We start from the raw sequence: 115,343 nt of genomic DNA on the forward strand, positions 1-115,343 counted from the left end.
GAAGGACGCGGGCCAGCCCTGGAACCCGCCGACCAGCTTCACCCTGGCGCCGGGCGCCCACCGCGTGATCGGCGTGCGCCTGGTCACCGCGCCGTCGATCCGGGCGATCGAGGACACCCTGGTCGCCCACGGCCGCCCGGTGGCCGTGGGGATCCCCGGCTATGTCGCCCCGACCGACCAGACGCTGAGCCTGTTCCTGAAGTCGCCCAAGCCGGTGGCGCGGATCGAGAGCCTGCCCGCCGGCGCCCTGACCGCCACGCCCGTCAAGACCGGCGCCGGCTGGGCCCGCTACGCCATCAAGGCGTCGGGCTGGGGCCGGGCGACGCTGTCGATCACCTATGCCGACGGCCAGGTGCAGGCGATCCCGTACTTCATCACCAAGCCGCTGGACCAGGTGATGGCGGATCTGGGCCGGTTCTCGACGACGAAGCAATGGTTCGAGGACCCCGCCGACCCGTTCAAGCGCGGCCCCAGCGTCATGACCTACGACCGTCAAGCCGACAGGATCGTCACCCAGGACCAACGGGTCTGGATCGCCGGCCTCAGCGACGAGGGCGGGGCGGGCAGCTGGGTGGCGGCCTTCAGCAAGCAACTGGACAATCCCGACGCCGCCGAGATCGCCAAGCTGGAGCGCATGGTCGACCAAACGATCGTGGGCCGCCTGCAGGTCGCCGACGGCCCGCAAGCCGGGGCCGTGCGCAAGAGCCTGTTCTATTACGACCCCGCCGCCCTGCCGTCCTATTACGACCCCAAGCTGGACTGGACGACCTGGGCCTCGTGGTCGAAGAAAGACTCCGAGGACCTGGGCCGGTCCTACAACTATCCGCACGTGGCCATCGCCCACTGGGTGCTCTACCGCCTGGCGCGCAACCACGAGGGCCTGGTCCGGAACCACGACTGGCGCTGGTACCTGGGCCACGCCCACCGCACGGTCGTCGCCATGATGCGCGACGCCCCCTACTACGCCGAGTTCGGCCAGATGGAGGGCGACGTCTTCGTCGACATCCTCAAGGACCTGCGCCGCGAGGGCATGACCGCCCAGGCCGACGAGGTCGAGGCGCTGATGAAGAAGCGCGCCGACCACTGGAAGACCCTGCCCTATCCGTTCGGCAGCGAGATGGCCTGGGACTCCACCGGCCAAGCCGAGGTCTATGCCTGGATGCGGTTCTTCGGCCACCAGCCGCAGGCCGACGAGACCCGCGAGGTCATCCTCGCCTATGACCCGACGATCCCCAGCTGGGGCTATAACGGCAACGCCCGCCGCTACTGGGACTTCCTGTACGGCGGCAAGGTTCCGCGCATCGAGCGCCAGATTCACCACTACGGCTCGACCCTGAACGCCGTGCCGCTGTTCGACGCCTATCGCGCCGACCCGAAGGACTTCCACTTGCTGCGCGTCGCCTATGGCGGGCTGATGGGCGGGATCACCAATATCGACCAGCAGGGCTTCTCGTCGGCGGCGTTCCACTCGGCCCCGGACATGATGAGCTGGGACGCCTACAGCGGCGACTATGGCATGGGCTTCTTCGGCCATGCCTATGCGGCGGCGACCTATCTGGTCGATCACCCGACCTTCGGCTGGCTGGGCTTCGGCGGCGACGTCACCCAGACGCCCGGCGTCGTGCGGATCGCGCCCAAGGACGGGGCTCGCGCGCGCCTGTTCGTCGAGCCGGCCGGCGCCTGGCTGACCCTGGAGGCCGGCAAGATCGAGGCGGCCGAGTACCGGCCCGCCACCGGCGAGCTGACCCTGACCCTGGCGGCCCGGGACGCCACGACCGCGACCGCGCGACTGATCGTCGAGGCCGCCACGCCGGGCAAGCGCCCCTATCGCCCGGTCGGCGCGGCGCTGGAGCGCGGGGCCTACGCCCTGCCCCTGGCCGACAAGCCGGTCACTGTCGTCCTGAAGCCGAACTGATCAAGTCCCGAGGCCGTCCATGAACATCGTCATCGCCCTGGGCGTCCTGGTCACCCTGGCGACGGGGATACCGGTCCTGCTGCAGCTGTTGCGCGACCACCCGCGCGGCCTGCTGATCCTGTTCTTCGCCGAGATGTGGGAGCGCTTTTCCTACTACGGCATGCGGGCGATCCTGATCTTCTACCTGACCCAGCACTTCCTGTTCGATCCCAAGACGGCGGCGGCCCACTACGGCGCGTACATCTCGCTCGTTTATCTGCTGCCGCTGATCGGCGGCTTCGTCGCCGACCGCTATCTGGGCACCCGCAAGGCCGTGGTGTTCGGGGCCCTGCTGCTGATCGCCGGCCACATGACCATGGCCATCGAAGGCAAGCCGGCGACCCAGACCCTGACCTATGGCGGCCACACCTACGCCTTCGTCACCGAGGGGCGCGGCGAGGGGCGGGTCTCGAAACTGGTCGTGGGCGACAAGCTCTACGCGGTCTCGGCGGCCAAGTCGGGCGACTTCGTGGTCGAGGGCCTGCCGGCCGGCGCGGCGATCCCGGCGGTGCTGCCCAAGGGCCAGTACACACTGGACGTCGCCGGGCGCGACCCGGTCTACATGAACGTGCTGTGGCTGGCCCTGTCGCTGATCATCGTCGGCGTCGGCTATCTGAAGCCCAACATCTCGACCATCGTCGGACAGCTGTATCCGCAAGGCGATCCGCGCCGGGATCCGGGCTTCACCCTCTATTACTACGGCATCAATCTGGGCTCGTTCTGGGCTTCGCTGCTGTGCGGCCTGCTGGGCGTGACGGTCGGCTGGTGGGCGGGCTTCGGCCTGGCGGGTCTGGGCATGCTGGCCGGCTTCGTCGTCTTCATGCTGGGCAAGCCGCTGCTGCAGGGCAAGGCCGAGCCGCCGGATCCAGCCCGCCTGCGCCAGCCGGTGCTGGGCCCGATCAGCCGCGAGACCCTGATCTACGGCCTGTCGCTGCTGGGCGTGGTGGCGACCTTCTTCCTGGTGCGGCGCACGGCGGCGGTCAGCGGCATCCTGATCGCCGGCATGGTCGGGTCGCTCGGCTACGTCCTGTGGTTCATGTTCGCCCGCTGCGGCAAGGTCGAGCGCGAGCGCCTGGCCCTGGCCCTGTTCCTGATCTTCGGGGCGGTGATCTTCTGGACCCTGTTCGACCAGGCCGGCTCGTCGCTGAACCTGTACGCCGCCACCAATGTCCAGCTGGACCTGGTGTCCCATCCGGTGCGCTGGCTGGGCGGGGCGATCACCCTGGCCACGCCCGAGCAGATGGCCGCCGCCAGCCTGGACCGCCACGCGACCTTCTGGATCGACACCAGCTTCAACGCCGCCCAGACCCAAGGCCTGGCCTCGGGCTGGCTGCTGATCTTCGCCCCGGTCTTCGCCTGGCTGTGGACCTGGCTGGGCGCGCGCGGCAAGGACCTCAACCCGGTCGTCAAGTTCGGCCTGGCCTTGCTGCAGGTCGGGGCCGGCTTTCTCGTCCTGCAGCTGGGCGCGCCCCTGGCCGACGGCGCCTTCCGCACGCCGCTGATCTTCCTGCTGCTGATGTACCTGCTGCACACCACGGGCGAGCTGTGCCTGTCGCCGGTCGGCCTGTCGCAGATGACCAAGCTGTCGCCGGCCTCGCTGGTCTCGTTCGTCATGGCGGTGTGGTTCATGGCCGTGTCGATCGCCAACACCGTCGGCGGCTTCGTCGCCGGCCTGACCGCCACCGAGACCGTCGGCGGTCAGGTGCTGGACCCCGGCGCGGCCCTGGCCCGCGCGCTGACGGTGTTCAACTGGATCGGCGGGATCGCGATGGTGCTGGGGGTTGGGTTCCTGGCGCTGTCGCCCGTGCTCAAGCGCTGGTCTCACGGGTCGGACGAGACCATGAACGCCGAAGACGCGGCCAGCGCGGGGTAACGCCCCCAACCGCGCGGCATCAAATACCCCGCCTTCCTAGGCCTTGTGCCTAGGATCCAGCCTTCCGCTCGCTTTGAATGTCGATTTGGCGCGCCCACGCCGGCGGCGCCCGGCCGGCGACGCCGAGCCCGGCCGATCCTTGGGTCCTAGGCACAAGGCCTAGGAAGGCAGGCTTTCTTGAACCGCCCCAGTGGCCCGTCACCAGCCCCCCACACAAAGAGAAGCCGCCCGCTGTCGCGGACGGCTTTGAAGTTTCGGGGAAGAACGGGGACCGGGGGCTGCCGGTCCCCCGTGACCAGGACTAGAAGTCCATGGTCAGACCCACGAACATCGTCCGACCCATGGGGTCGTAGACGCCGGGATAGGTGTTGCCGTTGCCGAACGAGCTGAGCAGCCCGGCGGCGATCACCGGCGGATCCTTGTCGAACAGGTTGTTCATGCCCGCGCGCAGGGTCAGCTGCTCGCGCACCTTCCAGTTCGCGGCCAGGTCGATGTAGTTGTACGCCTTGATCTTCTTGTTGATCTCGACGTAGTCGCCCTGCAGGAACGGGTTGCTGTTGTTGCTGGAGAGATCGGTCGCGCCGAAATAGCGCCAGTTGGCCGACACCGAGGCGGCGATCCAGGGCAGGTTCCAGGTCGCGCGCAGCTGGTGACGCCAGCCGGGGTTGGGCTGGCCGCAGGTCGGACCGAACAGGCCCTTGCAGTTGTACGAGCCCAGGCCCGGCAGCTGCTCGATCTTGCGGCTGTTCAGGTAGGTGCCGACGAAGCTGAAGTCGATGTCACCGAAGTTGCCCAGCGACGACAGGTCCCAGCGATAGTTGCTGGTCACGTCGATGCCCGAAGTCTGCAGGTAGCCGGTGTTCTGGTTGGTCGCGACGATGTAGCCGCGATCGCCGAACAGCACGCCCGAGGTCGGGTCGCGATGGAACAGGCCGCAGAAGTACGGATTGCTGGTCTGGACGCACTGGTTGATCACGGTCGGGGCGTCGACCGCGCCGATGTACTTGTCGACATAGATGTCGAAGTAGTCGACCGACATCGAGAAGCCCGGCAGGAAGCGCGGGGTCAGGACGAAGCCCGCGGTGCGGGTGTCGGCCACTTCCGGCTTCAGGTTCGGATTGCCGCCGCCTTGCGTGACGCAGGTCTCGGCCGGGCAGTCCGGGATCTTGCCGTATTGGGCGGCGGTGACGCCGGTCAGGGCGCAGGCCGCGGCGCTGGCCTTGGGCGTCGGACCCGAGCACGGGTCGACGGCCGCGACGTTGCCCAGGCCCTGGGGCGCGAACAGCTCGCTGATATTGGCCGCCCGCACCGCGCGGTTGTAACTGGCGCGGAAACGGATGTCCGAGGTCGGGGCGTACTGCAGCTCGACCTTGTAGGTCGAGACCCGCTTGTCGAGGTAGTTGTAGTCCGAGGTCCGGTAGCCGGCGTTCACCGACAGGGTCTTGATGAACGGGGCGTCCTGCACCAGCGGCAGGTCCAGTTCGCCATAGGCCTCGTTGACGCTGAAGGCGCCGTTGTTCTCCTTGGTGCCGTTGGCCTGGGCCAGGGCGTCGGCCTCGAACTTCAGCTCCTCGCGGCGGTGCTCGACGCCGAAGGCCAGGGCAGCGCCGTCGCTGGCCCACGGGCTCTTGATCCCGTATTGGCCGAGGTCGCCATTGATGTTGGCGCTGAGCACCTTCTCGCGCTGGACGCCGTGGGTGTAGGTCGGGGCGTAGAGGTACTTGTAGGCGGCCCCGCTGAGGCCCTGGTACTTGAAGACGTCGATCGGCACGCAGCTGGGATCGGTGCCGTCGACCACCGACTTGCAGGTCGCCACGCCGTTGACGTTGACCACCTGCAGCGCCTTCATCGCCTTGGCGTTGTCGACGTTGTTCTTGTAGCTCTCGTCGAGGATGACGGTCGAGAACAGGAAGCTGGCGTCATAGGTCCAGCCCGGCGCGATCTCGCCGCGCGAGCCCAGGTTCACGCGATAGTCGGTGTGGCGCAGGTCGTCGCGGCGCGGGCTGCTGCCCGGACCGGTCAGGCGGTAGCCGATGAAGACGTCCTGGTTGACGTCCGTGCCGGCGGCCGAGCCGCACATCGTCGCCGCCTGCGAGGCCGACATCAGCGGATTGTTGCAGTTGATCTTGAACGTCGTGCCCTGGAACAGGGCGGACGGCGCGGCCTGCGAGAAGGTGTGGTCGTCCATGAACATAACGCTGCCGTAGACCTCGGCGGCCTTGTTCACCTCGTAGTGGGCGAAGGCGCCGGCCGTGTAGCGGGCGTCCGAGCGCTGGATGTAGTTGGTCGGCGCGTAGTTGTAGAGGAACGAGCTGTTGTACGGGACCCAGGTCTTGGCCCCGTCCTTGGTGTTGTTCAGCGTCTGGCCGGAATTGGGGCCGCTGAGCAGGGTGAACAGGCCGTACTCGTTGTTGCTGGAGCCGCCGCAGACCAGGGCGTTGTTGTTGCTGCCCGCCAGGTTCAGGCCGCAGGCCGAGTAGTCGCGGGTGTCCTGGGTGACCGGCTTCATCTCGCGATAGCCAACATAGAAGGTGACGTTGCCCTTGCCGTTCGGCGCGTTCATGCCGATGGCCAGGTTGACGTCGATCTTCTCGCCGTCGCGCACGTGCTTCTCGGGCAGCTTGTAGTTCGCCTGGGTGATCAGCGAGCGCGGATAGGCGTTGTCGTTGGTGTGCTGGGCGGCGCTGTACTGGGCGTCGAACCGCAGGCCGTTCAGGTTCTTCTTCAGGATGAAGTTGACCACGCCCGACACGGCGTCCGAGCCGTAGACCGCCGAGGCGCCGCCGGTCACGACGTCGACCCGGTCGACCAGGGCGCTGGGGATGAAGTTCACATCGGCCGTCTCGGTCGGCAGCATGCGCTGGCCGTCGACCAGCACCAGCACGCGGCTGGAGCCCATGTTGCGCAAGTTCACCCGCGCGGTGCCGTCCGAACCGTTCGAGCCGTTCTCGTTGGAGTCGGCGGTGAACTGCGGCAGGCGGTTCAGCACGCTGTCGATCGACGTCGCGCCCTGGAACTTGACCTCGTCGCTGCCCACGACGGTCATCGGGCTGGCCGAGACCAGGTTCGGCCGCTTGATGCGCGAGCCCGTCACCACCACCGCGTCCAGGGTCGCCGGCTCTTCGGCCTTCGCGACGTCCTGAGCGAATGCGGCCGGCGCTCCGGCCATGAAGGACAGGACGGCGACCGACGCCGCTCCCGCCAAAAGATCTAATCGCGCCTGTTTGCGGCCCATGGCTCTCCCCTCCGCCGCGCGGCCCACATCGACCGCGCCTCGAGGGGAGGAGGCACGATTATACAATTTATGTCAAATATCTTATACGATATACCTATAACGTCATTCCGCCACGCACGCCGGGCGAGCGTCCCTGGGGCGGCGAATGCACCGTAAGCGCGCTTCCGGCCGGAAAATTCAGGCCGTCCGCGGCAACGGGGCTGGCTGTCACAAACAGCTGATAGCAAGCTCGGCCCATGACCTTGGCCACCCATGAGCGGGCGATCTGGTTGGCGCGGAACGCCTTGCCGCACGAGCCGGCCCTGCGCGCGTGGCTGTCCCGTCGTCCGCTGGCGGGCCTCGAGGTCGACGACATCGTCCAGGAGACCTACGCGATCCTCGCGAGCCTGGAGCGCGTCGATCACATCGTCACCGGCCGCACCTACATGTTCGAGGTCGCCAAGTCGGTCGTCCTGCGCGCCCTGCGCCGCAGCCGCATCGTCGCCTTCGAGGCCCTGGCCGAGCTCGAGAGCCTGGAGCCGCCCAGCGAAGAGCCCTCGCCCGAGATCGTGGCCGCCGACCGCCAGGAACTGGGCCGCATCGCCGCCCTGATCGCCGGCTTGCCCGCCAAGTGCCGCGAGGCCTTCACCCTGCGCAAGGTCCACGGCCTGTCGCAGCGCGAGGTGGCCCGGCGCATGGGTGTTTCCGAGAACACGGTCGAGAAGCACGTCGGCAAGGGCATAGGCGTGCTGATGAACGCACTGGGACGTGGCGGAAACGAGCGCTTCCAGGCATCTAGGAAGCGTGAGGATCCGAGCGAAGTTGACACCCACCCGAGAAAGCAGCGCCGACATTGACGCGGCCGCGGCCGCCTGGGCCGCGCGCGTCGATCGCGGGGCGCTGTCGGACGCGGACCAGGCCGCCCTCGAGGCCTGGGCGGCGCAGGACGCTCGCCGGGCCGGCGCCTACGCCAAGGCTCTGGCGGTCAGCGCCCACCTGGACCGCGCCGCCGGCCTGGGCGCCGACTTCCTGCCGGCCGCCCATCCCGCCGCCCGCGCCGCGGATCGCCGGCGACTGCTGGTCACGGGCGGGATGCTGGCCGCCGCCTCGGTGGTCGGGGCCGTCGGCTACGGCGCGGTCAGCCTCAAGGGCCGGGTGACCACCGCCAAGGGCGACATCCGCCGCGCGCCGCTGGCCGACGGCTCGGCCGTGACGCTCAACACCGACACCGCGATCCGCGCGGCCTTCGACGGCCGGATGCGGCGGGTGGACCTGCTGCGCGGAGAGGCCCTGTTCGACGTCGCCAAGGACCCCGCCCGTCCCTTCGTGGTGGTGGCCGGCGACGTGCGCGTGCGGGCGGTCGGCACCAGCTTCACCGTCCGAACCCACGCCGACGGCCAGGTCGGCGTGATCGTGCGCGAGGGCGTGGTCGAGGTCTGGCGCGGGGATCGGGGCGAGCCGGTGCGCCTGTCGGCGGAGCACGCCGTGCGGGTGGCCGACGCCGGCGTCCTGGCCCCCGTTGTCGTCGGCGCGGCCGCCGTCGACCGGGCCATGGCCTGGCGGCAGGGCCAGATCGACCTGGACGGCCTGACCCTGGGCCAGGCCGCCGACGAGTTCGCTCGCTATTCCGACCGCCGCATCGTCATCGACGACCCGACCGTGGCCAGGCTGAAGATGACCGGCCTGTTCTCGGCCAGCGACCCCGACGGCTTCGCCAAGGCCGCCGCGCTGAGCCTGGGCCTCACCGCCACGCCCGCCCCCGATGGCGTGCGCCTCTCTCGCGGCTGAAACTTTTTTCGTGAGCGGCATGGCGGGAGTTTCGACATCGAGGCTCCAACCCGATGAGGCCGGCGCGGGACCGGCCGATTTCGGGGGCGATCACATGATGCTGAAGCAATTCCTGGCCGGCGGCGTCGCCGCCTTGGCCCTCCTGGCCTGCGCCGTTCCGGCGGCGGCCCAGCAGCGCGCCTTCGATGTGCCCGCCCAGGGCGCGGCCTCGGCCATCTCGGCCTTCGCCCGCCAGGCCGGCCTGCAGGTGGTGGCGCCGGCGGACGGCCTGGAAGGCGTTCGCACGCAGGCGCTCAAGGGGTCGATGGACGCCCGCGCCGCGCTGCGGCGGCTGATCGAGGGCACGGGCCTGGAGATCGTCTCCGATAGCAACGGCGTCATCGTCCTGCGCCGGACAGCGACGCCGGCCGCGACGGTCGAGGCCGAGCCCACCGCGCTGGACACCATCATCGTCACCGCCCAGAAGCGCGAGGAGGCCGCCCAGGGCGTGCCGATCTCGCTGACCGCCTTTTCCGGCCGCGCGGTCGAGACCTATCGCCTGGAAAGCTTGCGCGACATCTCGCGCCTGACGCCGGGCCTGCTGGTCTCGTCATTCAGCCAGTCCAGCCCGACCATCGCGGTGCGCGGCGCGACCAACACCTTCACCCAGATCGGCGCCAACAAGCCGGTGGCCGTGGTCATCGACGACCTGTTCATCCCCCGCAACAGCGCCGCGACCTTCGAGCTCTACGGCCTGAACTCGGTGCAGGTGCTCAAGGGGCCGCAAGGCACGCTGTTCGGCCGCAACGTCACCGGCGGGGCCATCGTGCTGGACACCGGCAAGCCGGCCTTCGGCGACGCGGCCGGATCGGCGCGCGTCGGCGCGGGCGACTACGGCCTGAAGCAGGTCGACGGCCGCGTGGACATCCCCGTTGGCGAGGACCTGGCCTTTCGCCTGGCGGGCTCGCTGAAGCAGCACGACGGCTACGGCAAGGATCGCCTGACCGGCCGCGAGCAGGACGATCTGGACAGCCGCAGCGTCCGCGCCCAGGCCCGCATCCGGGCCGGCGCCGACGTCGAGGTGCTGTTGGGCGCCGACTATGCGCAGGACCACAATGGCGGCCGCACCCTGTCGTCCAAGGCCGCCGGCTCGGACGGCGACCGCCGCACCTCCGAGTTGGGCTACGCCCAGGCCTTCGCCCGGAACCAGTGGGGCGCCTCGAGCCGGATCTACTGGACCGCGCCGGTCGGTCAGGTCACCGCCATCACCGGCTATCGCTGGTCGCAGTCGGGCGAGGACTATTCGGGCACCGGCGCCAGCTATCGCTTTCTGACGGGGACCAACACCCAGTCGGTCAACCGCGATGTCGACGATGTCGGCCTGTTCTCGCAGGAGATCCGCTGGGCCAGCCCGAAGTGGTCGCGCGGCGACCTGGTGGCCGGCGTCTATTTCGCCGACGAGGACGCCAAGCGCCAGCTGCGCACGCGGGGTCTGGCCGCCGTCACGGGCGTGGCCGCCTCCGACGTGTTGACCGACCAGGCGGTGAAGACCCGCAGCTACGCCGCCTTCGTCGATGGCACGGTCCACCTGCCGGCCGCCTTCGACCTGACCCTGGGCGCGCGCTACACCCACGATGAGAAGACCGCCTCGCTGGTCCGCACCGACTTCGTCCGCCCGGCGACCGGAAGCTTCACGGCCCGCGACCTCAAGGCCGACTGGAGCGAGGTCACGCCCCGCGCCGTGCTGAGCTGGACGCCGCGCGAGGATCTCAAGGTCTATGGCAGCGTGACGCGCGGCTATACCGCCGGCGGTTTCAACACCGACGCGGCCGTGATCACCGCCCTGGCCCGGCCGTTCGATCCCGAGACCGTCACCAACTACGAGCTGGGCCTGAAGTCCCAGTGGCTGGCCGACACCCTGCGGATCAACGCCTCGGTCTTCCACATGGACTACAAGGACAAGCAGGAGCTGTTCTTCAACAACGTCACCCGGGTGCTGACCATCACCAACGCCGGCCAGGCCACGGTCGAGGGCGCCGAGGTCGAGGTCGCCTGGCGTCCGCTGCCCTGGTTGAACCTCAGCGCCAACTACGGCCTGCTCGACACGGTCTACGACGACTTCGTCATCCCCGGCGGCGCGGTGAACACCGGCAATCCGCTGGGCTCGTCGCCGCGCGACAAGGGCTCGCTGGCCGCCGACGTCCGCATCCCGCTGAACGGCGCGGGCTATGTCACCGGCGCGATCAGCTGGGCCTATACCGACGGCTACTATACCGGCGCGACCAAGGACCCGAACCTGCACATCGACAGCTACGCCCTGACCAACCTGTCGCTGGGCTATGAGAGCCGGGACGGCCGCTGGATGCTCACCGCCTGGGCCAAGAACCTGGGCGACGTCGACTTCCTGCTGACCCCGTCCACCCAAGGGGTGCTGGCCGAGTATCTGGGCGAGCCGCGCACGGTCGGCGTCATGCTGTCGGCCAGGTTCTGATGGCCCCGGTCGTGACCCGGCGCGGCCTGCTGCTCGGCGCGGCGGCCCTGGGGGTCGTGGGGCTGGGCGCGGCCGCCTCCCCGCCCGAAGACGAGGACATCGTCGGCCAGCCGCTGCGCCCCTGGCGACGCGGCGGTCTCGACATCCACCACATCGCCACCGGCAAGGGCGACTCGACGCTGATCATCGGGCCAGACGGGTCCAGCCTGATGATCGACGCCGGGGCCTCGACCACGCCGACGCCGGCCAGCCTGGACGCCCGCCCCGGCGCGGCGCGTCGCCCCGGCGAATGGATCGGCCGCTACGCCCGCCGTCACCTGGCCGCCACCGGCGCGCCCAGGCTGGACGCGTTTCTGGCCACCCACCTGCATCCGGACCACGTCGACGGCCTCGCCGACGTCGCCGCCGCCTTGCCGATCGGCGTCCTGGTCGATCGCGACTATCCCGACTACGCCTATCCCCGGCCGTCGGACGCGCCGTTCGCCAAGGCCTACCAAGCCTTCGTCCGCGAGCGAGTCCGCGGCGGCGGCCGGGTGGAGCGCTTCCGGGTCGGGTCCGCCGATCAGTTCTCCCTGCCCGGCGCCGAAGTCCGCAACCTGGCCGCCAATGGCGAGGTCTGGACCGGGCGCGGAACCGAGACCCGCCGCCTCTTCCCCGCGATCGACACGCTGCCGACCGCCGACATCCCCGACGAGAACGCCTGCTCGACCGCGATCCGCCTGCGCTACGGCGCGTTCGGCTATTTCGCGGCGGGCGACCTGACCAGCCACGACTTCGACGGAACCCTGCCCTGGCGCGACGCGGAGACCCCGGCCGCGCGGGCCGCCGGTCCGGTCGATGTCGCGGTCGCCGCTCACCACGGCATGTTCGACGCTACCGGCGCGGACGTGGTGCGGGCGCTGAGGCCCCGCGCCTGGATCATCCCCGCCTGGCACGTGGCCCATCCCAGCACCGACGCCCTGGAACGGATGCTGAGTCCGCGGCTCTATCCCGGCCCGCGCGACGTCTTCGCCACGGGCCTGTCGCCCGCCAACGAAATGGCCCACAAGTGGCTGACCGACCGCCTGGCGTCGCGCGAAGGGCATGTCGTGGTGCGTGTCGCGCCCGGCGGCGGGCGATATCGCGTGGTCGTCACCGACAACCGTGATGAGAACGAGCGGGTGATGTCGACATCGGGTCCCTGGGCGTCCTGAGCCGCCGCGCGCTCGGCCTCACGCGCCGGGCGGAGAGGCGGTGTCGGCGACGAGGTGCTGCAGCACACGCTTTTCCAGGACGTGCAGGGCGCTGACGGCGTTGCCGCGCATGATCACGCCCTCGGCCAGCGGCTTGACGGCCTCGTGCACGGCGCGGGCCAGGCGCAGGAAGTCGGCGCGCTCGCGCCCGTCGACGCCGTGCAGCGCGCACAGCTGGCGCCAGTCGAACACGAAGCTCTCCAGCAGCTTGCCGAACCGCGCGGCTCGGTCCCGGGTCTCGGCGGTGTCGGTGGCCATCGTCAGCTCCCCGCGAAGATCGTCGACCAGCCACTGCACCTCGGCGGCGGGCATCACCGGCGAGCGGGGATTGGCCTCGGTCAGGAGTTCGGGGCCGTCGCCGGGCGTCCAGGCCAGGGTCCGCCACTGCTCGCGCGGCGGCGTCGGCCCGCAGGCCAACCGCCAGAACGCCGCCGTGCCGGTGGTGTCCGCCACGAGGTGGATGCGCGCCTGGCAGGCGTTGTTCTCGACGTGGTGGCGACGCCAGTTGTCGAAGATCCAGGCCTCGCCGGCGGCCATGTGCACCGACTGCCCGTCGCAGTGGAAGCGCACCGGCGGCTGGGTGAAGACCGGGATGTGCACCCGTACCCGCGTGTGCCAGTGATAGTTGATGTCGGCATGCTCGGGCACGCGCCCGCCGGGCGCCAGGCGCATCAGCCGCGAGCGGCTCCACACCACGCCGAAGCTCGCCAGAACCCGTTGCGCGTAGGGCATGGCCTCAAGCCAGGGCGTCGGCAGCATCTGGCCGTGGACCGCGTCGGTCTCGGCCCCGCCGGCGCTGATCAGCCGCGCGGCGCTGTTGCCGGGCGCCTGGTCGGGGTGGGCCACCCAGGCCGCGTCGGGCAGCGCCGCGACCTCGGCCTGCAGGCGCGCGGCGTCGAAGAGCACCGGAAGCTGGAAGAAGGGGCGCGACAGCCGCATGGTTCAGTCCCTATAGCCGGTCGCGGCGTCACCCAGCGCGTCCCGAAGCGGCGCCAGCCAGGGCGCATAGCGCCGCCATTGGGTGAGGCCCTCGCGGCCGATGGGCTGGCGCACCTGCTCGGAACTGGGCGTCCGGATGCTGCGCCGGGTCTGGTGGAAGGCCAGGCAGGCCGGCTCGAACGGCAATCCGCAATGCGCCAGCATGCGCCGCACGCCGCCGTCCAGGTCGTCGACCACCTCCTCGTAGGACACGCGCAGCGCCCGCCCCGGCAGCACCCGATCCCAGTGCCGCATCAGGTCGAGATAGACCCGGTAGTAGCGGGCCATGTCGCCCTCGCCATAGGTGAATTCCTGATGGGTCCCGCCGAACAGCTGCTTGAGATTGCTGAAGCCGCAGGCCATCGGCTCGCGCCGCGCGTCGATGATCGTCGCGCGCGGCAAGATCAGCTGGATCAGGCCGATGTGCCAGAAATTGTTCGGCATCTTGTCGATGAAGACCGGCCGCCCCAGCCGACGATAGATCTGGGTCTCCGCCAGGAAGCGCTGGCCCAGGTCCCTCGCCTCCGTGGCCGTCAGGCGTAGCAGCGCCTCGGGCTCCAGCGGCAGGCCGCAGTCCGGATCGAGACCGCAGAGTTCGCCGGCGTAGCGGCCGATCTGGGTCAGCTCCTGGGTGCCCTCGACGCGCGAATGCGAGGCCAGGATCTGCTCGAACAGGGTCGAGCCCGAACGCGGTAGGCCCAGGATGAAGATCGGCGCGGGATCGGTCGCGCCCCAGCCGGCGCGCTCGGCGAAGACCTCGGCGGTGAACACCGACATCAGGCGCTCGGCGCAGGCTTCCGCGACCTCCGGACGCCAGCGGCCCAGCGCCCGGCGGGCCGCGTTGCCACGCGCGTACTGCTCCCACGAGGCCTGGTAGTCGCCCAGGTCCTCCAGGGCCTTGCCCAGGGCGAAGGACAGATAGACGCGGTCCATGTCCTGGAGACCCGGCCGGGCCAGCGCGGCCCGCAGGCGCGCGACGTCGTCGTCGCTGAAGCGGTAGGTCTTGAGGTTGGCGAGACTGAACCAGGCCACGCCGTTGTCCGGCCGCGCGGCCAGCGAGGCGCGATAGTCGGCGATGGCCTCGGCCCGCCGGCCGGTGACCTTCAGGGCGTTGGCCCGCCACAGGCGCAGGTCCGCGACCTCCTCGCCGAACGGCGGCTGGTCGGCCAGCAGCCGAGCGTAGAGATCCACCACCGGCTCGTGGTCGCCCAGGGCGATGCAGGCCGCGCCGTACTGCTTGAGGTAGTCGCGGTTTTGCGGATCGCGCTCCAGAAGGCGCTCGACTTCCCGCCGCGCCGGCGCCGGCTTCTGCCCTCGCAGCAACACCATGGCGTAGTCGAAGCGCGCGGCGTCGTAGTCGGGCGCGCGCGTCAGCACCACCGACAGCAGCGCCTCGGCCTCGTCGAGGTCGTCGCGGTCCGCGCGGATCCGCGCCAGCAGGCGCAGGGCGCCGACATTGCCGGCGTCCTCGCGCAGATAGTCCCGCAGGATGTCCTCCGCCGGCGCCAGGTCGCCATCGGCGTGAAGGCTGTTGGCGACCACGATCTCGGCGGGTAGCTGCTTCAGCATCGCCAGCTGACGACCCGCCGCGTCGGCCTGGGCGGCGTCGCCCCGCAGGCGGTGGAGCCGTTCCAGCATGTCCCAGCTGGCCGGCAAGGTCGGGTTCAGGCGCACCGCCTCGCGCAGCGCGTCGATGGCCGCGGGCCCGTCGCGCAGCAGCACATGGCAGTGGCCGCGCTCCTGGAAGAGGCGGCTGAACCGGGGATGCAGCGCCTCCAGCCGCGCCAGCGTGGCCAGGGCGTCCGCGACCCTTTGCTGGCCGCGCAGGTCCCGGGCCTCCCGCAACAGGGCGTCGCGCTCGCCGTTCACCGCGCCGCGCCCGCCAGCAGCGGCGCCAGCCAGTCCGGATCCGGCTGGTCGGCGTCGTAATATTCGAAGATCAGATGGATGCGGTCCGTGGCGCCGTCGTTGCGCACCCCGTGCGGGCCCAGGTTGTCGACCTCCACCGCCTCGCCGATCGGGAAACGCCGCGCCGCGCCGCCGAAGAAGCAGACCACATCGGGATTGGTCGTCAGCGGCACGTGGATCTTGTGGGGCCACCGGGCCGCCGGATTGGCGTCGATGTGCGGATGGATCACCCCGCCCGGCGGCATGGCGGCCAGCATCACGCGCGGAAAGACGCCGCGCTCATAGCCGTAGCCACGCACCGCCTGGGCCAGCACCGGCTCCAGCAGATCGCGCCATCGGCCCCAGGCCGGGCGATCGTGCGAGCCCCGCCAGTCGAGCGGGCTGTCGATGAAGCGAAAGACGATGTGGCGGGTCGCGCCCAAGGCTTCGAACCTGTTGGGCTTGCCGGCGTTCTCGGCCGCCCAGACCGCCTCGGGGATCGCCAGCACCGCCGCGCGCAAGGCGGCGATGTCGACCGGGCCCAGCGAGCGGATCGTCGTCGTCTTGCGCGGATTGGCGGCGGGCCCGTTCATCGCGGCCCCTCGAAGTCGTAGCCGAAAAGCTCCAGGTCCTGGGCGTAGCGCGCGGCGACGCCGTCGATCAGAACCTGGTCGTAATAGGCGCGATAGTCGCCGTGCTTGGTGCCGTTGACGCGGTCCAGCGGACGCGACGTCAGGCCGATCCGCGCGCAGATGGCGTCATACGACCCCTGCATGTCCTCGACCCGGCCGACCGTGTCGGCCAGCAGGGACGTGCCGTCCTCATCGACCAGCAGAGTGGCTTGCGGCTGGAACAGGATGTGCTGCTCCGGCGGCGCCGCGAACAGGAAGTGACGCATCACCTCGCGCGGCCGCCGCTGGAAGTCGTCGCCCCCGCGCAGCATGAAGGCGCAGTACGAGACGAAGCGGTCGAACGGGTTGCGCACAAAGGCGAACTTGAAATAGCCCGCGAAGGCCTCGTCGCCGACGTAAGGCCGCACCTGGCGCAGCGACAGGTGGCCATGCCGGATCGCCGCCAGGTCCGCCCATGGAAAGCGCTTGTCGACGAACAGCCCCACCTGCTCGACATCGCCGTCGCCCAGCTGCTCGCGCAGCGCCTGCCGCACGGCGTGGGTGCCGGTCTTCGGGACGGCGGCGAAGATGAAGCGGTGGCGGTGAGAGACGATCATGCTTCAGATCACACGGAACAGGCGCCCGCCTCCGGAGGAGACGGGCGCCCTGTCTAGCGTGCGCTCATGTCAGAACTTGTAGCTGAGCCCGACCATGTAGGTCGTGCCGCTCTGGTTCTGGTTATAGAGGTAGCGGTTCTGGCCCCAGAACTGGGTGTCCTTCTCGTTGGTGAGATTGACCGCGTTCAGCGAGGCCTGAAGCGTGTCGGTGATGTTGAAGAAGGCCGAGGCGTCCACATAGGTCGAGCCCTCGAAACCCCGCGTGCTGGCGCTCATGGGGCTGTCGCTGCGCCCGGTGTACCAGCGCGTGCGATGGCTCAGCGAGCCGCGCAGGCCCCATCGATCGGTCTCGTAGTAGAGGGTGGCGTTGTAGCTGGTCTTGGAGATGCCGGTCAGCGCTTCATCGGCGTCCACATAGGTGTAGTTGGCCACCACGCCCAACTTGTCGAACGGCGCCGGCAGGAAGGAGAACTCGGTCTGAGCCGCCAGCTCGACCCCGGTCAGCTTCTTGCTGCCCTTGACGTTGATCGGCATCGAGAACTCCGAGACGATGGTGTTGGCCGTCGCCCCCGGAATGGTCGTGTACGGAACGCCTGTCTCGCTGAACGGAACGTTCTCGAGGGTCAGCGAGCCGATGAAGTTCTTGATGTCCTTCTGGAACACGCTGGCCGACAGCAGGCCCACCTTGCCGAAGTAGTACTCCACCGACACGTCCAGCGTGGTGTCCTTGTAGGGCTTGAGGTTCGGGTTGCCGCGCGAGGCGGTGATCTCGCCGCTGTCCTCGTTCTTGAACGCGCTGCCCTCGGCCGCCATCGAGCCCATGCCCGGACGGTTCAGGTTCTGGGTGGCCGAGAAGCGCACCAGCACCTCCGGCGTCAGCTCCAGCACCGAGTTCATGGCCGGCAGGACGCCCGAATAGCTGCCCTTCACGTCGGTCGTGCCCAGATAGGCATAGCTGTCGCCCTGGATCCAGCCGGTGCTGTGGGTGTCGGTCTGGTAGCCGCGCAGGCCGATATTGCCGCGGAAGCGCTTGCCGAAGAGATCGGTGTCCCAATCGGCCTGCACATATTCGGACACGGTCTTTTCCGAGGTCTCGTAGACGTTCTCGATGTCCTGGAGCGCCCCGCCCGTGCCGTCGATGTTCTTCTCGAGGCGATGGTATTCCTTGTACTTGGCGAAGGCCTTGGCGTAGTCGCCGATCAGCCACGAGCCGAACTTGTTGCTGAACACCGAGGTGACGTCGGCGACGGCGGTGCCGCGCATCTTCGACCGGGTGCCGTTGACGTTGTCGTCGTAGAACAGGTCGCGGCCGCCCTGCGAGAAGCGGTGATAGGCCGCCCCGGCGCGCAGCGTGAACACGTCGGTCAGCTCGTAGCGGGCGTTCAGCACGCCCTCGCGCAGCTCCGATTCATTGTTGAAGCTGCGATAGTAGAACGAGTCCATCGCGTAGTTGGCGGGGTTGGTCGCGTCCCAGCCCGGATACTGGAACGAAGCCGACTGGCCGTCCGCGCCGTAGTTGGCGATCAGGTTGCCCTTGGCGCGCATGTACAGCTTGTCGTCGTAGGGCGTCTTGTAGGTCGACTTCTCGTAGCCGACGTGCCCGTCGATCGAGAGGCGGTCGGACGCGTCCCACTTGCCGGTCAGGGCCAGCTGGTTGAAGCGGTTCTTGTTCAGCGACCGGCGATGCTCGCTGCCGAACGTCGTGCCGGTCACGTCGGTCATGGTGACGTAGTTGTTCTTGTCCCAGGCCAGGTTGTTGATCACCGAGCCCTTCTGGAACGCGGCCGGCCAGACGCCGCCGGCGGGGGTGTCGAACGCGACCGAGCCGTCGGAGGCCAGCGGTCGCGTGGCCAGGTGCAGTTCGTCGCGATGCGTCGTGAACCGGCCGTGCAGGGCGTCCAGCGTCAGCAGGAGGTTGTCGACCGGCTTCCACTGCAGCGCCGCCGTCACGCCCAGGCGCTCCAGCTTCGCGTCCCACGAGGAGATGCGGTTGCCGTCGGCGAACACCAGGTCGCCGGACAGGAACTTGGCCTGTTGCGCGGCGCTCAGCTTGGAGATGTCCAGGCCCTTGGCGACCAGCGCCTTCATGGTGTCGGCGTCGGGCTGGTCGTAGTTGTAGGTGTTGTGACCCTGCTCGGTGGTCTCGCGCTTGCCGTAGGCGACCGAGACCAGCGCGCCGAACCGGTTGTCCCAGTTGTGGCTGAACAGGGCGGCGATGCGCGGCTGCGCGTCCTTGGTGTACTGGTTGGTGCCGACCTTGACCGACAGGGCTCCCTTGGAGCCCGTCGCGTAGTCGAAGGGCTTGCCGGTGAACAGGCCGACCGTGCCGGCCATGCCGCCTTCGTTCTGGGCCGCCTGGAAGGTCTTCTCGACCTCGACCCGCGAGAACAGCTCCGAGGCGAAGATGTTGAAGTCGAAGGCGCGATCGCGCGAGCGCTGGCCGCGGCTGTCCTGGGCGGAGTCGACATTGCCCAGCACTTCCATGCCGTTCAGCTGGACGCGGGCGAAATCGGGGCCCAGGCCGCGCAGCGAGATGCGCCGGCCTTCGCCGGCTTCACGGTTGATCTGCACGCCCGGCAGGCGCTGCAGCGACTCGGCCAGGTTCAGCTCCGGGAACTTGGCCATGTCCTCGGCGACGATGGCGTCCTTCTGGATGACCGAGTCGCGCTTGATGGCGCGCGCGTCGCTCAGCGACTTGCGGTAGCCGGTGACGACCACCTCGTCGACCTGGCTGCTGGCGGCCGCCTCGCCGGAGGCCTGCTGCGCGAAGGCGACCGATGAACTGGCGCCGACGACCAGCGCCGAAACGGTGGCCAGCAAAAGACCCTTGCGGTCCGGACGCGCGGTCCGGACGGGATAGTATTTCGACATGAGAGTTCCCCTGCCCTCGAAACTGGTATGGACCAGTCAGGTTAGAGCAGCCTGTGGCGACACCTGCGTGACAGTTCCGGCTCGGAACAGGAATTTCTCCATTCCGCGATGCCGTTGACAAACCGAGGGTTGAATCGATGTCGCGCGGCCACGGGACCACGCGCGTCGGGCGCGGTTTGGACTATACCAAATCCGGAGCAGCCGTTAGGGCCGCTCGCCCTGCCGGATCCGCGCCTGGAGGCTCGCCAGAACGGGACCCAGGTCCGCGACGCTTTCGACGACATAGTGCGCGCCGGCGTCCTGGAGGGCCTTGGCCGACGACGCGATTCGCGCGGCGCGTTCGGCGGCGGGCAGGATCGCCAGGGCCGCCGCGTCCAGGCCGACGCCGTTGCCCGAGGCCGACAGGCCGACCGTCCAGGCGCCGGCCTCCAGCCCCTCGCCGATCCCGACGACGGCGTCGTCGACCTTGACGCAGGCGCGGGCGGGCCAGGCGCCCAGGGCGACCAGAGCCTTCCACATCATCAGCGGCGACGGCCGGCCATGGGCCGTCTCGCCGGCGCAGACCACCACGTCGGGCGCATAGCCCTGCTCGGCCGCCAGCGGCAGGATGTCGGCCATCATCGGACGGGTGTAGCCGGTGGTGGAGCCGATCTTCACGCCGCCGGCCCTCAGGTCGGCGACCAGCTCGGCCGCGCCGGGGATCAGCCGGGCGCAGTCGCGGGCGGCCGCGCGCATCCTGGGCTCTACGGCGTCGTGCAGGCGGTCGACGTCGGCCTCGGTCGGGGCCGCGCCGCGGCGCTCAGCCCACAGGCCGGCGATGCGCGGCATAGCCAACAGGGCCCGCACGTGATCGCGCTTGGCCTTGCCCATGTCGGCGCGCGCCTCGGCCTCGGAGATGGCGACCCCCGCCTCGGCGAAGACCTCCCGCAGGGCCAGCACGGGCGCGCGGCAGCCGAAGTCGATCATGGTCCCGGCCCAGTCGAAGACGACGGCCGCAATGGCGCTGGGGGCGGGAGCTTGGGTCACGCGGCGACTCCCGTGTGCGGACGATCATAGAGACCGGCGATCACGTCCTCGGCCAGACCGAAGGCCGTCGAGGCGCCGGTCCCGCCGGTCACGGTCACCAGCCGCACGCGCGGCGCCGGGGCCTCAACCAGGCTGTGGCGATCGGCCGAGGCGTAGGTGCCGGTCCAGCGCTCCAGCACCGGCGGGGCGGCCTGGCCGAACACCGCCTGGAACTCGTCGAGGATCAGGGCGTCGACGTCGTCGCGGACGAAGGGATCGGGCGTGGCGGCGTAGTGGTGGCTGTCGCCGACCACCAGCGAGCCGTCGGCGCTCTGCACCACGATCAGGTGGACGCCGTGCTGCAGGTGGGCGGCCTGCTCGGCCTCCAGCCGCGCGCGCAGGGCGGCCGTTTCCGGCAGGGCGGCGTAGCCGAGATAGCGGACCAGCCCCAGATCGGACATCACCGGCGCGGGCAGCCGCCAGCCCGGATCGGCCAGGCGCAGCATCTGCAGCTTGCAGCGCGTCACCTCGGCCTCGGCGAAGCGGTCGGGGAACAGGGTGACCAGGTCGTCGCCGGGACAGACCACGATCGTCTCGGCCCGGATGACGCCGGCCGAGGTTTCCAGCCGCCCGGTCTCCACGCCGCGGACCGCGACGCCGCGCAGGAAGGCGACGCCGTGGGCCTTGCCCAGCCAGGCGGCCAGGCGCGGAATGGCGGTGCGGGACTCGACGCGCAGGTCGACGGCGCTGGTCAGGGCGCCGAGCGCCTGGCCCTGGCCCTGGCCCGGAAGCCGTTCGCCCAGATCGGCGGCCTCGCGCCAGGCGCAGCCCTCGGCCATTTCGGTCTGAAGGAACGCCTCCAGCACGGCCTTGGCCTCGGGGCGACGGGCGACCATGGTCAGGCCGCGCTGCAGGACCTCGATCCCGGCCGGGCCGGCGACCTCGTTCCAGACCTGCGCCGAGCGGCGCGCGCGGCGCCACACCTCGCCGCGCGTCTGGCCCGTGACCGTCACGAAGCCGAAGTTGCGCACCGAGGCGCCGTTGGCCTGGGCGTCGCGGTCGATCACCACGACGCGCTTGCCCAGGCGCGCGGCGGCCAGGGCGTGGGCCAGGCCCACTACGCCCGCGCCGACCACGGCCAGATCGAAGGAGGTCTCCATGGCCGCGCTCTAGGGCTCGACGACCTGGCCGGCGGCGAAGCCCGCCGCGTCCCGCCCCGCCGGCGCCGCCTCGCGCCGACGCAGGAAGTACGCGCCCGCCAGGATCGTGCAGACCGCGCCGACAGCGCTGGTCGCGTAGATGCTGTCGACGAAGAAGCCCAGCCAGTCGAGGTCGACCATGGCGAAGTTGCGCCAGACCAGCAGGGCGACGCTGCCCAGATAGCCCGAGGCGTCGGCCACGTAGATCAGGAATCCCGCCGTGCCGACCCGGCCGCTGAAGGCGATCATCCGGTCGAACAGCATGGCGTTGAACGGGGTGTAGGCCATGTAGAGGCCCGCGCCGGTCAGGATCATCCAGCTCAACGGCGCCAGCAGATGGGCCTGGAAAGCCAGGGTCGCCGCGCCCAGCAGCAGGAAGCCGGCCAGGATCACGCCGTGCATGACCAGCAGGGCCCGCAGGTTGTCGCGCACCAGCATCACCGCGCCCATCACCACCAACGAGACCACGGCGACCGGCAGTTCGCTGGCCGTGAAGACGCCCGACGCCTCGCCGAAGCCCAGCGCCGTCCAGATCTCGGCCGCGAAGTTGTCGCGGAAGTCGCGCAGGGCCGTCAGCAGCACATAGGCCAAGACCAGCAGCACGATGCCCGGCGCGTAGCGGGCCAGGAAGGCGCGGCGCTGGCTCAGGTCCATCGGCTCGCGGCGCACGCGGGCGGCCTCGTCGGCCAGGCTGGGCGGCGGCAACTGCACCAGGGCCCAGACCGAGATCGCCAGCAGCGGCATGAAGATCGCGCCGGTCGCGGCCGGCATCCAGAACGGCGAGACGTGCAGGTCGACCATCAGCCACTTGCCGACCGACTTCACCACGCCCGACGAGAGGATGAAGCTGGCGCAGAGGATCGAGCCCAGCACCTCGGAGGTGCGCCGCCCCTCCATGAAGCCGAACACCAGGCCCCAGATCATGCCCAGCGGCAGGCCGTTCAGGAACAGGGCGACGACGTTCCAGGGCGCGGGGATGACCGCGAAGGCCAGCAGGGCCACCCACGAAACGCCGATCAGGCCCAGGATCGCCACGCCGCGATGGCGGGGCGCGATCTCGGAGATCACCTTGACCCCGATCATCTTAGACAGGGCGTAGCCGGCGACCTGGGCCAGCACGAGGGCGATCTTGTAGTCGACCGCGAAATGCCAGCCCTCGACCGCGCCGAACGTCGCCGCCGCGAACGGCTTGCGAAAGGCGTACATCGAGAAATAGGCGCAGAAGCCGGCCAGACCCGCGAACAGGGTGAAGGCCAGCGGATTGGCCCGCTCCAGCCAGCGTCGAGGACCTGATGACATGGAAACGCCCCTTTGATGGAGCGTCCTGGTCTATACCACGCGGATGTCGGTTCGATGACGGCCGGCGGCCCGCGCGCGCCTATCGCACCCGGATGTCGACGCTGACCGTCAGCGCGTCGTGACGCCAGTATTCGCGGTCGAACTCGACCACGTTGCCCTGGGCGTCGTAGCAGACCCGGACCAGGCTCAGCCCCGGCAGGCCCGACTTGACCCTCAGGGCCTCGGCCTCGTCGCGGGTCAGGGCGCAGGGCCGCATGTCGACCTTGTTGCGCGCGACGCCGACGCCGTACACCGACTTGAGCACGCTGGTCAGCGAGCCGTTCAGGTCGTGCTCGATCAGGCCCGGCGCGCGGGCGGCGTCGACGATGATGCTCTCGATCAGCACGGCCCGGCCGTCGATCAGGCGCCGGCGGCGGATCCAGTACATCGGCGCGCCGACCGGCCGCGAGAAGATCTGGGCCAGCATGCCGTCGGCGACGATCTCGACCTTGCTCAGCGTCTCGGTCTCGGGCCGACGCCCCTGGGCCTCGACATAGGACATGAAGCCTTCCCAGCGGGTCGGATCATAGACGACCGGCGGCGGCGAGACGTACCAGCCGCTGCGGTCCTTGCGGTAGATGACCCCCTCGGCCTCCAGCTGGAACAAGGCCTCGCGGACGGTGCCGCGCGCCACGCCGCCGCCGGCCTGCAACTGGCGCTCGGACGGCAGGCGCTCGCCCGGCTTGAACTCGCCGCCGCTGATGCGCGCGGCGATGTCGTCGCGCACGCCGAGATACTGAAGACTATCGGGCTGCTGCATCGAACGACCTGACCAGCGGTCGAATCCCGCCACGCGCGAGGATGGGAGGGCGCTCCCTTAGGGTCAAGGAACAGGATCGGACTCTGGGCGGGCCAGCCTGATCCCGATCAAGTCGTCACGAAAATTTCGTCAAACCATTGCTCAATTTGGTCTATACCAAAATCAAGTTCTGGGAGTTGACCATGGCGACCGACCGCCGCTCTTTCCTGCGCGCCGCCGCCATGGGGGCCGCCTCCGGCCTGCTGCCGGCGACGGTCGCCAGGGCCATGGCCATCCCCGCGCGCCACCGCACCGGCACGATCATGGACGTCGAGCACGTGGTGATCTTCATGCAGGAGAACCGCGCCTTCGATCACTATTTCGGGGCGCTGAACGGCGTGCGCGGCCTGGGCGACCCGCGCCCGCAGCGCCTGCCCGGCGGCGCGTCGGTCTGGCGTCAGCCCAGCCAGGAGCACCCGGACGGCTTCGTCGCCCCGTTCCACGGCGACGCCTCGGCCACCAACGCCTACACGGTGGACGGCTCGGACCAGGGCCACCAGGCGGCCATCACCATCGTCAACGGCGGGCGCTACGACCAGTGGGGCCACTCGGGCGAGCTGCACAAGCGGATGGTCTATTACAAGGCCTCGGACCTGCCGTTCTACCACGCCCTGGCCAGCGCCTTCACGGTCTGCGACGCCTATCACTGCTCGACCCTGACCCAGACCTACCCGAACCGACTGCACCTTTGGACGGGCTGCAACGGCGGCGGCAAGGTCGGCGGCGACCCGGAGATGAGCAACTACGGCGAGGACGAGACGCCCAGCGCCGACATGGCCGAGGACAAGGTCATGGCCAACGGGCCGCACGACTGGACGACCTACGCCGAGCGGCTGCAGGCGGCCGGGATCAGCTGGAAGGTCTACCAGGAGTACGACAATTTCGGCGACAACATCCTGTCGGTGTTCAAGCCCTTCCGCCCGTGCGCCAAGGACTCCGAGCTCTATGCTCGCGGCCGCGCGTGGGTGGGCGAAGGCAAGGCCGATCCCGACCGCAAGCGCTCCGACGGCGAACAGCTGGTCGCGGCTTTCCGCGCCGACGTCGCCGCCGACCGCCTGCCCCAGGTCTCGTGGATCGTCACCGCCGCCGACCTGTCCGAACATCCGTCGGCCGAGCCGTCGAAGGGCGAGCACGTCTGCGCCGAGCTGATCAAGGCCCTGGTCGACCACCCCGAGGTGTTCGCCAAGACCGTCTTCATCGTCAACTACGACGAGGCCGGCGGCTTCTACGATCACATGCAGCCGCCCATGCCGCCGCTGACGCCCGAGCAGGGCTGGAGCTCGGTGCCGGTCGCAGGCGAGATCAAGGACTACGGCCAAGCCAACGAACACGCCAACAAGGGCGCCCATCCGCTGGGCCTAGGCATCCGCGTGCCGGCGATCATCGTGTCGCCCTGGAGCCGGGGCGGCTTCGTCTGTTCGGAAGTGTTCGACCACACCTCGACCCTGCGGTTCCTGGAGAAGCGCTTCGGGGTGCGCGAGGACAACATCAGCGACTGGCGGCGCACGGTCTGCGGCGACCTGACCTCGGCCTTCGACTTCGCCGCGCCCAACCGCGACTGGACGGCCCTGACCCTACCGGCCACCGCCGACTACATGCAGCGCGTGGCGCGCTCCAAGGCCGCGCCGACCTTGCGGATCCCCGAGCGGCAAGGCCCCTCGGCCCAGGACGGCCCCCAGCGCGGCGCGCGCGCCTGCCCTATCTGCTGTCGGCCGACGCCCGCGTCGAGAACGGCGGCCTATGGATCGACCTGGTCAACGCCGGCCGGGCGGGCGCGGTGTTCCAGGTCTTCGACAACACCGACCGCGACGGCCCCTGGCGCTTCACCCTGGCGGCCGGCCAGCGGTACGCGGCGGGACACTGGAACAAAGCCGGCCGCGCGCCGGGCCCCTATGACCTGACTGTGCACGGTCCGAACGGCATCTACCGCCGGTTCGCCGGGGACGCCTCGCGCGCCCAGCCGCGGGTCACCGTCGCCGCCGACGCGCGCTCGCGCCTGGTCGTCAGCCTGACCGGCGCGGGCGTGGCCAGCCTGGAGATGGCGCCGGACTATCCGCTGGCCGAGGGCGAGGCCCGCCAAGCCCTGACGCTGAAGCCCAGGGCCGTCGTCCGCTCGGTCTGGGACCTGCGCGGCAGCGACCACTGGTACGACCTGACCCTGACCCTGGCCGACGATCCCGCCTTCACCCAGCGCCTGGCCGGACATCTCGAGACCGGCCGCGCCAGCCGCACCGATCCGGGGATCGGGCGCATGCGCCTTTAGCCCACGCCTCAACACTTCCGACGGATATTCGATGACCTCTCGTCCCGCGGCCGACGCTTTCGTGGCCGAGCTGACCGACCTGTTCACCCGCCTGGGAAATCTGCGCTACGGCGAGGACGTCTCCCAGATGGAGCACGCCCTCCAGACCGCCCACCACGCCAAGCTGGACGACGCGCCGCCGTCGCTGGTCGCCGCCGCCCTGCTGCACGACGTGGGCCACCTGCTGCAGAAGATCGGCGAGGACGCCGCCGACCACGGCGTCGATACCCGTCACGAGCACATCAGCGCCGGCTATCTGGCCCGCGCCTTCGGCCCCGAGGTCACCGAACCGATCCGCCTGCATGTGGCGGCAAAGCGCTACCGGGTGGCGGTCGATCCGGCCTATCTGGACCGCCTCAGCCGCGCCTCGCTACAGAGCCTGGCCCTGCAGGGCGGCCCGATGAGCCCGGACGAGGTCGAGGACTTCCTGGCCAATCCCTGGGCGCCTAGCGCGCTGCGCCTGCGCCAGTACGACGAGGCCGGAAAGGCCCCCGACGCCGACGTCGCCGCCTTCGCCACCTATCACGACCTGCTGCGCGACCTGATCGGCTAGGGCCAGGCGCGCCCGGCGCTCAGGCGACCACCACCTCGGCGTGGGAGAAGGCGTCCTGGAACGCCGGCGTCAGGGGGGCGTCGGTGACCAGGATGTCCACATCCGCCAGCGCGGCGGTATGGACCAGGCCGATCCGGCCGAACTTGCCCTGGTCGACCGCCAGCAGCACCCGGCTGGCGGTGGAATAGGCGATGCGGCTCATGATCGCCTCGGTAGGCGAATGGTCCATCAGCCCGTGTTCCACGCTGACCGCGCCGACGGTCAGGACCGACAGGCTGGGCCGGAAGCCGGCCAGGAAGTCCTGGGCGTGCCGGTCCGAAAAGGCCTGATAGGCCATGTTCAGTTCGCCGCCGGCCAGGAACAGCGTGTGCCCCCGGTCCTTGCGGACCGCCTGGGCCACGGCCAGCGAGTTGGTGATGATCTTAAGCTGGCGATGCTCGCCCAGCGCCTTGGCCACGAAGCACGAGGTCGAGCCGCTATCGAGGAACAGGGTGTCGCCGTCGGCGATGAACTTGACCACCGCCTCGGCGATGCGGGTCTTGCCCGCGACGTTCTTCTGCATGCGCAGGTCGAACGGGCCCTCGATCTCCTGGGGCGGCAGGCGGACCGCGCCGTGCAGGCGCACGATCGATCCCGCCTCCTCCATCACCCGCAGCTCGCGCCGGATCGTCTCCTCCGACACCGACAGCGTCTTGGCGATGTCGGCGATGGCGCGCGTCTGGTTGGGCTCCAGCAGGTTCAGGATGTCGCGCTGACGATCGTGGCGTTTCAGCATTCTGTTGTCCGTCTCCGTCGGCGACGACTCGCCGACCGGGTTTTCCGGAACACTATCGCTTGCGTTCCGGCGCATGAAGAGCGCCCCCGGCCGGCGGGGGTTGGGGAGGACCGGCCGGGGACGGGCGCGATCGCTAGAAGGCGACGCGCAACTGGATCCGCGCGTAGCGCGGGGTCTGGTACTCGACCGGCTTGCGGTAGTTGGTGTCCGCCACCCCGCTGCCGCCGACGTCGCCGAACTCGTGGTAGGCGGTCACCGCGTGGCTGTTGAACAGGTTGAAGACGTCCAGCCGCAGCGAGGCGTCGAGCCGGTCGCCCGGCGTCGGGAGGGTCACGACGGCGCTCGCGTTGAACTGGGTCACCCAGTCGCCCTCGAAGGCCGAGCCCCGATCGACGACCTTGCCCTGGCAGTAGAAGCCGTAGCCCTGGTAGCCGTAGGCGGTGGCGTCGACCGCCTTGGGCACGATGCCGATGCAGCTGTACTTGCGCGGCGACTGGACCAGGCCGTTGCCGCCCAGGGTCAGCCAGTCGTTGACCTGATAGCTGCCATAGGCCTTGAAGGTGTGGCGGCGATGGTTGGGCAGGTAGCCGTCGGCGCCGTTCAGGAAGCCCGGCGAGTCGAAGTCGGCCGTGGTGTTGATCGCCAGCTGACCGTTCTCGGAGCGCACGCCGCCTTCGTAGTTCCCCTTCAGGCTGGCCCAGGTGTACGAGCCCGACACCGACCACTTGCCGTCGAAGGCCCGGTCGAAGGTGGCGGTCAGGGCGTTGTAGTCGCGCTTGGGCTTGGGATAGGTCAGGTCCGCCGCCGACAGGGTGACCACCGGCTTGGAGCCGTCCGGCAGGCTGTTGAGGCGGATCTTCACGTCCTCGCCCGGATTGACGATCACCCACTGGCGGCCGCCGCCGAAGCTGGACTGGCACTGGGCGGCCGTGAAGCCGGCCTTGACGCAATAGGCCCGCGCGCCGGTGTCGATGGCCACGTCCTCGATGATGCTGTTCAGCTCGCGGTGGGTGAAATAGGCCCCGACCTTGATCAGGTCGCCGAAGCGGCGCTCGTAGCCGACCACGAACTCGTCGGCCGACTGCGGCTTGAGGTTATGGGCGATCGACTCGGCGGTGTCGGCCACCAGGCCCGAGGCCGAGACCAGGCAGTTGGAAACCTTGGTGTCCGGGCAGGTGGTGACGCCGTTGGCCGTGGTGATCGCCGCGCCGATGACCGGATCGCCGTTGGCGCCGACGCCGTCCAGGCGGTTGTAGCGCGTGTAGGTCACCAGCGAGCCGGCGAACTTCAAGGACAGGTCGCTGGGCAGCGGAAGGTAATAGCGGCCGAAGAAGCCGTAGAGCTTGGACTTGCCGTCGCCGAAGGGGTCGCCCGAGATCGACAGGCGCGGCGCCCACTGGTTGCCCGGGTCGTAGAAGGTCGAGCCGTCGGCGTTGCGGTTGTCGAAGCGGTCGTTGCGCACGCCGGCCTCGACCTGCAGGCGGTCGCCGAACAGCGACCACTGGTCCTGGGCGTAGAACGCCTGGTTGACGGTGCCGAAGCTGCCGCTGTTGCGATAGACGCGGGTCGTCACGTACTCGACGCCGGCCGGCAGGTTGCTCTGGTCCGAGCCGGTCGAGCGGAACAGTTTGAAGGCGCCGCGGCCGATCGTCTCGAAGAACTGGGTCGCCGTATTCTCCTCGTGATCGTAGCCGACCCGCAGGTGGTGGGCGCCGAACAGGTCGAAGTTGAAGTCGGCGTCGGCGCGATAGAACGTCCGCTTGTCGTCGTTGAACGACTGGGCGTCGGTGACCTTGTTCAGGCCGATGTTCACGCCCTCGGTCTTGGTCCGATAGTCGACGACCTGCTCGTGGGTGGTGTCCAGCGGCAGTTGGCCATCGCGGAACTTGTTGACGCCATAGGCCGCCGACAGGGTGAACCAGGGCGTGAAGGTGCCGGTGTAGCGGGCGATGTAGTTCTCGCCGCCCGAACGCTGGTTGGTGCCGCCGGTCTCCGCCCCGACCGTCTTGGTGGCCGGATCATAGTTCAGGCTGCGATTGCGCACGTCCTTGGTGGTGTCGAAATAGGTGAACTCCAGGTGCTGCCGGGAGGTCAGCCAGCCGTCCAGTTTGCCGCCCCAGAACGGCGCGTCGTCGCTGACGCGCGTGGCGTTCGACCCGGACGCCTGGGGCGTGAAGGTCTTCAGCTTGCGCTGGTTGTAGAGCCCATAGAAGAACAGCCGGTCCTTGAGGATCGGTCCGCCCAGCTCGGCGACCCACTCCTCGCGCTCGGCCGTGGCGTCCTCGTAGTTGTTGCGGAAGGTGTTGGGGGCGCTGTCGCGCAGGTCGCCCGGCTCCCAGGTCGCCGTCACCCCACCGTGGAAGCTGTTCGTGCCCGACTTGGTGATGGCGTTGACGAAGCCGCCGGTCGAGCGGCCGAACTCGGCCGGATAGCCGCCGGTCTTGACCTCCACCGACTTGTAGAAGTCGAACGGCACTTCCACGGGCAGCAGGCCCATGCGGAAGTTGGTGATGTTCAGACCGTTCACGAAGAAGGCGTTCTCGATGAAGCTGGCGCCCGAGATCGAGATCTGGTTGGCGAACGTGCCGTTGGCCGATGACGAGCCCTGCACGACGCCCGGCGACATCAGGGCGATGTCGCGCAGCGAGCGGCCGACCGGCACGCGTTCGGCCAGTTCGCCGATCTCGATGGCCGCGCCGGTGGTGGTGATCTCGAAGTCCGGCGTGCGCATGCGGCCGGCCTTGACCACGATGGCCTCGACCGAGCCGACCGGGGCCAGGGTGAACTGGTTCGACGCGCCCGAGCGGCTGATCAGCACCCCCGCCTCCGTATAGGCGTCATAGCCATCGGCGGTCACCGACACGGCGTAGGCGCCCGGCGCCAGCTGCGGGACGACATAGGCCCCGCTGGCGTTGGTGACGGCCGAGCGCTTGACGCCCAGCGCTTCGGCGGTGAGCTGGACCACCGCCCCGGCGATCGGCTTGCCGTCGGCCGACTGCACGCGGCCCGAGGCCTGGACGTTGGTGTAGTCCTCGGCGAAGGCCGGCGCCGTCATCAGCGCGACCGCCGGAATGCTCACGCTGACCAGGGCCAGCGCGCGCAGCGCCAGGACGCCGCCCAGGCGCCGCCCGGCTCGAGTTGGATGCCTCACGACCGACTCTCCCAAAGAGAAATTTGTGCCCGACGAGCGTCGCGGGCCGTCTCGCGGCCGCCACCCCCTCGCCGAGGTCCCTTTAGGCGCGATTTGTGGATGTGATGTGACATTTGTTGATTTCATGTTCATGTCACGCGAGATTGGCTTGCGCTTTCTGCGCATTTTGACCAGAAACCCCGCGAAACCCACACAGAAGTCCAAATGCCGGGCTTCATCAGGGTGTGTCAGACGTCCGCCACACAGGGGACGTCTTCAGCCGAGGGACCCGAGGTGACCAAGACTTCCCTGCTGATCGCCCTGTCGTGGGCGATCCTTGTCGGCGGCTGCGCCGGCGCCGCCCAGGCCGCGCCGGCCGATCCGTATTTCGCCGACATCGACGTGCGGCATGACGCGCGCGCGGACCAGGCGACCATCGCCGGCGTGGTGTTCGACGACGCCAATCGCAACGGCCGGCTGGACGCGGGCGAGCGCGGCGTGGCGGGCGTCAAGGTGTCCAACAGCCGCGAGGTGGTGCTGACCGACAAGGCCGGCCGCTACGCCCTTCCCGTTCGCCCGGACATGGCGGTGTTCGTGGTCCAGCCCAGCGGCTGGCGCGTGCCCACCGACGAACGCTGGGTCCCGCGCTTCGCCTATCAGCACAAGCCCGCCGGCTCGCCCAAGGCGCTGCGCTATGACGGCCTGCCGCCGACCGGTCCCCTGCCCTCGGCGATCAACTTCCCGATCATTCCCAGCAGCAATCCCACAAAAACCGGTCAGAACTTCGCGTGCGCGGTGCTGGGCGACGTGCAGCCGGCGTCGAACATCGAGGTCGGCTATGTCCGCGACTCCCTGGTCCGCGAGATGCTCAACGCGCCCGAGAAGCCAGCCTGCCTGCTGGCCCTGGGCGACATCGTCAGCGACGACCTGCACCTGATCCCGCGCACGGCCCAGGTGATGGGCGCGCTGGGGGTCCCACAGTGGTGGGTGCAGGGCAACCACGACTACGACCACGACGCCGACCACGACATCGACAGCTCCGACACCTGGCGACGGCTGTACGGCCCCAACAACTACGCGTTCGAGATGGGCCAGGTCGTGTTCATCGTGCTGGACAACGTCTCGTTCCCCTGCGGCGAGGACCCGCGCGAGGCCCGCGAACGGCCGTTCTGCAAGCAGTACTGGAAGACCTATGCCGGCCGCCTGCTGCCCGACCAGATGACCTTCATCGAAAACGTGCTGAAGACGACCGATCCGAAGAAGCTGGTCGTCTTCGCCGCCCACATCCCGTTCGTCGGCTTCGACAACGCCGAATCCCAGCCGCACCAGACGGCCAATCTCGACGAGCTCTACGCCCTGGTGAAGGGCCGCCCGGCGCTGGCCCTGACCGGCCACAGCCACACGCTGGAGAACCTGGCCCCCGGCGACTCGATGGGTGGCTGGAAGGACACGGTCGGGGTCTCGACGATCCCGTTCCGCCACCTGGTGGCCGGGGCCGTGGCCGGCGACTGGTGGGGCGGCGACTACGACATCGACGGCACGCCGATGAGCATCCAGGGCGACGGCTCGCCGCGCGGCTATGTCGATTTCGCCGTCGAAGGGACCCGCTACACGCTCGACTACCGCGCCAGCGGCCTGCCGCGCGATCGGGCCATGTGGCTGTCGGTCAGCACGCCGCGCTTCCGCGCCTGGGCCGACAAGATCTTCGCCTGGCGCGACGCCCCGGAAGACGGCCGCGATCCGGTCCCGCCGCTCAGCGTCCAGGACCTGCCGGACGTGAAGCTGCTGACCCCGACGGATCTGCGGGGCGAGAGCTGGCTGACCGCCGATGTCTGGATGGGCGACTCGACGACCAAGGTCATGGTCGCCATCGACGGCGGCCCGCCCCAGCCGATGATCCGCACGCAGGACATGAAGGGTGAAGGCGTCAGGAGCGGTTCGGCCTATTCGGATCCCTTCGCCCTGCAGCGCCAGCTGACCATGGCCCGCGCGGCGATCCAGAGCCAGTCGGGCGATCCGGAGACGCAGGGCTACGTCCAGGGCCGCCAGAAGCGCCTGCCGCCGATGCCGCCCCAGCCGCGCGGCTCCCGCGCCGACCACTCGCCGCACCTGTGGCGCCGCGACCTGCCCACCGACCTGGCCGAGGGCATGCACACGGCCGTGGTCACCGTCACCCGCGACCAGGGCGCGCCCTCGCGCGACACGCTGGTCTTCGAGGTCCGCCCCACCCGCCCGAAGCCGACCTTCGACTTCGACCATTGGAACCGGTTCAAGAACCAGTAGCGGAGCGGCGGCCTATTTCAGGCTGACCACGACCTTGCCCTTGGCCCGTCCCGTCTCGAGATAGGCCAGGGCCTCGTTCAGGGCCCGGAAGGGGTAGGTCCGATCCACTACTGGACGAAGGCTTCCGGCCTCGACCAGGGCGGTGATCTGGCTCAACTGCTGGCCGTTCGCGCGCATGAACAGGAACGCATAGGCCACGCCACGGCGCTTGGCATTCCCGCGAATGCTCGAACTCAGCAGACCCAGGATCAGCCGCAGGCCCCAGTTCAGGCCCTGTTTCCGCGCGAACTCGGGGTCCGGCGGGCCCGAGAGCGAGATCAGCGCGCCGCCCGGCTTGAGCACATCGAGCGACTTCTCGAGAGTGTCGCCCTCCAGGCTGTTGAGAACGACGTCATAGCCCGACAGGACCTTTTCGAAGGCTTGCGTCTTGTAGTCGATGATCACATCGGCCCCGAGGCTTCTGACCAGGTCGACGTTCGCCGTGCTGGTGGTTGTCGCGACCGTCGCGCCCAGATGTTTGGCCAGCTGGATGGCGACCCCGCCGACGCCGCCGGAGCCGGCGTGGATCAACACCTTCTGCCCCTTCTGGAGCCCAGCGTGTTCGACCAGCGCCTGCCAGGCCGTCAGGCCGACCAGGGGGATGGACGCGGCCTCCGCCATGCTCAGCCCCTTGGGCTTGAGCGCCAGGTCGGCCTGGTCGACGGCGATGAACTCGGCGAAGCCGCCGATGCGGCCATCGCGCGGCCGGCCGTAGACCTCGTCGCCCGGCTTGAAGCCGCGCACGTCCGGGCCGACGCGCACGACCGTGCCGGCGATGTCATGTCCCAGGACCAACGGCGGGCGATAGGGAAGGACGAGCTTGAACGCGCCGTCGCGGATCTTCGCGTCCAGCGGATTGAGGCCGGCCGCGTGGACCTCGACCAGGACGTCGCCGTCGCCCAAAGCGGGCTCTGGCAGATCGCCCAGGCGCAGCGCGCCCTTCTTCTCGTATCGATCGAGGATGAAGGCCTTCATGGCGGACCGTACTCCAAATATCGCCGCGCGCTGGGGTCAAGACCAGCTTCAGTCGGCGGCCGTCTCGCGCCAGCCGCCGCCCAGGGCTCGGAAGGACCGGACGGCCGCGCGGGCGGCCTCGGTGTCGGCCTGGGCGCGCGCGTCGCGGGCCGCCAGCAGACGGCCGTCGGCGTCCAGGACCTCGATCAGGCTAACCGCGCCCGCCTTGTAGGCCAACTCCGACGCCGTGCGGGCCTTGGACAGCGACTGCTCGCCGTCGACCAGGATCCGCGCCTCGTCCTCGCGCTTGACCAGGCTGGAGAAGGCGTCCTCGACATCGGCCGTGGCGCGCAGCACCGACTGCTGGTAGGCGGCCAGGACCTCAGCGTTGCGCCCCTTGGCCGCCTTGATCTGGGCGTCGACGCGGCCGAAGTCGAACAGGCGCCAGCGCAGGCCCAGGATGCCCTGCGCCTGGTTGGCCGAGCCCTGGAAGAGGCCGCCGCTGGCCGTGCTGGCCGTGCCGACCAGACCGGCCAGCGAAAACTTGGGATAATATTCCGAGATCGCGGAGCCGATCGCCGCGTTCGACGCCTTCAGCCGCCACTCCGCGACCGCCAGGTCGGGGCGACGACGGATCAGGTCGGCCGGGCCGACCGCTTCCGTGATGGCCGGCGCGCGCGGCGGCGGCGAGGCGGCGGCCAGCAGCGACCGCGTCGCGCCGGGCTGGGCGCCGAGCAGCACGTCCAGCGCGTTCATGGCCGCCTCCAGCCCCTCCTCCAGCACCGGCACCTGGGCGCGGGTCTGGGCCAGGGCGCCCTCGGCCTGATGCAGTTGCAGTTCAGAGGCGACCTGACGGCTCTGTTGCAGGCGCACGGTCTGGACCAGCTTCTCCTGCGTCTCGACCTGGCCCCGCGCGATCGCCAGCCGCGTCTGCAGGCCGCGGATCACCAGATAGGTGTCGGCCGTCTGGGCCGCGACCGACAGGCGGGCGGCGGCGACGCCGACGCGGGCCGCCTGATAGTCGGCGACGGCCGCCTCGCGATCACGGCGCAGGCCGCCGAACACGTCGATCTCCCAGCCGCCGGTCAGGTTGGCGTCGTACTGCGAGCCGTCGCGGTCGAAGCCGGGCGCGGCCGAGGCCAGCCGTCCCGTCGGCGTCTGGGTCGAGAGATGCGACCTGGCCGCGCTGGCCTGGACGGCGCCCGACGGCAGCAGGGCGGCGGTGGCGGCCGTCAGGCCCGCCCGCGCCTGGGTGACCCGCGCCGTGGCCTGGGCCAGGTCCAGGTTCTGGGCCAGGGCGCGATCGACCAGCCCGTCGAGGACCGGATCGTTGAAGCCCTTCCACCAGGCCGCCTGGTCGAAAGACGTGGAGGCGACGGGCGCGGCCGGCGCGACGCGCTGAGCCACGGCCCCCGCGCCGAGGAACGTCCCGGCCACCGGCGACGACGGCGCCTTGTAGTCGGGGTCCACGGCGCAGCCGCCGATCGTCACACCGGCCAGGGCGAGCAGAGCCAAGCTCGAAACCGATCGCATCGCGACCTCCTCGTAAATCAAGTGACCATATGCTGATCTGGTCACTCGTTGTCAATCCCGAGGTCCGATGCTACCTATTTGGGCATGACCACCGACGCCCTCCATCCAGACCTCGCCGCCGGCCAACGCGGGCCGGCCGATCACGCCATCCGCCAGCAGATCATCGACGCGGCCGACGCCCACTTCGCGCGCTTCGGCTATGGCAAGACCACCGTCGCCGACCTGGCCAAGGCGGTCGGCTTCTCGAAGGCCTACATCTACAAGTTCTTCGAGTCCAAGCAGGCGATCGGCGAGGCGATCTGCGCCCAGTGCCTGGAGAAGATCATGTCGGCGGCCACGGCCGCCGTTTACGAGGCCCGCACGCCGACCGAGAAATTTCGCAAGCTTTTCAGTACCATTACCGCGAAGAGCACCGAACTCCTGTTCCAGGAGAAGCTGCTGTACGACCTGGCCGCCAACTCGGCGACCGAGCAGTGGCCCTCGGCGCTGGGCTATCTGGCCCGGGTCGAGGCCAGCTTGCGCGAGATCATCCTGCAGGGCCGCGAGGCGGGCGAGTTCGAGCGCAAGACGCCGATCGACGAAACCAGCTCGGCGATCATGCTGGCCATGCAGCCGTTCATGCATCCGCTGCTGCTGGAGTTCAATCTGGACGGCCTGCCCGAAAACCAGACTCGGGTCATCAACCTGATCCTGCGCAGCCTGGCCCCGTAGCGAACGCGTGACTGGCGCGTAAAATTCGATAGTGACCAATTGACAATTTGGTCACTTGGCACGATGTGGGGGTCTCCGCTCAAGGCAGGACCCCTTTCGCCATGTCGCATCGCTTGCTCATCGCCGCCCTGGTCGGCGGCCTGACCGCCCCGCTCGCCGCGTGCGGCGGCCATGACGCCGCCGTCGATCCCCGAACCCGGCCGCCAGTGGTGCGGATCGCCACCGCGCCGCTCACGGCGGACGGCGGGCGCCAGTTCACCGGCGTGATCTCGGCCCGGGTCGAAAGCCAGCTGGGCTTCCGCGTCCCCGGCAAGATCGTCGAGCGTCTGGTGGACACCGGCCAGACCGTGCGCCGGGGCCAGCCCCTGATGCGCATCGACGCCACCGACTACGTCCTGGCCCAGGCGGCTCAGGACCAGTCCGTGGCCGCCGCCCGGGCCCGCGCGGTCCAGACCGAGGCCGACGAGGCCCGCTATCGCGACCTGGTCGCCGCCGGCGCGGTGTCGGGGTCGACCTACGACCAGATCAAAGCCGCCGCCCTGGCCGCCCGGGCCCAGCTCCAGGCCGCCGAGGCCCAGGCGCGGGTGTCGCGCAACACAGCCGGCTACGCCGTGCTGGTCGCCGACGCCGACGGCGTGGTGGTCGAGACCCAGGGCGAACCGGGCCAGGTGGTCGCCGCCGGCCAGACCGTGGTGCGCCTGGCCCACGCCGGCCCGCGCGAAGCCACCATCGCCCTGCCCGAGACCCTGCGCCCCGCCGTCGGCTCGCCCGCGACCGCCTCGGTGTTCGGAAACGACGCCGCCGCCAGCCCCGCCCGCCTGCGCCAGATCTCGGACGCTGCCGATCCCCGGACCCGCACCTTCGAGGCGCGCTACGTGCTGGACGGCGCCCTGGCCTCGGCCCCTTTGGGCGCGACGGTCACCATCGCTCTCCCCGGTCCGGCCAAGACCGCCGGCCGCACCGTCCCGCTGGCCGCCATCTACGACGCCGGCAAGGGTCCGGGCGTCTGGATCGTCGATCCCAAGACCTCGACCGTCAGCTGGCGCGCCGTGCGCCTGGCCGCCTTCGGCGAGGAAACCGCCACCGTTTCGCAAGGCCTGACCGGCGGCGAGCGCTTCGTGGCGCTGGGCGTCCACATGCTGCACCAGGGCCAGCGCGTTAGCCCGCAAGACCTCAAGGCGGAGGCCGCGCGATGAGCTTCAATCTCTCCGCCCTGGCGGTTCGCGAGCGATCGATCACCCTGTTCCTGATCATCGCCATCACCTTCGCCGGCGCCTTCGCCTTCATGAAGCTGGGCCGCGCCGAGGACCCCAGCTTCTCGATCAAGGTCATGACCATCGTCACCGCCTGGCCCGGCGCCACGGCCCAGGAGATGCAGGACCAGGTCGCCGAGCCGCTGGAAAAGCGGATGCAGGAGTTGAAGTGGTACGACCGCTCGGAGACCTTCACCCGCCCCGGCCTGGCCTTCACCACCCTGACGCTGAAGGACCAGATCCCGGCAAAGGAGGTTCCCGAGCAGTTCTACCAGGCTCGCAAGAAGATGGCCGACGAGGCGCCCAACCTGCCGCGCGGCGTGCTGGGTCCGTTCGTCAATGACGAGTACGGCGACGTCACCTTCGCGCTCTATGCGCTGAAGGCCAAGGGCGAGCCCCAGCGCCTGCTGGCCCGCCAGGCCGAGACCCTGCGCCAGCGGCTGTTGCACGTGCCGGGCGTCAAGAAGGTCCAGATCATCGGCGAGCAGCCGCAGAAGATCTTCGTGGAGTTCAACCAGGCGCGCCTGGCCACGCTGGGCGTGAGCCCGCGAGACCTGTTCTCCGCCCTCAACGACCGCAACCTCGTCACCCCGGGCGGCGCGATCGAGACCCAGGGCCAGCAGGTCCAGGTCCGCCTGGATGGCGCGATCGACAGCCTGGACAAGATCAAGGAGACGCCGATCGTGGTCGGCGGCCGCACGCTCAAGCTCGGCGACATCGCCGAGGTCAAGCGTGGGTACGAGGATCCGGCGACGTTCCTGATCCGCAACGGCGGCGAACCGGCCATCGTGCTGGGCGTGGTCATGAAAGACCGCTTCAACGGCCTGGAGCTGGGCGAGAACCTCGAGAAGGAGGCCAAGGCCATTGAGGCCGAGATGCCGCTGGGCATGAGCTTCTCGAAGATCACCGACCAGTCGGTGAACATCGTCGAGGCCTATGACGAGTTCATGCTGAAGTTCTTCGTGGCCCTGGCCGTCGTCATCGTGGTCAGCCTGATCAGCCTGGGCTTCCGGGTCGGGGTGGTGGTGGCCATGGCCGTGCCGCTGACCCTGGCCGGCGTCTTCGTGATCATGCAGGTCACCGGGCGCGACTTCGACCGCATCACCCTGGGCGCGCTGATCCTGTCGCTGGGCCTTTTGGTCGACGACGCCATCATCATCATCGAGACGATCGTGGTGAAGATGGAGGAGGGCAAGGACCGGATTTCGTCGGCGACCTATGCCTGGGGCCACACCGCCGCGCCGATGCTGGCCGGCACCCTGGTGACGATCATCGGCCTGATGCCGGTGGGCTTCGCCAAGTCCACGGCCGGCGAATACGCCGGCAACATCTTCTGGGTCGTGGCCTTCGCCCTAATCACCTCGTGGTTCGTGGCGGTGATCTTCACGCCCTATCTGGGCGTGCTGATGATCCCCAAGATCAAGCCGATCGAGGGCGGCCACGCGGCGATCTACGACACGCCGCGCTATCGCAAGCTGCGCGCCCTCGTCGTCTGGACAGTGGAGAACCGCATCAAGGTGGCCGCCGGCGTCGGCGCGGCGATGGTCGCGGCGGTGCTGATGATGGGCGGAATCAAGCAGCAGTTCTTTCCCGGCTCGGACCGCCCCGAAGTGCTGATCGAGGTGCAGATGCCGGAGGGCCAGAGCATCGGCTCGACCAGCCAGGCCGTCGCCAAGGTCGAGGCCTGGCTCGCCAGGCAGCCGGAAGCCAAGATCTTCACCAGCTATATCGGCCAAGGCGCGCCGCGGTTCTTCCTGGCGATCTCGCCCGAACTGCCCGACCCGTCCTTCGCCAAGATCGTGGTGCTGACCCCGAACGAGAAGGCGCGCGATGCGCTCAAGACGCGCCTGCGCCAGTTCGCGGCCGACGGCGCAGTCCCGGGCGCCAAGATCCGCGCCACCCAGATCGTGTTCGGTCCGCCCTCGCCGTTCCCCGTGGCCTTCCGGGTCATGGGCCCGGACGCCGATCGCGTTCGCCAGATCGCCGGGCAGGTCAAGGACGTGATGCTGCGCAACCAAGGCATGCGTCAGGTCAACACCGACTGGGGCGAGCGCGCGCCGACCGTCCATTTCGTGCTCGACCAGGACCGCCTTCGCGCCTTTGGTCTCAGTTCCGCCGACGCCGCCCAGCAGCTGCAGTTCCTGCTGACCGGCGTGCCGGTGACCCAGGTGCGCGAGGATATCCGCTCCGTCGAGGTCGTGGCGCGCACCCGCGGCCAGGACCGTCTCGACCCGTCGCGGATCGGCGCCTTGACCCTGGTCGGCGCGGCGGGCGAGCGCATTCCGCTCGACCAGATCGGCAAGGCCGAGATCCGGATGGAGGACCCGATCCTGCGCCGCCGCGATCGGATGACGACGATCACCGTGCGCGGCGACATCGACGAGCGCCTGCAGCCGCCGGACGTCTCGACGCAGGTCCAGACGGCGTTGCGGCCGATCATCAAGACCCTTCCGGCCGGCTACAGGATCGAGATGGGCGGGTCCATCGAGGAGGCCAACAAGGCCAACGCCGCCCTGGCCGTGGTCTTCCCGCTGATGTTCATCCTGATGATGGTGGTGATCATCTTCCAGGTCCGGTCGCTGTCGGCGATGTTCATGGTGCTGCTGACCGCGCCGCTGGCCCTGGTGGGGGTCGCGCCGACCCTGCTGATCTTCCATCAGCCGTTCGGGTTCAACGCCATCCTGGGCCTGATCGCCCTGGCCGGCATCATCATGCGCAACAGCCTGATCCTGATCGGCCAGATCCAGATCAACCAGGCGGAAGGCCTCGATCCCTTCCACGCCGTCGTGGAGGCCACGGTGCAGCGCGCCAGACCGGTGATCCTGACCGCGCTGGCGGCGGTGTTCGCCTTCATCCCGCTGACCTGGTCGGTCTTCTGGTCGTCGATGGCTTACACCCTGATCGGCGGCACGATCGGCGGCACGGTGCTGACCCTGGTGTTCCTGCCGGCGCTCTACGCCCTGTGGTTCAGGATCCGCGCGGGCTCTCACGCCGACGCCTCGACGCCCCCAGCCCCGGACGCGGCCACGGCCGTCTAGGGCTCGTCATCCCGGCCCTTGTCCGCGAGGGCCGGGATGCGGTCGCGGCGTCGCCGCGCCCCTCGCATCGGAGGTCGCCAAGCCCATGACCAGCCCGTCTCGGCCCTCGCGGAACGAACGCCGGCGCGCCCTGACCCGCGAACGTCTGATCGCCTCGGCGAGCGAGCTGTTCGGCCGCGTCGGCGTCCGCGCCGTCCGGGTCGACGACATCGCCGCGGCCGCCGGGGTCACCAAGCCCACCCTCTACCGGCACTTCCAGGGCAAGGAAGACCTGGTGATCGCCTGCGTGCGCGCCGAAGGCCTCAGGGCCCGGTCTGACATGGCGGCCAGCGTCGAAGCGGTGGGCCCTGCGCCGGCCCGGCGCGCCCTGGCGATCGCGCGCCATTTCGCCGAACTTTTCGCCCAGGTCCCATGCCGGGGCCTGCTCATCGTCGATCTCGCGGCGGAACATTTCGATCCCGGCGATCCGGTGCTCGAGGCGACACGCCTCGAACTGGAGGCCCTGCAAGAGGCCATGGTCGCGCTGCTGTCGCCGGCTCGCCCCGCCTGGGCCCGCGCCGCGGCGAGCCGCCTGGCCCTGGCGGTGTACGGCGCCAGCGCCGTCTGTCGCGTGCTCGCCCCGGCGGTCTGCGAAACCCTGATCGATCAGGCGCGCGCCATCCCCCTGGATCGCGAGGCGACCAGCGTGGCGTCTTAGGATGTCGGGGAGAATGGTGGACGCGACAGGGATTGAACCTGTGACCCCTACGATGTCAACGAACAGAACACCAGACAATATCATTAATTTACAATGACTTAAGTTTTCGCGCGTTCCGCTTTGTTCCGGGTTTTTGGGCTTATTCTGGGGGGACTCTGGGGGGAAATTTCAAGGTCCGCTTGGGTGGGATCGAACTGCAGACTCCGAAATTGAGGCTCGATCCCGCGCAAGTGCAGAGAGCGAACACTTGGGTTGCCACCACCAGCAACCGTCGCTTCCGATCCATTCCAGCCCTTGAGGCGCGAACCTTCAGGCGGCTGCGCGCCATTTGCTGACGTTGGCGTCCCTGCAACTTTCGGACATTCAGGTGCCCGCGCCGATGGCAAACTTCGCCCATTGCGGTCGAACCTGGTGCGTGCTCGCAGCCTGGTTTCCACTGTAACTGCGTCTTTTGAGGCGGTGTGAAACAACGTCGGCTATGGGCCAGAGCAAATCTTTCAGAAGCTTCATTTGTCAGGGGCGAACGCTTTGTCGAACTTGCGTCTGCCATTCGGAGAACGCCATGCGCGCCCTGCTGTTGTTGTTCGCTGTTCTCGGGGCCTCGTCAGCCTATGCAGCGCCCCAAACCTGGCTCCTCGCGGTGGACCGATGGGGAAACCAAGAGCATCGCGTTCTCACCGTGGCGACGACGGGAACGACGCTTTCGGGGTCGCTCGACGGGCGGCCGGTAACCGGTCGTGATGATGGGAATCGATTGACCTTCGAGACCGTCGACAGTGATGGCGCGCTCTATCGTTTCGAGGCGACCGCGCGCGGTGATCGATGGACGGGCTGGGCGGACTATCCCGACACCGGCAACGCGGCACGGGTGCGTCACACTTTCAGCGCCCAGCGGCTGAACATCCCCGAGGGCCCTATCCGCCGGTTCACCTATGAGCCAACGCAGTTCTCAAACACCTTCACCGCCGACTTGCCCCCGGCCCTAGTCATACGACCGGGGGACATTGTGTCGACGCGTACGATCGACTCCGGCGGCGTGGACGACCGCGGGCGCGTCGTCGCGCTCTATGGCAATCCACAGACCGGGCCATTCTTTGTCGCAGGCGCGAAATCTGGAGACGTGCTGGCGGTTCACATCCGTCGGCTGTCGCTCAATCGCGATTATGCCGACAGCCTCGACGGCTTGACCGGGCGGGCGATGTCGTTGGGATTGGCCGCGAAGGCGGCGGGCCTTGGCAAACGGGTTCGGTGGCGACTCGACCGTGCGGCAGGACTAGCAATCCTGGAAGACGCGACGGGCCACCTGAAGGAATATGCCGTTCCGGTCCGCCCGATGTTGGGCGGGCTGGGCGTCGCGCCCGACTTCGGCTTTCCACCGCAATCGGCGGGCGATAGCGGCCGCTGGGGCGGCAACATGGACTTCAACGAGGTTGTGGAGGGCGCTACGGTTTATCTGCCGGTTTTCCAGCCGGGCGCCATGCTTTTCCTGGGAGACGGCCATGCGCTGCAGGGCGACGGCGAAACGACCCAATGGGCGCTGGAGACATCTCTCGACGTGGAGTTCAGCGTCAAACTTCTGTCGCCGCGGCCGCTCGCGAGCCCAAGAATAGAGACCGATCGTCGGATCAGTGTCTTGGGTCAGGCCCCCTCCCTAGACGAAGCCGTACGTGCGGCGAGCAGCGCCATGGTTCAATGGCTCGAGCAAGACTATAGCCTCAGCACGGCGGAGGCTTCGCTGGTTCTCGGCGTAGCCGCAGAATACCGCGTGGCCACGCTGGCTGGGAGGAACGCCGGTGTAGCGCTGAGTATCGAACGCTCGCGCCTGCCCGGTCCAAAGCGCGACTAGCGCCATAGGCGGACTCTGCGTCCCCACCTGAAAGAAGACATTCAAACGGCCAGCCGTCAGCGCCAGCGCGCGAACAGGGCCAGAATTACCGTCACCGTGATAGCTCCGCCGATCCGCGTGGCGATCTGGGCGAAGGGCATCAGCTGCATGCGGTTGGCCGCGGTCAGGATAGCCACGTCGCCGGTGCCGCCCTGTCCCGAGTGAGTGGCGTTCACGATCGCCGCTTCGATCGGATAGAGCCCGACCCAGCGCGAAGTGACGAAGCCCGTGGCGATCAGCGAGACGACCGTGACGAAGATCGTGATCAGGGTCGGCAGGTTGAACGCCTGCATCAGCTTCTCCCACGGCGTCTTGGCCACCCCGATTGCAAACAGCAGCGGATAGGTCACGCAGACCTGGAAGAACCGGTAGTTGGCGTAGGCGCCCTGCTCCAGCGATGGCGGGGCCAGGCGGGCCAGCTTGATGACAACCGCCAGGCCCAGCATCACCACCGGCCCCGGCCAGTGGAACAGCGTCTGGGTCAGGCCGCCCAGCAGATAGAGCACCGCCACCATCAGCAGGGCCGCGCCCAAGGTCTGGGTCGACACGGCACCGCCCACCGACGCATGGGCGGCCGGCGACGAGGTCTTCTCGCCGGGCTGCAGACGTCCCTCGCCAGTCAGTTTGGGGAACCGACGGCCCAAGAAGTTAAGACCGCCCGCCAGGACGATGGCGCTGAGACTGCCCAGCATCACCGCCGGCAGCACCTCGGCGAAGGCCTCGCCCTGCGGCTGGCCCGAAAAGTGGGCATAGCCGATCGACAGCGGGATCGCTCCCTCGCCCACCCCGCCGGCCATGATCGGCGCGACCACCTTGAACAGCGTGTGCTTGAAGCCCAGACCCAGCGCCACGCCGGTCGAGCAGCCGACCACGAAGGCGACGATCGAGCCCAGGGCCAGCGGTATGAAGATCTTGCCGAAACCCGTGATCAGCGACTTGCGATCCATGCCCAGGATGCTGCCGACCACGATCGAGGCGATGAACAGGTAGAGGAAATTCGAGTTCTCGGTGAAGTCCGAGATCGACTTGACCAGCACCTGCGGCAGCAGGCCGGCATACTCCAGGTAGGACGGCGCGAAGGTCGCGAAGATCGCCGCGAAGCCCAGGCGGTTCAGGATCGGAATCTGTTTGCCGATCTCGGCGCACAGGAAGCCGCCGGTGATCAGGAAGGCGATGTTGGCCAGGATGTCCGACGGCGCCTTGCCCATGGCGACATAGGCGCCGGAAAGGCCCATGACGATCAGCAGCAGCGGCATGGGCGCGACGCCCAGCCGGGTCTCCATCAGCGCCCACCAGCGGGTCAGGAGCGGCCCGGGCGCGGTGTCTTCGACGGAGCTCATGCGCGCCTCGGGATGATCGGCAGCACCACATGCGAGGGCCGCGTGGCGTCGACGTGCACGGTGTTGCGGGCGACCTTGCGGGTCAGGCCCACGCCCTCGGGCGCGCCGGTGTTGGGATTGACGTCGAACTTCGGAAAGTTGCTGGACGACACGTCCAGCCGGATCCGGTGGCCCTTCTTGAACAGGTTCGAGGTCGGGAAGGCCTCGACCTTGATCCGGTAGACCTGGCCCGGCGTCATCATCTCCGGCTTCTCCCAGCTGTCGCGATAGCGGCAGCGGAGGATGCCGTCGGTCAGGTTCAGGGCGTAGCCGGCCGGGTAGTCCTCGCTGGGCGGATAGAGGTCGATCAGCTTGACGACGAAGTCTGTGTCGACCGCGTCGGACGAGATCCACAGCTCGGCGGTGATCGCGCCGGTGACCTCGACATCCTCCTTAAGGGGTTCGGTCTGGAAGACCAGCACGTCGGGACGCGCCTCCAGCGGCAGGAACGGTTCGCGGGCGCCGTAGACGTCCTCGGTTTCGCGCTGGTCAAAACCGCCGCCGCGCATCAGCGGCTCGCCCGAGGTGACCGCACCACCGATGGTCGGGACCGGATCGGACGGGTCGAAGTCGTAGCTGAGCGGCGCGATATCGGCCGACGGCTTGTCGGTGCGCAGACCGCCGTCGGCGCCCAGATAGAAGGCCGTCTCGCGCCGGTCCGGGATCGGCCAGGAGGCTTCGCTGCGCCAGACGCCACCGTGGTTCAACCGGCCCTCGGCGGTCTTGCGGCCGTCACCGCCGCCCATGACGAACAGACGCACGGCCGGCTCGGCCGCCTTGGCCGGCAGGCCCTTCAGGTGGCGGTCGTACCATTTCAGGCGCTGGCTAAAGAAATCGCCGCCGCCGTCGGCATCGATGGTTGAGGTCGGGCCGAACTCGACGTCACCCGAGTGCGTGGTGGAGCGCGCGCCATGGGTCCAGGGGCCAAGGATCAGCCGCTGGGCGCGACCGGCCTTGTTCAGGCCCACGAAGTTGTCGGTGGCCGTGCGCGAATACGGGTCGTACCAGCCCGACATGTGGACCATGTCAACCTTCGGGAAGGTCGGGTAGTAGCCCTCGGCATAGATGCCGGCCTGCTTCCAGAAGCCGTCGAAGTTCCCATGCTCCCACTGCTCGTAGACATAGGCCTCATAGTCGGGCTGCAGGCTGATCGGCGTGTGTCCGCGCTTCCAAGGCATGCTGGCGAACCAGGCCTTGAGGTCGACTGTCTTCAGCGCCGCCAGCAGGCGCGGGTCGTTCTGCGCCGCTTGGCTCTCCAGGCCGAGGTTATAGGCCCACGTCACCTGCTTCAGCTCGAACGCCCCGCCCTGACGAATGCCGCCCTGATAGGCGTTGGAGAAGCCGCCGCAGTCCAAGAACATCGCTTTCAGGCCGGGCGCATTGAGGCAGCCCAGCGCCATCTGGGTGTGGGCGGCGTAGGACAGGCCCATCGTCCCAATCCTGCCGTCGCTCCAAGGCTGGCGGACGATCCAGGCGCAGGTGTCGTAGCCGTCCGCGCCCTCGCTCAGATACTTGATGAACTCGCCTTCGGAGTCGTAGCGCCCGCGGCAGTCCTGGAAGATCACCACATAGCCCTGCGATACATAGATCCGGGCCACGTCGGCGCGGAACCGGGGCGTCTTCTCGGCCGCGGTGATGTCGCGGAAGCTGGCGACATTCCGGCCATAGGGCGTGCGCTCCATGATCACGGGAAAGCGGCCGGCCACGGCCTTGCCGTTGCGGGCGGGCCGGTAGATGTCGGTGGCCAGCCGCACGCCATCGCGCGTCTTCACGCCGACATTGCTGTCCAGAACCATATCGAAGGGTTGTTCGGGCGCCGGCGCAGCCAGCGCGCCGGCCGAGCCGAACAGCCCGAGGAAGGCCGCCGCGCCTCCAAAGGCGCGGCGGGTGATCGGCGAGGTCGCCACCATGTACGCGGACTCCGACCGGCCTAGAACGACTTGCCAAAGCGGACGTAGTAGTACCGCCCCATCACGTCGTAGGTGTAGATGTCGAAGTTGATCGGCGCGTTGGCGTAGGACAGCGGCGGCTGGGTGTCGAAGACGTTGTTGACGCCCACCGTCACATTGGCCCGCACCTTCTCGAACGCCTTCTCCAGCTGCAGGTCCTGATAGGTCACCGCCTTGACGCGGTCGCCCTTGACCGGGGTCGTCGGCAGGGCCGGCGGCGCGCCGTCCTTGGTCGAGCCGATATAGCGGCCGCGCCACATCACCGCCCAGTCGTCGTTCGACCAGCGCAGCGACGCCAGTCCCTTCCAGCGCGGATAGGTGGCGCGGGCGGTGGCCGGGGTGGTGCCGCCGGTCGAGGTGCCGACCGCGTGGGTGATGATCGGATCGCCGCCCGCCGGGTTCGGCGAGGTGACGTCGAACTTCTGCAGGCGCGTGCCCTGCACCGAGCCCTCGAAGGTCCCGTAGTCGGTGTTGCGGCGGTAGCGCATGGCCACGTCGTAGCCGGCCGTCTTGATCTGGTTGAGGTTCATGAACGACGAGGCGAAGTTCAGCACCTGACCCGTGGCGGCGTCGCGCGTCAGGGCCGAGCAGAAGTCCCCGGCCTGGGTGGCGCACAGCTGCAGGGCGTTGGCCACCGACGGGGTCGAGATTGCGTTCTTGATGGTGACCTCGTAGCCGTCCAGCGTCAGGCTGAGGCCCGGCGCGAAGGCGGGCTGCAGGGCGACGCCGTAGCTCCAGGTCTTGGCCGTCTCCGGATCGAGCTTGCCGTTGCCCGACACCGTCAGCGGCAGCAGACCGCCGTTGTACGAGCTCTGGTTATAGGTCGATGGCACGCCCGCGCAGCCTGGGAGGGTCGGGTGCGCGGCCGCGCCGCCGTTGCAGGGGTCGGTATTGCTGCCCGCGAGGTTGGACTGACGCGAGCCGGTGTAGAGCTCGATCAGCGAGGGGGCGCGGAAGCCTTGCGACCACGTGCCTCTGAAAAGGACGCCATCGACGGGGCGATAGCCGACGCCGACCTTGGAGGTCAGCTTGGAGCCGGCGGTGTTGTAGTCGGAATAGCGGGTGGCGACGTCCAGCTCGAGCTTCTTGACCATCGGCAGGTCGGCCAGGATCGGCGCGGTGAATTCGAGGAACGCCTCCTTGACGTCGTACGAGCCGTTGGCGGTTGGCGTGCGCATGACGTTGGTCGTGGTCACCGTGGTCGAAGGCAGCGGCAGCGCGCCCGTCCCGGTCGAGACGGTGTTCACGTAGGCGTCCGGATGGTCCTCACCGACGTTCTTGCGCCACTCGAAGCCGAAGGCCATGGCCAGCGGCCCGCCCGGCAGCTGCAGCAGCTCGCCGTTCACGTCGAAGGTCAGGTCGTAGAGCTTGGTGAGGTTGGTCTCGCGGGCCGTCGAGTTGATGTAGGCCGCCTGCTGCGGCGTCATCTGGCCGAAGATGTTGATCGGGATGCAGCCCGCCTGCGCGGAGCAGATCGAGGGCGCCGAGAGACCCAGCGCCAGATGCTCCAGGTCGATGCCGCCTGGCGAGGAGAACTTCATCTGGTTCTGCGAGGCCGAGCCGAACAGCGACCAGTTCCAGTTGCGAGCGAAGAGATCGACGTCGCCGGCTAGCTCGCCCGAGACACGGTAGGTGTCGACCTGCTGGTTGCTGATCCGGTAGCCTACGGGCGTGGTGAAAAGCTGGATGTTCCAGGCCTGGTTGGCCGCGAAGGCGGTACCGAAGGGGTTGTATTGCTGGTTGGCAGCGATCGAGAAACCGCGATAGGTGCCCGAGGTCCCGCCGATCGACAGGTTGGTCGGCGAGAACACCTGCTGCGAGGTGCGCCGGTTCCACATCGCGTCCAGGGTCAGCTTGACGTGATCGGTCAGCTCCTGGTCGACGCGGGCGAAGATGCCGTACCGCTCGCTGGGACCGACGGCGTAAATACCCTGGGCCATGGTGTTGTAGTAGTCGTCCGGCAGCGTGGCGCGGTGATAGCTGCCGACGCCTGTGGCGGTCGTCACCCCGACATTCTGAGTCAGCGGCGAAGCGGCCGTCGAGAAGCCCGGCAGGATATAGAGGCCGCGCGGGCTGGACGGGGCGGCGCTGAGGTTGTTGGGGCCGGCGGTCAGCGACACCTGGGTGAGGTCGCGATCCTTGGTCTCGACCGGGTCCTCGTTGACGTAGCTGAGCGAGACAAACACCGAGGCGCGGTCGAACTTCTTGCCCCAGTTGGTCTGCAGGCTGAACGACTCGCCGTCGCCGCGAGAGGAGACGCCGTACTTGCTCTCGACCTGGAAACCATCGAGGTTGCGCTTGGTCTTGAGGTTGACGACCCCGGCTATGGCGTCCGCGCCGTAGATGGCCGAGGCGCCGTCCTGCAGCACCTCCATGCTGCCGATCATGCCGATCGGCACGGTGTTGAGGTCGACGAAGTCGCGGATGCCCCGCGCGCCGACGCCGTCAACCCAGCGGTGGCCGTCGACCAGCACCAGGGTCCTGTCGGCCGCGCCGTCGGTGTTGGCGAGATAGCGCAGGCTGATCGAGCTGCCGCCGTACGAGGTGCCCTGCGTGCCGTTCGAGTTGTAGCTGACGCCGGCGCTGGGCAACTTCTGCAGCAGCTCGCCGACAGAAGCGACGGCAGCCCGCTGCAGGTCCTCCTCGGTGATGCTGGTCAGCTGACCGACCGAGTCGGCGTCGCGTCGGCGGGTCTTCGAACCCGTGACGATCACGGCGTCGAGCGTGGTGGCTTCGGCGCCCTGCTCGGCGGGCGCCGGCGTGGTCTGGGCCATGGCCTCGCCCGCGCCGAACACGAGCGCCAGAGCCGAAACGCTTACGAAAGCAGACTGAATTCTGGTCACCGGAGATCCCCCTCCTGGCCGGCGTTTGCGCCGGCTGCATTGCGCGGCTCCCCGCCGCTTGTTCGGAGGCTAGGGTCGGTTACCTGTCATGAGACTGTCGCGGACGCGCCGATAGTCGTCGACGTGGTCCGAACCGAGGGCTTCGCGCCAATCGGCGACGAGGCGCCGGCGGCGCATCTGGTCCAGATTGGCCAGCAAGGCGGGACCGACCTCGATCGGACGCGCCGAGGCCTCGGGTGCCCTGCCCGCTCCGCCGGCCACGTCGGGCCGCACCGGCGTGAGGTTGCTCTGGGCCAGCAGGCGTTGGCCCTTCACCGACAACAGGAAGTCCAGGAACATCTTGGCGGCGTAGGGCCGGCGGGCCCGCGCCGAGATGAAGGCGATGCGCGACATCACCAGGGTGTAGTCGCTGGGGAAGATCACCCCGATGTTCGGATTGGCCCGCTGGGCCTCCAGGGCGTAGGAGCCCACGACGTTGTAGCCCAGCACGATCTGCTGGTCGGCGATCGCCTGCAGCAGGGTGGCGGTCGATTCGTAGAGGTGCGGCCGGGTCGCGCCCATGGCCCGCGTCAGGGCCAGGGTCTCGGACCACGCCAGCCGATCCTGCGAATAGTAGAGGAATCCCACGCCCGAGCGGCCGACGTCGAAGAGCCCGATAGAGCCTTTGAGCGCACCGTCGCCCAGCATCTTGCCCAAGGCCGCATGGTTGCGCGGGGCCTGGGCGTCGGGCAGGCGGCGACGGTCATAGGCGAAGACGATCGGCTCGGCCGTCACGCCGAACCCCTGGCTCTTCCAGACTGTCCAGCGCGGCAGCATCGCCCGGGCCGGCGTGTCAAAGGTCTGCGCATAGCCATCGTTGATCAGCTTGATCTGCAGGTCCATCGCCGAGCTCCAGACCAGGTCTGCTGACGGCTTGCCCGCCCGTCGCTCGGCCAGGTAGCGCTGGTAGAGCTCGGCGGAGTTCTGGCGCTGGAAGTCGACGCGGACCTTCGGGTGCTCGGCGTGGAAGGCCGAGACCACGGGCTCGATCTCGGCGTCGCCGGTGTTGGCGTAGATGGTGACGCCGCCCTCCCGCGCGGCCGCGTCGGCCCGCCGGACGCTTTCCAGCCCGCCGATCACCGGCGTATCGGTGCGCCCGCAACCGGCTAGCAAGGCCGCCGCCGGCGCGAGGAGAAGCTGTCGTCGAAGCATGGTCGCCCTGTTCACTTCGAACGACGTTGCATGATAGGGGCGGAGTCGTCCAACCCCCGAGGCCCGACCGCATGCGGCTGCTGTTCGTGGAGGACGACGAAGCGCTGGGACGCGGCGTCGTGGCCTTCCTCAGGTCCGAGAATTTCACGGTCGACTGGGTCACCGATGGCGAAACCGCGCTTGAACAGCAGGCCGAGCCGTACTCGGTCATCGTCCTGGACCTGGGCCTGCCGGACATCAGCGGTCTCGATGTGCTTGTGCGCCTGCGCCGGGCCGGTAACCGCACGCCGCTGCTGATCCTGACCGCTCGCGACGCCCTCAAGGACCGGGTCAGCGGCCTGGATCTGGGGGCCGACGACTACATGCTCAAGCCGTTCGAGCCCGAGGAGCTGGCGGCCCGCGTCCGCGCCCTCGCCCGACGGCGCGGCGGCGATCCCTCACCCACGCTTTCGGTGGGCAATCTGACGATCGACCGCAACGGCGCCCGCGCCTATGTCGATGGCCGTGACCTCGAGCTGCGCCGGCGCGAACACACCGTGCTCCTGGTGCTGGCCGCCAACGCCGGCAAGATCGTTACGCGACAGCGTCTGATCGGCGAGGTCTTCGGCCACGACGACGAAGCCGGCCCCAACGCCCTGGACGTCTATGTCGGCCGCGTTCGCCGCAAGCTGGAGCCCAACGGCCCCAAGATCACAACCTTGCGTGGCCAGGGCTATCTGCTCGAGCCCTGATGGTCCGGATCCGATCCCTTACCACCCGCTTGCTCGTCGCCCTCGTGGCGCCGCTGATCGTGTCGGCGGTGCTGATCGGGATCGGCGACGCCTGGGTCACCCAGAGGGTGGTGGACGACACCTCCGACCGCTTGCTGGCTGGCTCGGTGCGCGCCATCGCCGAATCCGTGACCTTCGAGACTGATCATATCGAGGTCGACCTGCCGCCTTGGGCCTTCGGCCTGCTGGACAGCCCCCAGCGCGACAGCGTGTTCTACAATGTACGCGAGTCGGGTCGGGTGCTTACAGGCTATGACGACTTGCCCGATTTCGACCGCGAAGCGATCGCCGCCGATGGCGAGCCCGTGTTCCGGACCGTGGTCTATCAGGATCGCCGCGTGCGCCAGTCCGCCGTTGCTCTGCGGGTTCCGGGCGCGGCGGCTCCGGTGGTGATCTCGGTGGCTCAGACGCTGGAGTCCCGAGGGGCGGTCCGTAACTCCCTGATGACCACGGTCGGCGCTATCGAGGTCGGGCTCGTCGGCCTTGTCGCTCTGTTGATCTGGCCAGCCGCGACCTGGAGCCTGAGCCCACTGGACGGCCTACGACGAGGACTGGCCAAGCGTTCGGACGCCCGCGACCCGGACTTCGCACCGGTGGCCGTCGGCGACGTGCCAAACGAACTTCAGCCCGTGGTGGTGGCGTTCAACAGCCTTCTGGGTCAGTTGGAGCGCTCAGTCGACGGCGTGCGTCGCTTCACCGCCGACGCCTCCCACCAGATCCGCACGCCGCTAGCCATCGTGAAGACCCACCTCGCCGTACTCGCGAAAGGCAAGCGCACGGCGGCGGATCAAGACTCGCTGACCGACGCACTGGAGGCCGTCGACCGGCTACAGCGTCTAATCGAACAGCTTCTGGCCCTGGCTCGCGCCGAGGCCGGCGAGACCGACGGTCGCCAGCAAGCGGACTTGGCCGCCTGCGCGCGCAGCCTGATCGACCGCTGGTCCCGACGCGCGACCGCAGAGGGCGCTACCCTGGGCCTCCTGATCGAAGCCGAGCCCGTAGGTGTGCCGCTGGCTGCGCCCCTGGTCGACCAGATTCTTGAGAACCTGGTCGACAACGCGCTCAGCTACGGCGGTCGCACCATCGTCATCGGAATTAGTCAAACTGAGGCCCAGGCGACCCTTTGGGTTGCGGACGACGGCCCCGGCTTGCCGCCAGCGCTTCAGCAACGTCCATTCGAGCGCTTCATGCGTGGCCCGCAAAGTTCAGGCCAGGGTAGCGGCCTGGGCCTTTCCATCGTCAAGGCTCTTGCCGAACGCGCCGGAGGCGATGTCGTGCTGGAGGCGCCGCTCGAAGGCGGACTGCGCGTCGGCTTGAGCTTCCCTAGGATATCGCTTTAGCGCCATAAGCTGTCCTTGACTAGGCTCCAAGAACACGACGCTCCAGACGCGCGAGCGTGAACAACTCCCAGGCCCTCGCCGTTGAGTGCGGCGGGTATATGGAGAGGTTCTCGTGCGGATCGCCGAAACTGACGCCTTGCGAATGGCCTATGTCGAGGCCGGTCCGGCCGACGGTTGGCCTGTCATTCTGTCCCACGGGTTTCCGTACGATGTTCACGCCTATGACGAGGTCGCGCCGATCCTGGCTGCGGCCGGCGCTCGGGTCTTGGCGCCCTATCTCCGGGGCTTTGGTCCGACGCAGATGCGCCATGACGGCCAGATGCGCTCTGGCCAGCAGGCCGCGCTGGGCAAGGATCTGATCGATCTCATGAACGCCCTCGGCGTCAACCGCGCGATCCTGGCGGGCTACGACTGGGGAGGGCTGTCGTCCTGCGTGGCCGCCGCGCTCTGGCCCGAGCGCGTCGCCGGCCTGGTGTCCCTTGCGGGTTACGACGTGATCGACATCGAACGCATGAGACACCCGTTCCCGCCGAGCCTGGAGGCGGTGATGTGGTATCAGCACCTCTTCCAGACGGAGCGCGGCCGCGAGGCGCTCACGACCGATCGCCGAGCGCTCTGCGAGCTTCTCTGGCGCCAATGGTCTCCGCGCTGGAACTTTGACGCCGCCACGTTCGAACGGACGGCGCCGTCGTTCGACAACCCCGATTTCGTGGACATCGTGATCCATGCCTACCGGTTCGACTTTGGCCTGGCCGCGGGCGATCCTGAGCTGGAGCCGCTAGAGAGGCGGCTACAGGCTCGCCCGAGGATCAGGGTTCCCGCCGTGACCCTGGACGGCGCCGATGACCCGCTGAAGCCCGGCGGAACGGCGGACCATGCCCCGATGTTCGCCGGTCCGCATGAGCATCGAACCATCCCCTGCGGGCACAACCTTCCGCAGGAAGCTCCCGCCTCCTTTGCCGAGGCCGTTCTAACGGTGCGTAAGATGGCGAACGCTGCCTAACGCGTTTGACCAGGTGACGCAGACGCACATCAAGCGCCATTTCCTGACATTCGCGTCTTCGCCGATTCCGATCATTCGGATGCCGAGGGTTAATGGCGAACTCGACCCTTGCCGGACGTGGGCCGTATCGGCGGAGTGACGCGCAACCTTGACCTGCGCTCCTCAATTCGTCGCGCGAAGCAGGCTGACGATATGGTCTATCGCGTCCTCATCGGCCAAGTCGTCATCGCCGGTGACCGCCAGGGCCGCGCGGATCTCGAGCTGACTTTCGAGCCAGAACTGCACAAGCGCTCCGCCCATGATCGCCGCGAGGCCGGGCGGCAGATCCTTGCGAACAAAGTCGGCTTCCTGGGCGCGTTGCATGAGGGCGACGACCTGCCCGGTCATCTGCTCGGAGCGGGAAACGCGTTCGTCTTCCAATCCGTCCAGCCGCCGCCAGAGATTGAACCGGAACGACAAGGGCCGCGCCTTCCAGAACGTCAGATAAGCACGGAGCATCGCCCTAACCGCGTCACCCGCCGGGAGACCAATATCCACGGCGCTAGCCATGAAGGCCATGAAGTCGGCGGTGATTTGCTCCCCGACCACACGCCACAACGCTTCCTTGCCGCCAAAATGATGGTTGAGCAGGGGCTGAGACACGCCCGCCACCTGAGCGATCTGACGGGTGCCGGCGCCATGGAATCCGTGCGCCGCGAACACGGCCAGCGCGGCTTCGGCGATCGCATTGCGGGCGTCGCCTGGCGGAAAGCCGGGGCTCAGTTCAGGCATGGGCGGATCTTCCGGCGAATTCATCGCGCTGATCGCACGATCAGCGTTGACTGATCAAGTGATCAGCGGTAGCTGGCGACCGCCGTCAGGAGATGCGCGTGCCCCCTCTGATCCAGCCCGCGAAGACCTTCGTTCTCGTCCACGGCGCGAGCCATGGCGGCTGGTGCTACGACCGGGTCGCTGCGATCCTGAGGTCGCAGGGCCACCGGGTGTTCGCGCCGACCCTTGCCGGCCTGGCAGAGCGGGCGTCCATGGATGCGCGTCGGATCAACCTGACCACCCATATCGAAGAAATCCTCGCGCTGTTTGAAGCGGAAGACCTGCACAACGCGGTTCTGTGCGGCCACTCCTATGGTGGCATGGTCATAGCTGGCGTCGCCGATCGGATCCCTGATCGCATTGACAGTCTCGTCTTCCTCGACGCCGTCGTGCCCGAGAACGGCAAGTGCATGAACGACTACGTCTTTCCCGGCTGGCGCCTCGTGCCCATCCTGATCTCGGTCTGGCTCTTTGGCCGCGGCTACAAGCTGACGCCGCCACCACCGGCCTGGTTCTTCAACGTGAACAAGGCGGATCGCGCCATGGTGGACGAACGTCTCACGGGGCATCCTTTCAAGACGCTTACCGAGAAAATACAGATCGGAAGCGGCGCCGACCGCATTCCCAACCACGCCTATATCTACGCGACTAACTGGGGAAACCCTCAGATCACCAAGCAATACGACCTCGCGAAAAGATGCGACGGGTGGAAGGTGTTTGAGGTCGAAAGCGGTCATGACGTCATGATCGACGCGCCGCAGGACCTTGCCCGGATTCTCGATTCCCTGCCGTTAGGCTTCGTCCAAGGAGATCAGCCCATGACCAACATCATCAGGATGGTGGCCAATGTGACCGTCGCAGACCTAGAGGCGGCCATTCCGCTCTATCAGCGCCTTGCCGGCGAGGAGACGGTCAAGCGGTTCGCCTACAAGAACCTCAACTGCGCCAACATCGGGCCGTATCTGCTGCTGGAGGGGGCGATGGACGATCACATCTCTCAAGTCGCCACGGTCCTGGTTCGGTCGGCGGCTGAGGCGCAGGCGGCCGTCGAGGAAGCTGGCGGCCGCGTGCTCGAAGGACCGGGCGAGGTGCCCAACGGTGCGCGCGTGGTGATGGAGCATCCCGATGGCGCCGTATTCGAATATTTGCAGCCCAAGGGCGCCTAGCGCGGGACGTCTGGTCGCCGCAGCCCGCCACCTATAGCGCCCTCCCGAATCCAGAAAACTTGACTGCGACAGAGGACGGCGCGCCAGAACACCGGCAAATCACCCTGCCTTGCCGACGCGAAAGGTAGGACTACCAGCCAGTTTGCGCCAGCCGGGGCGTTTCACCGAGGTTGCTCTTGTCGAATGCCTCCCTCGCCGCCCGAAAGCCATCGGCGTTTTCAACGATCCAGGTCCATAGCGGCGCCATCCGCACCAACAGTTCCATGCCCGTGTCGGACAGCTGATACTCGACGTGAGGCGGCACTTCGTCGAAGTCGTGACGGATCACCAATCCGTCGCGCTCCAATTGGCGAAGCGTGCGCGTCAACATCCGCTGGGTGACGCCATGCATGCGTCGGCCAATGTCTGCATGGCGCAGTTGACCGTACACCCCGAGCGTATGAATGACGCCAAGCGACCAGCGACTGCCGGCATGCGCCAGCACTTCCCGCCGCACTCCGTCATCGTCGTCTCTGAGGCCATCGCAGATGGTCTGGGAGTACCTAAGAACCTCGTCGCGGTTCAACGATCTGACCCCAGTATCACGCATGTACCTTCTTTCGAGCTTGCCCATGGATTGCCAGATGACGGCGGCAACCACTCCTGGAAGATACCAACGATGAATGACGTCGTCGCCGCCGTGAAGTCCCGAAACATCCTCGTGCTGGGGGCTGGTGAACTGGGCATGCCCGTCCTGCGCAACCTGGCGCGTCGCGCCAAGACCATCGACGGCGCCAGCATCAGCGTCCTCCTCCGCGCCAGCGCCGTCACGTCCGACGAGCCAAGCAAGAAGCGAGACATCAAAGAGATCCGCGACCTTGGGATCGAGGTCGTCATCGGCGACCTGGTCCAGAGCTCGATCGACGAGCTGGCGTCGGTTTTCGCGCGGTATGACACCGTGATCGGTTGCGCGGGCTATGCCGCCGGGATCGACACGCCGATGAAGTTGGCCAAGGCCGCGTTACGGTCGGGGATTCCGCGTTATTTCCCCTGGCAGTTCGGCGTCGACTTCGAAGCGATCGGACGCGGCGGCCCGCAGGACATCTTCGACGCCCAGCTCGACGTTCGGGAGCTGCTCCGTTCGCAAGACAAGACCGAGTGGGTCGTCATCTCGACCGGCATGTTCATGAGTTATCTGTTCGAACCGGAGTTCGGCGTCGTCGATCTGGAAAATAGCGCGGTTCACGCTCTCGGCAGTCTCGACACCGCCGTCACGCTGACAACGCCCGACGACATCGGGAGGCTCACCGCCGAGGTTGTGTTCTTCCAACCGACCATCCGCAACGAGATCGTGTTCCTGGCCGGCGACACCGTCACCTACGGCGAGGTGGCGGATAGGCTGGAAGCGGCCCTTGATCGACCGTTCGGCCGGTCCGAGTGGACTGTACCTTTCCTGATGGACGAGCTGGCGGACGATCCCAGGAACATGATGCGCAAGTACCGCGCGGCCTTCGCCATCGGGCGCGGGGTTGCCTGGGACAAGGCTGGAACCTTCAATGCGCGCCAGGCGATCCAGGTGACCGACTTGGCGGCGTGGATTGGCGCGAACCTAACTCCATCTTCAAACGCATAGGCATCGGGGGCGAGAAAAGGAGCGCTCCTCGCAGGTCGCAATGTCCGGTCCCTTTCCCGATAGTTCTCTCTCAGCTTGGGCAAGAACTGTCGGGAGAGGAGCCCCGATTTCCGCTTTCCACCATTCTCGGTCGATCCGAACGTCCGTGTCGCCGACCAGGTCGCGCCAGTTGCTGCCGTTAGCGCACCTCCGGAAACCGGACATTTAGCGCGCTAGTGAAGGGACAGTAGCTGCCTTTAGGCCGTCGCCAGGAACTGGACATCGCTAGCCCGAACTCGGCCTTTAATGATGATCTCTGCACCCCGCCACTGCACTCGCTCACCGAAGCGCTTTGCTTTCTACAATCGGCCCAATCTGAAATTGTCGCGAGGCAACAAGCTATCTCTCCGCCTGGACACCAGGGCGCCGGCCACTCCGCCATCGGCGATGGCGCGGTTACCGACGTGCGCATGGCAAAGGACGGACGTTGAGCGCACCGACCGAGGCGGCGCCGCTCAATCCATCGGGCCGGAGGTGCGGGCGGCCGACCCGATCAACGTGGCTGCGGCCTTGATCACCGAGTCCCACTGGCGGGGCGCCGCTTGGCGGTGGATGACCATCGTGGGGTACCAAGGGCTATCTTTCCGATCGAGCATCCAACGCCAATCAGGCGCGAACGGCAGTAGAACTGAGACCGGGACCGCCGAGGCCCCCGCGAGGTGGGCGACGGACGTATCCACGCTAACCAAGCGCTCCAGGCTCTGCAAAATTGCCAGGGTGTCGGCGAAGTCCATGATCTCGCCGCCGAGATTGATCAGAGGCGCGCGGCCGAAATATCCGCCGATTTCCGCTTGGGCCGGGCCCTTCTGCAGTGAGACCAAGGCTACGCCGTCGAGATCCGTTAGGGGCGCCAGTTGGGACAGGCGCATCGACCGGTTGGCGTCGTTGCCGTGCGCCGGACGGCCAGCCCACGCCAAGCCGATGCGGCGATAGCCGGGAGAAACGAGTTCGTCCAGTCGACGGCGCCAGCGCTCTACAAGCGCCTGGTCGGCGCGGAGATAGGGGTTTGCGGCCGGGATGGCCGCTGGATCGCCGCCCAATCTATGTGGCAGGCCGGACAGGGGCGCCCAAGCGTCGAAGTCCGGGATGGTGTCCCAGGTCAGGTGGATGTCGCCGAGATAGGGGCGCAGTTGCTTCAGGATCGGCGCGATCTCGCGGCTGCACGCCATCATCGCCTCGGGCGCACGCCGAGCCACCAGAGGCAGGTATCGGCAAAATTGGATAACATCGCCAAAGCCTTGGTCCGCCACCAGCAGGAGGCGGCCAGGCGCAAGCGGTCGTCCGTCCCACTGCGGCCGAATCCCGCCATTCGGGCCGGTCACCACCGCGGGCGGAAGCGGCGGCTCGGCGCCCGGCAAGCCGTAGCGCCACTCGTACTCCCCCAGCCCTCATCGAACCGTCCCGTCGCCAGCAGGACTTCGGCGAGTTCGAAATGCGGCCCCGCCGCCTCGGGCGCCAGCGCGATCGCTCGGCGCTGGCAGGCCTCGGCGCGGTCGAGCTCTAGCCGGTCGGCAAAGGCGATCCCCAGATTGTACCAGGCATCGGCGTTGTCCTGTCCCAATCGCAGAGCATGCCTCCCGTGAGCGATCGCCTCGTCCAGCCGCCCTTCCCTACGCCGAATTTCGCAAAGGTCGCTGTGGACCGTCGGGTCGTCCGAGGCCTGGTCGACCGATACCGATTGAGGCCCGGACTGGAGGATGTCCGCCAGCCGGCGATCGCGTTCAGACGTCATAGCCGAGCGCCTCGATGGTGGGCTCCAAGATCTCCAGCGCCGGCTGCAGGTGGCGCAAATAGCTGCGATAACGATAGACCGAGCGGTCGTAGAGCTTCTCGGTGACCTGGGCGTAGCTGGCTGTGCGGGCGTAGCGTTCGTTGGTGTCGAAGCGCAGGCAGCGCGCATCGAAGTCCAGGCCCACGAAGGCCAGCAGCCGGCGCACATTGCCCTCCAGATCGCCGACTAGATCCTCGTAGCGCACCGGCAGGTAGCGCAGGGCCATTTCCGACCGATAGTGGGCGACGAGGCCGAGGACCCGCGCCAGATGCAGCGCGGCGGTCTCGACGTCGGTTGAGCAATTGTAGCCGTGCGTGAGGTTGTTGAAGGTCATCGACAGCACGATGTCGAGCGGGTGGCGGACCAGGTGGACAAGGGGCGCATCGGGGAACATCAGTCCGATCAGGCCCAGATGAGTCTCGTTGAAGGGCGTCTTGTCCGTGAAGAACCGCTCGCCGGCCATCGGCGGCAGGCGTAGGCGGGCGCGCCTCAGATAATCGTCGCGCAGCTCTTCCAGGCCGTCGCGGCGATCGCCCATCCATAGCTCGGCCAACGCGGCGGGATAGGCCACCGGGCTGTCGAACCGCGCCGGCATGGAGGCCACGATCGGCTCCATCAACCCCAGTTCGTCGCCCGCGACGACGTCGGGATGGGCCGAGAGGATCTGTTCGACTAGGGTCGTGCCCGAGCGCGGCGCGCCGACGGTGAACAATGGTTGGGCCCCGGGCGCGGGCGTCCGGATCCGCGGCAGCATCCGCAGCCGGCCGGCGGTGAAGAAGTCGAACAGCTGAGCGGTCCGTCGCGCCGCTTCGGCCGCGGCATAGGCATAGCCATGGCTTCGCACCTGGGCCTTGCCGGCGACGGCGGCGGCGAAGGCCTCGTCGTAGCGGCCCAGCCGGTCGAGGATGCGGGCCCGCGCCAGCAGCTCGTCGAAATTCGGACTGCCACGACGACGCTCGCTTTCGTCCAGCAAGGCCAGCGCCGCCTCGTGAGCGCCCTGCCGCGTCAACAGCGCGGCTTCGAAGGCCCCGGTCTCCAGGGTGGGATCCAGGGCCTTGGCTTGCGCCAGATATTCGGCGGCCAGGGCCAGGTCGCGACCAGCTTCTTCGGTCTGGGCCCGGCCCAGCCACGTCAGACCGACGCTCGGATCCAGGTCCGTGGCCTCGGCGTAGAGCGCGCGCGCCTCGTCCAGACGCCCTTGCAGCTTCAGGCACCACGCCAGATTGGCCAGGGTGATGGCGTCGCGCGGGCCGATCTCCAGAGCGCGGGAATAGTGGAACTCGCCGGCATGCGGCTTGTCGGCCTGGGTCAGGACGTTGGCCAGCAGCACGTGGGACAAGGCCTGATCGGGCGCCAGGCGAACCGCGTTTCGCGCCTGGATCTCGGCGTCCTCCAGCCGCCCCAGACGAAGCAGTTGCAGGGCCAGTTCCTGGGTCGCGGCCGTATCGTTCGGCGACAGCGCCTGCAGGCGCAGCAGCACCGCGACCTGGGCTGCCACCGGGCCCGTCGCGGCTAGAAGGCGCGCGAAAAGAGACAGGGCGTCGATCCGATCGGGCGCGCGGTCGAGGACTTGCCGGCAAAGCGCGAGCGCCAGATCGGTATCGTCAGCCTCCGCGGCCGCCACGCTTCGCGTCAGGTCGTCGGCGAACGCGTGCTCGGCGAACGGCGGGACGAAGGCGCTCTGGGCGCAGCACCGGACGGCGCGCAAGCCGCTTCCGCAGTCGCAGGCGTCTTCGGAGTCGGTGGAGTTGGTCACGAAAGCTGGAACACGTTTGCCGAGGGATGCGCCGCATCCGAGCCGGCGCGCCGTCGCGCGAACCTATGGGGCGTCGCAATCGAGGACAAGCGCCCCCTGCGCCCACAGCGATCGACCCATTTTGGGTTTAGCGGGACAATATCCTTCTCAACGTTAACGAAAGTGGACCTTTTTGTGGCGACCTTGCGGCGAAATCACTTTCCTGGTGCAGTTCATGTCTCAGCGTCCCCCGGTCGACCCCAGCTCGCGTCAACAGAGCCTGGGACTGGCGCCCCCCTCCGGCGGCGCTGGCATAACCCTTCCGGTCGGAGGCCGCACGGCAAAGAGCCAGACCCGCCACCGCCTGATGTCCAGCCTGCGGCTGCCCCTGCTGGCGGCGCCGGCCCTGATCGGGGTCTCCCTGGCCAATCCGGTCGAAGCCCAGACGACGATCTCGACCAACCGGACGTCAACCTACAGCTTGGGCGGCGGGATCACCGCGCTCACCATCAACCCCGGCGTCTCGGTCACGACCCTCTCCAACGCCGCCATCTCCGGCGGCGCCGGCGCGTCCACGGGCGTCGTGATCACCAACAAGGGCACGCTGAACTCGACCGACACCGGCCCTTCGGGATATGGCGTCAGTCTCACCAACGCGGGCACGGTGATCAACCAGGGCTCGATCAACGGCCAGGGCAATGCGGGCATCCGTCTGGTGGGCGGCGGCCGGACCGACAACCAGGCCTCGGCGGAAATCACCAGCGACAACTACGGCATCTGGATCGGCGGCGGCACGGCCTCGGTCGTCAACGCCGGCAGCATCGGCACTGGCGGACACGGCATCTACCTGACCGGCGGCGCCACGACGGTGAACAACAGCGGCTCGGTCATTTCCGGCGCCGTCGGCCTCTACCAGACGGCGGGATCAGCGACGATCGTCAACAGCGGCAAGCTGCAGGGCAACACCTACGGCGTGCGCCTCGGGACCTCGGGCGTCATCACCAACACCGGCACTATCGCCGGGATCGGCGCCAGTTCCTCCGGCGTTCGCCTCCTGAGCGGCGGCACAATCATCAATGCGGGCACGATCACGTCCGGATCGGGCGGCAGCGCCGTCGCGCTGGTTGCTGGCGGCACGCTCAAGCTGCAGACCGGGTCAATAATGGTCGGCAATGTCACAGGCGGCTCCACCGGCGTGCTCGTCCTGGAAGGAACCGGCAGCTTTTCAAACACCACCACCGGCTTCGCGTCCCTGACCATGACCGGTAGCGACTGGACCATTGGAGGTGCGGTCACCGCGACCAACACCCAGGTGCAGGCCGGTACGCTCAAGGTCAACGGGACGCTGACCAGCAGCGGCGGCGTTCAGGTCGATAGCGGCGCGACGCTGGCCGGCACGGGCACGAGCAGCGGCGTCGTGGTTCAGTCGGGCGGCATCCTGGCGCCGGGCTCGGCCACTTCGGTCGGCGTCCTGACCCTGACCGGAAACTATACCGCCCAGGCCGGAAGCAAATTGGTCATCAACGCCACGGCGACCGCGGCCAGCCGACTGACCATCGGAGGGACGGCCAGCCTGGATGGCGAACTCAACATCCAGGCGGCGACAGACGACTATAGCGGCAGCCCGACCTTCGTCGTGCTGAGCAGCACGGGGACGCTTTCGGGCACCTTCTCCTCGGTGACCAGCACGGCCAACGTGACGCCGACCGTGACCTACGACACGATCGCCAAGCAGGTTCGCGTACAGCTCGTGACCGTCTCGAGCGGCGGCGGTGGCGGTGGCGGTGGCGGTGGCGTTCCGGAGACGCCAGCGATCATCGACGGCAGCCAGCCGTTCTTCGGCAACGGCGATCGCGCGGTGACCAGTCAGACGGTCACTTTCGATGGCGGCCTGCTGAAGCCGGGTCAATCGCTGTCCATCGCGCAGTCGGTCAATATGCTGTCGACAGGCGGAACCATCGACGCCAACGGCCAGACGATCGCGCTGAAGGGCGCCATCAGCGGCGCCGGGCAGCTCGCCATCCAAGGCCAGGGCTCGGTGATCGCCAGCGGTACGATCTCCAACACGGGCGGTCTGGCTGTCCGCGACAACGGCGCCCTGGTGATCGCCAACGGCGGCATCGTGGCCGCGCCGGTCCTCGCCGCGAGCGGCGGCTCGCTGACGGTTCAGGCCGGCGCGGGCGTCGGCGGCGCGGTGACCGTCGACGGCGGTGCCCTGACCGTAAACGAAAACGGAGCCATCAATGGCGCCGTCACCATCAAGGACGGCGGCAAGGCCCAGGTCGACGGCGCCATCATGGCTTCGGTCGATGTCTCCAAGAGTGAGCTCAAGATCGGTCAGACCGGCAGCGTCGGCGCCCTGACCATCGGCGAGTCCGGCAGCGCGACGGTCGACGGCAAAGCCATGGTCGCGGTCGACGTGACCAAGGGCCAGCTGACCATCGGCGCGACCGGCAGCGCCGGGTCCGTGAACGTGACTCAAGGCGGCGTGGCGCGCATCGACGGCGCCGTCGCGGGCGCCGTCCAGCTGGGCCAAGGCTCGGTCACGATCGGCGCCGGCGGTTCGGCCGGCGGTCTCGCCATCGGCCAGGGCGGCGTGGCGACGCTGGACGGCAAGACGGGCGCGGTCAGCGTCAATCAGGGCCAGCTGACCCTCGGCTCGTCCGGCGACGCGACCGCACTAGTCGTGAGCCAGAACGGCCAGGCCCAAATCGACGGCAAGATCACGAACGGGGTGCAGGTCGACCAGGGCGTCGTGAAGATCGGCGCCAGCGGCGCCGTCGGCGGCTTGACGGTCGGCCAGGGCGGCGTGGCCACTCTGGACGGCTCGGTCACCGGTGACGTGGGCGTCACCCAAGGGACCATCGACGTCGGCGGCTCGGTGGCCGGAACCACGACCGTCACCGACGGCCGCCTTAACCTGGCCGCCAGCGGCAACCTGGGTTCGCTGGTCTTGGCTCAGGGCGGCACGCTGACCGGCACGGGCACGGTGCGTGGCCCCGCCACGCTCTCGGGTCTGATCTCGCCGGGCAATTCGCCGGGCGTGCTGACCTTCAAGGCGCCGGTGACCATGACCGCCACTGCCGTTTTGAGGATGGAAATCGACGGCCCGACCGCCGGCGTTGGCGCGGGCCACCACGACGCCCTAGTCGTCCAGGGTGGCAGCTTCACGGCCGCCGGCACGCTGACGCCCGTGCTGCGCGGGATCAGCGGCGACGCGACCAACACCTACACCCCGGACCTGGGCCAGACCTTCGTCATCATCACCGCCGATGGCGGCGTTCAAGGCCGGTTCTCGACGCTGACCCAGCCGAACGCCGGCCTGTCGGCAGGCACACGTCTGGAGGCTCTGTACGACGCCAACCGGATCCGCCTGGTTGTGACGCCGACCAGCTACGTGGCCTATGCCGGCACGCGCAACCAGCTGGAAGTAGCCGCGGCCCTGGACGCTCAGCGTCCGTCCGTCGGAACCGCCTCGCCCCTGTTCGACCAGATCTACGCCCAGACGCGCTCCAGCCTGGCCCGCACGCAGGACGAACTGTCGGGCAAGCTGCACGCCGACCTTCTGGCCGCCGAGCTCACAAGCCGCCGGATCGTCGGCCAAGCTTTGGCGGATCGCCTGGCCGGACGCCGCACTGGCGACCAAGACGTCGCCACAGCGGTTTGGGGCAAGCCGATCGGCGCGTATGCCGAGACCGACAGCGATGGCAACGCCGCCGGCGCGGTCCAGCGTATCGGCGGCCTGATGTTCGGCGCCGACCGCGCCTTCGCCGGCAACGCCTTCGCCGGCGCCAGCGTGGGCTATCTGCGCAACAAGACCGAGTCGAAGTCGGGCCTTGGCCAAGGCGTCGCCGAAAGCTACCAGGCCTCGCTCTACGGCGGCCTGGGGCTGGGCCGCGCGGTCGTCGAGGCTTCGGTCGGCTATGCCTACACCGAGTTCGACACCAGCCGCGAGGTCGTGGTCGGCGCCCTTCGCCAGGTCGCCCAAGGCGATGCGCACGGCCACGACCTGACGGCGGAAGTCGCCGCCAGCCGCCGCTTCGTCATGGGCCCGTCCGCCTGGATCGAACCGCGCGCCGGCGTCAGCGTCGATCGCCTCTCGCGCAAGGGCTTCACGGAGACCGGCGCGGCGATCCTGGGCCTGCGCGTCGACGCGGCGGACATGACCGCGGCTCGCAGCGCCATCGGCGTGCGCTTCGGCGCACGGACGGAGAAAGGCGCCTGGGTCGTCCAGCCGACTGCCAGCCTCGGCTGGGCGCACGACTTTGCCGACATCACCGCGGTCAGCGACAATGTGCTGAACGGCGTGGCCTTCTCGGCGGCCTCCAGCCGTCCCGGCCGCGATGCGCTGCTGGTCGGGCTGGGAAGCGACTTCCGTCTGGGCGACCGGATGAAGGCGGGCTTCCAGATCCAGGACGCCTACCGTCGCCGCGAGAACACCGTCGCGGCCTCGATCGACTTGTCCTGGACCTTCTAGGTCGGTCTGGATCGGCGTCAGCGGCGGCAAGCGAGCCACAAGTCTCTACCGCGATGGAAGCTTGCCCCCGCTGGGCGCGCCGAGGGCGTTTACATGCGGTCCTTGGCCGCATTGGCGTTCTTAGGCGCGCAGCCCGAGAAGTCGGCTTCGCGCGTCAAAAGCGCAAATGGCGTCTATCCGTTGGCGTGACGTCTCGATGGCGCCAATTGCAGACATTGGCCTACCTGCGGGAACGCGACGCACGGAACAAGTGGTCGATGTGACCGTCTAGCCTGAGCGGACGGTGGCGAAGTCGATACTCATCCAGTCCTAGGTTTGGCCGCGCCAAGCATGGCCTTGATCCGGCCATGCGCGACGACGAAACTGGTGTCGTCCCACCACCAAGAGCATCCAATGTCCGGCCAAGCTCAGACCCGGCGAGCCGCGATCGGCGGCGCCGCCGTGTCGATCGCCTCTGCCAGTTCCCTGGCGACCCTCGCCGCGCCCCGCGTCGTCGGCGCGGGATTGGAAACCGGAGCGATCCGGGCCATCGGCGTTGAGACGGCGCAGATCGATTATCAGGGCCGTCGCGCCCTGCGCGCCACGGCGCTGGAAAAGGCCCCGGGGCTTGACAGGCTGGTGATGCTGGATACGCCAGCCTTCGGCGACGGCGTCATCGAGGCGTGGATAAGCGGCGCCCCCAGCCCCACGGCCAGCGCCACGGCGCGAGGCTTCGTCGGCGTCGCCTTCCGGGTGCGCGACGAGGCTAAGCTCGAGGCCATCTATCTGCGTCCGACAAACGGCCGGGCAGACGACCAGTTACGCCGCAATCATGCCGTTCAGTATATCTCGCACCCGGACTATCCTTGGGAGCGGCTGCGCGCAGAAGCCCCAGCCAAGTATGAGACCTATGTCGATCTCGAACCTGGTCGGTGGACGCACGTGCGGATCGTGGTGGCGGGCGCCATGGCCCGGCTACATGTCGACGGCGCCCAGCAGCCGACACTGATCGTTGGCGACCTCAAGCACGGCCCGGACACCAAGGGCGCCGTGGCGCTTTGGGTTGGCCCTGGCACGCTGTCGCATTTCAGCGATGTGCGGGTCACGTCCTAGGGCGTCGTGAGGATGAGCCGCTTTAGCGCGACAGCTGGTAATAGCGGCGACGGTCCGTGAGATGATCCCGGATTGGGTGCGAGCTTTTGTCCGCCCAAGAGGACCAGTGTTTGCGGCACCCGGACGCCCATTAGCGAAGTGAAGGCTCAGACAGGCGACTATGCCACGACGCACACCTTGGACACTAACGGCCGAAATGAGATCTCAGAGTTAGGCACGGCGGCGCTATCAACTGCCGTTGGCATATCTCCAGAAATCGAACGTTCAGTGCGTAGATTAGGAGGATGTGCGAGCGCCATGGACGAATAGCGAGCAAGCGAACCTCAACAGCCCGCCATCGTGATCGGATTTCCAAGTTGGATGAGGGCTAGGCTCGGCCGACAATCAACTCGGCAGCCAGGAAGTCCACGAACGCTCGCACCTTGGGCGTCAGTTGCCGGTTGGTTGGCCAAACCACGCGGAACATGCCGGCGCTCCTGAGGAACGGCTCCAGCACCGGGATCAGCGTCCCGGCCGCCAACTGCGCGCGGACCGAAAACAGGGGCACGCAGGTGACGCCGTGTCCCTGTTCGGCCAGATAGATCAGCGGTTCGAGGGTGCTGGCAGTGACTGCGGTTGACAGACCTCCGCCGACGAAGACGTCGTCGCGCCAGAGCGGCCAGCGTTCCAGCTTACCTGTTGAGGGATAGCGGTGCTGCAAACAGGCATGAGCCATCAGGTCCTCCGGCGAGGTCGGGCGGCCGTAGCGCTCGAAATAGCCGGGCGAGCCCACCACGCGATGCTCGAACGCGCCCAGCGACCTCGTCATCAGTCGGGAGTCCGAGACTTCGCCGGTGCGGACGACCGCGTCAAAGCCCTCTTCGATGACGTCCACGATGCGGTCGGTGAAATCCAGGTCCAGTTCGATCTCGGGATAGGTGCGCATGAACGCCGACAGGGTCGGCATCAGCAGCATGCCCACCAGGGGGAAACTGACGCGCAGGCGGCCGCGCGGCGCTTCCTGCGAGGCCGAGAGTTCACCGGTTAGCGCCTCAATCTCGGCGAAGATCCGCCGGCACCGGTCCAGCAGCAGGCCGCCCTCGGCGGTCAGGGCGACCGAACGGGTGTTGCGGTGGAAGAGGCGCGCGCCGAGCTGGGCTTCGAGGCGCGCAATGGCCTTGCCCACCGCGGAGGGCGAGACGCCAAGCCGGCGGGCCGCGCCGACGAAGCTGCGGGCTTCCGTGACCCTGACGAACACGTTCAGGGCACCCAGGCTGTCCATGCACGTCTCCATTGCGGACTTATGAGTCCGGACTGAGTGAAGCTGTGGCCTGTTTTTCGTCAGTTGTCTCGCGGCCATTGTCCAGGCGCGGCCAGTCGGGCCGTTTCACCGGATCTTCCAAGTCATGACCACTTCGCTTGTTGCCGTCTTCGCCGCCGCGCCCACGCCGACCGTCTTCATCGTCAACGTGATTCATGCCCAGGAAGGGCGACAGGACGAGGCGTTCGCCATCATCCAGGACGTGGTGCGCTTGGCGTCGGGCAAGCCGGGCTTTCTGTGGAGCAACCTGGCCAAGAGCACCGACGGTCTGACGGTCGTGAACATCGAGGCCATCGCCGACGAGGGTAATGTCGGCGAGTTCTTCTCCGACCCGGTCTTCGTCGAGAAGTTCCGCAGGCTGGACGAAGTCTCCACCAGCGAGTTTCACACCTATCGCGTCACGGACCTCATCCTGGCGTCCACCGAGCAGGCGGCGTGAGTGAGGCGACGGCGAAGCGGACCCGGGAGCGCTTGCCGCTCCTTGGCCTATCGGCCCTGGCCACGGCCGGGTTCGTGACCATCCTGACCGAAGCCCTGCCGGCCGGACTGCTGCCTCGCATCGGCGCCGATCTCCAGGTGTCGCAGGCCATGGTCGGCCAGCTGGTGACGGCCTATGCGTTGGGCTCGGTGGTCGCGGCCATTCCGTTGACGGCGGCCACACGGCGCTGGCGGCGGCGTTCGCTGCTGATGCTGGCGGTCGGCGGCTTTCTGGTCGCCAACGCGGTCACGGCGCTATCGCACAGCTATGTCCTGACCCTGGCAGTCCGTTTCGCGGCGGGGGTGTTCGCGGGTCTGGTTTGGGCGTTGCTGGCCGGATACGCCGGCCGCATGGCGCCGGAAGGGCTGCGCGGCCGGGCCATCGCCGTGGCCATGGTTGGCACGCCGCTAGCCCTGGCGATCGGCATCCCGGCCGGAACCCTGCTGGGCGGGATGATCGGCTGGCGTGCAGTGTTCCTGATCCTGAGCGGGTTGAGCCTTCTGCTGGTCGGTTGGATCGCCAGGCGAGTTCCTGATTTCCCCGGGCAGGCGGATACGCGGCGGGGCGACCTGAAGGCCGTTTTCAACCAGCCGGGTCTCAAGACCATCCTGGCCGTCACCCTGGCGTTCGTTCTGGCCCACAATGTCCTCTACACCTACATCGCGTCGCTCCTGCAGCCGGCGGCGCTGTCGGACCGCGTCGATGCGGCGTTGCTGCTGTTCGGCGTGACGGCCTTGAGCGGCATCTGGACGGTCGGGGCGCAGGTCGACCGTCGCCTTGGGACCCTGACCCTGGCGAGCATCGCCTTGTTCGCCGCGGCGGCTCTGGGACTAGCTCTGGTCGGCAATAAAGCCGGGCTGGTGCTGGCGGCCATTGCCGTCTGGGGCGCGGCGTTTGGCGGCGCGGCCACTCTGTTCCAGACCGCATCCGCACGGGTGGCGGGCGAGGCAACCGACGTCGCCCAATCGATGATCGTCACGGTCTGGAACGTCGCGATCGCCGGCGGGGGCGTGATCGGCGCCCTGATCCTTCGGCAGCATGGTCCCGTTGGCTTGTCGTGGAGCGTCATGGCGCTGCTGGCCGTGGCTGCTCTATTGACCAAGCTTGGCAGACAAGCAGGGTTTCGAAACTAGGCGACGCGTAGACGTTCCGTGCGTGGTCTCGCACGGTACGTCTACGCGCGTTTCAAGCGCCGAGGATCGCTCCAGACGTCGACATTCGGCGAGGTCGCGCCATCAGCAGACGTTGGGATCGCTGCATGTAGGCGACATTCAAGCCCGTCCAATTTCTAAGCTTGCGGCGAGTAGGCGCGACCCCCACCGCGCGGCCATCGCGCTCGAACGTCCATACAGGGTGCTGCTCGCCGATTGTAGGCGCTCCTTCTCACGCGGCAAATTGGGCTCTGAACAGCATTTCATATGGCCCCCAGTTGACCCCGCGCTCACGCAGCCAGTCATCGTCATAATAGGTGCAATCGTACCGATCCCCCCCGTCACACAGGATCGACACAATCGAGCCCGTTTCTCCCTGGCTCGCCATCTCTTCGGCTAGTCGGACGATGGCCACCAGGTTCGTGCCGGTGGAGCCGCCTACCCGGCGCCCCAGACGACGAGACAGGGCCCGCATTGCGCCGATGCTAGCCGCGTCGTCGACCGCGATCATCTGGTCGATCACGGAAGGGATGAAGCTGGGTTCGACACGCGGCCGCCCGATCCCCTCGACGCAACTGGCGCTTCCTTCCGGCAGTGACACGAGCGTTGGATCGGCAAAATGGCGGTGGAAGACCGAGTGAACAGGATCGGCGACACAAAGCCGGGTCGCATGCCGCTCATAGGCGATATAGCGGCCGATCGTGGCGGATGTCCCGCCCGTACCGGCGCCGCACACGATCCACGCCGGGATCGGAAACGCCTCCGCCGCCATCTGCGCGAAGATGCTTTGGGCGATGTTGTTGTTGCCTCGCCAGTCGGTCGCGCGTTCGGCGTAGGTGAACTGGTCGAGATAGTGGCCTTTGGTCTCGCGCGCGAGGCGGTGCGCCACGTCATAGATCGTACGCGGGTTATCGACCGCGTGGATCTCCCCACCATGAAAGCGGATTGCGTCGAGCTTGGGCGCAGCCGTGGATGCGGGCACCACCGCAACGAAGCGCAAGCTGAGCATCTGTGCGAAATAGGCCTCGCTGACCGCGGTCGATCCCGACGACGCCTCGATGATGCAGGTGTCTGGCCCGATCCAGCCGTTGCACAGGGCGTAGAGGAACAGCGAACGCGCCAGGCGGTGCTTCAGGCTCCCTGTGGGGTGGCTGCTCTCGTCCTTCAGATAGAGCGTGATCCCGGGATAACGCGGCAAGTCGAGCCGGATGAGGTGGGTGTCAGCGGAGCGGTTGAAGTCCGCCTCTATCCGCCGGATCGCTTCGGCCCGCCAGGCCCGCACCGAAGCCTCATCGCGATCACCGGGCATTCGGGGTCAGCCCGTGCCGCGCCAGCATCGCTGCAGGGTCGGCGTCGCGTCCGCGGAAGGCGCGGAAACTCTCCGCCGCCGGACGACTCGCCCCCCTGGAAAGGACTTCGTCGCGGAACATGCGCGCCACGCGCCGGTCGATCAGCCCAGCCTCGGCGAAGCGCTGGAACCCGTCGGCGGCAAGCACCTCGGCCCAGAGATAACTATAATAGCCCGAGGCGTAACCGCCCGCGAAGATGTGGGTGAAGGCATGCGGGAAGCGATGCCAGGCAGGCGGGCGAACGACCGCCACCTCGTTACGCACCGCCTCGATCACCGCCATCGGGTCGCCGCCCAGCGTCCCCAAGTGCAACAGCAGGTCGAACAGCGCGAATTCGACCTGGCGGACGACGAACATACCCGACAGGAAGTGGCGGGCGGCGAGCAGTTTCTCGAACAGCGCGTCGGGCAGCGGCGCGCCCGTCCGATAATGGCCGGACATGCCGCGCAGTACGTCGCGATCCCAGGCGAAATCCTCCATCAGCTGACTGGGCAGCTCGATAGCATCCCATTCAAAGCCGCTGACGCCGGCGATGCCGGGTCGGTCGACCTGGGTGAACAGGTGATGCAGGCAATGCCCGGTTTCGTGAAGAAAGGTGACGACTTCCTTGTGACTGAGCAGCGCGGGATTGCCATCGGTCTTCGGCGCGAAGTTGCAGACAAGATAGGCGACCGGCACGCGCTGGATGTTCCCATCGTTGAGCCGGGGCCGCGCCTGCGCCATCCAGGCGCCGCCTCGCTTGCCCGCGCGGGCGTGCAGGTCGAGATAGACGCCCGCGAACACCGCGCCCTCCTCGTCCGCCACGTCGTAGTAAAAGGCGTCGGGATGGTAGACGGCGACATCGGGCCGCGCGATCAGGAGGACGCCGAACAGCCGTTCGAGCAGGCGCTCCCATCCGGCGAGGACGCGCTCCACCGGAAAATGGGCGCGGACCGCCTGCTCGTCTACGGAATACAGAGCCTGCCGCATCCGTTCGGCGACATAGGCGACGTCCCAGGGCTGAAGGTCGGCGATGCCGAGATGGCTGGCGGCATAATCGGCCAGCGTCGCCATCTCCCGCTCGGCGGCCGGTTTCGCGCGGGCGGCGAGATCGCGCAAAAAGGTCAGGACCGCGCTCGCATCGCTCGCCATCTTAGTGGCCAGCGACCATGCGACCGGATCGGCAAAGCCGAGCAGCCGCGCGCCCTCGCGTCGCCGCTCAAGAATATCGGCGATCCGTCCGGAATTATCGAACTGGCCAGCGTGCGGCCCCTGGTCGGACGCACGCGTACCCGATGCGGCATAGACGCGCTCGCGCAAGCCGCGGTCTTCGGCGAAGGTCAGGACCGCATTGACGCTCGGCATCTGGAGCGTGACGACCCATCCGTCCAGCCCCTTTGCCTTGGCCGTCTGCGCGAACATCGCCCTGTCGGCGTCCGAAAGCCCCGCAAGGATCGCTTCGTCCTCGACATGCTCGAACCAGGCGTCGGTCGCGTCCAGCACGGCATTACCGAACGCGGTCGAAAGCTGCGACAACTCCACCGAGATGGCCGCGAAGCGGTCGCGGCCCTCGGGCGCGAGCGCGACTCCGGAAAGCTTGAAGTCGCGGATCAGATGCTCGACGGCGGCGCGGTCCGCATCAGGCCGGGCCTCGAAGCCGGCGGTCTTGGTCAGTGCGACCAGCACCTCGTACAGAGCCTGATTCTGCATGACCTGAAGATGGTTCTCGACCAGCCGCGCCTGCCCGGCGGCATAGGCGGCGCGCAGCTCCGGCGTGTCAGCGACGGCTTGCAGATGGGTGACCGCCGACCAAATGCCCGCGATCGCGGTGTCCGCCCGCTCCAGAGGCAACCACGCGTCCGCGAAATCGGTTGGCCGGTTCGCGACGATCCTCGACACGACGGCGCGGTGATCGGCGAGGGCCTGGTCGAGCGCCGGGGCGATCTGGTCGGGCCGGATATCGCCAAAGCGCGGCAAGGCCAGCGTGTCGAGCAGCGGGTTTGTCATTGAGTTTCCCATCTGGGCGTGGTCAGACCAACACGCCGATGTCGGCGCCTTCGGCGGCGATCGCATGCGCGTTGCGCCCGGCCAGATAGCGCTCGGCCTCCAGCGCGGCCATACAGCCCATGCCCGCGGACGTCACTGCCTGGCGAAACAGCTTGTCCTGCACGTCGCCCGCCGCGAAGACGCCCGGCACGCTGGTCGCAGTCGAGCCGGGGGTAACGACGATATAGCCCTCGTCGTCCATATGCAGTTGGCCCTTGAACAAGGCGGTCGCGGGGTCGTGGCCGATCGCGACGAACAGGCCGTGCGCCGCCAGGCGCGACACGTCGCCGTTCCGGGTATCGCGCAGCACAAGGCCGGTCACGCCGCCGCCATCGCCCAGCACCTCGGCGACCTCGGCGTTCCAGACCATCTCGACCTTGGGATTGGCGCGCAGGCGCGCCTGGTTGGTGCGATCGGCGCGCAGGGTGTCGCGGCGATGGATCAGATAGACCTTCTCAGCGAAATTGGTGAGGTACAGCGCCTCTTCGACAGCCGTGTTGCCGCCGCCGACGACCGCGCAGACCTGACCGCGATAAAAGAAGCCATCGCACGTCGCACAGGCCGACACGCCGCGCCCGCGATACTCGGTCTCGCTCTCCAGGCCCAGCCAGCGGGCGGATGCTCCCGTCGCCACAACGATGGTGTCGGCGGTATAGCGAACGCCGCCGTCGCCGACCGCGCGGAACGGCGCGCGGGTCAGGTCGACCTCGACGATCAGGTCGCTGACGACGTCGACGCCAGCCTTGCGCACCTGCTCGCCCATGCGCGCCATCAGGTCGGGACCGAGCACGCTCTCATCGCCCGGCCAGTTCTCCACCTCCGTGGTGATGGTCAACTGCCCGCCCGGCTGTGGTCCCTCGATCAGGGTCGGCGCGAGGGCGGCCCGCGCGGCATAGACGGCTGCGGTATAACCCGCCGGTCCTGAACCGATGATCAGGATCTTGCTGTGCCGCCCGAGCGGCCTGGTCGTCCCCGGCATCGTAGGCTTCATCCTTATTGTGCGGGAACCGGCGCGGCGGCGAGCGGCGCGCGCTCCATAAGCTCGATCGTCTTCCAGCCCATCGACCGATACCGCTCGCTGGACGCCTCCACCCGCTCAAGCCGCAGGCGAAACTGCTGCGCCAGGACGGGATGGTCGGCGTCCAGGATCGCCAGCACCCGGTCGAGCCCAGAAAACTCGGCCTTGTATCCGTCCTTCTCGGCCTGCTCGCGGATATGGAAGACGCGGCTCTCGTCCTGCTCGGTCCAGCCGATCCTGGTCAGGGAGAGATTCAGTTCAAGAGTTCCCAGCCCGCTTAGCGTGTCGCCCAGGACCGTGCGCATGGCGCCTGGCCAAGCCGCCGCCTCGATGACCTGTCCTGCCCGACGATCGAGCGTCCCTTCATCGAGGGCGTCCGTCGCGGCGACGGCGGCCATGCGGGCGGCTTTCCAGGTTTTTCGATCCGGTTCGTCGCCGTCGATGGCGCGCCGATGCAACGCCATGATCGCCCGACGCCCCTCCTCCACATCCGGACGCTGCTCGGTCAGAGCCGCCAGTTCCGGATTGGCCAGCAGGTCCAGCACCAACTGCGAGACGATCCGCGTCAGATCGGCCCCGACCGGCGTCCGCTCAAGCCACGCCTGCGCAAAGCGTCCGGCCTCAGCCTGAGGGCGAAAGCCGTTGACGAACATCGGCAGCGTCTCGGCCAGGGCGATCGGGTATCCGAGTTGCTCGGCGAAGCGCGGCGTATCGTCTGCCTCGACAATGGCGCCGATGACATTGGCCCGTCCCTCTTCCCAGGCTGGGAAATAGACGAAGCTACCCGCCGCGATGTGCCGCCGCAGGCGCTCCAGCGCCTGCGCCTTGACCGCCGGATCGCCATGGAACGCGATACCCGCCATCATTGCGTTCCCACATTGGCGTCGACAAAGGCGTCGAGCCGGCTGCGGGAGATGGTGCCGAAGGTCCGCGCGGTCTCTGCGCCATCCTTGACGATCATCAGCAGCGGGATGCCACGGACGGCGAACCGTTCGGCCAGCTTGGGGTTGGCCTCGATATCGACCTTCACGATCTCCATCTCATCGGCGTATTCCTCGGCCATCTCGTCAAGCGTGGGCGCCAGCGCCTTGCACGGCGCGCACCAGGGGGCCCAGAAGTCGACCAGCACGGGCTTGTCGTTCTGCATCACGATCTCGTCGAAATCCTGCTCGGTCGCGTTACGCATGGCGCCTGTCCTTTCAAAAAAAATTAGGGATCAGCCGGCCTGTCCGCCGACCATCATCCGGTCAATGCGCAGCGTGGGCTGGCCGACGCTGACATGCAGCGACTGCCCCTGCTTGCCGCAGGTCGCCATGCCGCTATCGAGCGCCAGATCGTTGCCAATCATCGAGACATGGCGCAGCGCCTCGTGGCCGACACCGATCAGCGTCGCGCCGCGCACCGGCGCGACCAGTCTGCCTTTCTCGACCAGCCAGGCCTCGATCGTGGTGAAGTTGAAGCGGCCGGTGACGATGTCGACCTGCCCGCCATCGAACTCGGTCGCATAGATCCCGCGATCGATCGAGGCGATGATATCGGCCGGGTCGGCGACGCCGTTCGCCAGAAACGTGTTGGTCATCCGCGGCAGCGGCAGATGCGCATAGGACTGGCGACGGCCGTTGCCGGTCGAGCGCGTGTTCATCAGCCCGGCATTGAGACGATCCTGCATCAGCCCGGTCAGCACGCCGTCTTCGACCAGCACGGTGCGGTCGGGCGCAACGCCTTCGTCATCGACGCCCAGCGAGCCCAGCCGCCCCGCGATGCCGCCGTCGTCAATCACTGTCACCCCGGGCGCGGCGATCCGTTCGCCGACCTTGCCGGCGAAGGCGGATAGATGCTTGCGATGATGGTCGCCCTCGAGACCGTGCCCCACAGCCTCGTGGAACAACACGCCCGGATAGCCGGGCCCCAGCACGACCGGCATCTCGCCGGCGGGCGCCGGGACGGCGTCGAGATTGTTGAGCGCCATGCGCGTCGCGGTCGCGATCATCGCGTCGATCGAAGCCGTATCGAACCCGCTCAGGCCGGCGCGCCGCCCCAGGCCCGCCTGTCCCCGCGCGCGCTGATCGTTATGCTCGGCGACGACCACCATCGACAGGATCGTCATGGGCCGCACGTCGGCTGCCAACAAGCCGTCGATATCGGCGACCAGCACCGTCGTTTCGGTCGCACGGACATTGGCGTCGACCCCAACGATACGCGGGTCCTGCGCGCGCGCCTGTTGGTCGATCGTTTTAAGGATCTCAATCCAGCCCGTGGCGTCCTGAACCACGACAGGATCGACCATGGGATAGAGCTCATGCCCCGCGCCTCGCCGGTTCAGCGCGACGCCCTGAGGGTGTCGTCCCGCCTCTCCCCGACGCTCCAGCGTCCGCACCGCGCGCACGGTGTCGAGCAGCGCGCCCTCTCGGATATCGGCGGAGTGGGCGAAGCTCACCTGGCCGCCATGGGCCGCGCGCGCGCCAACGCCCTGGCGCATGACAAAACCGCCTTGGGTGACGCGACCGCCCTCCAGCCCCCAACGGCGCATGCTGGTCGTCTCGAAATAGAGGTCGGCCAGATCCGCGCCGGCCCCGGCCAGCTCGCCCAGAGCGCGGGTGATCGCCGCTTCGTCGAGTCCGGCCGGCCCGAAGAGCGCCGAGCGTGCGCGGTCGATCGCCAGAGCGCCGCCGTTCATGCCCTGCCTCCCAACTGCATGTCATCGATCAGGATCGAACCCGTGCGGATCGCGCCTAGCCGCTCGACATCCCGGCCGACCGCGCGAACGCCGTGCAGCATTGCAGACATGGTCCCGGCCAGCGTCACATCGGTGACCGCGTGGACCACCTGCCCGTCTTCGACCCACAGGCCCCGCACCGCTTGGCTCCAATTGCCGCTGGCGGGATCGGTCTTACCGCCCTGAAACTGGGTAACGACCAGTCCGGAACCCAGCATCCGCAGCATCTCGCGCCAGTCGCCGCTTTCGGCCGTGCTGGTCAGCCGCAGATTGTAGTGGCCGTCGGCATTTCCGGTGGAAGACATGCCCAGTTTTCGCCCCGTGAAGCTCGAGAGGAATAGTCCCTCGACCACGCCGGCCCGGAGGATGGCGCGCGGCGTCCCCGCGATCCCCTCGCTGTCGAAGCCGCCGCTGGCCAGACCCAATGGCTCGAAGGGGTCTTCGTGAAGATCAAGATGCGCAGCGGCGACGTCGCGCCCGATCGGATCAGGCAGGAAGCTCATCCGCCGATGCTGCGCCGCTCCGGTCAGCGCGCCCGCCAGCTCGCCGACCAGGGTGGCGGCGGTGCGCGGCTCGAACAGCACCGAACAGCGACGACTGCCGACCGAGCGCGCGTCGAGAGCGCTACGGGCGCGGTCGGCGGCAGTGACCGCAAGCTGCTCGGCGGACGACAGGGCGTCTGCCTTCCGTTCCTGCGACTGGCAGAAATCGGAGACGCTGCCGCCTTCATCCTGCGCTAACATCACCGTCCAGCGCCCGTCGTTGGAGCGCATCGCGCTGCGGCAAAAGCCGTCGTTGGTCGCCAGCGCCCAGAGCCCTTCGGTCGCCACCGCTACGGACTCTCCCGCGCGCAACCGGCGGTCCGACGCCGCGATCCCGGCCGCGACCCAGTCCATCGCACGCGCCGCCTCCAGCATCGATTCGGGGCCGCGCGGACTGTCGGCGTAGAGTTGCGGCGCGGGACCCGAAAAAGCCAGGCCGTCCGCGGGTGGAAAATCGGCGTCGGGATCGGGCTGGACATGGCTGGCGATCAGCATCGCCTCCTCGACCACGCGCTCGACCGCCGCCCGGTCGAATCCAGCCGTCGAGGCCGATCCGCGGCGCCCGTCGTGGAAGACCGTCAGGCCCAATCCTTGGCTGCCGCTACGCTCGGCCGTCTCTACCTCACCGTCGCGCACCGCGACCTTGGCGACGGCGTCATGATGGACCGAGGCGCGCGCCCGCGCGCCGCGCTTGGCCGCCAGTTCGACGGCCAGTTGCGCGGCGTCACGCAGATCCCCTTCGGTCTGGGTCAACAACCGGGTCATGGCTTCGCCTCGATCCGCGCCGGGTTGGCGTGACCTTGGCGCAGCTGCAGACGGTGAGTGTGGTAGGAGGCCAGTTTTTCATCGTGCACGACGCTGACGATGGTTGCATCCGGCATCGCGGCCAGCACCGCCTGATAGAAATGCGAGGCATTGTCGGCGTCGAGCGCGCTGGTCGCCTCGTCCAACACGAGCAGGCTGGGTCGCTGGAGCAGGATACGCGCCAACGCCACCCGCTGCTGCTCGCCGGGCGAGAGCTCATCCTGCCACATGCGCGGCTCGTGCATCGCCTCGACGTGCGCTTCCAGCCGGACCGTCTTCAACAGCTCAGCGATGGCCGCGTCGTCATGATCCTCGGGCTTGTCGGGGAAGCAGATCGCGCCTTTCAGCGTGCCGATCGGCAGATAGAGGCGCTGCGGCACCAGCATCGCGGCGCCCCGCCGAGTCATCGCCACCTGTCCGGCGCCATCGGGCCACAGCCCGGCGATGGCGCGCAGCAGCGTCGTCTTGCCAGCGCCCGACGCCCCTTCGATCACCCAGCGCTCGCCGTCGCGGATCGTCCAGTCGGATACCTCCATCAGCGGCTCGCCGTTGGGACGACGCAGCATCAGGCCCGTGGCGCTGATCGCCACGCCGTCGGGCGTGCCGCCGGGCGTGAAGCCGATCCCGCGCGGCCGCTCATAGTCGATCGCGTCGTCCAGCGTCTTCAGGCGATTGATATTGGCGACCTGCCGCGCGATACTTGGATAAGCCTGAACGATATAGGACAGGCTTGCCGCGAATTGGGTGAAGGCGTCGCGCGCGCCCTGGACCTGGCCGAAGGTGATCGCACCGGCGAAGTATTTGGGCACGGTCAGGAACAGCGGCACGACCTGCATGGTGCGCTGATAGATATCCTGCCCTGCGCTAAGCCCCGCATTAGCGAGCATCAGCTGATAGAAGTTGCGGCGAATATTCGCGAAGGCGATCTGCAAACCGTCCTGCTCGACGCCCTGCGCGCCCGAGAAGGCGATCTGCTCGCCGTTCCGCCGCACATGTAGCAACCCGGCACGATAGTCGGCCTCATAGTGCTGTTCGCGCATCTTGCGACGGACGAACGGCTTGCCGATCCAGGTGATGAAGACCGTGCCGAAGACGACATAGGCGATCGAGAACCAGATCAGGTCGCCACCGGGCAGCGCGATGCGATGGCCAAACAGCGGGATCGCCAGCGGCGAGGAGGTTTCCAGCAGGATGGCGGCGAAGGCGGCCGCGCGGACCAGGCTGAACACCATCGAGATCAAGATGCTAAGCGGCGACTGGCCATATTCCAGGCCCATCGAGGTGAAGGCCCGCACGTCCTCGGCGATGCGCTGATCGGGGTTGTCGATCATCCGCAACCGCTCGATCTCGTAGAACCGATCTCGCGCGAACCAGCGGCCGAGATACCAGTCGTTCAGCCATCGCCGCCACCGGATCGACAGTGTCCAGCCGACGATATTGTGCAGGACCTGCGTTCCGATCGCCAATCCCGCGATCATCATGAACATCGCGACCAGAGACAGGAACAGCCCGCCCTGCCGCTGCTCGATCGCATCGTAGAATTCACGCTGCCATGTGTTGGACAGCAGGAAGACATAGGTCGTGCTGACCTCGATCACGCAGTAGCAGACGAGCAGAAACCACGCCCATTTCCAGTCATCCGACACGAAATAGCGGGTGCTCAGCCGCCAGGCGTGCGCCCAATGCCCGCGAGCGGGCTGGGCGGATTTGAGACCCGCCTCGCGGCGGGTCTCCTCGACATCGGCTGGGGACGGCGTCATTGGTCGTGACTACCCAATCAGAACAGGCGCTTGGTGACGGACAAGCGAACGTTGCGCGGCTCGTCCACCGGAACGAAGCTGTTCACGCTCGTGGTGTTGTAGTTGCGGCGATTGAAGATGTTGCGGACGCCCAGATTGACGTCGAAACCCGCGACAGAAAGAAAGCCATTGACATCCACCTGGCGGGCGGGCGGCACGACATACCGTCCCAACACATCGGCATAGGAACTCGAGCGGCCATACAAGCCACCGGAGACGCCGCCACTCACCTTATCGGAAATCCGGGTCCTGTAGACGGAGTACAGGCTGTAGGTGTCCCGGGGTTGGCGCGCGACAGTCGATTGAGACGACGTTACCGTCAACAGCTTGTAGTTGGTGTGCGTCAGCGATCCCAAGACCGTCCAGCCCGGCAGCAGCTGCCCCGCGATGTTGAGATCTATGCCGCGTCCCCGCTGACCAGGGCCGGGGTCCAACTGTTGGTCGACGGGACTGCGAACGATCGTATTGTCCTGCTCGATATCGAAATAGGACGCGTTGACCGTCACCCGCTTGTCGAGCAGGTCGAGCTTGATACCCGCTTCCTTGTTGCTCGTCTTGATATTGGGCAGGATCACGCCGCCGCGCCCGACGGTGAAGTTGGCCTGTTCTCCCCTTGAATAGTTGCCGAAGACGGACAGCCAATTCGTCGCGTCGAAGATGATGCCCGCATTGGGGGTGACGCCGTTCTTGCGCTGCGGCGTTGCCGCCGGAGCGCCGGGGAAAAAGAACTCCGCGCTCGTCTCAAACCAGTTCTTGCGCACGCCGCCGAGCAGCTTGAGCTTCCCGACCTCGAACAGGGCCTGGCCATAGACGCCCTGCTGGTTGCCATCGCTGCGGACGAGCGGATCGCCCAGCGGGCTGAAGGGCAAGGTCGCCACCGGCGCCGTCAGGACCGGAGGATTGAGGACCCGGTTGAATTCGCCGCTGCGCTGCGTGGTGTCGCCTCGGCTGTAATTATAGCCGACGTTGAACCGCGCCTTCAGGAAGTCACCCAGATGCGTCTTCACGCGGACGAAGCCGTCGATTGCGTCGGACGTGCCCTGCTGCTGTGAGCCGGTGAACTCGAACGAAGGGATTCCGGCGCGGGTGACGCCGAGCCCGCCAGCCTGCAGCAACAGGGTGTTGCGGTCATGCATGCCGCGAACGACCAAATCGATGCCCGGCGTGATCTGGCGCGTCGCATCGAAATAGAAGCGATCGGTATCGAAGCGGATGCGCTGATCGGGCGAGTAGATCGGGACCGACGGATCGCGCTCGACGATCTGGCGCGTCGTGGTGTCGAACAGCGTGTACGCGCCGATCCCCTGGCGGGACTGCGACAGGCTGGCGCCCAGGATGATGTCGGTCCGCGCGTCCTTGTAGCGTAGCGTCGGAGCGAAGAGATAATCCTTGTTACCGGGGTATCCGCCGTAATTGTGATCCATCGTCTGCGCGCTGGCGATGACACGGCCCGACAGCTTCTTGTTCGCGCTGAGCGCGGTGTTCGCGTCGATCACGCCGCGTAGCAGCCCCCAGGACCCGGTATCGAAGCTGACCGCCAGCCGCGGTTCGGCGCTGGGCTTCTTGGTCACGACGTTGACGTTGCCGCCCAGATTGTCGAACCCGGACAGCAGCGCGTCGGGGCCCTTCAGAACCTCGACCCGTTCGATATTGGCGATCGGCTGGTTCGCTCCCGAACTGACGCCATACTGCGATCCGGTCGACAGGCCGTTGACTAGGCCCGAGGCGTTGAAGCCCCGCACCGTGTACGAAGCGCCGCTGTTGGGATTGTTCAACTGCGCCGACACGCCGCCCGCATTGCGCAGCACGTCGGTGATGTTGAGGGCCTGCTGCTCCTCGATCGTCTTGGCGGTGATGACCTGGGTGTTGCGGGGCTGATTGCGCAGGCCCAGGCCGTTGCGATCGGAGGTGCTCGACTGGCGGACCAGCGTGCTGGTTTCGGCCTCGTCGCGACGTGCTATCACGACAATCTCTTTGAGGACGATCGGGTCTATAACAACGAGTAGGCCTGACTTCGCGCCCGGAAGGACAGCCAGGCTGCTGCCCTTGATCGCCGCCTCGACCGCCCGCTGGGCGCCCGTGGCCCCGCGCACCGGCCGGGCAGTCACCCCCTTACGGCGTCGGGGTCGAAAGTGATCGTCTCGCCCGTTCGCGCGGCGATCGTCTGAAGCGCCGCAGCCATCGGCATGGCGGGCAGGTCGATAACGTTGGCCTGCGCGCTCTGCGCCGAAGCCGGCGACGGCGTCACGGCGCTCACCAGCGCCAGAACGCCAAGGCTTGCGGCGCTTAACAGGCATCGAGTCTTGACCGTCATATGCATCGTGCAATCCCCCTTATTCTGGGCCAAGCGCCACCCCCGCACGGGCACGATCGCCCGTCCGCAAACCACAGACCCTGTGAAAAAATGGACTCGCCTCACGGCGTAAAAGCAGTCGCTTCCAACTCGGCGGCGACCGCGGCCGTCCTCCTGCTCGACGGCGTTTCCAGTCTTGATGCCCCCAAGCACCAGCAGGATTATCCGCCGAAGGAAACGCTATGTGTACGTTCCGTGACTGGCAAATTCGAAGTGTTCATGGCCCCATAAACCGCATGGATACCGCAGCGAGTCCGGGCGGATTGCAAAGCCCGTGCAAAGATTGAAGTGTCGACTGACGGGTCCGCCGGCGTCAGAAGCGAGCTACGCCCGTAGGGAGGCTTCCTGGGAAACAGCGGGCCGGTGAATTCGCCAAGGGGGTAGGCACGGGATGGACGCCAAGAAATCTGAAGCGCAACCGCGCATGCCACCCCCAGACGCCGCGCACCTGCGCAAACTCAATTTGAATCTTCTCTACCCGTTGGATGCGATCCTGCGCGCGCGGTCCCTGACCGAAGCCGGCCGGGAGGTCCGACTAAGTCAGCCGGCGATGAGCCACGCCCTGCGCCGCCTACGCGAGCATTTCGCCGACGATCTCGTGGTCCATCTCGGAGCCGAGCAGCAGCTCACGCCCCTCGGCCTGGCCTTGCGCCCCGAAGTGCAGCGCGTGATGCGCGAGGTGGAGGCCGCCTTTAATTTCTCGTTGGCCTTCGATCCAATGACCACCACCGGCGCGATCAATGTCGCCACATCCGAGGCCATAGAGCAGATGTTGCTTGGGGAGGTGCTGCGCAATCTTTCCACGACCGCCCCCGGATTGACCGTAAGCATTTTGCCGCTCGATATCGCACGTCCGCAACGCGCGCTTGATGACGGAGCCGATTTGCTGCTGCTCCCTGGCGAGTGCGCCCTCGACCGTCTCGAGACATTGCCGATCCTGAACGACCAGACCTCCTGCATGATCTGGATTGGGCATCCCACGCTGCGGGACTGCCATGACCTGACCGAAGAGCAGTATCGCGCAGCTCGGCACGTCGTGGCCCGCGGCGAGCTCACTGAAAGCTTTCCGCTGGACGCGGATGGCGCTGAAATGCTGCGTGCGCGCCGTATCGGAATTCAGACCAGCTCGCAGGCTACCTTGCCCGCTATCGTGATCGGCAGCGATCTGGTGGCGACCGGCAGCATGTGGCTGTTTCAATACTATGCATCGATGATGCCGCTAAAAGTCGTCACCGCACCCTTCGCCAGGCGTCAAAACCCAATTGTCGCGCAGTGGCCGAAACATCGTCGAGATCCGATGCTGGCATGGTTCATCGACCAAATTAGGGAGAGGCGTCGAGAATATCCCCGCGCCCTTTAGTGACGCCACCTCTTTGAAGCGGGAAGGGCAATCAAATTCGGGATGCTGCACGGATCGGCGAAACGCCGCGAATTGGTCGCCTCAATCCAAAGGCGAGGTCGCGCCATAAGCATGCGTAATCGGGCAGGCCCCAACGGGTCGAGCTCCCAGTAAGGTCTCGGTTTCAGCCGAGACGAAGGGAGACGACGATGTTCTACGCTGCGTTGGATGTGTCGCTGCGGTCGGTGGCGATCTGCATCATCGATCAGGACGGCAAGGTGCGCCTCGAGCGGTCCGTGCCCTCCGAGATCCCAGACCTGGTCCGCTGTCTGCGCGCGTTCGGCGAGCCGATCTACCAGGTCGGACTGGAAGCCGGCACGCTGACCCAGCACCTGACCTACGGCCTGACGGAAGCCGGCTCCGATGTGGTGTGCATGGAGGCGCGCCAGGTGAACGCGGCGCTGTCGGCGATGCGCAACAAGACCGACAAGCACGACGCCCGCGGCATCGCTCAGATCCTGCGGTCTGGCTGGTACAGCCGGGTCCACGTGAAGAGCGTCGAGAGCCACCACCTTCGCGCCCTGATCTCTTGCCGGAAGGTGATGCAGCGCAAGTGCATCGACCTGGAGAACGAGATCCGCGGGCTTCTGAAGATCTTCGGCGTGAACCCTGCTCGAAGGCATGGGAACAGCCGGGCACGTCGGTCAACAGGGAGGCCAGAAGGCCTCCCTGTTGACCGACGTGCCCAGCTTCAGATCCTGGGCGCAGGCCCTTGCAAGCACCCGCTTCGTGAGCGCGTCCAGTTCCGGTGTCAGGACAGGATCAAGCGCTTCGGCCACGGCCGTCAGTTCGGCTGCTTGCCGCCCAGTTCGGTCATCAGTTCGTCCTTGCGGGCCTTCAGACGCTCGCCCATAGCCTCGAGGTCCTCGTCGCCCTTCTTGGCCTGGGCGAAGATACCGCCGGGCTGTTCTTCTTCCTTGACGTGGTGCTTGATGTACTCGCCCAGCACCTTGACCTTGGCGTCATAATATTCGTCGCTCGGCTTCATCGCCTCGATTTCGGCGATCAGCTTCTTGGCGCCGTCGTGCTCAACATAGGCCTCGTCGAGCATATCGTCTTCGACCTCGCCGCGTTCCTCCGGATAGAAGATCTCCTCCTCGATCTGGGTATGGACCTTCAGGGCCAGCGCGATCTTGTTGAACAACGCCAGCTTCTCGCTCTCGTCCTCAAGCTGCTCGTACTCGTCGAACCAGCCTTCGACCTCGCGGTGATCCTTCTTAAGAAGGGTGATGGCCAGCGGGTCTCGGCGGCCGGTGCGGCGGGTGCGGCGGGTCTTGCTGGAAGCGGCTTTGGTTTTGGCGGCGGCGACCATCGACATCTCCTCAAGGGTTTAATGCTCGCCGAAAAATTCCTCTCGGGACGTGCCGTTCCCCAAGCCAAGCTAGCTGAGAGTCGCTCTTACAAAGACGCCGCGCCGGACGCGCTTAGGTCACGCCCAGCGCCATGCCTACCAGCATCGCGCCGGCGGCGATCGCCATCACCGCCGTCGCCGCCCAGCCGAAAAGCTTCAACCAGGGCCCGGCGATGAACCGGCCCATCCGGTCGCGCCGCGAAACCACCAGCATCATCACCACCATCATGGGCACGGCGATAACGCCATTGATCACAGCGCTCCAGAACAGGGCCTTGATCGGATCGATCTTGGCCAGGTCGATGCCAATGCCCAGCAGCGTGGCGGCCCCGATCACGGCGTAGAAGCCGACCGCCTCCCAGGGCTTGTTGTCCAGGCCGCATGTCCAGCCGCGGGTCTCGCCCACCGCATAGGCCGCCGAGCCCGCCAAGACTGGGATCGACAGCAGCCCGGTGCCAACGATGCCCAAAGCAAACAACAGGAAGGCGAAATGACCGGCGGCGGGCTCAAGCGCCTTGGCGGCGTCCGCGGCGGTGGCGATCTCGGTGTGTCCCTGGGCGTGAAGAGTGGCGGCGGTGGCGATCATGATGGCCAGGGCGATCAGGTTGGAGACCGCCATCCCGACGAAGGTGTCGAGCTTGATGCGCCGCAGCTCGCGCTTGGCCTGCTCGGGCGCGGCCTTGAGCGCGCGGGCGCCGTCCTTGTGATCGACTTCCTTGACCTCCTGGGCCGCCTGCCAGAAGAAGAGATAGGGGCTGATCGTGGTGCCGAAGATGGCCACGACCGTGGTCAGGGCCTCCTTGGAGCGGAAGACCGCCGGGTCGGGCCAGACCAGGCCGCGTCCCGCCGCCGCCCAGTCGAGCTTAACCACCAGCAGCACGGCGACGTACGCGAAGAGCACCAGGGTCAGCCACTTCAGGATCCGGACATACCGCTTGTAGGGGATGAACATCTGCAAGAGCAGCGACAACACCGCGAACCCCGCCGTGAACCAATGCGCCCCGCCCCCGGCCAGCAGCTGCGAGGCCGCGCCCATCGCCGCCAGGTCCGCGCCGATATTGATGGTATTGACGATGAAGAGCAGCGCCACCAAGGCCGTCACCGCCGGCTTGGCGATCACCGCGCCCATGTTGCGCGCCAGGCCGCAGCCGGTGACCCGCCCGATCTCGCCGCTGATCAGCTGGATGGCCGTCATCAGCGGATAGGTCAGCAGCATGGTCCACAGGAGACCATAGCCGAACCGCGCGCCCGTTTGAGAATAGGTGGCGATGCCGGAGGGATCGTCGTCCGCCGCGCCGGCGACTAGGCCAGGCCCCAGCTGTTCGAACAAGGCGATGGATCGGATCTTGCGGCCAAGCGACATGAGGCAGCCTTCAGCGAGGTCTTGAACGGCGGGCGGCAGGATCAGTCCGCGCCGTTGCCAGGATCGTCGGCCGAAGGATCGGTGGTCGCGTCCGTCTTGCGGTTTGGATCGAGCGCGGGCGGCGGCGGCGCTTCGAGGCCCGCGTCGTTATCGGGCGCCTGTGATGGCGTGGCGTTGTCGGACCCGCCCATCAGGCTTTCCCCGAACCCGGCTCGGCCATCTTGCGATGCTGCCCGGCCAGCACGCTCTGCGGCGTCACCGCCGCCATCGCCGCCTGCAGCTTGTTCTTGAAGCCGGCGACGACATCGCCCTCGCCCTTCTGCATCGCCCGGTACCCCGTGAGAGCGACATCGGCCGGATCGGCCTTCTTCGGATCAGAGCCGACCTTGGTGTCGAGCATGTCGGCGCGTTCGAAGAACTCGGTATCGGTCGGGCCCGGCATCAGGCAGCTGACGGTGACGTTGGTGTCCTTCAGCTCGTTGCGCAGCGCCCAGGCGAAGCTGTCGAGGAACGCCTTGGTGCCGTTGTAGACCGCCTGGAACGAGCCAGGCATCAGGCCGGCAATGGAGCCGGTGATCAGGATCCTGCCACGGTCGCGCTCGCGCATGTCGCGGGCAACCTGCTGGATCAGATAGACCGTGCCGGTGATGTTGGTGTCGATGACGAACCGCGCCTCGTCCCAATCCTGGTCTAGGAAGCCATGACCCAGGCCGCGGCCGGCGTTAGCCATCAGGGCGTCGACCTGACGGTCCCCGATCAGGGCCAGCAATTGATCGACGCCGTCGGTGGTCGACAGGTCGACCTGCAGCCCGTCGACCTTTCCGCCGTGCTGTTCCAAGGCGTCCTTGGCCTCGACGATGGATGGCTCGTCCGCCGCGATGACCAGGTCATAGCCGTCCTCGGCGGCCAGCCGGGCCAGTTCATGACCGATGCCGGACGAAGCGCCGGTCACCACGGCTAGGGGGCGAAGATCCTCGATCATCATGCGGCTTCCTTCTGCCAGTCGGGCTTGAGGACGACCTTGGTCACCTCGTTCTGGTTTTCCTTGAACATCTTGTAGCCGTCCGGCGCGCTCTCCAGCGGCAGGCGGTGGCTGATCAGGAAGGTGGTGTCGATGACGCCTTCGCCGATCAGGTCGAGCAGCGGGCGCAGGTACTTGTGGACGTGGGTCTGGCCCGTGCGGATCTGCAGGCCCTTCTCCATCAGCGCGCCGATCGGGATCTTGTCGCCCATGCCGCCATAGACGCCGGGGATCGAAACGCGGCCGCCGGTGCGGCAGGCCATCAGCACCTCGCGCAGGACGTGGGCGCGGTCGGTGCCAAGACGGGTGGCGACCTTGACCGCGTCGACGACGTTGTCGAACGAGAAGCCGTGGCTCTCCATGCCGACCGCGTCGATGCACGCGTCGGGCCCGATGCCGCCGGTCATGGCCATCAGGGCCTCACGGACCTTGACGTCGTGGTAGTTGATCACCTGCGCGCCCATCGACGCGGCCAGGTCCAGGCGGTGGGGATGATGGTCGATGGCGATCACCTTGTGTGCGCCCTGGATCAGGGCGCTCTGGATGGCGAAGAGCCCGACCGGGCCGCAGCCCCAGACCGCCACGGTGTCGCCCGGCTCGATTTGGCAGTTCTCGGCCGCCATCCAGCCGGTCGGCAGGATGTCGGACAGGAACAGCACCTTGTCGTCCTCAAGCCCGTCGGGAATGACGATCGGTCCGACGTCGCTATAGGGCACGCGCACATACTCGGCCTGGCCGCCGGCATAGCCGCCGGTCATGTGGGAATAGCCAAAGAGGCCGGTCATCGCCGTGCCGTAGGCGATCTCGCCCAGGTCCTGGGTCTCGGCCGGATTGGAGTTCTCGCAGCCGGAGAACTGCTGTTTCTCGCAATGGAAGCACTTGCCGCAGGCGATCACGAAGGGGACCACGACGCGCTGGCCCTTCTGCAGGGTCGAGCTCGGGCCGGTCTCGACGACCTCGCCCATGAACTCGTGGCCCAGGATGTCGCCCTTTTCCATCGAGGGGATCATGCTGTCGTAGAGGTGCAGGTCCGAGCCGCAGATGGCCGTCGAGGTGATCTTGATGATGGCGTCGCGGGGGTTGACGATCTTGGGATCGGGCACGGTGTCCATGCGAACGTCGTGTTTGCCGTGCCAGGTCAGGGCGCGCATGGGCGTCTCCTAGAAATAGGGTGAGGAATCAGCCTTGCGGCGCGGCGTCTTGGAACTTGGCGGTGGAGATCTCGCCGGTTTCCATCAGTTGCTTGAAGCGGCGTAGTTCGCGGCGGGCCTGGATCTTCGGCTCCTTCTGAAAGAGCTTGGCGATCAGCTTGCCCAGATCACCGCCAGGCGGCTCATAGGCGATGGTGGCGGTGACCTCCGTCCCGCGACCGGGCGGGGCATCCTTGAACGCGATCCGGCCGGCGTTCCTGATGTCGGCGCCCTCCACCGACTCCCAGGCCAGGACCTCGTTCTCGACCTCCTCGGTTAGCACGCTGTCCCATTCGACCGTCTTGCCGGCCGGCGCCTTGACCACCCAGTGCGAGCGGCGATCGTCGCCGGGCGTGACGCTTTCGACATTCTCCATGAAGAGCGCCAGATTGCGAAAATCGCGCCAGAACGCGTAGAGCTCCGCACGGGGACGATTGATGGTCACGGTGCGGCCGACCAGGGCCGCGTTGCTCCAGCCGAACTCGTCAGCGACCTCGTGGGCGATGTCGCGCTGGTGCACGGCGGCGGTCAGCGGCGCGTCGCTTTCCCGCGCCTGTGCGATGGTGTCTTGGGACATTTGGAACACTCCTCCTGCCCGCCTTCAACCACCCTTCCGGCATCTTGTTCCTACAGCAAAGTCAGAGACTTAAGTCCGACCCCACTGTCGGCTCGCCGACATCGCCCCGTCACTCATGTCCGGTCACAACGTCGGTACTGCCGTGGCCGTGAGGCTTGGAATGACCGCTCGCCCTCAGGTATCGCCGATCGATCTCGGCGATGATGTCCTCGGCTCTGTCTCCCGCCTGGAGACGGATGAGAGCGTCGAGCTTGGCTTCGGTGCGGTCGTCGTTCTCCTTGGACGACGGCGAGCCGACATAGAGGAAATAGGCCAGGCCCACGACCTGCCAGATCAATTGCAGGAACTCCGACTGCCAGTTCTCGAAAGTGTCGCGCCCCATCTCCACCAGGTAGGGCCCGAGCTGCGGCGCTTGGTGCAGGCTCTGCTGTTCGTCGACGAAGGCCCACCAGCCGAAGGCCCAGTGGCCGACGATGGAGACAAAGAAGAACAGCCCGGTCAACCAGGCATAGGCATAGCGCTTCATCATGAAGTTTCCTCTAGATCGCTGAGGGTCGCCGGCTCGCCGTGCCGCGCCTCCAGGCGCATGGGCCGACCGCGCACCCAGAGCCGGTCGATCTCGATCGCCGTCCAGCCCGACGGCAGGACCACCGGGGCCTTGAACCAGGTCTCCGGTTCGCCCTCGCCGGGCTCCAGGCGCGGGAAGCCCAGCACCAGGCTCGACAGGAAGCCGCCCATATTGGCGAAGAACGGACCGGCGCGGGGCTGCTCCGGGAACCGGTCGGGACGGTATTCGAGGATCTGGGCGAAGCGGCCGCTCTCGAACTTGGCGTAACCCTCGTCCAGCAGCTTCAGCGCCAGGGCCCGGTCGCCGGTCCGCGCCGCCCAGGCGCCGTACAGGGCCGACAGCATCGGGCTGCCGACATAGGTGTCGGCCAGGTCGAGATAGAACCGCAGGGTCGCCTGCTCATCCTCGGGATCGAGGCCATAGCCGAACGGCCACACGCCCATCAGGGAATCCGGCGTGCCGCCCTTCTCCTCGGCCTTGCGGTAGCCGTCGTGCGACACGACCACCCGGTCGCGGCGAGGCAGGACCATGCCGTCGGCGACGGCCCGCCAGCGCGGATCGACCGACCGGCCCAGGCGCTCGCCCACCCGGATCGCGTCGTTCAGCACCACCACGGCGGCCATGTTGGTGAAGGCGGCGTTGTCCACCGGCTGTTCGCGCTCGGCGACGCCCATGGAGGCCCGGATCTCGTAGCCCTCGGCGGTCTTGTGGACGCGCGAGACGATCCATTCGGCGACGCCGGCCAGAACCGGCCAGGCTTTCTCGCGCCGGAACTCGCCCTCGCCGGTGGCGTCGGCGAACAGGGCGAAGGCCCGGGCCACGTCCAGCGAGACGTGGTCCTCGTGCCAGCACGCCGTGCCCGGCAGGGGCGCGGCTTCCTCCCCCTTCGACGGCGAGCTCTCCCACGGGAACTGCGCGCCCTGGCGACCCATCAATTGAGCGTTGGTCCGGGCGGCCTGGAGGTTGCGGAAGCGGTAGTTCAGCAGGGCGTGGGCCGCTGCGGGCTGCAGCAGGGTCAGGACCGGGGTGGCGAAGGCCTCGATGTCCCACATCACGTGGCCGTAATAGTAGTGATAGTCGTGCCAGGTGGCCAAACCGAAGATCGAGGTCGAGGCGCACGACGAGGCGTGGACCGAGGTGTTCAGGTAGAAGAACGCCGCGTCGGCCAGGGCCTGCCAGCGCTCGTCCGCCCCAACCAGCCGCACCCGTCCCTTCCAGAGCTCGTCCCAGGCCGCGCGGTTCTCGGCGCGGACGGCATCGAAGCCGTCGTGGCGCGCCTTGGCGGCCATTCGTCCCGCGTGCTCGTCGGGACGGCCGTGCATGGCGCTGGGCGCCAGGCTGGTGATCTGGCGCAGGCGATAACGGGTCCGCGCGCTGGCGCGGAAGGCGTAGGTGGTGATCAGGCCCTGGCCGTCCAGGGCCGGACGCGCTGGCTCCGCATCCGCCGCCGCGCCGCCGGTGATCTCAGTGACATAGGCCAGACCCAGACGGTCCAGTCCGCCGGCCGACTCCCACAGCAGGGCGCCGTCGACGTCGGCCTTGCCCTCGCCGGGCGTGCCGCGCAGGAACCGCAGCGCCCGGCCCAGGACGCCGGTGGTCTCGACGCCCGCGCGGACCTGCAGGTCGCAGGCGCCGTCCGCCTCGAGCGTGGTCTCCTGGCAGACCAGGGTCGGATCCTCGCGGCTGGCGAAGGTCAGCACCGTGCAGACCAGGCGACGCTCGCCGGCCTGGAAGACGAACCGGCTGGTCAGCTCGCCCGTGGCGAAATCATAGGCCTGCTCCAGATCGCCGACCTGATGCGGCAGGTCCGACAGCCAGGCCCCGTCGACGGCGATGTCGCCGGCCAGCGGATAGGGTGCGGGCGTCGCCCCCTCGATCCGCCGCTCCGGATCCTCGCCGGCATAGCCGCTGACGATGGTCATGCCCGCCTGCAGCGGCTGGCAGCGCACGCGCAGGCCGATCAGGCCGTTGCTGACATAGGCGGGCAGTTCACGGCCGCCGTCGCCCGAGAAGGGCGGCGGGCTGATGGGGACGATTGCGTCTTTTCTTGCCACGTCTTCCCTCCAGGTTGGCTTTCCGTCTGCTCAACTCCGTTCCGATGCGATGGTTCGCGAACCCGTCCGCCCAGCGCGCGTTTGCCGTTCCAACCCTCAAAGGATGGACGCCATGGGACAGCTTGAAGGCCGGATCGCGATCGTCACCGGTTCGGATTGCGGGATCGGGCAAGGCATCGCCGAGGAGCTGGCGCGCGAACGCGCCGATGTCGCCATCACCTACCTGCACGACGAGGCCAGCGCCGACGAGACGCGCCATAGGGTCGAGGCCTGCGGCCGCCGGGCCTTCGTAACCCGGCTGGACCAGGCCGACGAGGCCTCGGTGACTGCGCTCTTCGACGGCGTGGCCGAAGCGCTGGGCGCGCCCGACATCGACGGCGGGCTGGAGACCAACTGGGGCCAGGACGGTTAGGGCGCCATGTCAAAGGCTAAGGCGCGCACAGGCTGCTCGGGCTGGACCTATGACGACTGGCGCGGCCCCTTCTACCCGCAGGGCGTGCGCCTGAAGGACCGGCTGGGCTATTACGCCTCGGTCTTCGACACGACCGAGATCAACGGCAGCTTCTATCGCCTGCCGACCGACAAGGCGGTGCGGGCCTGGGCCGATCAGGCCCCTGAGGGCTTCCTGTTTTCCTGGAAGGTCTCGCGCTACGTCACCCACAACAAGAAGCTCAAGGATTGCCGCGACAGCGTCGAGTTGGTGTTCGGCCGCATGGCCCCGCTGGGCGACAAATACGGTCCGGCCCTGGTCCAGCTGCCGCCGATGCTTCATCGCGACGATGAGCGGCTCAAGCGGTTCCTGTCTTGGATCCCCAAGGGCCGCCGGGTCACGGTGGAATTTCGCCACGCCAGCTGGTACGAGCCCGCGGTGCTCGACATCCTGCGTGACCGGGGCGCCGCGTTCTGCGTCTCGGACCATCACGACGCGCCCTCGCCCTGGGAGGTCACCGCCGATTTCGCCTATGTGCGCGGCCATGGGCCAGGCGGGCACTATCATGGGCGTTATTCGTCGGCCGAGCTTGATGACTGGGCCGCCTGGATCGAGGCGCGGCGCAAGGCCGGCGTCGAGGTCTTCAGCTATTTCGACAATGACGTGAAGAGCGCCGCGCCGAAGGACGCCAGGCTGCTGATCGATCGCCTGAAGCCTTAGGCGGATGAAGTCGCGAACCGGCCCGCGCCACACGCGTTGCCTGGGCATGCAGGTTCTCGACATCGACCACGCCGCGATCAGGACCGCCCGCCTGGCGGAGACCCAGGCCTTCTTCACGGATGTGCTTGGGCTGCGGCTGGGGCCACGCCCGGCCTTCGCATTCGACGGCGCCTGGCTCTACGCCGGCGACAAGGACGTGGTGCATCTGGTCGAGACCGAGCACGACAAGCTTCCCTCCCCGATCTCGTCGATCAATCACTTCGCCCTGCGGGTCGCCGACTTCGACGCAGCCGTGGCGCACCTTGAAAAGCAGGGCGTGCCGTTCAAGACCGATGTGACGCCCGGTGGGGAGCTGCGCCAGATTTACGTGACCGATCCAAACGGCGTGCGGGTCGAGCTCAACGCGCCGGGTCCGGCCTGATGCGCATCGCCACCTTTAACGTCAACGGGATCACCGCTCGCTTACCGGCCCTGCTGGCCTGGCTCGACCAGACCAAACCCGACATCGCCTGCCTGCAGGAGCTGAAGGCGCCGCAGGAGCGGTTTCCCAAGGCGGCGCTGGAAGACGCGGGCTACGGCGCGATCTGGCATGGCCAAAGCGCCTGGAACGGCGTGGCGATCCTCCAGCGCGGCGGCCAGCCGGTCGAGCGCCGTCGCGGCCTGCCCGGCGATCCGGCCGATCTGCACAGCCGCTACATCGAAGCGCAGATCGGCGACCTGGTGATCGGCGGTCTCTACCTGCCCAACGGCAACCCCGCGCCGGGCCCCAAATACGATTACAAGCTCAGCTGGCTGAAACGCTTCGAGGGCCACGCCTGCGACTTGATGGCGGAAAAGCGCCCCGTGGTCCTGGCCGGCGACTACAACATCATCCCCACGGATCTGGACGTCTACGTCCCCGACCGCTGGCGCGACGACGCCCTCTTCCGACCCGAGGTGCGCGCCGCCTACGAGCGCTTGCTGGGCCAAGGCTGGATCGATGCTTTGCGGACGATGCACCCCGGCGAGACGATCTACACGTTCTGGGACTATCTGCGCCGGCGCTTCGAGCGCAACGCGGGCCTGCGCATCGACCACTTGCTGCTAAGCCCGGACCTGGCTCCGCGCCTGAAGGCGGCCGACGTCGACCGTTTCGCCAGGGCCGGCGAGCGGCCCAGCGACCACGCTCCGACATGGGTCGAACTGGAGGACCGATGATGAGCGACCTGACGCGCCTGGATCATCGCCTCGATCTGACGGCGCTCACTTGCCGCGCCGTGATCGAGACGCCGAAGGGACGGGGCGGCAAGCTGGCTTACGACCCGGTTTCCGGCGCCTTCGAGCTCAAGCGGATGCTGCCCGACGGGATGAGCTTTCCGCTCGACTTCGGGTTCGTGCCCGGCACGCGGGGACAGGACGGCGATCCGCTCGACATCCTGGTCCTGGGCGATGAGCCCTCGCCCGTCGGAACGCAGCTCGCCCGTCTGATCGGCGTGATCGAGGCCGAGCAGACCGAGGATGGAAAGACCGTTCGCAACGACCGCATCCTGGCCGTCGCCATCGTCTCGCACCTCTTCGCCAAGGTCGAGACCGTCGGCGACCTCGATGCGGATTTCGTCAAGAACCTGACGGCGTTCGGGGAGAACTACGACGCCCTGCGCGGCGTGCGGTTCAAGGTCCTCGCCGTTCGCGACGGCCAGGCCGCCGCGCGGCTGATCGGCGGGTAGAACCATTCATCGACCATCGGCATTCGACGCCCATGGAAACCTTCCGCACCCTGATCGGTCCGGACACCGGCGAGGCCACCGCCCTCCAGCTTTGCGCGCGAGCGGTGATCCTGTTCGTCTTCGGCGTGGTTTGCATCCGCATACCCGGTCGGCGGACCTTTTCCCAGATCACCCCGCTCGACATCGTCGTGGCCTTGATCGTCGGGTCGAACATCAGCCGGGCCATGACCGGCAAGGCGCCGTTCTTCGGGGGCCTGGCCGCGACCCTGGTCGTGATCGTCCTGCACCGGCTCCTGGCCATGGCGACCTTGCATTGGAGCCCCTGACGCGGTTGCTGAAAAGCGCGCCGGCGATCCTGGTGCGCGACGGGGTCGTTGACGAGGCGGCCCTGCGCCGGCACGCGATCAGCCAGGCCGACCTGGCCGAGGGCCTGCGCATGGAACAGATCGAGCGCATCGAGGAGGTGCGCCTGGCCACGCTGGAGGCCGGCGGCAAGATCAGCGTCGTGCCGTCCAGATCCCGCCTAGCAGCCACATCTGGCTCGTAATGACCTCGCTTCGAGCGGGTCCAGCGGGTCGGTTGCGTCGGCTTTCTGACAGAACCACAGGCTTGCAATCGCGTTCTGACCAAAATGGTCAGGGACGCGCGCCGTCGCCCCGCCTTCAGTCAGGGAGTTGCGCCATGCCGCGAGGAGACAAGTCCAGCTACACCGACAAGCAGGAACGCAAGGCCGACCACATCGCCGAGTCCTACGAGGATAAGGGTGTGTCGGCCAAGGAAGCCGAGCGCCGGGCCTGGGCCACCGTCAACAAGGACGATGGCGGCGGCAAGAAATCTGGTTCGGGCCGCGGCAAGTCTACCGGCCACCCCGCCGCGCACAAGGGTGGCGAAAAGGGCGGCAAGGCCTCGGCCTCGCGCAGCGCGGCCGAGCGGCCCGCCTCGGCCAAGAAGGCTGCCGCCACGCGTAAGCGTAACGCCGAACACCACGCCCACTCTTGAGGGGGCGTCATGACCTGCGTTTTCCACGTCGCGCCGTTCGACGGCGGCTGGTGCGTCAAGATCTGCGACACCGGCGAGGTGCTGTTCTTCAAAACCGGCGGCGAAGCCGAGCGCCAGGCCCGCCGGTTGGCCGCTCTGCATCCCGGCCCTAGCGAGGTGCGGGTGCACGACCGCCAGGGACGGCAGGTTGGTCGCTGGATCGATGGCGCCTCGCTGCTCGACCACGAGCTTCGCGCTTCGCGCGTCCCGCCCACCATCGCCTCGTCTCTGCCCCCTCTTCTACCGGAGCCCGTCGATGACCGAGCCGCCTGACAAGGAACGCCGTCTGATCCTGGCCGCCGCCACCGCCACCGGCGGCCTCGCCGTCGCCGCTCCCGCGGCGGCCCAAAGCCAGAAGGCAAAACCCATGGGCCCGCCCCGCCCGATCCGACCACGGCCTATCCAAGGCCGCCGTTTCCAAGCAGCAGCAGCCCTGGCCAGGCCTGACCAGCAAGATGGATCCCAGGCCCGACCATGGCGAGACCAGCTACAAGGGCTCGGGCCGTCTTCAGGGTCGCAAGGCGCTGCTGACGGGCGGCGACAGCGGCATTGGCCGGGCCGCCGCCATCGCCTTCGCCCGCGAGGGCGCGGACGTGGCGATCAACTATCTGCCGGCCGAGGAGCCCGACGCCCAGGAAGTGGCCAAACTGATCCGCGACGCCGGGCGCAAGGCGGTGCTGATCCCCGGCGACATCAAGGACGAGACCTTCTGCCAACAGTTGGTTGAGCGCGCCGTCCGCGAGCTGGGCGGCCTCGACATCCTGGTCAACAACGCCGCCAAGCAGTTCTCGCGAGACTCCATCCTCGACATCACGACCGCCGAGTTTGACGAGACCTATAAGACCAATGTCTATGCGATGTTCTGGATCACCAAGGCCGCCGTGCCGCACCTGAAAGCCGGTTCGGCGATCATCAACACCGCCTCGGTCAACGCCTATGACCCCAGCGAGAACCTGCTCGACTACGCCTCCACCAAGGGCGCGATCATGATCTTCAGCAAGGGCCTGGCCAAGCAACTTGCGCCCAAGGGGATCCGGGTCAACGCCGTGGCCCCGGGTCCTTTCTGGACGCCGCTGCAGGTCACCGGCGGCCAGCCGCCCGACAAGCTGCCGCAGTTTGGGGCCGACAGCCCGATGGGCCGGCCCGGTCAGCCGGCGGAACTGGCGGGCATCTATGTGCTGCTGGCCTCGCCGGAGTCGAGCTACTCGACGGGCCAAGTGTTCGCGGCCGTCGGAGGACGTGGCGGGCCGTGAAAGCGGGTCCCCGATGCGCAACGCCCTGCTGCGCTCGATGCGCATGACAGCCCAGGGGAGGAGAACTTGACTTACTTTTGTTACGTTTACTCCGAGAATTCTCAAACACCCCACATGGAAGCGCTGGCGAGCCGATCGCTTTTCGAGGCCAAGATTCAAACGAGCCGGATCTTGGTAGAACGAGCTCATCCGCTCCGGGCCGAGCTGTTCGATGAAGACCGGCGCGTAGCGACAATATCGCCGCAGGAAGCCATAGAGCGCCTCAACGGCGAGATCGGATACACCTCCTTGTCGTAGGCGCGGGCCAACGCCACCGACGGGATGGCCATTTTGAAATCACCATAAGCGGCGACCGGCTGTCCTGCGCCAAGAGCCGCCCTTGGCACACCTCCAGGAACCTGACATTCAGCCCGCCGAGCGCGAGGGCGAGATCGACCCTTCACGGCAGTTCGGTATGTCCGCTAAACGGCTTCCCGGAAGTCTACTTCACTCCACAGGCTGGAATCGCCTCGTCAACCGCTATCGCCGCGGCCATCGTCACGAGGCGGGAAAAGACCGCGTCAAGGCTTTGAGGCCTTCCTGGCCTTAAGGCGGTAGCAGAAAGGTCGCTGTGGCCGATCACAAGCTGGTATATGCGGCATGCCGCAGGGTCGGGCCACGCAGGCCGGTGGAGGGACTGATGGGCCGCGACAACTACGGGTCGGGAAGACCCAGAAGCATCGGTGCCACAGTCCGTGACGTAATACTTATGGTGCCCGTCGTCTGTATTGGCGGACTTGCCGTATACACGACGATTCAGCGGCTCGAGCGCACAACGAAAGCAGCGCGTTGGCAACCAGCGGCGGACGTTGAGATTGTCACCGTGCAAGGCCACTTTGACGGCTCGTTTAACCCGTCGGCTCGAAGGCCAATAAGATTCACTACCACTGACGGCAAAACGATCGCACTGGACTGTTACGCCAGTAGGGGCATCTACAGCGTGTCCAACCTGAATACCTGCCTGCCCATGCTGAACGCTGGGTTGCTGCCGCAAGACGCTATATACACGGTAAAATACTATATCAATATCTATGATAAAGGTGATAGCTTCGAGAGTGTCATTCTGAGGGTCAATGATAATCGAGAAGTATTGTTTGAGCAGTCTATTTCGGATTCGGCATTGCCGCGCTAAGACGCATGATCATCCCCGTTCAACTCAATAATGCCGCGCAGGCGTCCTCGTCCGCTCCACGCCCAATGGATGCTTGATCATCCGAGCCAAGGTCCGGTTAGCGGCGTGCTGCCGACTTCGGTTCACCACCCTGCCCGGCTGTTGAAACCGTCAGCTTCGTGATCGGCCCGGGCCGGCTTCACTGCGGCCGGGGAGCGCCAAGAGCCGCCCTTGGCACACCTCCAGGAACCTGACATTCAGCCCGCCGAGCGCGAGGGCGAGATCGACCCGTTACGGACCTCGGAAACGTCTGTTGCTGACCGTCTTGGACTTCAGTGGCTCGCGCAGTCACCATCCACCGGGCGCAACTCCATGCGCTGTGTGGTCAGCCGATCCTTTCCTTCGGGCTTGAAGTGAAAGTCGCGCTCCGAACCATCAGCCGAGCTGACCCGGATCGTAAAGTCGACAGTGGAATCGTTCGAATGATCGAACGATCGCGCCAAGACACGCATGCCGTTACGAACGCCTGCTCGCCAGGCCGGGGAGTCTTCACGCAGACCGGTGATGACACCGCCCGCGGCTGAAGTGGCTTGCTGATCCCAGCCCCGGTCATAGACGGCTTGCTCCCGCTGGACGAGGCGGAAGCAGCTTCCGATGGCGTCATAGGGCAGATCGATGGACTGACCCTCGTCCAGATAGCGGGCGAGGTCATTTGAGACGTCCAAGCCGAACTTGGCCGCCACTTGCGGGAAAAGGCGAAAAGCAGGGACCTCAGGAGATTCTGCGGCCGCCTCGCGTTGAGCTCGTATGAGATCGTCCAGCATGATCTTGTCATGGCTCTGGGCGCGGAGCCGGGCGTCCCACAGGGCCGCCAACAATGCGCCGCGCTGGTAAGGTAATCGTTGCGCGTACGGATCTTTCCAAAACCGCTCTGCGGACTGGGCGTTGGGCATGTTGCGGACCGGAGACATCGCGTAGCCGATCAGCGCGTCGTTCCAGAGGTCAACGAACCGCTGCGGTGAGATCACACCGGAACGAAGCAGCAGCCGTCGTGCGTAGAAGTCCGTAAAGCCCTCGCTGAACCAAAGACCAAGGCTGCCCTGAGGACCTTGCCCTCCCAACTGGCCGGGGTTCCAAGTGTGGAAGTTCTCGTGAGCGAAGAGAACAGCGAGGTCTTCCAAGGTGGTGTTGGGGGTAACCTGGGTCGTGAAACCCGCGCTGCGACCGTTGCCTTGGACGGTTTTCGAGAACGCCGAAGGAGCGACGAGCGGCGACATCGTCACCAGGAAGGGCGCGGAGGGATCTCCCCAGAAGGCGCGCTGGCTCGACAGAATGCGCTCGGCGAGTTCGGTGGCCTGCTGCGGGCGGAAGGAGAAGGCGCCTACGATGGCGAAACGGACCGGGCCCGATCGCGCGATCTGAACGTCTTTGCCGCCAATGACGATGCTGGTCTGGACATCATGCAACGTGCCTTGGCGCGTTCCTTGATGCTCTTTGCCGTCGATTGTCTCAAGGTCCGAAGCAAAGGTTAAATCGGTTTGGCCGAGCCAATCGAACCGTGCGGGCGTGTTGTTTTCGTCAGCATCGGCGTAAGGCCGAGCGAAGAGGGACGCGCCGCCGACGTGAAACCAGCCTGGACGAATGATCGGGCGATAGAGCCTGGCTTCGTCGATCAGCGGGTCATGATTGAAACCGGGGACGACTGTGTAGGCGGCGGTGAGGCGCGCGCCAGATTTGGCGTGAATGACGCGGTGGCCAGGATCGGGGGCGTCGATCGATGTCGCCCCATCAATGCGTAGATCACGGACGTTGCGCCAGCCTTCACCGCTTCCGCCGCCATAGCCGCTAGGAAGCTCAAACTGCGTCGCGCCCGTCGTAGACGCCCTGAATGTGATCGTTACGGAAAGCGCGGTGAACCTGCCGTCCGCATCCAAAACGGGCGCCAGACTGTAGTCGACGGGAGTTTGATTGGGAGCCGTTGCGCCGATCCGGGGCAGGGCCAGACATCCAGCCGCGACTAGGGCGGTCAATAGCCGTCGCGCCATGTGAAAACGCCCCGATCTAGAATTGTCAGGAGCGTGCACGCAGCTCTGCACGCGAGCAAATTAAAGCGTGGTCAGAATGTCTCGGAGAGATAGGCGGAGCGGTACCGAGACCTCGTCGCCTTCCAAGGCCGCTTCACCACCCTGCCCGGCTGTTGAAACCGTCAGCTTCGTGATCGGCCCGGGCCGGCCTCACTGCGGCCGGGGAGCGCCAGTAACCGACATTGGCGCACTTCCAGGAACTCGACGTTCAGATCGCCGGTCGACCGGGCGAGATCGCCCCATGGCGGACCATCACCAGGGTCGGCTAGCATCCTCAGATGAGCGACTTCGAACGCCAAGTCAGGGACAACGCTGGCCGTGCCCACATCGATGCCGACGCCAAGAGGTGATGGTCCGCTCGACAAAGGCGCGGCGCTCCAGGCGGTAGCTGTCGGAAATCGTTGATCGGCCGCTCGGTGCCGTCCGATCGTCCCGTTTTCATGGCCGTTGCGGTCTGATTGTAGAGAAGCTTCGACACACCGTCGACGCCGTCAAGCCGGCCTGTCCATCGAGCCGGCTGCCCTGCTGACCGTTTCTGACACAGGAATGGATTATCCTTGTGCCCACGGTCATGTTTTCGGCTAAAGGCACGCGCCTGAATTTGAACACCGACCATTAACCAAGACTCGCGTTATCCTTGCGCGAGCATCAGAGAAGGGAGCGCTCCGATGACGATCCGGCATATTCTCGCGCTCCTAGACTCTCACGCCGAGGGTGATGAAGAGCGCCTGCTGTCGATCGCCCTGTCGATCGCCGCCACCGAAGCCCGCGCCGGCCACGCCGAAGACGCCAACGCCTTGAAAAAGGCCGTGCAGCGCATGCGCGAAGCGCGACGCGGTCCCGCCCCGATGGCGGCCGCGCCGATCCCGATGGCGCGCCCCCGCGGCGAGCTGCACACCATCGTAGAGAGCAGCTACCCCAAGACGCGCCTATCAGGCATGGTTCTGGCCCCGGCCACGGCCGACAAGCTGTCGCGTGTGGTTCGCCAGCAGGAGGCCCGCGCCACCCTGCGCGAGCACGGTCAGACCCCGGCCAGCCATCTGCTGCTGATCGGCCCGCCCGGCACTGGCAAGACCATGACCTCGGCAGCCCTGGCCGCCGAACTCCGCCTGCCGCTCTTCACCATCAAGATGGAGAGCGTGTTCAGCCGCTATATGGGCGAGACTGCCAGCAAGCTGCGCCTGGTGTTCGACCAGGTCGCCAGCATGCGCGGCGTCTATCTGCTGGAGGCTCTGGGCGATCAGGTAGGCGCGGACGCCGTAGCCGGCCATGAACGCCAGCTGGGTCTCGAAGAAGTCGAGCCGTCCCAGCGCTGGGAACTCGTCGAGCATCAGGAGGAGCTTGTGCTTGCGCTGCTTGGCCGGATCGCCCTCCAGGCGCTCGGTCAGCCGGCGGCCGATCTGGTTGAGCACCAGGCGCACCAGCGGCTTGGTGCGCGAGATGTCCGACGGCGGGATCACCAGGTAGAGGCTCACCGGCCACGGGGCGTCGACGAGATCGGCGATGCGCCAGTCGCAGGCGGCGGTCACCGCCGCCACGGTCGGGTCGCGGTAGAGACCCAGGAACGACATCGCCGTCGACAAGACACCGCTGCGTTCGTTCTCGGACTTGTTGAGGACCTCCCGCGCCGCGCTGGCCACCACGGGGTGGACGCGAGGCGCGTCCGGCGCGCCCAGGTGGTTAGTGGCCATCATCCGCCGCAGCGTGTGGGCGAACGAGCGCTGCGGGTCCGACAGGAAGGTCGCCACACGGGCGAGGGTCTTTTCCTCCTCGGCGTAGAGGACGTGGAGGATCGCCCCGACCAGGAGGCTGTGGCTGGTCTTTTCCCAGTGCGACCGACGCTCGAGCGCGCCGTCCGGATCGACCAGCACGTCGGCGATATTCTGAACGTCGCGGACCTCATTGGGTCCCTTGCGCACTCCAGCAGCGGATTGTAGCGCGCCGAGCGCGGGTCGGTCGGATTGAACAGCAGGCAGTGCGAGAACCGGGCGCGCCAGCCGGCGGTCAGGGTCCAGTTCTCGCCCTTGATGTCGTGGACCACGCAGCTGCCGAGCCACGACAGCAGGGTCGGCACGACGAGCCCGACACCCTTGCCCGAACGGGTCGGGGCGAAGGCCATGACATGCTCGGGGCCGTCGTGGCGCAGGTAGCGATCGCCCAGGCGGCCGAGGAACACGCCGCTCGCCCGAAAGAGGCCTGCGGCCGACACCTCGCGGGACGTTGCCCAACGCGATGAGCCGAAGGTGGTGGCCTGGGCGCTCTGGCGGGCGCGCCACAGCGATCCGGCGATCGCGCAGGCGCAGCCGAAGAAACCGCTGGTCCCGGCGATCAACCCCGCCCGGTCGAACACGGCCGGCGCATAGGCTTCGTAGTGGAACCACCAGTCGAAGAGCTGCCAGGGACGATAGATCGGCAGGGCGCCCAGCCTCGTCCAAGGCACGCCCAGTTCGGACTGATAGTCGAGCTGGGCAGCCGCCCACTGAGTGGCGGTCCAAACGCCCAGGATCATGACCGCGAAGACGGCGAGAACCTGGCCAATGAGGAGTTTGGTGGGCGTCACCGCGAGGGCTCCGTCGCCCGGCGCAGTACGCGGCGGGGTCGGACGGAGACTCGGTCCGGGGCCTATTTTCCCTTAGGTCGGCTAGGCCCGTGCGAGGCGCTGTCACGGCGCAACGCGGCCCCGCGCCATGCCTGGGTTCACGCAACCTTCTTTGCGCAAAGAGCTTCTTTCTTGCGCATTAGCCGACTTAGTTGCGCAATGACCGATTGCGCAACTATAGTTGCGCAATGTCACGCCCAGCGCCCGAAGACCTCGTCGATGCGATCTTGGCGGCCGTCGCCCCCGAGCCCGCTGGTCTGACCGTCAGTGAGGTCGCGCGGGTTCTTGGGGACGACACCGTGCGGCGGACGCTGCAGTACCGGTTGCAGCGCCTCGTCGAAACCGGCCGTCTCACCATGAGCGGCAATCGACGCACCGCACGCTATACGATCGCTGTCCCCAGCCGGGACGGCGCGCCGCCCCCCGCCGAGGTCGTCTCCATCTCGACCGCTGGTCGTGCGGCCCTGGACTATGTGCGCCAGCCTGTGGCCGCTCGGACCCCCGTTGGCTACGATCGCGCCTTTCTCGCTGGCTACCGTCCCAACGAGACCTTCTACCTCAGCGCTGGCGAGCGCGAACGCCTGGCGCGGATCAGCGCCCACGAGGGTGCCGCCGCGCCCGCCGGCACCTACGCCAAGCGGATCCTCGATCGGCTGCTGATCGACCTGGCCTGGAATTCCAGCCGTCTCGAAGGCAATACCTACTCGCTGCTGGATACGCGACGCCTCATCGACTTTGGCCAGGAGGCTGAAGGCCGGGCTCATCGCGAAGCCCAGATGATCCTGAACCACAAAGACGCCATCGAGTTTCTCGTCCAGTCGGCCGACGACATCGGCTTCAACCGCTATACGATCCTCAACCTCCACGCCCTCCTGGCCAACAACCTCTTGGCTGATCCGCAGGCGGTCGGGCGTCTGCGCCACATCGCCGTCGGCATCGAGCGCTCGGTCTTCCATCCCCTCGAAACGCCGCAGCTGATCGAGGAGTGCTTCGACCAGTTGCTGGCCAGCGCCGAGGCGATCACCGATCCGTTCGAGCAAGCCTTCTTCGTGATGGCGCAGCTGCCCTACCTGCAGCCCTTCGACGACGTGAACAAACGCGTCTCGCGCCTGGCCGCCAACATCCCCCTCGTTCGCGGCAACCTGACGCCGCTGTCGTTCACCGACGTGCCGGACGATCTCTACTCCCAGGCCATGCTGGCGGTTTACGAACGCCGCGAGATCGACCTGCTGAAGGATGTCTTTCTCTGGGCCTATGAGCGCTCGGCGGCGCGTTATGCCGCCGTCCGTCAATCGGTGGGCGAGCCCGACCCCTTCCGGCTGCGCCATCGCCAGGCGCTTCGCGACATGATCGGCGAGGTCGTGCGCCGCGCGCTGGGACGCACGGAGGCCGCTGACTATCTCAAGAGCCAGGCCTTGGTGCTCGCCGCCCCGGAAGATCGCGAGCAATTGGTCGAGGCCGCCGAGACCGAACTGCTCGCCCTGCATGAAGGCAACTTCGCGCGCTACCAGATCCGCCCAAGCCAGTATGAGGCTTGGCGTAAGGTCTGGGCCGCATAGGCAGGTGCAGCCATATCCGCTCGGACAAACGATGTTGGTTGTAAGCGGACATACAACCAAAATCGGTTGTCCGAGCTAGGCCAGCGACGGCCCCCGGGTTCGCCCGAACGACCAGCTGATCGACGCGCCGCGCACCACGCCCGTCACCACCTGCCCTTCCCGCCCCTCCAGCACCGGCCGCCAGGGGACCAGGGTGAACTCGCGGCTCTTCTCGACCAACGCCGTCGGTCCGCCGTTGAGGTCGAGCCGCCGCCGCAGGATCCCCTCGACCCGGTCCCCATGCTGGGCCGGCGCATAGGCTAGTCCGGTATCGGCGGCGATGCCGTGCGCGACTGCGGCCCGCTCCATCGCCTCCAGCCGTCGCAACATCCCGGCCCGGAACAGGGTTCGATCCCCTTCCTGCTCGGCCAGGTCCTGCTGCAACAGCCATTGGCGGCGCTGAGCCAACGCCTGGCGCGCGGCGCGGCCAAAGCCGGCGTCGCGCAGTGGCTCGGGCGCCTCGGCGAGCAGCTCGCGGTCCAGCCAGGTCGGCCCCAGCGCCGTGGCCTGACGGTCGAGCGACAGGGCTGAGAGCACCTCCACGACGACCGGAGCGTCCAGCGCCTTCTTGCGTTCGAAGGCGGCGGCGCGCTCGAGATGGTCGGCCGGGATGATCCAAGTCCCATCCTCGCCGCGCTCGACGCCGGCCCCGCCTCGCCGCAGCGCCTCCAGCCGCCGCAGATGCGCCTGCGCGAACCCGGCTGTCGCGGCCGGGTCGTGGGCCAGGTGCAGGTCGAGGCTGTAGCGGCCGTCGTGGGCGGCGGCGACCTGGGCCACCCCATGGTCGGCCGGCCGGGGCTCCAGCGATCGCGGCGCCACACGGACCACCGCGTCCTCGGGGATCGCGTCGGTCGCGGCCCCGCGCCCGATGTCGACATAGTGGGCCCGGCCATCGACGCCGTCGATGACCAGGAAATGCCGGTCACGGATCTCGTCGGCGAGGCCGCGCCGCAGGAGCCGCCCCACCAGAGGACGCTGGTGGGGCGCCCTGGGCTCGAACACCACCCGCGCGTCGACCGCTCGATCGACGTCGGCCTCCACCAGTGCGCGATACAGCATCTTCTGGATGTCCCCCCGCTCGCCCATCCTGCGCAACGTCTCCTCCAGGCCATCGGCCAGGCGCCAGGTCGTCGGCGCGGCCTCGCGGGCCAGCCCCAGGCGCGCGAGAACCTGCAGGCGGCCGGCGCGGGCGGCGTATTGCAGCGGATCGGCGTGGCGCGGCGAGACCAGGCCCTCGTCGTCGACGGCGGCCAGCAGGCCCCGATCCAGACTGGTCAGGCGCTCAACTTGCGTCTCGCGCGACAGGCGCGCGGCGATCTCCCGGTCGGTGACGGGACCCAGGTCCAGCGAGACCAGGTCCTGGGCGCGCTCGCGCAGCCCACGCGTCAGGTAATCCCGGGCGATGATCAGGTCGCGGCCCCGGTCGTCGCGGCCGCGGACCAGGATATGGGTGTGCGGGTGGCCGGTGTTGTGGTGATCGACCGCCACCCAATCGAGCCCCGTCCCAAGGTCGGTCTCCGCCTGACGCATCAACCGCCGGGTCAGGTCCTTGAGGTCGTCGTACTCGGCTCCGTCCTCGGCCGAGACGATGAATCGGAACTGGCGCACGTCACCGCCAGCCTGGGCGCGGTCGAGGAAGGCGCGGCCATCGGCGCGGTTGGTCTCAGGACCATAGAGCTGGCCGGGCGAGCCGTCGCGCATCACCCCGTCGCGCTGGACGTAACGCAGGTGGGCGCGAGCGGCGGCCAGACCCTTGCCGGCCAGCCGCGGCGCGGAGACCTTGATCACCACGCGGCGGCCACGCAGGCCCGCGCGAGGATCGCCGGCGGCGAGCGCGGCGGCGACGCCGGCGCCGCGGCCGATGCGGGCGCCGGTGAAGACCCGTCGCCCGGGCGTGCGCCCAAAGCGCCCGCCGCTGGCCAGCATGGCCGCGCCGAGCACGCGCGACAGATAGGTCCTGGCCCGACCGCCGGCCGCCTTCAGCTTGCCCAGGCGCGGCTCGAACTCATCGTCGCCACTCATGACCGGCGACCGCGCTCAAGGGCGGGTTGGCGCCGGAAGAACCGCAGTCGCATCAACGGCTTGATGCCTATCTGGCGCCAAGACCTGGTAACCGGCGCCAACGCAACTCCGCCAAAACCGATGTGCAGACAAAAGCTTACGGCGACACCCCGCAGGGTTGGCGCCAGTGCCTTATCTTGCCTTCCCCCTCCCCACAGCCAAGCTTGCCCCAACGCCCCTCTATCGTTCGTCATCGACCGCCCTCCCCGGCCCGCCCGACAGCGGCGCGAACAATGGCGAGACCGGCGGCGATGCGTCGGTTGGCGCGGCCCCGGAGACTGCGCTCAAGGGATAGAAGAGCCGCGCTCCGGCCAGCATCGCGGGCGGGGTTTCCCGCGTCGGCGACAGGCCCGAGAGCGTGCGGATATAGGCTTGCGTCTCGGCCGGCAGCGCCCGTCCGGTCCGCAGGAAATCGGCGTAGCGGGCGGGGCCGGCATTGTAGGCGGCGAATGCGCCGGGGTAGCCGAACCGCGCCCGCATCTCCGCCAGATAGGCCGCGCCGGCCAGGATATTGTCGCGCGGATCCTGCGGATCAGGGCCAAGGCCGTGCCGCGCGGCCAGGGCGCGATAGGTCGCCGGCATCACCTGCATCAGGCCCATCGCCCCGGCCCTGGAGGTGATCGGCGCGCCGTCCAGGTGGGTGCGCCCACCGCTTTCGGCGGTCATCACCGACACGATCCAGGCCTGCGGGACATCGAAGCGCTGGGCCGCCTCGGCGATCCAGACACGCCAGCGCTCGACCCGTGCGGGGGCTGGCGCGACCGCTGGCGAGGTCTCGACGACCACTGGTGGCGCGGTCAGGGCAGCCATAGCGGGCGCGCCTTGCCGATGATCGCGGTCGCCGGGACCGGTCCGAAATAGCGGCCGTCGAACGAGTCCGGGGCCGGGTTGACCAGCAGCACCGCGCCATTGGCAAGGCGCTGGCAGCCCTGCCACCCTGGCAGGCGCCGGCCCCGCCGATCGCGCGCCTTGCGGACCGCCACGACCATGCCGTTGACGAGGATTTCCGGTCCGCGCGCGCAGACCGTGTCGCCGCCGGTCGCCGCCACGGTCTTGAGCAGCGGCACGTTGGACGGCAGATAGCCGCGCGCCGCCGCCAGGCGCCGGGCGGGATCCGGCGCCCAGGCCAGAACCGTGTCGCCAACCGAGACCACCGCCCCCGGCGTGATCCGCCAGAGCCCGATCGGGACGCTGCGCGTGGCGTTCCAGACGAGGCGCGGGGCCGGGTCGAGCAGCCTCGGCAGGGCCAGAGCGATCAGCCCCAGGCCGCTCGCTGCGAGGACGAAACGCCTAGACATGACGCGCCTCGCCCGCGCCGTTCCGGCGCTCGCCGCTGCGCTGCGACCAGGTGTCGAGGTCGTCGATGTGATAGCGGATGAAGCGCCCGTGACGCCGGAAGGCCGGTCCCTGGCCGTGAGCGCGCATGTCCTCCAGGGTGCGCTCGGCGAGGCCGATATAGTGCGCCGCCTGGGCGGTGTTGAGAAATGGGCTGCCCTTGCGCGCCCGCGCCGCCCGGTTGATCGCGTCGTCTTCGTCCATCATCGTCGTGCTCCTTTGAGGGGCGCGGCGAGGTGGAGAGGGCTGGGCCGCGCTGGCGCGAGCACAGCCGGTCGCGGGCGTGGGCGGGACGTACGCAAACGCGCGGTCGAAAAACGTTCCCCCTTTCCAGTTCCGTCAAGCGGGCGAGCACGCCCCCGCGCCGGGTGGCGCGGGGGCGGCGTCGTTCAGCCTTCGGGGTTCCAGATCATGGCGAAGACGCTGTCGTCGTCCTGGCCGGCCGCCCGACCCAGATTGACCTTGTAGGCGCGCGGGCCAAGGTCGGGATGGGCCAGGGTCAGGCTGACGTACTTCTCGCCGGAGACCTGGCCGATGTTGTCCCAGCCGGCTCCGACATCGATCCCCGAAGCGACCACCCGGTAGTCGGGATGGGCGGACGAGGCCTTGGCGCGGACGGGCAGGACATCGATCTCGGTCCGGATGTTGAGGGTGTGAAGCGGGCCCTTGTAGGCGCCGGTTTCGGTATTGAGGGTGAGGTAGCCCATGACGGTGGACATGGCGGGGTTCCTTCGAGGTTCGCGTCGGGGCCGATCCCCGGCGACAGCGCCCGTCATGGGCGGACCGGACCGCCATGACCCGAAGGCCCTTGGGCCGGAGGGCCGCAGCGCAGCGGAGGACCCGAGCCCGGCGCTTTTTTGAGGCGAAGCGGCCGCGAGGAGCCGCGCCCCCTTTCTTGGGGGGCGGCGGGGAAAAAAGCGCCGGGCGACGGTTCAAGGCGGGCCGGGCCGGCCATAGGGTTCAAGCCATCGTCTGGGGTTCGTCGGCGACGTGGATCTCGACAGGAACCCCGCCCTGTCCACCGTCATGGGCTACTCGCCCTCAATACCGAAACCGGCGCCTACAAGGGTCCGCTTCACACCCACGGCCTCCGCCGCGCCCGTCCGCCCGGCCACGCCAAGGTCTCGCCCGCCCATCCCGACTACCGGGTGGTCGCCTCGGGGATCGATGTCGGAGCCGGCTGGGGCAATATCGGCCAGGTCTCCGGCGAGAAGGACGTCAGCCTGACCTGGCCCATCCCGACCTTGGCCCGCGCGCCTACAAGGTCAATCTGGGTCGGGCGGCCGGCCAGGACGACGACAGCGTCTTCGCCATGATCTGGAACCCCGAAGGCTGAACCACGCCGCCCAGCCATCCGGCGCGGGGGCTTGTTCGCCCGCTCCGCCGCGCACATCCCACAAGCAAAGCCGCTCCCGCGCGAGGGCGAAGCCGCGGTGCGCCAGGATTGGCGCGGTCGACCAGCGCCAGGCTGACCCGGCGCTGGAAGGGCGGGATCAGGCGGCCAAGGGCGCGGCGAGCGGTTCGGCGACCCGCGCGACCGCCCCGGCGGGCGGCGGCGGCGGCTCGGGGTCTGACTGGAAACTCAGGAGAAGGTCGGCGGCCTTGGAGGCCTGGGAGGCGGCGCGGAAGATGGCGCGGTTGTCCTCGCGCAGGGTCTCCAGCCAGGCGCCCAGATAGTCGGCATGGCGCACGGTCGGGGTGATGCCGAGGGTCGCGCAGACGAAGGCCGCGCCCATCTCGGCGACCAGCTCCTCGCGGCCATAGGCCTTGCCACCATAGGGGCCGGACTGGTCACGGCCCAGGCGCGAGGGGTGGCCCGTCCAGTGCGACAGTTCATGGAAGGCGGTGCGGTAATAGTTGATCTGGTCGGTGAAGGCCGGCTGCGGCGGCACCTGCACATAGTCCAGCGACGGCACATAGAAGGCCTTCTGCCCGCCGATCCTGAAGTCGGCCCCGGTGGCGGTGATCAGCGCCTCGGCGGCGGGCACGACCTGCCGTTCCGGCAACGGCGCGGCCTCACCGTCCAGCCCCTCCAGCCCCTCACCCCCCAACCCCTCGCATTGGGCGAGGTTGAAGACCTTGAAGCGCTTCAAGAACGCCACCTTGCCCGGCTCGTCGCCGTCGCGCGCGGCGCGCTCCTGCTCGGCCTTGGGCGTGAAGCGATCGGCGAAGACGACGGTCGCGCCATGCTCGCCGCGCCGCACCGCGCCCCCGGCCGCCAGGGCTTGGCGGAAGGTGACCCAGGCTTGCGAGGGATAGCCGTGCTCGAAGACCGCGCCCCAGAGCAGCAGGATATTGATCCCAGAATAGCGGCGGCCGGTCACCCCGTTGCGCGGCAGGGCCAGGGCCGCGCCCTTGGCGCGTCCCCAGGGCTGGACCCAGGGAAACCGTCCGGCCTCCAGCTGGGTGATGATCTTGCGGGTGACCTCGTCATAGAGGCTGACCTCAGGGGGCTGGGCGGGCGCGGCCTTGGCGGCGGACCGGCGGGAAGAAGCGGACGGGCGCATGAGCGGGCCTCCATCACCGCCCCAAAACCCCACCCCCCTTTCCGGGGAAAGGAAAACAAGGAGCGTCATCGCGCAGCGCGCGATGGCCGCTGCTCGCACCGTAAGCGCCCTAGCTTCAGGCCGCCGTCCCCGCCCCGCCCGTGACCTGGCGCTCAACAATGCGGATGGACTTAGCCGCCGAGGACTTGCGTTGGGCCGCGTGCCGCCAGGCCGCCGACAGAACCAGTTCCACGACGTCGTCCTCGACCGCCGCCAGACGGACCAGAACGATGCCCGCGCGCCGGCGCCCGCCTGGCTCGGGGGCCAGGCCCTCGGACAGGGACAGCGCCCAGTCCCGATCACGCCGATAGAGCTTGACCACCGCCCAGCCGGCGGCCGGCCATCCGAGGGTCGCGAAGGCCTTGCCGCCAAACCGGTACTGCACCGTGTCGAGGATCGGATAGGTCACCACGCCGTGGCCGGCGCGCACGGCAAGGGTCGAAAAGACTTCCGGGGTCATCGCGGTCCTCGTTGGCGGGGCGCGCATCCCAAGCCGAGTCGCCCACCCCAACAACCTCCGCGCCGCCTGCGTCAGGAGCGGACGCCACGCCACCGCGCCCCGTGCTAACTCAAAACACCCAAGCTAGAAGTTCCCGTTCCGTTCGCACCCTGCTAGAACGGCGAGGCCATGGAGTCGGCCACCCGCAAGATCATCCATATCGACATGGACGCCTTCTTCGCGTCGGTCGAACAGCGCGACGACCCGAGCCTGCGCGGCAAGCCCGTGGTGGTCGGCTCGCCGGCCGCGCGCGGCGTCATCGCTGCGGCCAGCTACGAGGCGCGTCAGTTCGGCGTGCGCTCGGCCATGCCGTCCAGTACGGCCCTGCGCAAATGCCCCGAGCTGATCTTCGTGCCGCACCGGCGCGAGGTCTATTCCGCGGTGTCGCGGCAGATCCACGGCATCTTCGCCCAGTATGCCGACCTGATCGAACCGTTGTCGCTGGACGAGGCCTATCTCGACGTCACCGCCAACAAGGCCGGGATCGACACGGCGACGGAGACGGCGCGGGTCGTGCGCGCCCGTATCCTGGAGGAGACCGGTCTGACGGCCTCGGCCGGCATCTCCTACAACAAGTTCCTGGCCAAGCTGGCCTCGGATCAGAACAAGCCCAACGGCCAGTTCGTGGTCGCACCGGGGCGCGGCGAAGCCTTCGTCGCTGGCCTGCCCATCGGCCGCTTCCACGGGGTCGGCGAGGTCACCGAAGCCAAGATGAAGCGCCTGGACATCCACACGGGCGAGGATCTGCGCCGCCAGAGCCTGACGTTCCTGCAGCAGCACTTCGGCCGCTCCGGCGCCTGGTTCCATGGGATCGCGCGCGGGATCGACGAGCGGCCGGTCAATCCGGACCGCGAGCGAAAGTCCTCCGGATCAGAGACCACCTTCGAGACCGATCTGCTGGACACCGACCGCATCGAGGCCGAGGTCGCCGCCCTCGCCGATAAGGTCTTCACCTGGTGCGAGAAGGCGCAGGCCTTCGGACGCACCGCGACGGTGAAGATCAAGTACGCCGACTTCGAGCAAGCCACCCGCAGCCGCTCGCTCCCCGGCGTCATCGCCGACCCAACCACCCTGCGGCAGGTCAGCCAGGACCTCGTCCGCTCGGTCTATCCGCTCAGGGTCGGCGTGCGCCTGCTCGGCGTCAGCATCTCCAACTTCGAGGCCAGCGCCCCCCAACACACGGCCCAAGCCCTGCTGCCGGTCTAACGCACGGTCCAGGGCTTCATTGTCACGACGAACAGCGTGAAGAGCACCACATAGGTCACCAGGCCCGCCACCGGTGTCACCGCCCCAACCCAAGCTCGCCAGGCCATCAGCACCAGGCCCGTGGGCATGACGGCGACCGACAGGCAGCCCAGCCAAAGCACCGCCTCGGCGCCCCAGACCGGAAACCCACTCGCTGCGTCCTCGTCGCGTCGCCCCACGCGCCCCTCCTCGCCCGACCAACCCGCAAAATACTCGCATAAGGCGAACCTCCATGCTACCGCTTCCCAGCCTTCCGCCACGCCCAGATAGCGTCTGCCTGCGGAAGCTGGCCCAGGGGGGACCGCCATGTTCGTGACGCCGCGTTCGATCCGCTGGCTCGCCGCCACACTGCTCGCCGCCCTCCTAACGATCGCAGCCCCCACAACCTCCCTCGCCCAGGAGACGGTGACGCCGAGCGACCGCGTCACCCGCAACGTCGTGGTTCGGGCCGAACCGTCGACCAGCGCCGCGCCGGTCGACAAGATGCCGCCAGGCGCGATCCTGCCGCTAGTCGGCGATGTCCCCGGCTGGTTTCGTATCCAGCTGCCCAATGGGCGGCAGGGTTATGTCTCCAAGGCCTGGACCGATCTGTCCTCCGCGCGCCTGGCCAGCGCCGGCCGCACCTTCAAGGTCCACATCATCGATGTCGGCACCGGCCTGGCGGTGTTCGTCGAGGGCCAGGATTTCGCCCTGCTCTATGACGCCGGCAGCCAGGACGACCTGGCCCAGGGCCCGGGCAACCGGGTGGTCGCTTACATCCGCGCTGTCCGCCCCGATCTCAAGCGGCTTGACCACGTGATCCTCAGCCACCCACACAAGGATCACCTCGAGCTGATGCCGGACGTGTTCGACGCCTTCCAGGTCGCCAACGTCTGGGAGTCCGGCCGGGTCAACAAGACGGCCGGCTACTGCAAGTTCCTCAAGAAGGTCGTGGCCGAGGGCGCGATCTACCACGACGCCATCGCCTCGAACGCCACGCGGACGGTCACCTTTAGCGGCAGCAGCTGCAAGGGGCCCGTCACCATCACCGAAGGCCCGATGATGACGGCCGCGCCCATCGTCCTGGGCGCCCAGGCCCAGATGAGCCTGCTCTACCGCGACGCCCAGCCCTATGCCGACCCGAACGGCAACAGCGTCGTCACGCGCCTGGACCTGGGCGATAAGCGCATCCTGCTGGCCGGTGACGCTGAAGGCGGCGAGCGCGAGCCGCCCAGCGCGACGCCGCAGGCCAACTCTATCGAGGCCCGGCTACTGGCCTGCTGCAAACCCGAACTAGCCGCCGATGCGCTTATCGTCGGCCACCACGGCAGCCTGACCTCCTCCCGCAACGCCTTCCTCGACGCCGTCGGCGCCAAGGTCTTCGTGATCTCGTCAGGCCCCTACCCGTACAAATCCGTGACCTTGCCCGACAGGGAGATCATCCAGACGCTCGAAGCCCGCGGCCAGGTCTATCGCACCGACCTCAAGGACGCCGACTGCGGCGCCGACCCGGCCAAACCCGGCCCCGACAGCGACGAAAGTCCCGGGGGCTGCAGCAACGTCCTGATCACGATCGCGCCGACCACCGCGCTAGCCGTCACCTACCTGAAGCCGATTGACTAGAACCACTCGCTGCCGTTGGCGACGCTCCGGAGCCTAGCCGCTCGCCAGAGCCGCATCGAGCGCTTCAACCCACGGAACAAGATCTGCTCCCCCAGGGGCGTTGCGAAGCTCAAGCCCCAGTTCATCCATCTCAAGTCGCGATCTTACGGTAGAGGGTCGATCGGCTGGTGCCCCGTGCGTGCCGGCACGGTCTTGAGGCGGACGATGCGGTCGAGATCGGCCATCGTTTCAAGCTCCACAGACTGGGATCTGAAGGCATTCGAGGGGCCAGAATTGGATTGCTCGCTGCTGGCTGCAAGGCCTCGCGGGGCCAGGTCGAACTCTGGGAAACAAAGACAGGCCATGGGCGCCTCTAGCGAAGGTGAAGCCGTAGCGGCGCGGCGATCTGTTCGAAAAGCGCAAACTGCGACGGAGTACTGACCCAGCGCCGCTGGCCGGACACCCCTGAAGACACAAACGCCCCCAGACCGACGCGAAGATGCGCGCGCTAAGGCACTAAAAGGCTCGCGGCCCCTTAACGTCATCGACTCCAAACTGGAGTTTGCGGGCGCGCACATCACTCACGAGGCGCATAATGAGGTCCGGTCTCAGCGGCTTTGGTAAGAAGCCGTCAAAATCGCCCATGGTCTCCACCGTTTCCCGACCGTCGAGGACGTCGGCCGAGACGGCAAAGACAGGCAAGTCAGCGCCGTTTGGGAGCGCCCGAATGGCTTGCAAGGCGGCGATGCCGTCCATCTTGGGCATGCGAAGATCAAGCAGGCAAAGATCGAAAGCGCCCGCCTCGGCGGCGCCGACGGCTTCAATGCCGTTGGCCGTCAAGGTCACGTCGCACTGCGCGGCGTCGAGAATGCGTTTGAGCAGCAGCTGAATTGTCGCGTTGTCCTCGGCGACCAACACCGAGAGCCTTTCCGCATCGTGCTCCGGCCCAGGCGCCGGCGCTGCAGCCTCCGGCGCTTGGGCGAGCGGGGCGGGCACGGAAAAGAAAAAGCGAGATCCTCGTCCAAGGATGCTTTCGGCGTCGATATGCCCGCCCATCGCCGCGATCAAGTCCGACGAAATCGCCAAGCCCAGACCCGTGCCCCCGAAGGTCCGGTTGAGACTTTCCACGCCCTGCTCGAACGGTTTGAAAAGGCGCGACTTCTCTTCGGCGGCAAAGCCGCCACCCGTGTCGCTGACCTCGCAAGACAACGCGTTGGTTTCCCAACGCGCCGACAACGTGACACTACCCTGCGCGGTGAACTTGATGGCGTTGGCTAGAAGATTGGTGATGACCTGACGCACCCTTAGGCCGTCAATGAGAGCGAAGGCCGGCAGATCGACCTCCTCCACCGCGAGAACCAGACCTTTCTCGCTGGCGCGAGTGCGAAGCAGCGCCGCCACGGAATGGAGCAAGTGGCTGAGATTGACGGCGGTCGGCTCCAGGCGAGTCCCCCCCGCCTCATGCTGGGCAAGGTCTAGCACGTCGTTCACGAGCGCCTGCAGCGAGTCCGACGCATCGACGATCGCGGCGATGCAGCTCCTTTGTTCATCGTTCAGCGTTGTCTTGGCCAGCACATGCGCCATGCCGACAATGCCCGTCAGCGGCGTGCGCAGCTCATGGCTCATATTGGCTAGAAACCGCCCCTTGGTATGAGCCGCGGCCTCTGCCCGTTGACGGGCTTCCGCAAGCGCTTCAAGCGCTTTCATGTGTTCGGTGACCTCGAAACGGATGGCCAAATAGCCGAGCACGACGCCATCTGATCCCACCTGCGGCACGATGGTGGTATCGACCCAGTAGAGCTCGCCATCCTTCCGTCGGTTACAAAGCGTCCCCGTCCAAGTTTCGCCGCGCGCGATCGTCCGATACATGCCCACGAAAAATGCACGTTCGTGGCAGCCTGAGTTGAGGATGCGGTGATTGGCTCCGATCAGCTCATCCTGGCTAAACCCACTGATGCGGCAAAACAGTTCGTTGCAGTGGACGATGGTGCCACTCACGTCCGTGGCTGCAACGATTGCCGCCTGGTCGAGGGCGCTGGCGACGAACGCATCCTCCAGCGGACTACTTTTCGCGTGAGTTCCCATGCTTCCCCAGCGGAACGGTTCTGACCGACCAGCGCGTCATTCCAGCCGTAAGTAGTGCTGAGAAAATATTCGCAAGTCCATGCGTCAAATAGACTCTTAACGGCACCGCTTACCGCCGTGAATTTCTAGTGAACGCGTTCACTCAAAAGCCGGAAATTCTGCGGATAAGTTAACTGCCATGAGCGCTCG

The 115,343-nt window shown here is 67.7% G+C and carries 90 protein-coding genes and 4 pseudogenes (1 of these 94 running past the window's edge); 41 read left to right on the forward strand and 53 right to left on the reverse strand.

Features of this window, described 5'->3' with window-relative positions:
* Together MZV50_RS21945 and MZV50_RS21950 are read left to right on the forward strand one after the other, a co-directional pair.
* A protein-coding gene (locus tag MZV50_RS21945; RefSeq protein WP_252631454.1) for a DUF5695 domain-containing protein crosses the window boundary here: on the forward strand, nucleotides 1-1,915 show its 3' portion. The gene continues 845 nt to the left of window position 1, outside the view; only the last 1,915 of its 2,760 coding nucleotides appear in the window; the start codon falls outside the window, past its left edge; the stop codon is at nucleotides 1,913-1,915.
* Between the two features lie 19 nt (nucleotides 1,916-1,934).
* A complete protein-coding gene (locus MZV50_RS21950) occupies nucleotides 1,935-3,827 on the forward strand; it encodes a peptide MFS transporter (protein ID WP_252631455.1) in 1,893 nt (630 codons plus the stop codon).
* Nucleotides 3,828-4,128: 301 nt separating this feature from the next.
* On the opposite strand, the gene MZV50_RS21955 is transcribed toward MZV50_RS21950, so the two are convergent.
* Nucleotides 4,129-7,062 (reverse strand): TonB-dependent receptor domain-containing protein, encoded by a 2,934-nt coding sequence (locus tag MZV50_RS21955; RefSeq protein WP_252631456.1) that lies wholly within the window; start codon nucleotides 7,060-7,062, stop codon nucleotides 4,129-4,131.
* A 236-nt stretch (nucleotides 7,063-7,298) separates the two neighbouring features.
* Between MZV50_RS21955 and MZV50_RS21960 the strand changes: the two genes are divergently transcribed.
* From MZV50_RS21960 to MZV50_RS21975, 4 genes are all read left to right on the forward strand, one after another.
* Entirely contained in the window at nucleotides 7,299-7,898 is a 600-nt protein-coding gene (locus MZV50_RS21960; protein ID WP_252631457.1) for a sigma-70 family RNA polymerase sigma factor, read from the forward strand.
* Nucleotides 7,864-8,829 carry a FecR family protein gene (locus MZV50_RS21965; protein ID WP_252631458.1) on the forward strand — a complete coding sequence of 322 codons (966 nt, stop codon included), beginning with the start codon at nucleotides 7,864-7,866 and terminating at the stop codon, nucleotides 8,827-8,829. Before MZV50_RS21960 ends, MZV50_RS21965 begins: the two co-directional genes overlap by 35 nt.
* 97 nt (nucleotides 8,830-8,926) lie before the next feature.
* Nucleotides 8,927-11,299: a TonB-dependent receptor domain-containing protein gene (locus MZV50_RS21970; protein WP_252631459.1), complete on the forward strand. Its 2,373-nt coding sequence runs from the start codon at nucleotides 8,927-8,929 to the stop codon at nucleotides 11,297-11,299.
* Nucleotides 11,299-12,492, forward strand: a complete 1,194-nt coding sequence (locus MZV50_RS21975; RefSeq protein WP_252631460.1) for a ComEC/Rec2 family competence protein — start codon at nucleotides 11,299-11,301, stop codon at nucleotides 12,490-12,492. Before MZV50_RS21970 ends, MZV50_RS21975 begins: the two co-directional genes overlap by 1 nt.
* An 18-nt stretch (nucleotides 12,493-12,510) precedes the next feature.
* Here the strand turns inward: MZV50_RS21975 and MZV50_RS21980 are convergent, their stop codons facing one another.
* The 9 genes from MZV50_RS21980 to MZV50_RS22020 form a co-directional block, all read right to left on the reverse strand.
* Nucleotides 12,511-13,470 (reverse strand): aspartyl/asparaginyl beta-hydroxylase domain-containing protein, encoded by a 960-nt coding sequence (locus tag MZV50_RS21980; protein WP_252631461.1) that lies wholly within the window; start codon nucleotides 13,468-13,470, stop codon nucleotides 12,511-12,513.
* A gap of 3 nt (nucleotides 13,471-13,473) precedes the next feature.
* On the reverse strand, nucleotides 13,474-15,378 hold the full coding sequence (locus tag MZV50_RS21985; RefSeq protein WP_252631462.1) for a tetratricopeptide repeat-containing sulfotransferase family protein: 1,905 nt from the start codon (nucleotides 15,376-15,378) through the stop codon (nucleotides 13,474-13,476).
* Complete coding sequence (locus MZV50_RS21990) at nucleotides 15,375-15,989, reverse strand: aspartyl/asparaginyl beta-hydroxylase domain-containing protein (RefSeq protein ID WP_252631463.1); 615 nt, start codon at nucleotides 15,987-15,989, stop codon at nucleotides 15,375-15,377. The genes MZV50_RS21985 and MZV50_RS21990 overlap by 4 nt, the downstream gene beginning before the upstream one ends.
* Complete coding sequence (locus tag MZV50_RS21995) at nucleotides 15,986-16,624, reverse strand: sulfotransferase family 2 domain-containing protein (protein WP_252631464.1); 639 nt, start codon at nucleotides 16,622-16,624, stop codon at nucleotides 15,986-15,988. The genes MZV50_RS21990 and MZV50_RS21995 overlap by 4 nt, the downstream gene beginning before the upstream one ends.
* 69 nt (nucleotides 16,625-16,693) lie before the next feature.
* On the reverse strand, nucleotides 16,694-19,495 hold the full coding sequence (locus tag MZV50_RS22000; protein WP_252631465.1) for a TonB-dependent receptor: 2,802 nt from the start codon (nucleotides 19,493-19,495) through the stop codon (nucleotides 16,694-16,696).
* 204 nt (nucleotides 19,496-19,699) lie between these two features.
* Entirely contained in the window at nucleotides 19,700-20,521 is an 822-nt protein-coding gene (gene phnX / locus MZV50_RS22005; RefSeq protein WP_289781886.1) for a phosphonoacetaldehyde hydrolase, read from the reverse strand.
* Nucleotides 20,518-21,660, reverse strand: a complete 1,143-nt coding sequence (locus MZV50_RS22010) for a TIGR03364 family FAD-dependent oxidoreductase (RefSeq protein ID WP_252631467.1) — start codon at nucleotides 21,658-21,660, stop codon at nucleotides 20,518-20,520. Before MZV50_RS22010 ends, phnX begins: the two co-directional genes overlap by 4 nt.
* Before the next feature lie 9 nt (nucleotides 21,661-21,669).
* Nucleotides 21,670-22,998 carry a DUF5690 family protein gene (locus MZV50_RS22015; protein ID WP_252631468.1) on the reverse strand — a complete coding sequence of 443 codons (1,329 nt, stop codon included), beginning with the start codon at nucleotides 22,996-22,998 and terminating at the stop codon, nucleotides 21,670-21,672.
* Between the two features lie 79 nt (nucleotides 22,999-23,077).
* Nucleotides 23,078-23,797 carry a UTRA domain-containing protein gene (locus MZV50_RS22020; RefSeq protein WP_252631469.1) on the reverse strand — a complete coding sequence of 240 codons (720 nt, stop codon included), beginning with the start codon at nucleotides 23,795-23,797 and terminating at the stop codon, nucleotides 23,078-23,080.
* A gap of 182 nt (nucleotides 23,798-23,979) precedes the next feature.
* Between MZV50_RS22020 and MZV50_RS22025 the strand changes: the two are divergent.
* Nucleotides 23,980-26,099, forward strand: a pseudogene (locus tag MZV50_RS22025) (phosphocholine-specific phospholipase C).
* A 31-nt stretch (nucleotides 26,100-26,130) separates the two neighbouring features.
* Nucleotides 26,131-26,691 carry an HD domain-containing protein gene (locus tag MZV50_RS22030; protein WP_252631470.1) on the forward strand — a complete coding sequence of 187 codons (561 nt, stop codon included), beginning with the start codon at nucleotides 26,131-26,133 and terminating at the stop codon, nucleotides 26,689-26,691.
* A 19-nt stretch (nucleotides 26,692-26,710) separates the two neighbouring features.
* Here MZV50_RS22030 and MZV50_RS22035 read toward each other — a convergent pair whose 3' ends face one another.
* Both MZV50_RS22035 and MZV50_RS22040 read right to left on the reverse strand, forming a co-directional pair.
* Nucleotides 26,711-27,466, reverse strand: a complete 756-nt coding sequence (locus MZV50_RS22035; RefSeq protein ID WP_252631471.1) for a DeoR/GlpR family DNA-binding transcription regulator — start codon at nucleotides 27,464-27,466, stop codon at nucleotides 26,711-26,713.
* 133 nt (nucleotides 27,467-27,599) lie between these two features.
* Nucleotides 27,600-30,617 (reverse strand): TonB-dependent receptor, encoded by a 3,018-nt coding sequence (locus MZV50_RS22040; protein ID WP_252631472.1) that lies wholly within the window; start codon nucleotides 30,615-30,617, stop codon nucleotides 27,600-27,602.
* A 273-nt stretch (nucleotides 30,618-30,890) separates the two neighbouring features.
* Here MZV50_RS22040 and MZV50_RS22045 point away from each other — a divergent pair, with 273 nt between their 5' ends.
* Nucleotides 30,891-32,879 (forward strand): calcineurin-like phosphoesterase C-terminal domain-containing protein, encoded by a 1,989-nt coding sequence (locus tag MZV50_RS22045; RefSeq protein WP_252631473.1) that lies wholly within the window; start codon nucleotides 30,891-30,893, stop codon nucleotides 32,877-32,879.
* 12 nt (nucleotides 32,880-32,891) lie between these two features.
* Here the strand turns inward: MZV50_RS22045 and MZV50_RS22050 are convergent, their stop codons facing one another.
* A complete protein-coding gene (locus tag MZV50_RS22050; protein WP_252631474.1) occupies nucleotides 32,892-33,893 on the reverse strand; it encodes an NADP-dependent oxidoreductase in 1,002 nt (333 codons plus the stop codon).
* Nucleotides 33,894-33,941: 48 nt separating this feature from the next.
* Entirely contained in the window at nucleotides 33,942-35,405 is a 1,464-nt protein-coding gene (locus MZV50_RS22055; RefSeq protein ID WP_252631475.1) for an efflux transporter outer membrane subunit, read from the reverse strand.
* A gap of 84 nt (nucleotides 35,406-35,489) precedes the next feature.
* On the opposite strand from MZV50_RS22055, the gene MZV50_RS22060 reads away from it, so the two are divergent.
* The 5 genes from MZV50_RS22060 (at nucleotide 35,490) to MZV50_RS22080 (ending at nucleotide 42,950) form a co-directional block, all read left to right on the forward strand.
* A complete protein-coding gene (locus MZV50_RS22060) occupies nucleotides 35,490-36,116 on the forward strand; it encodes a TetR/AcrR family transcriptional regulator (protein WP_252631476.1) in 627 nt (208 codons plus the stop codon).
* A gap of 101 nt (nucleotides 36,117-36,217) precedes the next feature.
* Nucleotides 36,218-37,312 carry an efflux RND transporter periplasmic adaptor subunit gene (locus MZV50_RS22065; protein ID WP_252631477.1) on the forward strand — a complete coding sequence of 365 codons (1,095 nt, stop codon included), beginning with the start codon at nucleotides 36,218-36,220 and terminating at the stop codon, nucleotides 37,310-37,312.
* The gene (locus MZV50_RS22070; RefSeq protein WP_252631478.1) at nucleotides 37,309-40,407 is read left to right on the forward strand and encodes an efflux RND transporter permease subunit; all 3,099 of its coding nucleotides are present in this window, start codon (nucleotides 37,309-37,311) and stop codon (nucleotides 40,405-40,407) included. Before MZV50_RS22065 ends, MZV50_RS22070 begins: the two co-directional genes overlap by 4 nt.
* Nucleotides 40,408-40,492: 85 nt before the next feature.
* Nucleotides 40,493-41,104 carry a TetR/AcrR family transcriptional regulator gene (locus MZV50_RS22075; protein ID WP_252631479.1) on the forward strand — a complete coding sequence of 204 codons (612 nt, stop codon included), beginning with the start codon at nucleotides 40,493-40,495 and terminating at the stop codon, nucleotides 41,102-41,104.
* Nucleotides 41,105-41,666: 562 nt separating this feature from the next.
* Nucleotides 41,667-42,950 (forward strand): acetamidase/formamidase family protein, encoded by a 1,284-nt coding sequence (locus tag MZV50_RS22080; protein WP_252631480.1) that lies wholly within the window; start codon nucleotides 41,667-41,669, stop codon nucleotides 42,948-42,950.
* Nucleotides 42,951-43,006: 56 nt separating this feature from the next.
* Here MZV50_RS22080 and MZV50_RS22085 read toward each other — a convergent pair whose 3' ends face one another.
* The 4 genes from MZV50_RS22085 to MZV50_RS22100 form a co-directional block, all read right to left on the reverse strand.
* Nucleotides 43,007-44,329 carry a 2-hydroxycarboxylate transporter family protein gene (locus MZV50_RS22085; RefSeq protein WP_252631481.1) on the reverse strand — a complete coding sequence of 441 codons (1,323 nt, stop codon included), beginning with the start codon at nucleotides 44,327-44,329 and terminating at the stop codon, nucleotides 43,007-43,009.
* Complete coding sequence (locus MZV50_RS22090) at nucleotides 44,326-46,278, reverse strand: CocE/NonD family hydrolase (RefSeq protein WP_252631482.1); 1,953 nt, start codon at nucleotides 46,276-46,278, stop codon at nucleotides 44,326-44,328. Before MZV50_RS22090 ends, MZV50_RS22085 begins: the two co-directional genes overlap by 4 nt.
* A gap of 20 nt (nucleotides 46,279-46,298) precedes the next feature.
* Nucleotides 46,299-49,160 (reverse strand): TonB-dependent receptor domain-containing protein, encoded by a 2,862-nt coding sequence (locus tag MZV50_RS22095; protein ID WP_252631483.1) that lies wholly within the window; start codon nucleotides 49,158-49,160, stop codon nucleotides 46,299-46,301.
* A gap of 69 nt (nucleotides 49,161-49,229) precedes the next feature.
* Complete coding sequence (locus MZV50_RS22100; protein ID WP_252631484.1) at nucleotides 49,230-50,351, reverse strand: ABC transporter substrate-binding protein; 1,122 nt, start codon at nucleotides 50,349-50,351, stop codon at nucleotides 49,230-49,232.
* 71 nt (nucleotides 50,352-50,422) lie between these two features.
* Between MZV50_RS22100 and MZV50_RS22105 the strand changes: the two genes are divergently transcribed.
* The 3 genes from MZV50_RS22105 (at nucleotide 50,423) to MZV50_RS22115 (ending at nucleotide 53,464) form a co-directional block, all read left to right on the forward strand.
* The gene (locus MZV50_RS22105; protein WP_252631485.1) at nucleotides 50,423-51,082 is read left to right on the forward strand and encodes a response regulator transcription factor; all 660 of its coding nucleotides are present in this window, start codon (nucleotides 50,423-50,425) and stop codon (nucleotides 51,080-51,082) included.
* Nucleotides 51,082-52,461 (forward strand): sensor histidine kinase, encoded by a 1,380-nt coding sequence (locus tag MZV50_RS22110; RefSeq protein WP_252631486.1) that lies wholly within the window; start codon nucleotides 51,082-51,084, stop codon nucleotides 52,459-52,461. The genes MZV50_RS22105 and MZV50_RS22110 overlap by 1 nt, the downstream gene beginning before the upstream one ends.
* Nucleotides 52,462-52,573: 112 nt before the next feature.
* Nucleotides 52,574-53,464: an alpha/beta fold hydrolase gene (locus MZV50_RS22115; RefSeq protein WP_252631487.1), complete on the forward strand. Its 891-nt coding sequence runs from the start codon at nucleotides 52,574-52,576 to the stop codon at nucleotides 53,462-53,464.
* A gap of 162 nt (nucleotides 53,465-53,626) precedes the next feature.
* Here the strand turns inward: MZV50_RS22115 and MZV50_RS22120 are convergent, their stop codons facing one another.
* Nucleotides 53,627-54,235, reverse strand: a complete 609-nt coding sequence (locus MZV50_RS22120; protein ID WP_252631488.1) for a TetR/AcrR family transcriptional regulator — start codon at nucleotides 54,233-54,235, stop codon at nucleotides 53,627-53,629.
* 98 nt (nucleotides 54,236-54,333) lie between these two features.
* Between MZV50_RS22120 and MZV50_RS22125 the strand changes: the two genes are divergently transcribed.
* A complete protein-coding gene (locus MZV50_RS22125; protein ID WP_252631489.1) occupies nucleotides 54,334-55,440 on the forward strand; it encodes an alpha/beta fold hydrolase in 1,107 nt (368 codons plus the stop codon).
* Between the two features lie 130 nt (nucleotides 55,441-55,570).
* Here the strand turns inward: MZV50_RS22125 and MZV50_RS22130 are convergent, their stop codons facing one another.
* On the reverse strand, nucleotides 55,571-56,005 hold the full coding sequence (locus tag MZV50_RS22130; RefSeq protein ID WP_252631490.1) for a winged helix-turn-helix transcriptional regulator: 435 nt from the start codon (nucleotides 56,003-56,005) through the stop codon (nucleotides 55,571-55,573).
* Nucleotides 56,006-56,098: 93 nt separating this feature from the next.
* Here MZV50_RS22130 and MZV50_RS22135 point away from each other — a divergent pair, with 93 nt between their 5' ends.
* Complete coding sequence (locus MZV50_RS22135; RefSeq protein WP_252631491.1) at nucleotides 56,099-57,052, forward strand: aromatic alcohol reductase; 954 nt, start codon at nucleotides 56,099-56,101, stop codon at nucleotides 57,050-57,052.
* A 494-nt stretch (nucleotides 57,053-57,546) separates the two neighbouring features.
* Here the strand turns inward: MZV50_RS22135 and MZV50_RS22140 are convergent, their stop codons facing one another.
* The 3 genes from MZV50_RS22140 to MZV50_RS22150 are packed head-to-tail and all read right to left on the reverse strand — an operon-like array spanning nucleotide 57,547 to nucleotide 60,618.
* Nucleotides 57,547-58,449, reverse strand: a complete 903-nt coding sequence (locus MZV50_RS22140; RefSeq protein ID WP_252631492.1) for a glycosyl transferase family 8 — start codon at nucleotides 58,447-58,449, stop codon at nucleotides 57,547-57,549.
* The gene (locus MZV50_RS22145; protein ID WP_252631493.1) at nucleotides 58,410-58,823 is read right to left on the reverse strand and encodes a tetratricopeptide repeat protein; all 414 of its coding nucleotides are present in this window, start codon (nucleotides 58,821-58,823) and stop codon (nucleotides 58,410-58,412) included. Before MZV50_RS22145 ends, MZV50_RS22140 begins: the two co-directional genes overlap by 40 nt.
* A complete protein-coding gene (locus MZV50_RS22150) occupies nucleotides 58,813-60,618 on the reverse strand; it encodes a tetratricopeptide repeat-containing sulfotransferase family protein (protein WP_252631494.1) in 1,806 nt (601 codons plus the stop codon). Before MZV50_RS22150 ends, MZV50_RS22145 begins: the two co-directional genes overlap by 11 nt.
* Nucleotides 60,619-60,832: 214 nt before the next feature.
* Here MZV50_RS22150 and MZV50_RS22155 point away from each other — a divergent pair, with 214 nt between their 5' ends.
* The gene (locus tag MZV50_RS22155) at nucleotides 60,833-65,074 is read left to right on the forward strand and encodes an autotransporter domain-containing protein (protein WP_252631495.1); all 4,242 of its coding nucleotides are present in this window, start codon (nucleotides 60,833-60,835) and stop codon (nucleotides 65,072-65,074) included.
* Between the two features lie 393 nt (nucleotides 65,075-65,467).
* A complete protein-coding gene (locus MZV50_RS22160; protein ID WP_252631496.1) occupies nucleotides 65,468-66,166 on the forward strand; it encodes a LamG domain-containing protein in 699 nt (232 codons plus the stop codon).
* Between the two features lie 367 nt (nucleotides 66,167-66,533).
* On the opposite strand, the gene MZV50_RS22165 is transcribed toward MZV50_RS22160, so the two are convergent.
* Entirely contained in the window at nucleotides 66,534-67,427 is an 894-nt protein-coding gene (locus tag MZV50_RS22165; RefSeq protein ID WP_252631497.1) for a LysR family transcriptional regulator, read from the reverse strand.
* Nucleotides 67,428-67,551: 124 nt separating this feature from the next.
* On the opposite strand from MZV50_RS22165, the gene MZV50_RS22170 reads away from it, so the two are divergent.
* Nucleotides 67,552-67,905 (forward strand): antibiotic biosynthesis monooxygenase, encoded by a 354-nt coding sequence (locus MZV50_RS22170; RefSeq protein ID WP_252631498.1) that lies wholly within the window; start codon nucleotides 67,552-67,554, stop codon nucleotides 67,903-67,905.
* A gap of 32 nt (nucleotides 67,906-67,937) precedes the next feature.
* Nucleotides 67,938-69,077 (forward strand): MFS transporter, encoded by a 1,140-nt coding sequence (locus tag MZV50_RS22175; protein ID WP_252631499.1) that lies wholly within the window; start codon nucleotides 67,938-67,940, stop codon nucleotides 69,075-69,077.
* A 250-nt stretch (nucleotides 69,078-69,327) separates the two neighbouring features.
* On the opposite strand, the gene MZV50_RS22180 is transcribed toward MZV50_RS22175, so the two are convergent.
* The 10 genes from MZV50_RS22180 to MZV50_RS22225 are packed head-to-tail and all read right to left on the reverse strand — an operon-like array spanning nucleotide 69,328 to nucleotide 81,668.
* Nucleotides 69,328-70,404, reverse strand: a complete 1,077-nt coding sequence (locus tag MZV50_RS22180; RefSeq protein WP_252631500.1) for a PLP-dependent cysteine synthase family protein — start codon at nucleotides 70,402-70,404, stop codon at nucleotides 69,328-69,330.
* The gene (locus MZV50_RS22185; protein WP_252631501.1) at nucleotides 70,394-72,430 is read right to left on the reverse strand and encodes a M3 family metallopeptidase; all 2,037 of its coding nucleotides are present in this window, start codon (nucleotides 72,428-72,430) and stop codon (nucleotides 70,394-70,396) included. The genes MZV50_RS22180 and MZV50_RS22185 overlap by 11 nt, the downstream gene beginning before the upstream one ends.
* 22 nt (nucleotides 72,431-72,452) lie before the next feature.
* Nucleotides 72,453-73,448, reverse strand: coding sequence for a thioredoxin-disulfide reductase (trxB, locus tag MZV50_RS22190; RefSeq protein ID WP_252631502.1), 996 nt, complete (start codon nucleotides 73,446-73,448; stop codon nucleotides 72,453-72,455).
* A 14-nt stretch (nucleotides 73,449-73,462) separates the two neighbouring features.
* The gene (locus MZV50_RS22195) at nucleotides 73,463-74,350 is read right to left on the reverse strand and encodes a hypothetical protein (RefSeq protein ID WP_252631503.1); all 888 of its coding nucleotides are present in this window, start codon (nucleotides 74,348-74,350) and stop codon (nucleotides 73,463-73,465) included.
* A complete protein-coding gene (gene trxA, locus MZV50_RS22200; protein ID WP_252631504.1) occupies nucleotides 74,350-74,673 on the reverse strand; it encodes a thioredoxin in 324 nt (107 codons plus the stop codon). Before trxA ends, MZV50_RS22195 begins: the two co-directional genes overlap by 1 nt.
* Nucleotides 74,674-74,703: 30 nt before the next feature.
* Complete coding sequence (locus tag MZV50_RS22205) at nucleotides 74,704-76,164, reverse strand: metallopeptidase TldD-related protein (RefSeq protein WP_252631505.1); 1,461 nt, start codon at nucleotides 76,162-76,164, stop codon at nucleotides 74,704-74,706.
* Nucleotides 76,161-77,510 carry a TldD/PmbA family protein gene (locus MZV50_RS22210; protein WP_252631506.1) on the reverse strand — a complete coding sequence of 450 codons (1,350 nt, stop codon included), beginning with the start codon at nucleotides 77,508-77,510 and terminating at the stop codon, nucleotides 76,161-76,163. Before MZV50_RS22210 ends, MZV50_RS22205 begins: the two co-directional genes overlap by 4 nt.
* Nucleotides 77,507-79,309 (reverse strand): ABC transporter ATP-binding protein/permease, encoded by a 1,803-nt coding sequence (locus tag MZV50_RS22215; protein WP_252631507.1) that lies wholly within the window; start codon nucleotides 79,307-79,309, stop codon nucleotides 77,507-77,509. The genes MZV50_RS22210 and MZV50_RS22215 overlap by 4 nt, the downstream gene beginning before the upstream one ends.
* A 17-nt stretch (nucleotides 79,310-79,326) precedes the next feature.
* Nucleotides 79,327-81,441 carry a TonB-dependent siderophore receptor gene (locus tag MZV50_RS22220; RefSeq protein ID WP_252631508.1) on the reverse strand — a complete coding sequence of 705 codons (2,115 nt, stop codon included), beginning with the start codon at nucleotides 81,439-81,441 and terminating at the stop codon, nucleotides 79,327-79,329.
* An 11-nt stretch (nucleotides 81,442-81,452) separates the two neighbouring features.
* Nucleotides 81,453-81,668 (reverse strand): hypothetical protein, encoded by a 216-nt coding sequence (locus MZV50_RS22225; protein ID WP_252631509.1) that lies wholly within the window; start codon nucleotides 81,666-81,668, stop codon nucleotides 81,453-81,455.
* Nucleotides 81,669-82,092: 424 nt separating this feature from the next.
* Here MZV50_RS22225 and MZV50_RS22230 point away from each other — a divergent pair, with 424 nt between their 5' ends.
* Together MZV50_RS22230 and MZV50_RS22235 are read left to right on the forward strand one after the other, a co-directional pair.
* Nucleotides 82,093-83,061, forward strand: a complete 969-nt coding sequence (locus MZV50_RS22230; protein ID WP_252631510.1) for a LysR family transcriptional regulator — start codon at nucleotides 82,093-82,095, stop codon at nucleotides 83,059-83,061.
* 188 nt (nucleotides 83,062-83,249) lie between these two features.
* Nucleotides 83,250-83,636, forward strand: a pseudogene (locus MZV50_RS22235) (IS110 family transposase); the annotation flags it as partial.
* A 248-nt stretch (nucleotides 83,637-83,884) separates the two neighbouring features.
* On the opposite strand, the gene MZV50_RS22240 reads toward MZV50_RS22235, so the two are convergent.
* The 8 genes from MZV50_RS22240 to MZV50_RS22275 all read right to left on the reverse strand — a co-directional run bounded on the left by MZV50_RS22240 (nucleotide 83,885) and on the right by MZV50_RS22275 (nucleotide 91,224).
* Nucleotides 83,885-84,412 (reverse strand): hemerythrin domain-containing protein, encoded by a 528-nt coding sequence (locus MZV50_RS22240; protein WP_252631511.1) that lies wholly within the window; start codon nucleotides 84,410-84,412, stop codon nucleotides 83,885-83,887.
* A gap of 112 nt (nucleotides 84,413-84,524) precedes the next feature.
* Nucleotides 84,525-85,814 carry an NRAMP family divalent metal transporter gene (locus tag MZV50_RS22245; protein ID WP_252631512.1) on the reverse strand — a complete coding sequence of 430 codons (1,290 nt, stop codon included), beginning with the start codon at nucleotides 85,812-85,814 and terminating at the stop codon, nucleotides 84,525-84,527.
* 41 nt (nucleotides 85,815-85,855) lie between these two features.
* Nucleotides 85,856-86,005, reverse strand: coding sequence for a hypothetical protein (locus MZV50_RS22250; RefSeq protein ID WP_252631513.1), 150 nt, complete (start codon nucleotides 86,003-86,005; stop codon nucleotides 85,856-85,858).
* Entirely contained in the window at nucleotides 86,005-86,796 is a 792-nt protein-coding gene (locus MZV50_RS22255) for an SDR family NAD(P)-dependent oxidoreductase (RefSeq protein ID WP_252631514.1), read from the reverse strand. Before MZV50_RS22255 ends, MZV50_RS22250 begins: the two co-directional genes overlap by 1 nt.
* Nucleotides 86,796-87,986, reverse strand: coding sequence for a zinc-dependent alcohol dehydrogenase (locus MZV50_RS22260; RefSeq protein WP_252631515.1), 1,191 nt, complete (start codon nucleotides 87,984-87,986; stop codon nucleotides 86,796-86,798). Before MZV50_RS22260 ends, MZV50_RS22255 begins: the two co-directional genes overlap by 1 nt.
* Before the next feature lie 28 nt (nucleotides 87,987-88,014).
* Entirely contained in the window at nucleotides 88,015-88,602 is a 588-nt protein-coding gene (locus tag MZV50_RS22265; protein WP_252631516.1) for an SRPBCC family protein, read from the reverse strand.
* Nucleotides 88,603-88,711: 109 nt separating this feature from the next.
* Entirely contained in the window at nucleotides 88,712-89,131 is a 420-nt protein-coding gene (locus MZV50_RS22270) for a DUF6766 family protein (protein WP_252631517.1), read from the reverse strand.
* Entirely contained in the window at nucleotides 89,128-91,224 is a 2,097-nt protein-coding gene (locus MZV50_RS22275; protein WP_252631518.1) for a glycoside hydrolase family 65 protein, read from the reverse strand. The genes MZV50_RS22270 and MZV50_RS22275 overlap by 4 nt, the downstream gene beginning before the upstream one ends.
* A gap of 112 nt (nucleotides 91,225-91,336) precedes the next feature.
* Here MZV50_RS22275 and MZV50_RS22280 point away from each other — a divergent pair, with 112 nt between their 5' ends.
* The 11 genes from MZV50_RS22280 to MZV50_RS22330 all read left to right on the forward strand — a co-directional run bounded on the left by MZV50_RS22280 (nucleotide 91,337) and on the right by MZV50_RS22330 (nucleotide 97,542).
* Nucleotides 91,337-91,636 carry an SDR family NAD(P)-dependent oxidoreductase gene (locus tag MZV50_RS22280; protein WP_252631519.1) on the forward strand — a complete coding sequence of 100 codons (300 nt, stop codon included), beginning with the start codon at nucleotides 91,337-91,339 and terminating at the stop codon, nucleotides 91,634-91,636.
* Between the two features lie 6 nt (nucleotides 91,637-91,642).
* Entirely contained in the window at nucleotides 91,643-92,374 is a 732-nt protein-coding gene (locus MZV50_RS22285; RefSeq protein ID WP_252631520.1) for a DUF72 domain-containing protein, read from the forward strand.
* Between the two features lie 4 nt (nucleotides 92,375-92,378).
* Nucleotides 92,379-92,795, forward strand: coding sequence for a VOC family protein (locus MZV50_RS22290; protein ID WP_252631521.1), 417 nt, complete (start codon nucleotides 92,379-92,381; stop codon nucleotides 92,793-92,795).
* A complete protein-coding gene (gene xth, locus MZV50_RS22295; protein WP_252631522.1) occupies nucleotides 92,795-93,571 on the forward strand; it encodes an exodeoxyribonuclease III in 777 nt (258 codons plus the stop codon). The genes MZV50_RS22290 and xth overlap by 1 nt, the downstream gene beginning before the upstream one ends.
* Nucleotides 93,571-94,080 carry an inorganic diphosphatase gene (locus tag MZV50_RS22300; protein ID WP_252631523.1) on the forward strand — a complete coding sequence of 170 codons (510 nt, stop codon included), beginning with the start codon at nucleotides 93,571-93,573 and terminating at the stop codon, nucleotides 94,078-94,080. The genes xth and MZV50_RS22300 overlap by 1 nt, the downstream gene beginning before the upstream one ends.
* A 32-nt stretch (nucleotides 94,081-94,112) precedes the next feature.
* Nucleotides 94,113-94,406: a hypothetical protein gene (locus tag MZV50_RS22305; RefSeq protein ID WP_252631524.1), complete on the forward strand. Its 294-nt coding sequence runs from the start codon at nucleotides 94,113-94,115 to the stop codon at nucleotides 94,404-94,406.
* 5 nt (nucleotides 94,407-94,411) lie between these two features.
* On the forward strand, nucleotides 94,412-94,627 hold the full coding sequence (locus tag MZV50_RS22310; protein ID WP_252631525.1) for a YetF domain-containing protein: 216 nt from the start codon (nucleotides 94,412-94,414) through the stop codon (nucleotides 94,625-94,627).
* 134 nt (nucleotides 94,628-94,761) lie between these two features.
* Nucleotides 94,762-95,079: a plasmid stabilization protein gene (locus MZV50_RS22315; protein ID WP_252631526.1), complete on the forward strand. Its 318-nt coding sequence runs from the start codon at nucleotides 94,762-94,764 to the stop codon at nucleotides 95,077-95,079.
* A gap of 9 nt (nucleotides 95,080-95,088) precedes the next feature.
* The gene (locus tag MZV50_RS22320) at nucleotides 95,089-95,391 is read left to right on the forward strand and encodes a DUF2188 domain-containing protein (protein ID WP_252631527.1); all 303 of its coding nucleotides are present in this window, start codon (nucleotides 95,089-95,091) and stop codon (nucleotides 95,389-95,391) included.
* A gap of 182 nt (nucleotides 95,392-95,573) precedes the next feature.
* Nucleotides 95,574-96,371 carry an SDR family oxidoreductase gene (locus MZV50_RS22325; RefSeq protein ID WP_289781887.1) on the forward strand — a complete coding sequence of 266 codons (798 nt, stop codon included), beginning with the start codon at nucleotides 95,574-95,576 and terminating at the stop codon, nucleotides 96,369-96,371.
* Nucleotides 96,372-97,050: 679 nt separating this feature from the next.
* A complete protein-coding gene (locus MZV50_RS22330; RefSeq protein ID WP_252631528.1) occupies nucleotides 97,051-97,542 on the forward strand; it encodes a hypothetical protein in 492 nt (163 codons plus the stop codon).
* A 311-nt stretch (nucleotides 97,543-97,853) separates the two neighbouring features.
* On the opposite strand, the gene MZV50_RS22335 is transcribed toward MZV50_RS22330, so the two are convergent.
* Nucleotides 97,854-99,551, reverse strand: coding sequence for a M61 family metallopeptidase (locus MZV50_RS22335; RefSeq protein ID WP_252631529.1), 1,698 nt, complete (start codon nucleotides 99,549-99,551; stop codon nucleotides 97,854-97,856).
* A gap of 1,130 nt (nucleotides 99,552-100,681) precedes the next feature.
* Here MZV50_RS22335 and MZV50_RS26620 point away from each other — a divergent pair.
* Nucleotides 100,682-100,762 (forward strand): annotated as a pseudogene (locus MZV50_RS26620) (hypothetical protein); the annotation flags it as partial.
* Nucleotides 100,763-100,810: 48 nt separating this feature from the next.
* Here MZV50_RS26620 and traG read toward each other — a convergent pair.
* A pseudogene (gene traG, locus MZV50_RS22340) lies at nucleotides 100,811-102,165 on the reverse strand (IncP-type conjugal transfer protein TraG); the annotation flags it as partial.
* A gap of 266 nt (nucleotides 102,166-102,431) precedes the next feature.
* Here traG and MZV50_RS22345 point away from each other — a divergent pair.
* The gene (locus MZV50_RS22345) at nucleotides 102,432-103,763 is read left to right on the forward strand and encodes a Fic family protein (RefSeq protein ID WP_252631530.1); all 1,332 of its coding nucleotides are present in this window, start codon (nucleotides 102,432-102,434) and stop codon (nucleotides 103,761-103,763) included.
* Nucleotides 103,764-103,838: 75 nt separating this feature from the next.
* Here MZV50_RS22345 and rlxS read toward each other — a convergent pair whose 3' ends face one another.
* From rlxS to MZV50_RS22370, 5 genes are all read right to left on the reverse strand, one after another.
* Nucleotides 103,839-105,824 carry a relaxase/mobilization nuclease RlxS gene (rlxS, locus tag MZV50_RS22350; RefSeq protein WP_252631531.1) on the reverse strand — a complete coding sequence of 662 codons (1,986 nt, stop codon included), beginning with the start codon at nucleotides 105,822-105,824 and terminating at the stop codon, nucleotides 103,839-103,841.
* Nucleotides 105,825-106,043: 219 nt separating this feature from the next.
* Nucleotides 106,044-106,673 carry a lytic transglycosylase domain-containing protein gene (locus MZV50_RS22355; protein WP_252631532.1) on the reverse strand — a complete coding sequence of 210 codons (630 nt, stop codon included), beginning with the start codon at nucleotides 106,671-106,673 and terminating at the stop codon, nucleotides 106,044-106,046.
* Nucleotides 106,661-107,161, reverse strand: a complete 501-nt coding sequence (locus MZV50_RS22360) for a S26 family signal peptidase (RefSeq protein WP_252631533.1) — start codon at nucleotides 107,159-107,161, stop codon at nucleotides 106,661-106,663. The genes MZV50_RS22355 and MZV50_RS22360 overlap by 13 nt, the downstream gene beginning before the upstream one ends.
* Nucleotides 107,154-107,405 (reverse strand): helix-turn-helix domain-containing protein, encoded by a 252-nt coding sequence (locus tag MZV50_RS22365; RefSeq protein WP_252631534.1) that lies wholly within the window; start codon nucleotides 107,403-107,405, stop codon nucleotides 107,154-107,156. The genes MZV50_RS22360 and MZV50_RS22365 overlap by 8 nt, the downstream gene beginning before the upstream one ends.
* Before the next feature lie 182 nt (nucleotides 107,406-107,587).
* Nucleotides 107,588-107,917: a DUF736 domain-containing protein gene (locus MZV50_RS22370; protein ID WP_252631535.1), complete on the reverse strand. Its 330-nt coding sequence runs from the start codon at nucleotides 107,915-107,917 to the stop codon at nucleotides 107,588-107,590.
* A 138-nt stretch (nucleotides 107,918-108,055) separates the two neighbouring features.
* On the opposite strand from MZV50_RS22370, the gene MZV50_RS22375 reads away from it, so the two are divergent.
* Nucleotides 108,056-108,514: a DUF736 family protein gene (locus MZV50_RS22375; protein WP_252631536.1), complete on the forward strand. Its 459-nt coding sequence runs from the start codon at nucleotides 108,056-108,058 to the stop codon at nucleotides 108,512-108,514.
* A gap of 177 nt (nucleotides 108,515-108,691) precedes the next feature.
* On the opposite strand, the gene MZV50_RS22380 is transcribed toward MZV50_RS22375, so the two are convergent.
* Complete coding sequence (locus tag MZV50_RS22380; protein WP_252631537.1) at nucleotides 108,692-109,705, reverse strand: ArdC family protein; 1,014 nt, start codon at nucleotides 109,703-109,705, stop codon at nucleotides 108,692-108,694.
* Nucleotides 109,706-109,820: 115 nt separating this feature from the next.
* Nucleotides 109,821-110,204, reverse strand: a complete 384-nt coding sequence (locus MZV50_RS22385) for an MmcQ/YjbR family DNA-binding protein (protein WP_252631538.1) — start codon at nucleotides 110,202-110,204, stop codon at nucleotides 109,821-109,823.
* A 168-nt stretch (nucleotides 110,205-110,372) separates the two neighbouring features.
* On the opposite strand from MZV50_RS22385, the gene dinB reads away from it, so the two are divergent.
* Nucleotides 110,373-111,449, forward strand: a complete 1,077-nt coding sequence (gene dinB, locus MZV50_RS22390; protein WP_252631539.1) for a DNA polymerase IV — start codon at nucleotides 110,373-110,375, stop codon at nucleotides 111,447-111,449.
* Here the strand turns inward: dinB and MZV50_RS22395 are convergent.
* On the reverse strand, nucleotides 111,446-111,667 hold the full coding sequence (locus tag MZV50_RS22395; protein WP_252631540.1) for a hypothetical protein: 222 nt from the start codon (nucleotides 111,665-111,667) through the stop codon (nucleotides 111,446-111,448). The genes dinB and MZV50_RS22395 overlap by 4 nt on opposite strands.
* Before the next feature lie 226 nt (nucleotides 111,668-111,893).
* Between MZV50_RS22395 and MZV50_RS22400 the strand changes: the two genes are divergently transcribed.
* Nucleotides 111,894-113,090 carry an MBL fold metallo-hydrolase gene (locus MZV50_RS22400; RefSeq protein WP_252631541.1) on the forward strand — a complete coding sequence of 399 codons (1,197 nt, stop codon included), beginning with the start codon at nucleotides 111,894-111,896 and terminating at the stop codon, nucleotides 113,088-113,090.
* A gap of 495 nt (nucleotides 113,091-113,585) precedes the next feature.
* Here MZV50_RS22400 and MZV50_RS22405 read toward each other — a convergent pair whose 3' ends face one another.
* The gene (locus MZV50_RS22405) at nucleotides 113,586-115,154 is read right to left on the reverse strand and encodes a PAS domain-containing hybrid sensor histidine kinase/response regulator (RefSeq protein ID WP_252631542.1); all 1,569 of its coding nucleotides are present in this window, start codon (nucleotides 115,152-115,154) and stop codon (nucleotides 113,586-113,588) included.
* Nucleotides 115,155-115,343 lie beyond the last annotated feature (189 nt).

The sequence above is a fragment of the Caulobacter segnis genome (assembly GCF_023935105.1).
GTDB classification, from domain to species: domain Bacteria; phylum Pseudomonadota; class Alphaproteobacteria; order Caulobacterales; family Caulobacteraceae; genus Caulobacter; species Caulobacter segnis_B.

Coding starts and splice junctions, on each gene's coding strand:
- MZV50_RS22265 (WP_252631516.1), bottom strand. CDS start 88,602: ATGTCCCAAGACACCATCGCACAGGCGCGGGAAAGCGACGCGCCGCTG.
- MZV50_RS22065 (WP_252631477.1), top strand. CDS start 36,218: ATGTCGCATCGCTTGCTCATCGCCGCCCTGGTCGGCGGCCTGACCGCC.
- MZV50_RS22035 (WP_252631471.1), bottom strand. CDS start 27,466: ATGCTGAAACGCCACGATCGTCAGCGCGACATCCTGAACCTGCTGGAG.
- MZV50_RS22385 (WP_252631538.1), bottom strand. CDS start 110,204: ATGACCCCGGAAGTCTTTTCGACCCTTGCCGTGCGCGCCGGCCACGGC.
- MZV50_RS22330 (WP_252631528.1), top strand. CDS start 97,051: ATGGGCCGCGACAACTACGGGTCGGGAAGACCCAGAAGCATCGGTGCC.
- MZV50_RS22255 (WP_252631514.1), bottom strand. CDS start 86,796: ATGATCGAGGATCTTCGCCCCCTAGCCGTGGTGACCGGCGCTTCGTCC.
- MZV50_RS22080 (WP_252631480.1), top strand. CDS start 41,667: ATGCGCGCCCTGCTGTTGTTGTTCGCTGTTCTCGGGGCCTCGTCAGCC.
- MZV50_RS22205 (WP_252631505.1), bottom strand. CDS start 76,164: ATGAACGGCGGCGCTCTGGCGATCGACCGCGCACGCTCGGCGCTCTTC.
- MZV50_RS22355 (WP_252631532.1), bottom strand. CDS start 106,673: ATGGCTGCCCTGACCGCGCCACCAGTGGTCGTCGAGACCTCGCCAGCG.
- MZV50_RS22060 (WP_252631476.1), top strand. CDS start 35,490: ATGACCACCGACGCCCTCCATCCAGACCTCGCCGCCGGCCAACGCGGG.
- MZV50_RS21955 (WP_252631456.1), bottom strand. CDS start 7,062: ATGGGCCGCAAACAGGCGCGATTAGATCTTTTGGCGGGAGCGGCGTCG.
- MZV50_RS22000 (WP_252631465.1), bottom strand. CDS start 19,495: ATGTCGAAATACTATCCCGTCCGGACCGCGCGTCCGGACCGCAAGGGT.
- MZV50_RS22370 (WP_252631535.1), bottom strand. CDS start 107,917: ATGTCCACCGTCATGGGCTACCTCACCCTCAATACCGAAACCGGCGCC.
- MZV50_RS22270 (WP_252631517.1), bottom strand. CDS start 89,131: ATGATGAAGCGCTATGCCTATGCCTGGTTGACCGGGCTGTTCTTCTTT.
- MZV50_RS22090 (WP_252631482.1), bottom strand. CDS start 46,278: ATGGTGGCGACCTCGCCGATCACCCGCCGCGCCTTTGGAGGCGCGGCG.
- MZV50_RS21950 (WP_252631455.1), top strand. CDS start 1,935: ATGAACATCGTCATCGCCCTGGGCGTCCTGGTCACCCTGGCGACGGGG.
- MZV50_RS22145 (WP_252631493.1), bottom strand. CDS start 58,823: ATGACGTCTGAACGCGATCGCCGGCTGGCGGACATCCTCCAGTCCGGG.
- MZV50_RS22215 (WP_252631507.1), bottom strand. CDS start 79,309: ATGACGCCGTCCCCAGCCGATGTCGAGGAGACCCGCCGCGAGGCGGGT.
- MZV50_RS22105 (WP_252631485.1), top strand. CDS start 50,423: ATGCGGCTGCTGTTCGTGGAGGACGACGAAGCGCTGGGACGCGGCGTC.
- trxB (WP_252631502.1), bottom strand. CDS start 73,448: ATGCCGGGGACGACCAGGCCGCTCGGGCGGCACAGCAAGATCCTGATC.
- MZV50_RS22365 (WP_252631534.1), bottom strand. CDS start 107,405: ATGATGGACGAAGACGACGCGATCAACCGGGCGGCGCGGGCGCGCAAG.
- dinB (WP_252631539.1), top strand. CDS start 110,373: ATGGAGTCGGCCACCCGCAAGATCATCCATATCGACATGGACGCCTTC.
- MZV50_RS22320 (WP_252631527.1), top strand. CDS start 95,089: ATGACCTGCGTTTTCCACGTCGCGCCGTTCGACGGCGGCTGGTGCGTC.
- MZV50_RS22050 (WP_252631474.1), bottom strand. CDS start 33,893: ATGAAGGCCTTCATCCTCGATCGATACGAGAAGAAGGGCGCGCTGCGC.
- MZV50_RS21980 (WP_252631461.1), bottom strand. CDS start 13,470: ATGCGGCTGTCGCGCCCCTTCTTCCAGCTTCCGGTGCTCTTCGACGCC.
- MZV50_RS21970 (WP_252631459.1), top strand. CDS start 8,927: ATGCTGAAGCAATTCCTGGCCGGCGGCGTCGCCGCCTTGGCCCTCCTG.
- MZV50_RS22185 (WP_252631501.1), bottom strand. CDS start 72,430: ATGACAAACCCGCTGCTCGACACGCTGGCCTTGCCGCGCTTTGGCGAT.
- MZV50_RS22230 (WP_252631510.1), top strand. CDS start 82,093: ATGGACGCCAAGAAATCTGAAGCGCAACCGCGCATGCCACCCCCAGAC.
- MZV50_RS22240 (WP_252631511.1), bottom strand. CDS start 84,412: ATGGTCGCCGCCGCCAAAACCAAAGCCGCTTCCAGCAAGACCCGCCGC.
- rlxS (WP_252631531.1), bottom strand. CDS start 105,824: ATGAGTGGCGACGATGAGTTCGAGCCGCGCCTGGGCAAGCTGAAGGCG.
- MZV50_RS21995 (WP_252631464.1), bottom strand. CDS start 16,624: ATGATCGTCTCTCACCGCCACCGCTTCATCTTCGCCGCCGTCCCGAAG.
- MZV50_RS22015 (WP_252631468.1), bottom strand. CDS start 22,998: ATGTCATCAGGTCCTCGACGCTGGCTGGAGCGGGCCAATCCGCTGGCC.
- MZV50_RS22245 (WP_252631512.1), bottom strand. CDS start 85,814: ATGTCGCTTGGCCGCAAGATCCGATCCATCGCCTTGTTCGAACAGCTG.
- MZV50_RS22020 (WP_252631469.1), bottom strand. CDS start 23,797: ATGCAGCAGCCCGATAGTCTTCAGTATCTCGGCGTGCGCGACGACATC.
- MZV50_RS22305 (WP_252631524.1), top strand. CDS start 94,113: ATGGAAACCTTCCGCACCCTGATCGGTCCGGACACCGGCGAGGCCACC.
- MZV50_RS22210 (WP_252631506.1), bottom strand. CDS start 77,510: ATGACCCGGTTGTTGACCCAGACCGAAGGGGATCTGCGTGACGCCGCG.
- xth (WP_252631522.1), top strand. CDS start 92,795: ATGCGCATCGCCACCTTTAACGTCAACGGGATCACCGCTCGCTTACCG.
- MZV50_RS22225 (WP_252631509.1), bottom strand. CDS start 81,668: ATGCATATGACGGTCAAGACTCGATGCCTGTTAAGCGCCGCAAGCCTT.
- MZV50_RS22055 (WP_252631475.1), bottom strand. CDS start 35,405: ATGCGATCGGTTTCGAGCTTGGCTCTGCTCGCCCTGGCCGGTGTGACG.
- MZV50_RS22100 (WP_252631484.1), bottom strand. CDS start 50,351: ATGCTTCGACGACAGCTTCTCCTCGCGCCGGCGGCGGCCTTGCTAGCC.
- trxA (WP_252631504.1), bottom strand. CDS start 74,673: ATGCGTAACGCGACCGAGCAGGATTTCGACGAGATCGTGATGCAGAAC.
- MZV50_RS21975 (WP_252631460.1), top strand. CDS start 11,299: ATGGCCCCGGTCGTGACCCGGCGCGGCCTGCTGCTCGGCGCGGCGGCC.
- MZV50_RS22160 (WP_252631496.1), top strand. CDS start 65,468: ATGTCCGGCCAAGCTCAGACCCGGCGAGCCGCGATCGGCGGCGCCGCC.
- MZV50_RS22405 (WP_252631542.1), bottom strand. CDS start 115,154: ATGGGAACTCACGCGAAAAGTAGTCCGCTGGAGGATGCGTTCGTCGCC.
- MZV50_RS21960 (WP_252631457.1), top strand. CDS start 7,299: ATGACCTTGGCCACCCATGAGCGGGCGATCTGGTTGGCGCGGAACGCC.
- MZV50_RS22300 (WP_252631523.1), top strand. CDS start 93,571: ATGAGCGACCTGACGCGCCTGGATCATCGCCTCGATCTGACGGCGCTC.
- MZV50_RS22165 (WP_252631497.1), bottom strand. CDS start 67,427: ATGGACAGCCTGGGTGCCCTGAACGTGTTCGTCAGGGTCACGGAAGCC.
- MZV50_RS22010 (WP_252631467.1), bottom strand. CDS start 21,660: ATGGAGACCTCCTTCGATCTGGCCGTGGTCGGCGCGGGCGTAGTGGGC.
- MZV50_RS22075 (WP_252631479.1), top strand. CDS start 40,493: ATGACCAGCCCGTCTCGGCCCTCGCGGAACGAACGCCGGCGCGCCCTG.
- MZV50_RS22260 (WP_252631515.1), bottom strand. CDS start 87,986: ATGCGCGCCCTGACCTGGCACGGCAAACACGACGTTCGCATGGACACC.
- MZV50_RS22135 (WP_252631491.1), top strand. CDS start 56,099: ATGAATGACGTCGTCGCCGCCGTGAAGTCCCGAAACATCCTCGTGCTG.
- MZV50_RS22250 (WP_252631513.1), bottom strand. CDS start 86,005: ATGGGCGGGTCCGACAACGCCACGCCATCACAGGCGCCCGATAACGAC.
- MZV50_RS22280 (WP_252631519.1), top strand. CDS start 91,337: ATGGGACAGCTTGAAGGCCGGATCGCGATCGTCACCGGTTCGGATTGC.
- MZV50_RS22070 (WP_252631478.1), top strand. CDS start 37,309: ATGAGCTTCAATCTCTCCGCCCTGGCGGTTCGCGAGCGATCGATCACC.
- MZV50_RS22315 (WP_252631526.1), top strand. CDS start 94,762: ATGCCGCGAGGAGACAAGTCCAGCTACACCGACAAGCAGGAACGCAAG.
- MZV50_RS22360 (WP_252631533.1), bottom strand. CDS start 107,161: ATGTCTAGGCGTTTCGTCCTCGCAGCGAGCGGCCTGGGGCTGATCGCT.
- MZV50_RS22170 (WP_252631498.1), top strand. CDS start 67,552: ATGACCACTTCGCTTGTTGCCGTCTTCGCCGCCGCGCCCACGCCGACC.
- MZV50_RS22085 (WP_252631481.1), bottom strand. CDS start 44,329: ATGAGCTCCGTCGAAGACACCGCGCCCGGGCCGCTCCTGACCCGCTGG.
- MZV50_RS22155 (WP_252631495.1), top strand. CDS start 60,833: ATGTCTCAGCGTCCCCCGGTCGACCCCAGCTCGCGTCAACAGAGCCTG.
- MZV50_RS22380 (WP_252631537.1), bottom strand. CDS start 109,705: ATGCGCCCGTCCGCTTCTTCCCGCCGGTCCGCCGCCAAGGCCGCGCCC.
- MZV50_RS22325 (WP_289781887.1), top strand. CDS start 95,574: ATGGATCCCAGGCCCGACCATGGCGAGACCAGCTACAAGGGCTCGGGC.
- MZV50_RS22290 (WP_252631521.1), top strand. CDS start 92,379: ATGAAGTCGCGAACCGGCCCGCGCCACACGCGTTGCCTGGGCATGCAG.
- MZV50_RS22030 (WP_252631470.1), top strand. CDS start 26,131: ATGACCTCTCGTCCCGCGGCCGACGCTTTCGTGGCCGAGCTGACCGAC.
- MZV50_RS21990 (WP_252631463.1), bottom strand. CDS start 15,989: ATGAACGGGCCCGCCGCCAATCCGCGCAAGACGACGACGATCCGCTCG.
- MZV50_RS22180 (WP_252631500.1), bottom strand. CDS start 70,404: ATGCCCGGTGATCGCGATGAGGCTTCGGTGCGGGCCTGGCGGGCCGAA.
- MZV50_RS22120 (WP_252631488.1), bottom strand. CDS start 54,235: ATGCCTGAACTGAGCCCCGGCTTTCCGCCAGGCGACGCCCGCAATGCG.
- MZV50_RS22285 (WP_252631520.1), top strand. CDS start 91,643: ATGTCAAAGGCTAAGGCGCGCACAGGCTGCTCGGGCTGGACCTATGAC.
- MZV50_RS22110 (WP_252631486.1), top strand. CDS start 51,082: ATGGTCCGGATCCGATCCCTTACCACCCGCTTGCTCGTCGCCCTCGTG.
- MZV50_RS22195 (WP_252631503.1), bottom strand. CDS start 74,350: ATGGCGGGTATCGCGTTCCATGGCGATCCGGCGGTCAAGGCGCAGGCG.